Below are 115,343 nucleotides of genomic sequence, written 5' to 3'. Positions count from 1 at the left end.
GGCGCGGACATCATCGATACGGCAAAGCGCATCATCCAGAAGGACGGCGACAAATACCTCGCGCTCAGCGAGGAGGAGCGTCTCGAGATCTTCAAGGATCTCGCCTACAAGGAGAAGCTCGCGCTGCTCAAGGAGGATCTTGAGGCGTTCCACGTCACGTTCGACAACTGGTTCAGTGAGCGTACGCTCCATCCGGACGCCATCCGCGCGGCGGTCGAGAAGCTCAAGGCGAACGGCAACATCTACGAGAAGGATGGCGCGCTCTGGCTGAAGTCGACGGCGTACGGCGACGACAAGGACCGCGTCGTCATCCGCGACAACGGCGTGCCGACGTACCTCGCGGCGGACATCGCCTATCACGACAATAAGTACGCGCGCGGCTTCGAGCGCCTCATCAACATCTGGGGTGCCGACCATCACGGCTACGTCTGCCGCGTGAAGGCGGCGATGTCGGCGCTCGGCCACGATGCGGAAAGGCTCACGGTCCTGCTGCTGCAGATGGTCGCGCTCTACCGCGACGGCGAGCTCGTGAAGATGAGCAAGCGCACGGGACAGAGCGTCACACTCAACGAGCTCATGGAGGAGGTCGGCACCGACGCGGCGCGCTATTTCTTCCTCATGCGCTCGCTCGACAGCCAGCTCGATTTCGATCTCGACCTCGCGAAGAAAAAGTCGAACGACAATCCCGTCTACTATATCCAGTACGCGCACGCGCGCATCATGAGCATCTTCCGCCAGGCGGAGGAGGCGGGGCTCAAGCTTTCGGCAAAGCCTGTGCTCTCGCTGCTCACCGACGCGTCTGAGGTCGAGCTCATCAAAAAGATCGAGGAGTACCCCGAGGAGATCGACCGCGCGGCAAGCGACTACGCGCCGCAGCGCATCGCGCGCTACGCCTATGACATCGCGGCGCTCTTCCACAGCTTCTACAACAAGTGCCGCATCATGGGCACGGAGCCGCAGCTCGCTGAGGCGCGCCTCGCGCTCGTGACCGTCACAGCGCACGTCATCCGCCATTCGCTCGGCATCCTCGGCGTTTCCGCCCCGGAGCACATGTAAAGAGGAGGAGTTCATTCATGCCAGATACGCAGGATTTCACGAAAATGACAGAAGTAGACATCGCCTACTATATCCTTTCCCATGCCGGTCAGACGATGTACTATAAAGATCTCGTGCTCGATGTCATCGAGAAGAAGCACAAGCCGGTGCAGTCGCTCTCGGCCGCCATCTCCGAGGTCTATACGCTCATCAACATGGACAGCCGCTTCCACTACGAGGGCGAAGGCCAGTGGGGTCTCACGGAGTGGAACCCGCCGGAGACGAAGCGCCATACACGTTCCTCTTCGAGCACATCCTCCGGTTCCTCGCGCGCGGCGAACAAGGCGAGCCGCCGCAAGGAGAAACTCTTCGAGAGCATCCAGGAGTGAGGGCGAGGCGCTGCGTTTCCTGATTGACGGCGTTTTGAAAACGCGGTAAAATAGGCAGAGTTTTTTAGAATCTTAGGAAGCAGTCCCAGCAGTCATTTCATCGGCGGTTCTTTCAGAACAGGAGGCAGAACAATGGCAAAGTATATTTTCGTTACCGGCGGTGTTGTATCTTCCCTCGGCAAAGGCATTACGGCGGCTTCGCTCGGCCGTCTCCTGAAAAGCCGGGGCATCAAGGTGACCATTCAGAAATTCGATCCGTACATCAACATCGATCCGGGGACGATGAGCCCGTACCAGCACGGCGAGGTCTTCGTGACGGACGACGGCGCTGAGACGGATCTCGACCTTGGCCATTACGAGCGGTTCATCGATATCAACCTCTCCAAGAACTCCAACATCACGACGGGCAAGGTCTACTGGTCTGTGCTGACGAAGGAGCGCCGCGGCGAGTACCTCGGCTCGACGGTGCAGGTCATCCCGCACATCACGAACGAGATCAAGCAGCGCGTCTACGATGTCGCGAAGGCGGACGGTGCCGATGTCGTCATCACAGAGATCGGCGGCACGGTCGGCGACATCGAGAGCCAGCCGTTCCTCGAGGCCATCCGTCAGGTGAAGAAGGAAGTCGGCAAGAACGACACGCTCTACATCCATGTGACGCTGCTGCCGTACATCTCGGCGGCCGGCGAGCTCAAGACGAAGCCGACGCAGCACAGCGTCAAGGAACTGCGCGCCATCGGCATCCAGCCGGACATCCTCGTCTGCCGTACGGAGAAGACCATCTCCAAGGAGATGAAGGACAAGATCGCGATGTTCTGCGATGTGCAGCCGGAGGCCGTCATCGAGAACCGCACGGCCTCGACGATCTACGAAGTGCCGCTCATGATGCAGAAAGAGGGCCTCGACCGGATTGCGCTCGAGAAGCTCAACATGGACTACAGTCCCGCGGACATGAGCGAGTGGGAGAAGATGGTCTACAAGATCAATCACCCGCAGAAAAAGGTCAAGATCGCCGTCGTCGGCAAGTACGTCGAGCTCCCCGATGCCTACATCTCGGTCACGGAGGCGCTGCACCACGGCGGCATCGCGAACGACGCGCAGGTGAAGATCCACTGGGTCAACGCGGAGGAGATCGAGGACGAGGAGACGGATCTCGACGAGGTCTTCGTCGGCTGCAAGGGCGTGCTCGTGCCGGGCGGCTTCGGCGACCGCGGCATCGAGGGCAAGATCAAGGCCATCCAGTACGCGCGCGAGCACAAGCTCCCGTTCCTCGGCCTCTGCCTCGGCATGCAGTGCGCCGTCATCGAGTTCGCCCGCCACGTCTGCGGCATGACGGACGCGCACAGTTCGGAGTTCAATCCCGAGACGCAGCATCCTGTCATCGACCTCATGGCATCGCAGCAGGGCATCGAGGACAAGGGCGGCACGATGCGCCTCGGCTCCTATCCCTGCAAGCTCGTCAACGGCACGCACGCACAGGAGGCCTATGGCGCGAACCTCGTCCACGAGCGTCATCGCCATCGCTATGAGTTCAACAACGAATATCGCGAAGCGCTCGAGGCGAAGGGCCTCGTCATTGCCGGCACGCTGCCCGACGACAGTCTCGTCGAGATGGTGGAGGTCAAGGACCATCCCTGGTTCGTAGGTACGCAGGCGCATCCTGAGCTCAAGTCGCGCCCGAACCATCCGCACCCGCTTTTCCGCGAGTTCGTGCGGGCGGCGCTGAATGTGAAATAAGGCGAGCTGCCCAGAAAAGAAAAAAGAATACTTTCCGCTCTTTTTACCAAGATAAGGCAGGAATTTCGCTTTTCATGACGAAAGTATGCCATAAAAGGAAGCGCTGATGAAATGAGGTGCTCCGAATTTGCATAGGTGTGCTGAGGATTTGTCAATGACGAGAGGACAGTGCAGATGCGCGAAGACGGAGGGCCGAATGAATCAGTGATTTCTAAGGGAAGCGCTGGTACAGTCAGTGGTTTCTCAGGAATGACATCATGGTGAAAGGAGCGGATTTTTGTGCTGGTGGATACACTTTGCAGCGTGGCTTTTTATTGCCAGCGCTGCGGGCAGATCGAGATCACGGATGTGCCTGTGTTCACAGGGCATGGGCAGCAAGTGCTCAGATGCTCGCATTGCGGTGCGGAGAAGGCGAAACTCCGCTTCGAGCCGCACAGCGGCCTCGTCATCGAGACGGCCTGCAGTGTCTGCGGCTCGAAGAACCGTCTCGTCTATCCGCTCCGCCAGCTCAGGGGACTGCGCTTCGAGAAGGTCTACTGCGGGGCAGATCATTTCGAGCTGGGCTACATCGGGCGATGGCAGGACCTCGCGGAATTCCTCGATTTCAACGCGGCGGAATACGATGCGCTGCATCCGCAGGATGCCTACAATTTCATGGAAAGGCAGCAGATCCTGCTCGAGGCGTTCAACCGGCTGCACGATCTCGCGGCAGAGGGAGACTTGCTCTGCCCCTGCGGCGGTCATGAATTCACGGCGGATATTGCGGAGGACGCCATTCATCTCGAGTGCACGCGCTGTGGCAGCTACGCAGTGATCCCGGCGCGCACGCCGGAGGACCTGCGGCAGCTCCAGCCGGGCTGCGAGGTGACGTTCCTGCGTCCGGACCTCATACGCAACCGCTGAGAAACGATGGACTTGGCGGGCACACGCTTGCGTGCCCGCCGTCTTTTTGCGCCGGGCGCGCGAACCGGAGGGCTGCTGGTACGCGAGAGTGCAGCGCCGGAGATATCCGCGATTTTTGCCGGAAATGTATGTTTCCGGCCTATTGTCATGTGTTTAGGAGCTTGTTGATTTGATGGATACCTTATTCCGCGCGCTCGGGGAAGATGCCTCGGTGCGCAAGATACAGGAACTTTTCGCGGGGGAGGGCGGCACCTCTCTCGTCTACGGTCTCTCTGGCTCGCAGAAGCACGCGGTCTATGCCGCAGCATATGCCGCGGCACCGCGGCCGACGGTCATCATCGTGCACAGTCAGGAGAGTCTTGAGGACTGGCGCGAGGATCTCGCGGGGCTGCTGCCGCAGGTGACGGTGCTCGAGCTGCCGGAAGTCGATGCGGCCCGCGAGGAGTTCCGCGCCGCGGCGAGCGGGCGCGAGCGCTCGGCGCGCCGCATGGATGTGCTCGGCCGCCTCGTGCGCGGCGAACAGCTCATCGTGCTCGCGCTCGCGGGCGCCGCCGTCGCAAAGGGCATGTCGCGCAGCGACTTCTCCCGCCTTTCGCTGCGCCTGGGCACGGGGGAGACGTTCGGCCTCGCGCATCTCATCGAGCGGCTCGCCGGTCTCGGCTACGAGCGCGTCGATGAGGTCGAGGCCATGGGCCAGTTCAGCGCGCGCGGCGGCATCGTGGACGTATTCCCCGTGAACCGCACGACGCCGGTGCGCGTGGAGTTCTTCGACGAGGAGATCGACTCGCTGCGCGAGTATGACCTCGGGACGAAGCGCTCGGTGAAGAGCATCGGCGCGCTCTCCATCCTGCCGCTCGCGCAGGCGGAGGCGACGGGGAAGCCGGAGCCGTTCCTCTCGTATCTGAGCGCGGAGGGCACGGTCATCTTCGATGAGCCGACGCGCATCCGCGAGGCTATCCGCACGCTCGTCAAGGAAAATCCAGACGGCAAGGGACAGCTGTTCCGCTGGGAGGATCTGCTCGCGGCCGCCGAGGCGCATACGGTGGTGTTCTCCGCACTCATGCTGCAGCAGGTGCACGGCTGCACGCCTGACGTGACGATGAGCGTCACGGTCACGAACATGACGCCGTTCCAGCGGCAGATGGATCTGCTCGCGAGCGAGCTTTCGCGCTGGCTCGCCGCGGGAGAGCGCGTGCTCGCGCTCGTCAGCACGCGCGAGAAGGCAGACGGACTGCGCGAGATGCTCGCCAAGCGGCGCATCCCATCAGCGGTGATCGAGGCGGGGGCAGAGCTTGACAGCAGGCTCGTGAGCGTGCAGGTCGGCAGGCTGCTCGCAGGCTTCGAGTTCGCGCAGGATCATCTCGTCGTGCTCACGGAAAAGGATATCTTCGGCCGCGTGAAGCGCCGTCTCGCGGCCAAGGCGCCGGATGGGGAGAAGATCTCCCATTTCCGCGACATCAAGCCAGGCGACTACGTCGTGCATGTCAACCACGGCATCGGCAAGTACCTCGGCGTCGTGACGCTCGATGTGGGCGGCGTGCACCGCGACTATCTGCACATCAAGTACGGCGGCGAGGACAAGCTCTACGTGCCGACAGACCAGGTGCATCTCCTGCAGAAATACATCGGCGCGGAGGGCGAGGTGCCGCGCCTCTCGCGCATGGGGGGCACGGAGTGGGTCAAGGCCAAGGCGCGCGCGAAGAAGTCCGTCGAGGATATCGCGGAGAAGCTCATCGAGATTTACGCGAAGCGCAAGCAGGCGACGGGCTATGCCTTTTCACCGGACGACGCGAGCCAGCGCGAGTTCGAGGATGCGTTCCCCTATGAGGAGACGGCAGATCAGCTGCGCGCCATCCGCGAGATCAAGGCGGACATGGAGCAACCGAAGCCGATGGACCGGCTGCTCTGCGGCGACGTGGGCTTCGGCAAGACGGAAGTCGCGATCCGCGCTGCGTACAAGGCGGCGCTGGACGGCAAGCAGGTCGCGGTGCTCGTGCCGACGACGGTGCTCGCGCAGCAGCATTACCAGACGTTTTCGCAGCGTTTCCTGGGCTTCCTGCCGACGGTCGACGTCATCAGCCGCTTCCGCTCCGCGCGGGAGCAGAAAGAGACGCTTGCACGCGTGGCGAGCGGCGAGGTCGATATCCTCATCGGCACGCACGCGATCCTCAACCAGCGCAAGGTGCGTTTCAAGGATCTCGGCCTGCTCATCGTCGATGAGGAGCAGCGGTTCGGCGTGAAGCAGAAGGACAAGATCCGGAGTCTCGCGGCGGGCATCGACGTGCTCACGCTCTCGGCGACGCCGATCCCGCGCACGCTCCACATGTCGCTCGTCGGTGCGCGCGATATGAGCATCATCGAGACGCCGCCGGCGGAGCGCTTCCCCGTGCAGACGTATGTCGTCGAGGCGCGCGACGACGTGATGGCGGGCGCCATCAAGCGCGAGCTGCGGCGCGGCGGCCAGGTATTCTTCGTCTACAACCGCGTCATGAGCATCGACGCGATGCGCGCGCGGCTCGCGGAGCTCGTGCCGGAGGCGCGTATCCTCGTCGCGCACGGGCAGATGCCAGAGGAGATGCTCGAACGCGTGATGATGGATTTCTACGAGGGCAAGGGGGACATCCTGCTCGCGACGAGCATCGTCGAGAACGGACTCGATGTGGCGAACGCGAATACCATCATCGTCTACAACGCCGATCATTTCGGACTTTCGCAGCTCTACCAGATGCGCGGGCGCGTTGGGCGTTCGCCGCGCATGGCGTTCGCGTATTTCGTCTATCAGGCGGACAAGGTGCTCACGGAGACGGCGGAGAAACGCCTCGCAGCGATGAAGGAATTCGCCGAGCTCGGCGCTGGCTTCAAGATCGCGATGCGCGACCTCGAGATCCGCGGCGCCGGTAACCTGCTCGGCTCGCAGCAGCACGGCCATATCGCGAGCGTCGGCTTCGAGATGTACTGCAAGCTGCTCGAGGAGGCCATCGCCGCCCTGCAGCAGAAGAAGCCCGCGAAGGTGCGCCCGGAACCCGTCATCGAGATTCAGACGGAGGCCTATATCGACGGCGGCTATATCAGCGATGCGCAGCACAAGCTCGAGATCTACCAGCGCATCGCGGCCATTCGCAAGAACGAGGAGATTCCCGCGTTCATCGACGAGCTCATCGACAGGTTCGGCGAGCCGACGCCGGGCGTCATGAATCTCCTTGCGGTCACGCGTATTCGCAACTACGCGCGCGAACTCGGCATCGCGTCGATCTCGGAGAAGCCGGCGTTCGTCGAGCTGCGCCTCACGAAGGAGCCGACGCTTTCGATGGAGCGGCTCATGCAGCTCAAGGAACGGTTCGGCCCGAACCTGACCATCCTGCCGCAGCAGGGCATGCTGCGTCTGCGCCTGCTGCCGTCGTACAAGAAGGACATCACGAATTTCCTCACGCGCGTGCTCATGGCACTCGCGGGGGATATAGAGGCGCTCACGCGCCGCACGAAGAAAGGAGCCTGAGATGGGAGAGATCAAAGTCATCGGTCTGGGGCCGGGACGCGCGGGGCTCATCACGCGCGAGGCGTGGGAGCTCATGACGCACGCGGAGACGCTCGTGCTGCGCACGGCCATCCATCCGACGGTCGCGGCGCTGCGGGAGGCAGGGCTTTCCTTCACGACGTACGACGGCTTCTATGAGCAGGCGCCGGACTTCGAGGCGCTCTACCGCGCCATCGCGGCGGATCTCGTGCGGCGTGCGGCGGCAGGCGCGTCCATCGTCTACGCTGTACCCGGCAGTCCGCTCGTCGCGGAGCGCACGGTCGTACTGCTCCGCGAGCGCGCGGCGGCGCAGGGCGTGCCGCTCACCATCCTGCCGGGCATGAGCTTCGTCGAGGTGCTCTACACGCGCCTTGGCATCGATCCCGTGGCGGGGCTTGCCATCCTCGATGCCGAGGATGTCGCGCGCCTTGCGGTGCGGCCGTTCATGAGCCTCGTCATCACGCAGGTCTACGATGCCTTCACGGCGTCGGACTGCAAGCTGGCGCTCATGGAGCTCTACGGAGATGAGACCGAGGTGACGTTCATCCACAACCTCGCGCTGCCCGATGAGATCGTGCGCAAGATTCCGCTCTACGAACTCGACCGGCAGCCGGAGATCGACCACCTCACGACGATTTTTGTGCCGGCAGCGCTGGAGAAGCAGGAGGTTTCGTAGGAAATTCCGGCTTTTTTCGTGAAAAGCCTTGATTTTTCTAGGGTTTCTTGCTATATTTTTGTGAGTAGACAGAAGGAAGCGCTGACCGTATCAGTGCTCCCGCAAGCGGCGCAGGAGCGCTCGCAATCCGATACATACTAAGGAGGCTACGATTGTGAATAAAACTGAACTGGTAGCTAAGGTTGCTGAGAATGCAGGCCTGACGAAGAAAGACGCTGAGAAAGCTGTGACGGCATTCTTCTCTTCCATCGAGGAGGCTCTCGTCGCCGGCGAGAAGATCCAGCTCATCGGCTTCGGTACGTTCGAGGTCAAGGAGCGCGCTGCACGTACGGGCCGCAACCCGCAGACGGGCAAGGCCATCGAGATTCCGGCTTCTAAGAATCCGGTGTTCAAGGCTGGCAAGACGCTGAAGGATGCCGTGAACGCATAAGCTGCTGTACCGTTGGTACGCTATGGGTGCAGGGCAGGAGAGGTGTTCCTGATGATTTGTACGCTTCATCGCTAGGTGGACGTGCAAAGAGCAGGGACGCCTTTTTTCTTTGCAGAGATACAGGCTGTGAAGCCGCGCGGGGAGGCAGGCCCCGCGCAGCAGGAAGGGAGAAGACTTTGGAAGGACAGCAGGAAAGAAGGGCCGTACTCATCACTGGCGGCACATCTGGCATCGGACTCGCGGCGGCGCAGCGCTTCGCGGCGGCGGGGGATTGCGTGCTGATTGCGGGCAGGGACGCTGCGCGCGGCGAGGCGGCGCTGCGCACGCTGCCCGCAGAGGTGCGGCCGCGCGTGCGTTTCTGTGCGGCCGATGTCGCGCGCGTTGCCGATACGGAGCGGCTCGCCGCGGCGTGCGTCCGTGCATTCGGAGGGATCGATGTGCTCGTCAATTCCGCGGGCATCTACGTGGAGGGTGCCATCGACGAGATGACAGAGGAGATGTTTGACGAGGTGCTGGACGTCGACCTCAAGGGGACGTATTTCATGTGCCGCGCGGCCTTGCCTGCGCTGCGGCAGCACGCGGGGAGCGCCGCCATCGTCAATGTCGGTTCGGACGCGGGCGTGCACGGCAATTACTTCTGCACGGCGTACTGCGCGGCCAAGGGCGGCGTGTCGCTTCTCACGCGCGCGCTCGCGCTCGAGCTCGCGCACGAGGGCATCCGTGTCAACGCAATCGCGCCCGGAGACATCATGACGCCGCTCACAGAGCGGCAGCTTGCGGCGGCCGCGGACCGGGAGGCGGCGCTTCGTGAGATGCGCTCCGTCTATCCGCTCGGGCGCATCGGCACGGCGGAGGAGGCGGCGAGTGCCATCTGTTACCTCGCGTCGCCTGACGCGGCGTTCATCACGGGGACGATTCTTTCCATCGACGGGGGGCTGACCGCATGAAGCGCTATCTCATCATGACGGCGTCCATCGGCTCAGGGCATATCAAGGCGGCGGAGGCCATCGCGCGCGAGCTGCGCGCGGCCGACGCCGAGGCCATCATCGAGGTCGTTGACTTTATGTCGCGCGGCGTCTCGACGCTCCACTGGCTGCTCAAGAAAATCTACCTGCTCATGCTCGCCTTCGTGCCGGATCTCTATGACCGCTGTTACAAGTTCTCCGGCGGCGGTGCCATCGGCACGCTCACGCAGGATGCGTTCGCGCTCGTCATGTACCATCGCATGGCGCGCCTCATCGACGCGTTCTCACCCGATGTCGTCATCTGCACGCATCCTTTTCCGGAGGGGGCGTGCTCGCTCATCAAGCGGCTTTCGAGGCGTCGCTTCCGCCTCGTCGCGGTGCTCACGGACTATTCGCTACATCAGATCTGGATCTATCCGCGCGTGGATGATTACTTCGTTGCCATTCCCGCGATGCAGCAGGGGCTCATCGCGCGCGGTTTCCCAGCGGATGCCGTCCATGTGACGGGCATCCCCGTCGACCGCGCGCTCCTGCGCCTGCCGGAGAAGCGCAGAGCGCGCGAGCTGCTCGGCCTCGCGGCGGACGCGCCGACGGTGCTGCTCATGGGCGGCGGGCTCGGGCTCGGCGGCATCGAGGCAATGCTCGATGAGCTCGAGGGCATTGAGGGCAGGCTGACGCTTCTCGTCATCGCCGGCCGCAACGAGGATCTCGAGCTTGCCATCCGGGCGCGCGTCGCGACCTCGCGCCATGCGCTCTACGTCTGGGGCTTCACGCAGCGCGCGACACTCCTCATGCGCGCTGCGGACCTGCTCGTGACGAAGCCGGGCGCACTCACGGTGAGTGAGGCGTTCGCGCTCGGCCTGCCGACGGTGCTGCACGATCCGATTCCGGGACCTGAAGAGGAGAATGCCGTCTATGCGACGCAGCATGGCGCCTCTCTCTGGGTGCATCCCGGCGAATCCCTCGCGGAAGCGGTGCGCCGCCTGCTCGAGAATCCCGCGAAACAAGCGGCGCTTTCCCGTGGTGCCCGCTCTTGCGCGCGTCCCGATGCTGCGCGTGAGATTGTCCGCATGCTGACAGATTCTGAGGACGATAGTAATAAATTTTAACGTTTCCGTGGGAGGTTTTTTCCATTTTGTGTGGAATTTTTCTCATAAGGAGAAATGTTCGATTCTCTTGCGGGCCTGAGATGTGGCTGCAGGGAATCAGATGAATGATAAACGGGTGAGTGAGATGGCAGTACAGAAATTATCCGTTGTGTGGGAGAAAAGATATCTTTGTCCGCGGTGCCAGCAGAAGCTTCGCTATGTGCCGGGGGATGCGGTCGCCATCGTGGATGGGCGCGTCGATATGACGCGCACGCAGCCATATTACGTCTGCGATAAGTGCCATACGAGCTATCGCGAGCTCATGGGCTCTGGGTATTTCGAGGAGTACGAGGGCGTTGACGCGCGCCTGCCGTCAGCGGACGCGCCCGCCGGTGCGGGGCAAGCGGCGGCGCCTGAGCGGCGCCCGGCGAAGCCGAAGCATCCGCTGCGTTCGACGGGAGAGCTCGAGCCGGTCCAGCTGAAGCGCGAGGCGGATGGCCGCTGCGCCTGCCCGCGCTGCGGCGAGCGCATGGATTTCGTCGAGGGGCAGCCGGTGCGCATCGTCGATGGCAAGCCCGATATGGAGAACGTCATGGATCATTTTCGCTGTTCGTACTGCGGCTCGGTCTTCCGCCGCATCGCGACGACGGATTATTTCCAGTGGTCGGAGCGGTGAGACGGCGCGCAATCCGCTGCGCCGCGCTTTCGGCCGCCGGCGCGGAAAAAACTTGCAGAAATGCGGATTTCCTTGTATGATAGGAAATGTTACAGCAGGGTGGAGAAGAAGGGGTGTGCATGGAAGGCAGGAAGAGGAAACGGCGGTTTGATTTCTTTGTGCCGCTCATGGCCATCATCATCGGCTATTTCGCTTTCGTGCTCGTGAGTCAGCAGGTGCATCTTGGCCAGCTGGCTGAGAACCAGGCGGCTGCGGAGGCGCGCCTCTCGGCCGCCCAGGAGGAGAACGAGGCACTCAAGGAGGAGAAGGCCGCGCTCAGCGATCCCGCGTACATCGAGAAGATCGCGCGCGAGGAACTGGGCATGACGCGTCATGGTGAGCTCCCCTATACGACCGCCCGCAAGTAACCGACATATGTTGTTGAGCATAAGGAGGAAGATTGAATTTGGCCATTGAAGTAGGCAGCGTAGTGGAGGGCATCGTCACAGGCATCACGAATTTCGGTGCTTTTGTCGAGCTCCCCGAGAAGAAAGTCGGCCTGGTCCATATCTCTGAGGTGGCAGATGTTTACGTCAAGGATGTACATGATTTCCTTTCGGAGAACCAGAAGGTGAAGGTCAAGGTCCTGAGCATTGATGACAAGGGGAAGATTGGCCTTTCCATCAAGGCGCTGGAAGAGAAGAAAGAGGCTCACGATGGACAGGGGCGGCCGCATACGCATGCGCATGCACCGGGTTTTCATTCTTCCCCGCGCCCGTCCGGGCGGGGTCCGAGGGATTTCCGCCGCTCCGGCGGGCGTTTCGGCGGTTCGCCGCGCACGAATGCATCGTTTGAGGACAAGCTTTCGAAGTTCCTCAAGGACAGCGACGAACGCTTGACAGATCTGCGCCGCAAGACGGATTCCAAGCGCGGCGGCCGTGGGTCGAGAAGAGATTGATTGGTCAAAAGCCTGCCCCGATGGGAGGGGAAGGCTTTTCTTACTTCTGGGACCGCTGAGGAATCAGCGGTTCCGTCGGGGAGGGACGCTATGGCGCAGCTGACGCATCTCGCGCATCGTCTCTATGAGCATGTGCGGCGGGAGGGACTTCTGCCGCGCGGCGCGCATGTCGTCGTCGCGTGCTCGGGCGGGCCGGACTCCCTCGCCTTGCTCTCGCTCCTGCTCGAGCTGCGCCCGCTGCTCTCGCTCACGGTCACGGCGGCGCATTATGAGCACGGCATTCGCGGCGGGGCGTCGGCGGAGGACGCTGCGTTCGTGCGGCAGTTCTGCGCGGCGCGCGCGGTGCCCTGTATCGTTGAAAGCGGCGATGTACCGCAGGCGGCGGCGCGGGCGTCAGAGTCTCTTGAGACGGCGGCGCGCCGCCTGCGCTATGCGTTCCTCGAGCGCACGCGCGGGCGCGTGGATGCCTCGTTGATCGTGACGGCGCATCACGCGGACGATCAGGCGGAGACAGTACTGCTGCACCTCCTGCGCGGCGCGGGGTTGGACGGGCTCGCGGGGATTCCCGCGCGCGATGCGGCGCGCCATCTCGTGCGGCCCTTGCTCCCGTTTCCGAAGCAGGAGCTCGTGGACTATTGCCGCGCGCGCGGCCTCTCGCCGCGTCACGACGCGACGAATGACGTGCCGGACGCGCTCCGGAACCGCGTGCGGCTCTCGCTGCTGCCAGAGCTTGCGCGCGCGTACAATCCCGCCATCCGCCAGGGGCTCTGCCGTCTGGCCGCCATCGCGGCGGAGGAGCGTGAGGCCGCGGAGCATCTGGCGGCGCGGGAGGCGGCGCGCCTCATCGAGCAGCTGCCCGCGGGGCGCGCGCGCGGCGAGGATGCCGCTTCCTGGCGTCTGCCGGCGGCTCCCGCGCTCCGGGCAGAGGCGGCGCGCGCGCTGCCGCGCGCGCTTTGCCGCCGCGTGCTGCGCCGCTACCTCGCGCGCCTCGGCCACGCGCAGGACGTGAGCTTCGAGCGCACGGAGGCGCTCAGACGCCTGCTCGCCGGTACGTCGGGACAGCGCGTGGAGCTGCCGCGGCTCGTCATCGCATACGACAGCGGCTGGCTGCGGCCGGCCGTGAAGAAATACAATAAGGAAGAGGAAAGCAACCATGATGAAGGATGATATCGCAAAGGTATACTTTACGGAGGAAGAGCTGCAGGCAAAGGTCCGGGAGCTCGGCCGTCAGATCACAGAGGACTACAAGGACGCGAAGGAGGATATCTACTGCGTGGGTATTCTCAAGGGAGCGTCCGTTTTCTATACGGATCTCGTCCGTGCCATCGACCTGCCCGTGCGCTTTGATTTCATGATTGCCTCGAGCTACGGCAGCGGCACATCGACGACGGGCTCGGTCAAGATCCTCAAGGATCTCGACTATGACATCGAGGGCAAGCACCTCATCGTCATCGAGGATATCATCGACTCCGGCACGACGATGAGCTACCTGCTCAAGTATTTTGAGCACCGGAAGCCCGCGAGCGTCAAGCTCTGCGCGCTGCTCTCGAAGCCCTCGCGCCGCACGGCGGAGGTCGCAATCGATTACTGCGGCTTCGAGGTACCGGACGAGTTCCTCGTCGGCTACGGGCTCGACTATGCGGAGATCTATCGCAATCTGCCGTATATCGGCGTGCTGAAGCCGGAGGTCTATGCCTGAGGCGCCTGATTCCGAAAGGGGGAACGCGCAATGAATATGAATAAGTTCCTGAGGAATGTGGGGTTCTACCTGCTGCTCATCCTGGTCGTGATTTCCTGTATCGACTACTTCTCCATGCAGAAGACGACGCGCCAGGAGGTGGGCTATACCCAGTTCCTGCAGGAAGTGAACGCGGGCCATGTCGAGAAGGTCACCATCGTGCAGAACACGCTGCGCGTCACGGGGACGGACGGCAAGGAGTACACGACGGTGACGCCGGACGCGCCGAACAGCGATCCGGGGCTCTACGACAAGCTCGCGGCGAAGAATATCGACGTGGCGGCAGAGAACCCGCCGGAGCCGCCCTGGTGGTCGCAGATGTTCTCGTCCATCCTGCCCATCCTGCTGCTCTGCGGCGTCTGGTTCTACATGATGCAGCAGACGCAGGGCGGCGGCGGCCGCGTGATGAACTTCGGCAAGAGCCGCGCGCGCATGTCGGGCGGTGACAAGGTGAAGGTGAACTTCGGCGATGTCGCGGGCGCCGACGAGGCGAAGCAGGAACTCGAGGAGGTCGTCGAGTTCCTCAAGCATCCGAAGAAATACAACGACCTCGGCGCGCGCATCCCGAAGGGCGTCCTGCTCTTCGGCCCCCCGGGCACGGGCAAGACGCTGCTCGCGAAGGCCGTCGCGGGCGAGGCGGGCGTGCCGTTCTTCTCCATCTCCGGCTCGGACTTCGTCGAGATGTTCGTCGGCGTCGGCGCCTCGCGCGTGCGTGACCTCTTTGAGCAGGCGAAGAAGAACGCGCCCTGCATCGTCTTCATCGACGAGATCGACGCCGTCGGCCGCCAGCGCGGCGCTGGTCTCGGCGGCGGCCACGACGAGCGCGAGCAGACGCTCAACCAGCTGCTCGTCGAGATGGACGGCTTCGCGGCGAACGAGGGCATCATCATCATCGCGGCGACGAACCGCCCCGATATCCTCGACCCGGCGCTTCTGCGCCCCGGCCGCTTCGACCGACAGATCGTCGTCGACAAGCCGGACGTGCGCGGCCGCCTCGCGATCCTCAAGGTGCACGCGAAGGGCAAGCCCATCGCGCAGGACGCGGATCTCGACATCCTCGCGCGCCGCACGCCGGGCTTCACGGGCGCGGATCTCGCGAACCTCGTGAACGAGGCGGCGCTGCTCACCGCGCGCCGCAACAAGCATCAGATCGGCATGACGGAGCTCGAGGAGGCCATCGAGCGTGTCATGGCGGGTCCGGAGCGCAAGAGCCATATCATGAGCGATGAGGAGAGGCGTCTCACGGCCTACCACGAGGGCGGCCATACGCTCGTCGGCATGATGCTCGAGCACGCCGATCCCGTGCACAAGGTCACCATCATCCCGCGCGGGCGCGCGGGCGGCTACACGCTCATGCTGCCGAAGGAGGACAGGAACTACGCGACGCGCAGCGAACTCCTCGACCGGCTCAAGGTCGCGATGGGCGGCCGCGTCGCCGAGGAGGTCGTGCTCAAGGAGATCTCGACGGGTGCCTCGCAGGACATCAAGCAGGCTTCGCAGATCGTGCGCAGCATGGTCATGCAGTATGGCATGAGCGATGTGCTCGGCCCGGTCGCCTATGGCGAGGACGCGAACCACCAGGTATTCCTCGGCCGCGACCTCAACAACCAGCGCAACTACTCCGAGGAGGTCGCGAGCGAGATCGACAAGGAGGTCCGCCGCATCATGGAGGACGCCTACGAGGCGTGCCGCCAGATCATCACGGAGAACCGCGACAAGCTCGAGCTCATCGCAAACGCCTTGCTCGAGCGCGAGACGCTCACGGCGGCAGAGCTCGAAGAGCTCATGCGCACGGGAAAGCTCCCCGATCCGCCGCAGGACGACGACCATGATGATACGGGCAAGCCAGCCATGACGCCGCTCGCGCCAGCGGAGCCAGTCAGCGCCGCACAGGAGCCGGCTGCGGAGGAGGCGCCTGAGCGTGCGCCCGCGCCGGCCGGCGAGACGGAGCCGAAATTCAACGTCACGCATTACAGCAAGTAGCGTCATCCCATCCAAGGAAGTAAGAGCATGCCAGCCAGAGGGCGGGCATGCTTTTTTACTGTAAGGCCGTTCTTTGCAACGGGCCGTCCTTGCGCTATAATAAGGTGATGAAATGCGAGGGGGAATCTGTTTGCGGCAAGAAATCCTGCGCCTGCTGCGCAAGGCAGGCAATCACTATGTCTCCGGCGAGGAGATTGCAGAGACGCTCGGCGTCTCGCGCACGGCCATCTGGAAACACATCAAGGAGCTGCGTCGCGCTGGCTACGACATCGTGAGCCAGGCGCACAGCGGCTATCGTCTCGAGGGCGCGCCGGATCTGCTCACGCCGGCGGAGCTCGCGCCGCTGCTCAAGACGAAGATCATCGGTGCGAAGCTCCTCTACAAGGAGGAGACGCGCTCGACAAATGAGGATGCCAAGATTGCGGCGGCCGAGGGCGCGCCGGACGGCACGGTCACGCTCACGGAGTTCCAGGGGACGGGGCACGGCCGCCTCGCGCGCAGCTGGTTCTGCCCGAAGGGGAAGGGTATCCTCTTCTCCGTCCTGCTCCGCCCACAGAATATCCTGCCGCAGGACGCGCCGAAATACACGCTGCTCGCGGCCGTCGCCGTCGTGCGCGCCTGCCGCGCGCGCGGCCTCGATGTCGGCATCAAATGGCCGAACGACGTGCTCGCGGGCGGCAAGAAACTCGTCGGCATCCTCACGGAGATGAGCGCTGAGATGGAGCGCATCCACTACATCGTCATCGGCACAGGCATCAATGTCAACATCGAGGCGGCGGAGTTCGCGCCGGAGATCCGCGAGAAAGCGACCTCGCTCTCCCTGCTCGCGGGCCATCCGCTCGACCGTCGGCAGCTGCTCGCAGACATCCTGCAGGAGATGGAGACCCTCTCCCTGGATGTGCAGGCGCAGGGCTTCGCGCCCGTCCTCGACGAGTGGCGGCGCCTCTCCCTCACGCTCGGGCAGGAGGTGCGCGTGATCGGCGTCAATGAGACGTTCACGGGGCGTGCCGTCGACATCGACGCGGACGGCGCGCTGCTCGTCGATACGGAGACAGGCAGACGGCGCGTGCTCGCTGCCGATGTCTCCATCCGTCCGGCAGACGCGCGGCAGGGCCGCTGAAGGAGGAAACCACTTGTTACTAGTATTCGATATCGGCAACAGCAACATCGTGCTCGGCACCTATGAGGGCCGGAAACTGCTCAAGCATTGGCGCGTCTCGACGGACCGGCAGAAGACGGGCGACGAGTACGGCATGCTCATCAACAACCTGTTCTCCTACCAGGGCATCCACATGGAGGACATCGACGCCATCATCATCTCCTCCGTCGTGCCGCCGCTCGTCGTGCCGATGATTAAGATGTGCGAGCGCTATTTCCACATCAAGCCGCTCGTCGTCGGCCCCGGCATCCGCACGGGCATCCGCCTGCACTATGAGAACCCGCGCGCGATCGGCGCCGACCGCATCGTCAACGTCGTCGGCGCCTATGAAGCCTACGGCGGGCCGCTCATCGTCATCGACATCGGCACGGCGACGACGTTCGACGTCGTCGACACGAACGGCGATTTCCTCGGCGGCGTCATCGCGCCGGGCCTCGGCACCTCGTCGGACGCGCTCTTCGCGCGCGCCTCGCAGCTGCCGCGCATCGAGCTCGTGCCGACGAAGCAGATCATCTGCCGCAACACCATCCAGGGCATGCAGGCGGGCATCATCTTCGGCTACGTCGGCCAGATCGACGGCATCGTGCGCCGCATCAAGCAGGAGTACGGGCATCCCATGAAGGTCATCGCGACGGGCGGCTTCGCGCGCATGATCGCCAGGGAGTCCGTGACCATCGACAAGGTCGACCATTTCCTCACGCTCTCGGGCCTCCAGGTGCTCTATGAGCGCAACGAGGAAAAGCACCGCGAAAGGAACCCGCAGGCATGAGCGATGTATGGAGCATCCGCATCGGCGCGTTCCGCTTCGAGACGCCCGTCTTCCTCGCGCCGATGGCGGGCGTCACGGATACGGCCTACCGCATCATCGCGCACGAGATGGGCTGCCCGCTCTGCTACGCGGAGATGGTATCGAGCCAGGGCATCCATTTCAGGAATGAGCGCACGCTCTCGATGCTCGCCTCGGAGCCCGGCGAGCGGCCGCTCGCGATGCAGATCTTTGCGAATACGCCGGAGATGGCGGCCGAGGCGGCAAGCTACGTCGAGTCGCTCGGCACGGCCGACATCCTCGATTTCAACATGGGCTGCCCCGCGCCGAAGATCGTCAAGAACGGCGAGGGATCCGCGCTCATGCGCGAGCCGGAAAAGGCGGAGCGCATCCTCGCGGCCATCCGCCGCGCGGTGAAGATGCCCGTGACCGTCAAGATGCGCATGGGCTGGGACGAGGAGCACATAAACGTCGTCGAGCTCGCAAGGCGCGCCGAGGCCGCGGGCGTCGACGCCATCGCCGTGCACGGCCGCACGCGCGAGCAGTTCTACCGCGGCAAGGCGGACTGGGACATCATCCGCCGCGTCAAGGAGGCCGTGCGCGTGCCCGTCATCGCCAACGGCGATGTGCGCACCTATGACGACCTCGCGGCCATCCGCGCGGCGACGGGCTGCGACGCCGTCATGATCGGCCGCGCGGCGCAGGGGAATCCGTGGATTTTCCGCCAGCTCACGCACTACCTCAGGACGGGCGAGCGCCTGCCGGGGCCGACGCTTCACGAGCGCGCCGCGGTGCTGCTGCGGCATCTCGACCTCCTGCTGAAATACAAGGGGGACTATGTCGGCCCGCGCGAGATGCGCAAGCACGCGACCTGGTACACGCGCGGCATCGTCCACGGCGCCATCCTGCGCGACCGCTTCAACAAGGCGACGACGCGCGAGGACTTCGTAGACATCCTCAGAGAGTATTTTTAGGAAACACTGATTCCTTCGATGATATGTTCTTTATTGCTACTTGCCGTCAGATAGTGACGAACATATACCTTCCCCTCAGGGGAAGGGGGACCGCGTAGCGGTGGAAGAGGTGTTGCACGGCGTGAGAGCGTGTCGAAAAATCATTCGAGACAGAATGCCTCTTCTGCTGTCGCTATGCCCGGTATCCTGTGGAAACGCGCCACTCAGAGGAGTAGCGCATCTCATCTTTATCAATCAGTTATGACGCCTGAGCGGCTGCGCTCAGACTGGAAAGGAAGATTTTCATGGCAGAGGAAGAAAAGAAAACATCTGTATATCTGACCTACAGCGAGGAGGAGAAAAAGGAGCTCGAGGCACTCAATGCGGGCTACCGCGACTTCCTCAGCCGCTGCAAGACGGAGCGCGAGAGCGTCCAGGAGGCCGTGCACCAGGCGGAGGCCGCAGGCTACCGCGACCTCGCGGGGCTCATCGAGGGCGGCGAGCGCCTCCAGCCGGGCGACAAAGTCTATGCCGTCAACATGAAGAAGGCAATCGTCCTCTTCCAGATCGGCGAGGCGCCCCTTGCGGACGGCATGAACATCCTCGGCGCGCACATCGACACCTGCAGCCTCGACGTCAAGCAGAACCCGCTCTACGAGGACGGCGGGCTCGCCTACCTCGACACCCACTACTACGGCGGCATCAAGAAATACCAGTGGACGGCGCTGCCGCTCGCGCTGCACGGCGTCGTCGTGAAGAAGGACGGCACTGTCGTCGACATCTGCATCGGCGAGTCGGAGGACGATCCCGTGTTCTGCGTGACCGACCTGCTCATCCATCTCTCGCAGGAGCAGATGAAAAAGACGGGCGCCAAGGTCGTCGAGGGTGAGGACCTCGACATCCTCGTCGGCAACTACCCGCTGAAGAAAGAGGACAAGGAGAGCGTCAAGGCGGGCGTGCTCGCCCTCATCGAGCAGAAATACGGCTTTGCGGAGGAGGACTTCCAGTCCGCCGAGCTGCGCCTCGTGCCGGCGGGCAAGGCGCGCGAGCTCGGCTTCGACCGCAGCATGACGCTCGCCTACGGGCAGGACGACCGCGTCTGCGCCTACACCTCCCTGCGCGCGATGCTCGAGAACACGAGCAAGCGCCGCACCTCCTGCTGCCTGCTCGTCGACAAGGAGGAGATCGGCAGCGTCGGCGCGACGGGCATGCAGTCGCGCTTCTTCGAGAATACCGTCGCCGAGCTCATGCGCCTCGTAAGTGGTACGGAGAGCGACCTCGCCCTGCGCCGCTGCCTCGCGAACTGCAAGATGCTCTCCTCCGACGTCTCGAGCGCCTACGACGCGCTCTACGCGAGCGCCTATGACAAGAAGAACGTCGCCTATCTCGGTCGCGGCATGGTCTTCAACAAATTCACCGGCGCGCGCGGCAAGAGCGGCAGCAACGACGCGAATGCCGAATACCTCGGCGAGATCCGCCGCATCCTCGAGGCGAAGGGCGTCCGCTACCAGCTCGCCGAGCTCGGCAAAGTCGACCTCGGCGGCGGCGGCACGATCGCCTACATCATGAGTCTCTACGGCATGCAGGTCGTAGACTCCGGTGTCGGCGTCCTCTCCATGCACGCACCCTGGGAGGCGACGAGCAAGGTCGACGTCTACGAGACGAAAAAAGGCTACATGGCTTTCCTCGAGCTCGCGTGAGTGGAGGAAGTCCAGGGATTGCTGCGCCGAGCAATCTCGCTGCATGACAAACTGCCCCGGGCGGCGGGTCTTGTACCCGCTGCCCGGGGCAGCTTTTTGCGTTCCAAGGAGAAAATGTCTTGCGGCTTCCTAGATGCGGCTCTTGCCCACCGCGTCGAACGTTTCCTGGATGTCCTGCGCCGGCGGCTCGCCGAGGAGGCTGATGCCGTAGATGGCGAGGAGGGAAAGGAGGAAGCCCGGGACGATCTCGTAGAGGCCGAAGAGCGCGAACTGCTTCCAGACGAGCACCGTGACGCCGCCAACGATGATGCCCGCGATGACGCCGTTCCTCGTCGTGCGTTTCCAGAACAGGCTCATGAGGATCGCCGGGCCGAAGGCGGCGCCGAAGCCCGCCCACGCGTACGAGACCATATCGAGGATGAAGCTGTTCGGATTGAAGCCGAGGAAGATCGCGAGACTTGCGATGACGAGCACGCTCGCGCGCGAGATCCAGACGAGCTCCGCCTGCTCCGCGTCCCGATGGATGAGCGTGCGGTAGAAATCCTGCGCGAACGCCGACGCCGCGACGAGAAGCTGGCTCGACGCCGTACTCATGATGGCGGCGAGCACCGCCGAGAGGATGAGCCCCGCGGCGATCGGCGGGAACAGCTCATTCGTCATGACGAGGAACACCGTCTCCGACGCCGTGCCCGTGAGCGGCTCCGTGAGATAGACGCGGCCGACCATGCCCACGGCGACCGCGGCCGCGAGCGAGAGGACGACCCACGTCATCGCGATCTGCGTCGCCCGCCGGATCTCCCCTGACGTGCGGATCGCCATGAAGCGCACGAGGATATGCGGCTGGCCGAAATAGCCGATGCCCCAGGCGAGCAGCGAGATGAGCTCGATGGCGCCGAGCGTCGAGCCGTCCGGCTTCGTCAGCGGCTGCAGCATCGACGCCTGCACGCTGCCGATCTCCGCGAGCGTGCGCTCGAAACCGCCGCTTGCCATCGTGCCGCAGATGGGGACGACGAGGATCGCGAAGAACATCATGATGCCCTGGATGAAATCCGTGCGCGCGACCGCGAGGAACCCGCCGACGAGCGTATAGAAAATGACCGACCCCGCGCCGATGAAGATCGCGTACTCATACGGGATGCCGAACACCGTCTCGAACAGCCGCCCCGCCGAGACGAACCCCGACGCCGTATAGATCACGAAGAAAATCAGGATGAAAATCGCCGGCACGATGCGCAGCAGATTCGTCGTATCATGGTAGCGGTTCTGCAGGAACTCCGGCAGCGTCAGCGCGTTGTCCGCGAGCTCCGTATATTTCCTCAGGCGGGCGGCGACGAAATGCCAGTTCGCCCAAGTGCCGATGGCGATGCCGACGGCGATCCAGCCCGCGTTCAGCCCCGCGAGATACGCGAACCCCGGCACGCCCATGAGCATCCAGCCGCTCATATCCGACGCCTCCGCCGACAGCGACGTCACCCACGCGCCGAGCTTGCGGTTGCCGAGGAAATAATCGCTCATGTTGCGCGTGCGCCGATAGTAATAAACGCCAATCGCCATCATGATGCCGATGTAGAGCACGAACGTATTGATGATGGTAAGGTCATGTGTCAAGGAAACTCCCCCTCTATATGCGATTTCGCTATGGTTATAATGACTTCTCTATTATATAAGAAAGGAGCGCGGACGCGCAAGGGGGAAGGAGGCGCTTCCTTACCGCTCCACTCGATTCCTCAGCGGTTCCTGGGAAAAGCTCATCTGTGCTTCCTGATATAGGTTGAATAGCACCTAGGATTCATCTATAATAAATTTAACGAACGAACGTCCACTTTGTGGACATTGTGCGCCCGCCCTTACAGTAAATCCAGCCAATCGCGCTGCGCCTGCATTCCCAGCTGATCAAAGAAATCGGCGGCACAGATGGCATACGGGATGAAGGCCTGCTTGACTCTGCCTTGCATTCTCCATTTCAATCCCGCCATCATTGCGCTCGGCACCTCCCATCATGGAACCTGATTGTTTTCGGTCCCAGGAAAAGTGCGGAGATAGTTGCCAGCAGGCCGCAGGAATACGGACGTTTTTCATTTCGATTACCTAGAGGTTGGTATAGATTTATGGTATAATGAAAAGACAGTTCATACGGAAATGAGTGACGCCCCTATCGAAGCCGGCGGGCGGCACAAACAGGAGTGGCAGAAATCGCGGGCAAAAAGCCGCAGCAGACGCTCTACATCCAGGGGGCGACTACGGGATCTGCCGAGACGGCAATCCGGTTGCCGAACACAACGCTGGCCGCCTTGTTCCCCACGGAGGGGACGGTGTTCGAGCTCGACCCTCAGGAAGCGGACTATCCGACACAGTGGTCTTCAGATTATGCGGGTTGCACGAGTGAGGCTGCGCGCAGGGCGAAATGGCGCGATGAGTGCTGGCCGTATCCCAAAGCAGGCGCACATGCGGACGGCAGCTGCCTGCGCACAAGGAAACAAGCGGAGCGCTTCCTCGATGACATCGATCAGGCGATGAAATATCTTCTCGCTTCCAATACGACGCTGGGGGCGCAGGTCCAGCGCATGGAGATCATGGAGAAGAATATCGTCACCTCGCAGGGAAATACGCAGGCGAGCGAGTCCGTCATCCGTGATGCGGATATGGCAAAGGCCATGACGGACTACGTGAAGTCCAACGTCCTCTCACAGTCCGCAAGCGCGATGCTGGCGCAGGCGAATCAGCATGCGAGCCGCGTCATGAGCCTCCTGCAGTCATGACGATGCGAGGTGCATTTAAGGAACTGCTGATTAATTCAGCACTCCGTCTTCACGCGTCTGCACTGTCCTCTCGTCGTCGACAATCCTCAGCGTAGCTTCGGCTACGCCTGCGGTTTGTCTCCGAAGAGTACAGCGCACCCACGTAAATCCGGAGCACTTCATTTAATCAGCGCTTCCTTAAGTTTTTGTGGAAATCTACGATAATCTTGATGTAGATAGGAATATACGGCGCGGCTATGGCAGGCTGCGGTAAATAGATCGTGAGCTTCAGGGAGGAACCGACGATGGCAATGGTAGTCAAGAACAATCTTCAGGCGAAGAATACGCTGAACCAGCTGGAGAAAAATGAAAAGGCGAAAGGGAAGAACCTCAAGAGCCTTGCCTCTGGCATGAAAATCAACAGCGCCGGCGATGACGCATCCGGTCTCTCAATCTCGGAACGTATGGAGGTGCAGATTCGCGGCCTCGATCAGGATAACGACAACGCGCAGACGGGCGCGAACATGCTCAAGACGGCGGAGGGCGCGGTCTCCTCGACGGTGGATATCCTGCGCACGCTCAAGGAGAAGGCAATCAATGCCGCGAACGACACGAATACAGACGCCGATCGTGCGACAATCCAGAAGGAATTCGACCAGGCCATCGACCAGATCGACGAGAACGCGAATATGACGTACAACGGGCAGACGCTCGTGGACGGGTCGAAGGAGCATGCCGTGCCGCAGCCGGGGACGAGAACTTCTATGACGAATGAGAGCCTCTCGCCCACCACGAAATTTTCTACACGCCTGACGGAACTCAAAGATGGCGACGGCAACAGCTTGCAGATTGATTCGACGGATACGATTACGGTTTCCTATGTGATGAATGGCAAGACGTATACAGGGTCTGCAAAAGTGGGGACTAATATGCGTTTGAGTCAAATTTTTGCAAATACAACAGGTGGCTCTGATTTGACATTGCGTAGTCCTTTGGATGATACTGTCGGTGAGAATGAATTTGGTGAAACAGTAAAAAATCCGTCAGGGAAGGTCGCACTTACGGTCATGTCGCAGCATTACGGTGTCGAGGGGCAGATTTCCGGGCTTACCATCAGTTTCCAGGATAAATACGGCCACGCGAAGCGGCGCGCGAACGCGCTCTTCGATAACTTCTCGGAGACGGTGCGTGCAAAGGATCCATCAGACGACAATGCGCTCACGTTCCAGGTCGGTACGAAGGCAAATCAGTCCGTGAAGCTCGGCCTCTCCGATATGCGCGCGACGGCGCTCGGCCTGCGCTCCTCGGACGGCACGACAGTCTCTGTCTCCTCGCAGGCGGATGCGAATGCCGCCATCAACGTCATTGACACGGCGCTCAAGCGGGCACTCGACCAGCAGACCGATCTCGGCTCTGTGCAGAGCCGTCTCGGCTACACATCAGCGAACATCATCACGGCAAGCGAGAACACGCAGAGCGCGGAGTCGACTATCCGCGATGCCAACATGGCACAGGAGATGACGGCGTACACGAAAAACAACGTCCTCTCTCAGGCAGCGCAGTCGATGCTCGCGCAGGCCAACCAGAACAGTAGCTCTGTACTGAGCCTGCTGCAGTAAGACATCGGGCAGATACGGCACTCTGCCGCCCGACAGGGAAACCGGAGGCTGTCACCCCGCAGTGGGCGCAGCCTCTTCTTTTTGACAGGCGAGCTGTCGCGCGTCATGTGGCAGCGAGGAACAGGGATAGGCAATGGTAGTGGGAATGGAGTCAGGAACTATGAACCGATATCAGACGCAGGCACGGCTGGCCTGCCAGATCAGCATCGGCCTCATGGCGGGGGTGTTCAGCATCGTCCCGGTTGTGGAGGCATCTCCAGTGCAGGACGCGGCATCGGCCTATAACAAGGGCGGCGTGACAGTGGTGCCGGGCCCAGTGACGAAGGTCACGAGCACGACGCAGAACAACATCGTCGCCTGGAAGGATTTCTCCGTCGCGCAGGGGGAGACGGTTCAGTTTGATGGCGGCAGCAAGGGCAGCAAGGCGAATAACTACCTCAATGTCGTGACGGGGAACGCCACGTCAGAGATCGCTGGCAAGATCGAGGGCGGCAACGATGTCTATCTCGTGAATCCGCACGGCGTCATCTTCAGCAAGACGGCGCAGGTCGATGTGGGGAATCTCTATGTCTCGACGCAAGATTTCAAATCGGCCGTCGACGCCTATACTGGCGGTAAGGCGGGCGGCGCTGTGCTCCAGGCCGGCACCGCGCAGGCGGACATTGTGAACCTCGGCAGGATCGCGGCGGACAAGGTCGAGGCCGACGGCACGCATATCCGCTTCCTCAACTCGGCAGACGTGACGGCAACGTCAGGCGTTGTGCTCAACGCTGCCGGGGATGACGCCTATGTGCATGTGGGCAATGCAGGCGGCACAGACGCGGGCTATAAATCGACGAAGGGCAACGCCATCGACTACTATCAGCTGGTCAGCAATGCGACGGAGCTGCAGAATATCAAGAACGGCCTCGGGAAGAACTATATGCTTTCCAAGGATATTGACGCGAGCGGCATCGCGAATTTCACACCACTCGGAGATGAAACAACGCCGTTTTCCGGGAAATTTGACGGTATGTTTTATGAGGTGCAGAACCTCAATGTCAATACGAAAAACCAGTTCGCGGGACTTTTTGGTGTCGTTGACGGCGGCAATACGACAGCGCGCATTGACAATGTTGGTATCGTGGGCGCCAATGTCGTGACTTCGCATGGCGACGGTGAGGCAGGTGCCTTGGCAGGCAGTGCCAATCATGTGGTTGCGACGAATGTATACAGTGAGAAGGGACAGAATGGGGCAGTCTCTGCGGATCTTTATGCGGGAGGCCTTTTTGGTTGGTTTGGCGATGAAATAAATAATGTTTCTAATACTGCATTCTTGCGTAGCTCGTATAATACCACGGATGTGAAAAAGGCATCATATCTTGGTGGATTAGCTGGCATTGCAGGTTATGGAGCGTCTTTTATAGATGTTTATAATACATCTAATTCAGTACGTTATGGCATAGCGCAATTAGCGTCAAAACAAGGGCAACCTAATGCATCTGGTAGGCCTAAAGTAACTCGTGCTTATACAACGACCACGGATTTTACAGATGATGATTCTGTCGTCAAAGAGGGGATTAAAGCGCCGACGACGTCCCTTAAAACCTATACTGCCGCTGGCTGGACAGATGGTACGGACATCAGCAACGACGGCACGACAAATACGACCTGGCGCATCTACGAGGGGCAGGGCACGCCGCTGCTCACAGCCTTTCTGAAGGGCACGGTGACGGCGTCGTACCGCTATAACTATTTCACGAATCCCAAGGATCAGGCGGCGACGACGGATGGATTGACGCTCGCGGGCGTTACAGGCACGACGGATGGCAGCGACATCAACGCGACGTACAACGCGCAGTATTTCAAGATCGCCGACAGCACGGGGCAGAAAGCCGGCACGGTGTCTGACATCACGTTCAGCGGCGGCGTGAAAGCCGGTGACAACGATGTCGTCATCGACCGCCGGGTGTACGACAGCGGCATCCGCAATGTCTCGGATTCCCCGGGGGCTTTCCTTTCCTCGACGCAGCACGGCTACAACATCGTCGGCGGGAATCTCAACATCGCGCAGCGCGAGGTCAAGGTCCAAGGCGGCAAGTATCATATCACAAAAGAATATGACGGCACAGCGGACGCGACGAGTGCCCTGCTCGCTGCGATGAATGGCAGCAGTTCCGGCTATCAGGTCACGGGCTTGCTCGCCAATGACACCGTCGAGCTTACGGGCATCACGGCGACGTATCAGGGCAACGGTACGAAGGGACGGGCAGCGAAGGATGCTGACACGGGGAAGGGCGTCACGGTCAACGCGGGTACCGTAGCTCTCAAGGATACGACGGGGAACGGCTCGGACAAGAACTATCATCTCGATACATCTGGTCTCAACACGTTCACCGTCACGGGCGACATCACGCCGCGCACGCTCTATCTCACAGTCAACAAGTCAGGCTTTACCAAAGTGTATGATGGCACGACGGATGTCGTGACGAAGAATCCTGACGCCGCGGCGGATAAGAACCTCATCATCGATACGACGAAGGGGGCGGAGCACCAGCTCGTCACGGTGAATGGCGCCAAGGATGCCATCACCTATGATACGTCCCAGACGCGGGTCGCCTACGATACCAAGGACGCAGGCCAAAACAAGACGATCTCCTACGAGAACATCTCGCTCATGGGTGCGAATGCCGCGAACTACCGCCTCGTCGCGGAGAACGCGCAGAGTGCGTCCGGCTACGATGTGCTCTACGATCCATCCAGCTCCACGGCAGCGACGGGCAAGCTGACAACGACGGGCAGTATCAGCCAGCGCGTCATCGATCCGACGACGTTCTCGGTCAAGGATGCGAACGGCACGGTCTCGAGCAGCGGCACGAAAGTCTACGACGGCAAGACGGCGTTTGATTCGACGGGTTATACGCTCGTCGCGCCGCAGGCAGCTGCGACTGGCGACACGGGCATCGTCGCAGGGGAGGATATCACGTTCTCCATCGTGCCGGGCAAGGCGGACTTCGAGGATGTGAGCGGGAACAAGACCTCGCAGGTCGGGGACGCGACGCAGATCGGCTATGATATCCGGGCCGTCGCGGGGAACGGCAAGACGCTGCTCTCAAACTATGTCTGGGGCAAGGACGGCAAGACGCTGACGGCTGCGGATACCTATCAGGTCACGACGCCGGGCACGATCACGAAGCGCGCGCTCACGGTCCAGGTCACGCAGCCGGCGAGCGTGTCGCTCGACAAGGATTACGACGGGACGACGGCAATCGTCTCGTCGGCAAAGTACGATCCGAACGGCATCTATGGCAAGGCGGCAAGCACCTTTGGCGCGCAGGGCTATGTGAACTACGCGAATGGCTCGCCGACGCTCGTCACGGACGAGACGAACCAGAAGGCGCCGACGCTCAAGGTCACCGCGGCGTATGACAGCAAGGCCGTCAACCGCACGGCGGCGGGGCAGGCGGCACAGGCGCGAAACATCGACTATACGGTGGAGCTCAGTGGCGAGAATGCGGACAACTATACCATCAACGGACAGACATCTGGGGTGACGCTCCTCGGCGAGCAGACGGGCGCCAAGGGGGTCATCTATCCCAAGGATCTCACGTCGAGCTTCGCGCCTGTCACGAAGGAGTACGACGGCACGACGGACCTGCCCGCGGGTCAGGCGCTCGGCGGCAGCCTCGCGGGCGTCATCTCAGGCGACGATGCCCAGCTCGCCTCCGGCGCGCTGGTGAAGTTCCAGAGCAAGAATGTACTCGGTGACGGCACGACGTGGACGGACGCGAGCGGCAAGCAGTGGAAGAACTGGGTTAACTACGAGAACCTCTCCCTCACGGGGAAGGATGCGTTCAACTACGACCTCGCGTCGAGCGCGAAGGGCGGCGGCACGATCACGCCGCTCGCGCTGACGGCGGATGACCTCGACTATACGTTCGACAAGATCACGAAGGAGTACGACGGCACGACGGCGATCAGCGCGCAGAACGCCGCGCAGGAGGCCGCGCGCCATCTGCTCACAGTCACCGTCAAGGCAAATAAGTCGCAGGCGCAGGATGTCTTCAAGGGCGTCGGTGTCGACCATACGAAGAATGTCAGCGCGGACTATACAAGCGCGAACAGCCAGAACAGCGTCCCGCAGACGGTGAACTATACACTCACCATTCTGGACGATGGCTCGGGGAACTTCACCTTGCCGCAGAGCGGCCTCGTCGTGACTACAACGACGCAGGGCACCATCACGCCGCGCAAGGTCATAGCGGCGGTAGCCAATGCGAATCTCCAGAAGACATACGACGCGACGACCGCGGCAGGCGCGGGCGCCGGGACGCTTATTTCCTATACGCATTTTACCAAGGATGGCCAGCCAGGCCTCGTGGGGAGCGACGCGGACAAGTCGACGGGCGTCTATCAGGACAGGGACGCAGGCGTGAACAAGGACGTGCTCTATACACTCGGCATCCAGACGGCGGACTCGTCAAACTACGAGATCGTAGATACAAGCGGGCGTGCCATCCCGACACTCACGGGCAAGGGCACCATTGATCAGCGTCCGCTCACCGTTACGTTCGATCCGACAAGCAAGCCTTATGACGGCACGCCGGACGTGCCGCAGGACGCGACGCATATGAAGGCGCATCTCGATGACGGCAAGAACGGGCAGGTCATCGGTGCGGATGGAACAGTGCTCGATCTCACGAAGGTCAAGGGCGTGTACCGTGATGCGTCCGGGCGGCCGGTCTCTGATGTCGGGAAGGGACTCGCCGTGGCGTACAGCAATCTCGTGCAGGCACTCGGCACGCATGCGAAGAACTACATCATCAACGGCACGGTCGGCACGGACACGACGCCGGGCGCTGGTACGGCGACAGGGACGGGCGACATCACGAAGCTCGCGCTCACGAACAACAATTTCCATTTCAACTTCCAGAACATCACGAAGGAATACGATGGGTCTCAGGATGTCGCGTACACGGATCGTCAGGGGCAGAGGCATGCGGCGGCGTCGTTCATTGACGAGCACTATGTCGATCTCAATAACAACGGCACCTATGATGCAGGGGATGTGCTGCTCGGCGGCGCGAACCTCAGCGGTCTCAATATCAGCTCGGCGCAGTACGCGGACAAGGATGCGGGCCAGGGAAAAGCCGTGACCTATACGATTGCGCTCGGCAATCTCGGCAACTACGACCTCACGCAGCTCTCGGGCACGAAGTCGAAGAATGCGACGCTCTCCTACGCGAACGGCGTACTCACGGCACAGACGCAGGGCATCATCACGCCGCGCAAGGTCTATGCGTCGCTCGTACAGACACCGACTGCCGTCAGGAAGGTCTACGATGGCGGTACGGCCATCATGCAGGGCCAGCAGCCGCAGAACATCATGGGCGACGTGCAGCTCGACGGCCTGCTCACAAAGACGGCCCATGACGATGGCGTCTGTCTCGATACGACCGCCACGCAGGCGCAGTATGCGGACAAGGACGCGGGGACGAACAAGAATGTTCTCTATACGATTGCGCTCACGGGCGCGGGGGCGCAGACGAACTATCAGGTGGTCGACGCGCAGGGCAATGCGCTCACGAACCATCAGCTCGTGAGTCAGGGCACAGGCACCATCGACAAGGCGCCGCTCACCATCGGCTTCGACCCCGTGAAAAAGACGTACGATGCAAAAGCCGACGTCACGACGACGGGCAGCACGACAGGCGACATCACCACCATCACGCCGAAGCTCTCCGGCTTTGTCAACGGGGAAAATGCGTCCTTTGACAACAAAGCAACCGCGAAGATCCAAGGCTATTATACGGCGTGGGACGGCAAGACAGGCATGCTGAAGCCGGACGCGAATGTCAATCTTGACAGCAGCACGCGAACGGTCAAGGATAAGGCTGTCTATTATACCGGCATTGACAAGGCGTTCGCGGATCTCGCTTCGCGCAATGCGGTGCTCAAGAACTATGAAATCGCAGGTGCAGAGCAGGGCGCGCAGTTCCTCTCGGCGGGCATGAGCGGCGTCAAGGATACGGTCTATTTCGCCGAGGCGCTCCACAAGGGGCGAATCAAGCCGCTCGCGCTTGCACAGGGGCAGATCAAGGAAAATTGGACGCTGCCCATCACGAAGGAATACGATACGACGGACAAGGTGCTGGAGCCGGAGAAGCATTTCGCGCTCTATACAGATGTCACTGGTACGCAGATCCCTATCGGATATGATCTCGCGAGTGCTGTCTATGACAACCAGCGGGTCGACCAGACGAACGGGCAGCAGGTCGGCGTGACGTATACGATCAACGGCATCTCGCAGCAGTCGCTGGGGAATTTCATCATCGACGCAGCGACGCAGCTGGCGTATCAGAACAAGCAGTACAAGGCGACAGGCGAGATTACGCCGAAGAAGATTCGCGCGAAGCTCGACAATACAACGGGCATCCTCAAGACGTATGACGGCACGGCGGATGCGGATGTCAAGAACCTCGTGTTCTACGATGCGCAGGGGCAAAGACTCGCAGATGATGGCATCTATGCGCAGGATCGCCCGCAGGTTAATACGGCTGTCGTCGCCGCCTATGGCGACAAGACGGCGACCATCGACCCCAAAGCGGCAGCGACGGATAAGAAGACCGTCACGTATAAGCTGACTCTCTCTGATACGACGGGCAAGGGCAACTATGTGCTCGACGGAAAATTCGGCAGCCCGACGGCGGCAAGCGCGCAGCAGAATATCTATGAAGGCACCGGCGACATCGAGCGCCGCAAGGTCTTTGTCGACTTCGCGAAGGGGCAGCCGACGGGGATAGATAAGCCGTATGACGGGAGTGATACCGTCGATGTGTCCAAGATCGCGGGCTATCCGCATATTTTCGCGACGCTGCCGGAGGATGCGAAGGCGCAGACCGGTGTCGTCACGAAGGACGATGCAAAGGTCGATGACGCGAGCGTGCAGGCGGCGTATCGGAGCCGGCATGTCGCGCGCGATCCGTCGTCCGGCGCGCCGACGACGCAGGATGTCTATTTCTGGAACTTCCAGCTGAAAGGCAAGGACAAGGACAACTATATCGTAGTGGCGAATCCGCAGAGCCAATATGCGCGTGTCGTTACGAAACATGGTGCGGCGCAGCAGGCGCTCGCTGGCAGCGGCACAATCAGTCCTGCTCAGGTAGCCGTCTCGCTCAAGTACAAGATCGTGAAGAAGGAATACGACGGTACGACCGCTGTCGTGAATTACACGGACGCGGACGGCACAGCGTATAACTATCTCACGAAAAACCTGCAGTGGGCTCCCCTCGTCGGCCGCGGCGATACGCTCGTGACGAGGTGGGTGAAGGCCGCGTTTGCCTCGAAGAATGTCAAGGGCATCGACGGGCAGGGCACGAATCCCGTGACGTATGAGTTTACGTGGAGCAATGATAGCACGGATGGCAAGGGCTATCACGACTACGTCATTGCAGGGCAGGGCGCAGGAGCGACGGCCACACTCACGGCGACGGGCGTCATCACGCCGCGCGTGCTCACGGTCACAGCCAAGCCTGCGACCAAGGTTTATGATGCGACGCCGGATCTCGTGGGGCTGGACGCGGGCAAGTATCTCACCTTTGCCCGCAAAGACGGCAGCACGAATGTACTCGGTCAGGGCGATACCATCAATGATCTGCTCGCGCAGGCCGATGCGAAGTATCAGGAGACGACGCCCGGCAAGGGAGACGCCGCCGATGCGACGGCGGGCGTCTACGCAGACGGCACGAGCCTGTCGCTGCTCGACCACGATGTCGTCTATACGAACATCACGCTCGGCAACAGTAATTATGCGCTCGATTCGACCTTGCCACAGACGGTGACGGGCAAGGGCACCATCACGCGCGCGTCCATCAAGATGAAGGCAGCCCCTGTCTCCATCACGGAGGGCAGCACATTGCCTGCGTCGTACCGCGGTGCGGAGACGGGCTGGCAGGGCAAGGACGGCTGGCTCGGCACGGATGGTGCAAACGTCCGCTACGCACCGGAGGACGGGCAGACCAGCCGCACGGCGGGCAGCTATCCTATCTGGGCTTGGTACCGCACGGGACAGGACGCGCAGGGGAAGGATATCTTCACCAAGGTTGCGCAGCGTCCCTATGACAGGAACTATGTACTCGAGCAGGATCCGGCCAACGCAACAGCGCTTGCCATCACGGCACGCCATCATGGCGGCGGTGGCGGCGGTGGTTTTACCCCGCCTGTCGGCCCCGTGAAGCCGGTGGATCCTGGAAAACCAGTGGATCCCGTGACACCAGTGGATCCTGGAAAACCAGTGGATCCCGTGACACCAGTGGATCCCGTAACGCCGGTGGATCCAGGGAAGCCCGTAGATCCCGAAAAGCCGGTGCAACCTGTGACGCCGCCAGTGAATGTGCCGGCGGACATCGAGCAGGCGACGGCCGTGGCGAAGAAATTCACACCTGACCGCAGAGCTTACAACCACGCTTCGCATGATGAGATGAACAGCGTCGTACGGGAGCCGCAGGCAGGGCTTGCCTATGCGGATGGCGGCGTCAATGCTGGGCATGTTGTTACGTCGGCTGGCGGAGACGTCAGCCACAGCATGATGGATGTACAGGGGCAGGGTGAGGTCGTCAATCTCACGGGCGGCGATGCCGCTCAGGGAGCGATGCGCGATGTCACGCGCCATGGGAAATCCTTCACGCTCACGGGCAGCCTCGCGGCGTATGGTCTTTCGGAGGAGGCAGCGGCGCAACTCCAGGCTCAGGCGGGTACATCTGGGCCCGAGGAGACGGCGATTGCCGGTATCAAGGGAGGAAACGTCAATGCGGCAGAGGGCCAGCCGCAAGGGAATCTCCTGGGAACAAAGGGAGGCAATTCCTCCCGCGGAATATCTGGTAGCGAGCCTGTAGTGCAGCAGAGCGGTGGAAATTCCGCTGCTGACGCAAGCCCCGTGTCACCCGCTGCTGGCGCAACGCTTTTCCACGACGCGAGCGAGGGATATCCCGGCCATCTCGCGGCCACGGAGGACGCGCATCTCTTTGATGACGCCGTGCCGGCCGTGACGGCCGCGGGGGAGGCGCATGTTTCCCTTTTCGATGACAGCAGCGAGACTGCTGGGCGGGAGCATTCTTCGCATGACGCGTCAGGCGCGGCGGTGTCTCTGTTCGGCGATGAGCCGGCGGCACAGCCCGCGTCTGGAGCAGGTATCTCTGCCTCTGGAGCAGTCAAGGCGCAGACGTCTTCCGCTGATGAGGAGGACGAGAAGGAGAAAGAAGAGGCGGCGCACGCCGCTGCGCTCAAGGCGAAGGGTGCTGACATCGGCATCGAGTCGGAGGGTGCTGGCGTGAATCTCGCCGGCTGAATGCCCCGCTGACGGTCTGATCGGCGGCCTGGCTGATGGCGCTGGCGGCTCGGCTGTAGTGCGTCTTTGGCGCTGCCGTACGCTGGGCCGCATGTGCCTGCCGCCATGTGCGGGTGCTCCTTGCCTGGCGGGAGGGAAGCTGTGGATTGTTTGTACAGGGATGTTTTCATAGAGAGGATGTTGCGGTTTTGCGCGCAAAGATTATTTCCATTACCTGCCTGCTCGGCGCGGTGACGGCGACGGCGTTCGCTGCGCCGTCGCTCTCGCAGCCGGGACAGGATATCAAGGGGCAGCTGCCCAAGCCGCAGGCGCAGGTGGAGAAGGCGGCTGAGCCCGCGCCGCAGGCGTCTGAGGTGAAGTTCAAGCTCACGGACGTAGAGATCGACGCCCGTGAGCTCAAGGTCGACGCGGCCGCGCTCGAGGCGATCCTCGCGCCCTGCGTTGGCAGGGAGACGACGCTCACGGAGCTCAACACCGCCCTCGCGCAGGTGACGGCGTATTGCCGCAGACACGGCTATCCGGCGTCTGCCGCCTACCTGCCTGCGCAGGACAGCAAGGATGGCAAGATCACGGTCAAAGTCATCCCCGGCCGCTATGGGGAGATCAAGCTCGACAACCATAGCCGCCTCAAGGACAAGGTGGCGCTGCGGCTCTTGCATGGCCTGCAGCCGGGCAGCATCATCCGTTCGTCGAAACTCGAGACGGTGCTCTACTCCATCTCGGATGTCTCCGGCACGCGCGCCGTCGGCGTGCTCGCGCCGGGGAAGGCGTTCGGCACGAGCGATGTGACGGTGCGCATCGAGGACGGCAAACCGACGAATACCATGCTCTACGCAGAGAACTACGGCGCGAAATCCTCGGGCCGCTACCGTTACGGCCTGCAGCATACTGTCTACGATGTCAGCGGCAAGGGCGGGCGTCTCAGCCTCGGCACGCTGATTTCCAACAGCCACATGCATAACTATTACGCGAACTATGAGCTGCCCGTTGGCCGCGGCGGTTCGACGCTCGGCCTCGGCGTCAGCCAGATGGACTACAAGCTCGGCGGCGCGATGCGCGATTGGGGTGCGAACGGCAAGGCGGATACCGTGAGCCTGTTCGGCAGTTATCCGTTCTACCATCTGCACGACGGCGCGCTGAAGCTCACCTACGGCATCGATTATCGCCGCCTGAAAGATGATCTCGACAAGTTCCAGGGCGTCGCGGACAGCAAGAAGCACGCCGCGAGCGCCCATGTTGGCATCGAGGGCTCGGCGCAGATGCCGAAGACGGCGCTTTCCTATGATGCGACGCTCACGGCGGGTCATCTGACGCTCGACAGCGAGTTCTCGCGGCTCAAGGATGCGACGGCACGCACGGCAGGTACGTATACGAAGCTCTCCGTCGACGGCACGGCCGTGCGCAGTCTCGGCCACCGCACGGATGTGCTCTTCAAGGCGTCCGGGCAGCTGGCGAGCCGCAACCTCGATGGCTCGGAGCAGATGTACCTCGGCGGTGCCAACGCCGTGCGTGCTTATCCGCAGGGCGAGGGCTCGGGCGATGTCGGCCTGCTCGGCACGGCGGAGGTGCGCTATTATACCGATGTGCCGGGGCTCGTCCTGAGCACGTATCTCGATGCGGGCCACGTGCGCCTCTCCCATGATGGCACGGGCGGTAGCGAGACGCTCAAGGGCTGGGGCCTCGCCGCGAACTACACGCGCCCCGGCGATTGGTTCGCCCGCCTCGACTACGCGCGCCGCATCGGCGACTCGAAATACCTCAGCGAGGACGCCAAGAGCAAGGGCCGCGTCTGGTTCCTGCTCGGCAAGATCTGGTAAGGCGGACGCAGAGAATCCATACGATGCAGAAACTGTCGCAGCGTGCGGCAGTTTTTTCTTGTGCTTGGTGCGTTTCTTTTTGGAGCGTGCGGATTGGAACCAGACGAAGACGTAGGAGGCGCTCAAGATCTACATCGACCTCGACGAGGGCGGCGTGCGCGGCGCCATCGTGCGCATGATGGCGGGCGGCAGGGAAAAGATTGACACGACGCAGTTGACAATAACTGAAAGGTATGATATGATAACCTCGTTCGATGAACATGACAATCGCATATGAGGAATCAGGTGTCGCAAGACTTAATAGAAAAGCCGGTCAAAGGCCGGCGCGGTCCCGCCACTGTATCAGGGAGCGACGCTGCAGGAATGTCACTGAGGATGGAAAAGCATCCTACGGGAAGGCGCAGCGGAGCGGAGATCTGGAGCCAGGAGAACTGCCTGATTGACAATCACCGTTGAGGGGATGCCGATGCTGCGCGATATGTGCCGCTCGTATTTCCTTGGACCTGCGAGCGATGGGGATGGGGATTCCGCTGTGTTACAGACAGTCTGGCTCAGACCAGATGAGAGATAGAACTGGATGTATCATAAAGGAAGACGCCCATTCTCCGCTGCGGAGGGGGCGTCTTTTCGTCTATGCGGGGGGCTGTCGGATGCTTGCTGCGTGCAGCCGTCTGACAGCTGGCCACATATCCGGTGATGGAGCCTGACGAAAGGTTTTCCCGGCGGCTTCAGCTCCGCTGGGGAAAGTTTGCTCATATATTTCATTCAGTTCTATGTTGTGCATCCCGCAGGGATGATGTACCGACCTTCGGGCCGGTCTTTTTTTGTCTCGATGAAAGATAAAATAAAATAATTATTAATTACGAAATATTACTATTGACAAGCAAAGAGAAATGAAGTAAGATAAAGCCATCAAAAGAAAAGAAACAGCGGGCGGCAGGCAGCCGCCTTGGATACAGGGAACTGCGGTAACGCGGAAGCTCTGGGAAAGGGGTATGCATCATGTTTGAGAGTGCAAAGAATTGGATCCATATCGTCAATGCAGGTTGGAGCAGCTGGAAGGCTGTGGCAGCTGAACGTCTTGCGACGCCGGGCTTCACGGGCGAGGCGCCGTTTGCGACGGCGGCAGCGCTGCGCATCGCGACGCCGGGATTCACCGGCACAGTCGAGGGTGCTGAGGTACCGGAGCGCGTCTGGGTGTCGACGCCGGGTTTCACGGGCTACCTCTCGCAGGAGGAGGCAGAGCCCTGCGCAGCGGGCGCTCTCTGCGGTGCAGGTGCCTGAGAGGCTGCTTGCCATCAGGTGCTGTGTCTTGGAATAGAAAAACAGGCGGCTGCTGCCGGCGCTATTATGCGCTTGGCAGCAGCCGCCTTTGCGTGCAGGTCTGTGTTCTGTGGAGGCGAGGGAATGCAGCGACGTCCGGCTGTTCGCTGTCACGCCTTTGTTTTACCCTCGGCTGCCTGCAACGGTTTCGGCTTCCCTTTCCGCAGTGTGAGGCGGTCGAGGTGCGTGCCGCTGGTCGTCCAGGCTTCGAGCGTGAGCGTTCTTTCGTCGCAGCAGATGGTGACATAGCTCGTCTCGTGGTCGTCCGGCGCGGCGACGAGGTCGAAGGAATCCTTGGGGACGGTGTAGTATTCATTTCCCGCGCGCCCGCACATGATGTAGACGGGGCCGTCGGCGCTTCGCTGGAAGTTTTTGATGTGGCCGCGGTTGCGGTAGGCGTGCATGTGTCCTGTGAGCACGAGGTCGATGCCGAGCGTCTCGAAATCTTTCATGAACGTGCGGCCCGCTTCGCTGAAGCCGCCGGACGTGCCGTCAGGCTGCACTTCATCGTAGGCGAGGATATCCTTGTGCATGAGGACGATCTGCCAGGGCCGACGGCCCTGGCTTTTCTGTTTGGCCGCATCCGCGTAGAGGAAGGCGCGCTGGGCAGCGATGAGACCGGGGCGCAGGTGCTCGAGTTCGCCCCATTGCGTGTTGAGCACGAGGAAATGGACGGGGCCGCAGTCGTAGGCGTAGTAATAGCCCTGGAATTCCTGTCGGCCGTTCCCAGGCACGGGAAGGCGGGCGAGATAGCCCTCGGGGAGGGTGTTCTGCCAATTCTCGCCATAGCATTCGTGGTTGCCCATGACGGGGAGGAAAAGTGCATCGGCCGCGTACTTTGCCATGGCCTCGTACCAGCTCTGCCAGTGCCAGTCTGAGGCGCCGTTGTCGACGAGGTCGCCGATGACGGTGAAAGCGTCCGGCGTACCGAATTGGGCAAAAGCCGCGCGTATGGTATCGGCCCAGGCCTCGTAGGATGTGCCGCACTGCGAGTCCGTGAAGACGAGCATGCGCAGCGGCCCCTTGTGGGGGATTCCCGGTGCCTGGCTGCCCGTCGGCAGGCGCAGTGGCAGGGGCCCCGCAGCCGCGGCGCGGACGAGCGGCGCGGGAAGGAGTGCGCCGAGCCCTAGGCCGAGCAGGACGCGGAGGGAGAGACGGAGGAAATGGCGTCGGCTGTACATGTTCATAAAGCACCTCATGTTGCGCGCGACCCGGCCAGGAAAATATCATCGGGCACTTTCTTGACAGTCGGGTGCGGGATGCATTCGGCAGGATTTCGCGCGCAGTTTCTCGAAAGATAACAGGGAGAGAGGAACGCTGATGCCATAGAGAGCCGTAGAGATGAAGTGACAGCGGCACAGCGTTTCCAGAAGGAAAGGAGTGGACGATATGTCAATGCTAGGGGGATGTGTCTTTCCACATCCGCCGCTCATCATGCCGGAGGTTGGCCGTGGTGAGGAGCGGCGGATCCAGGCGACAGTCGATGCCTGCCGCGAGGCGGCGGCCTGGGTGGTGCGTCAGGCGCCGGATGTCGTCGTCGTGACGAGCCCGCACGCCACGCTTTATGCGGATTATTTCCATATCTCGCCCGGCGCGGCGGCGGCCGGTGATTTCGCCTCGTTCGGCGCGCCGGAGCTGTGCGTTCGCGCGCGCTATGATGAGGCGTTCGTGCGGGACCTTTCGCGCCGCGCGCAGGCGGCGGGGCTGCCGGCGGGGACGCTCGGGGAGCGGTCGCCGGTGCTCGATCATGGGACGATGATACCGCTGCGCTTCCTGCAGGAGGCAGGATACCGTGGCCCCATCGTGCGTATCGGCCTCTCGGGCCAACCGCTCCAGGCGCATTATGCGCTCGGCAGGCTCATCGCGCAGACGGCGGCGCTCCTCGGACGGCGGCTCGTCTTTGTCGCGAGCGGCGATCTCTCACATAAGCTCAAGGCATCGGGGCCGTATGGGTTCGCCGCAGCGGGGCCGGAGTTCGACGCACGCATGCAGGCGTGTTTCCGCGCAGGGGATTTTCCTGCGCTCCTCCTGACGCCGCCGGAGCTGGCGCAGGAGGCGGCGGAGTGCGGCCTGCGGTCGTTCGCCATCCTCGCGGGGGCGCTCGACCGGCAGGCGGTCAGGGCGCGGTTGCTCTCCTACGAGGGGCCGTTCGGCGTCGGCTACGGCGTCGCGGTCTTCGAGGCTGCGGGCCGGGATGAGCGGCGCGATTGCGGCGAGCAGGCAGCGGCGGCGGAGCGGGAGCGGCTGCGGGCGGTCCGGGCAGCGGAAGACGCGTATGTGCGGCTCGCGCGCTATGCGCTCGAGACGTTCGTACGCACGCAGGTGCGCGCCGCCGTACCACAGGAGGTGCCGGAAGCGCTGCGTGCCGCGCGCGCGGGCGCTTTTGTCTCGCTGAAGCGCGACGGAGAGCTGCGCGGCTGCATCGGCACGATCCTGCCGGCGCGCGCGAGCCTCGCGGAGGAAATCATCGGCAATGCCATCGCGGCTGGCACGGAGGATCCGCGTTTCCCAGCGGTGACGGAGGCGGAGCTGCCGTCTCTCGTCTACGATGTCGATGTGCTCACGCGGCCGGAGCCCATTGCCTCGGAGGACGCGCTCGATGTGAAACGCTACGGCGTCATCGTGGAGAGCGGCACGCGGCGCGGCCTGCTGCTGCCGGATCTCGCGGGTGTCTCGACGGTGGAGGAGCAGGTCACCATCGCGCGGCGCAAGGGGAACATCGCGCCGCACGAGCCGGTGCAACTCTACCGGTTCGAGGTCGTGCGCCATGTCTGAGCAGGGAGCGGTGGCCGTCTGTTCCATCTGCCCGCATCACTGCCGTCTGCGTGAGGGGGAGGTCGGCCGCTGCCGTGCGCGCGCCGCGGCGGGCGGTCATGTGCATGCAGTGAATTACGGGCGCGTGACGTCTCTCGCGCTCGATCCGATCGAGAAGAAGCCGCTCTATCATTTCCATCCGGGGAGTTGCATCCTCTCCGTGGGGAGTTATGGCTGCAATCTCGCCTGTCCTTTCTGTCAGAATCACGAGATTTCTCAGGCGGGGGCGCGAGAGACCAGCTCCGTCACGCTGCCGCCCGCGCGCCTGCTCGCGCTCGCGCAGGAGAGCCACGTGCGGGGGAGCATCGGCGTGGCGTTCACCTACAATGAGCCGCTCGTCGGTTATGAATATGTCCTCGACGCCGCGCGGCTGCTGCAAGCGGCGGGGCTTGCCGTCGTGCTCGTGACGAACGGGCAGATCGAGGTGGCGCCGCTTTTACGTCTGCTGCCGTTCGTCGATGCGATGAATATCGATCTCAAGGGGTTTACGCAGAGCTATTACGCCTGGCTCGGCGGCGACCTTGAGACGACGAAGCGTACCATCGCCTGCGCGGTGGCGGCGGGCGTCCATGTCGAGGTCACGACGCTCGTCGTGCCGGGGAAGAATGACGCAGCGGAGGAGATGGCGGCGGAGGCCGCGTTCCTCGCCGCGCTTTCCACAGATCTGCCGCTCCATCTCACGCGGTATTTCCCGCGCTATCGGCTCGGCCTGCCGCCGACCTCGCGTGCGACGCTCGAGCGCCTGCGCGAGGTGGCGCGACAGTCGCTGCGCTTCGTGCATCTCGGCAATGTGTGACGGCTCAGTGTTCCTGGCCGGGCACCTGCGCCTCCGCGCGTTTCGCCGCGCGCCGCTCATACCACCAGGCGCCGACGATGAGCAGGACTGCGAGTATGATGACGATGATGAGGCGCGTCGGATCCTCCTGGTGCATGATGGTGTCATGGCCGATGATGGCCTCGATGCCCGTTGAAGGGAATTTGCCGACGAAGGAGGAGATCACGTAGTCGCGCAGGCTCATTGCGGAGAGCGCGCCGAGCGCGTTCAGCAGCACGCTCGGGAAATACGGCACCATGCGCGCGATGAGCATGACGACGAAGCCGCGCTTGCCGCTGTATTTGTCGATGCTGGCGAGCGTCTTGTGCTTCGCGATGGTGCGCTCCGCCGCGTCGCGGAAGAAGAAGCGCAGCAGCAAAAAGCTCACGGTGACACCGACGGTCTCGGCGACGACGGAGAGGAAGATGCCCCAGAAAATGCCGAAGATCAGCGTGTTCGCCGTCGAGAAGATGATGGCGGGCGGGAAGCCGAGCGCGTTGACGAAGAGCGTGAGCAGGAAGCTGAAGAGCACGGCCCAGGAGCCGAACGACTTGATGTAGAGCGCCGTCTCCTGGATGTCGCCGCGCGCGAGGAGCCCCGCGAGATGAGGCAGGAACGCAGGATTCGCGAGATGGATGATGAGGAAGAGGGCGGCGATGGCGAGCGCCGCCGCCGCCTTGACCATCCCCATGGATTTTTTTTGCCGGAGGTGCAATGAACATCGATCCTTTCAAGGAAACGCTGATTAAATGAGGTGCCCTGAATTTGCGTAGATGCGCTGTATCTCTCTAGGAGACAAACCGGAGGCGTAGCAGAGCTACGCTGAGGATTTGTCGACGACGAGAGGACAGTGCAGATGCGCAAAGGCAGGGTGCCGAATTAATCAGTGTTTCCTCAAGTGTTTGTTCCATTATATCATTTTTGGCATGGAGAATACATGAATTGTGTGGTAAAATAAAATAGATATGTTGTCATCAAGATGGGAGTCGAGGGCGTGAGGAGATTTGCTATCCGGCGGCGCGGCCGCCAGCAGCGGGCAGTGCTCTCAGGCGCGCTCGCCGCGCTGCCCGCAGGGCTCATGGCGGCGCTTGCCGCGGAGCTCGCGGCGGAGGCGGGGGCGTATTTCCCCGCGGTCTATGCGCTCACGTTGGCGCTCTGCCTCGCGGGGACGGCGCTTCTGGCGCGCCGCGGCCTGCCGCTGGTGCTCGCGCCGGATCTCGGCACGGCCTGCTGGCTCATCTATCTCATCGTGATCTCACACGGGGTGACGCTGCCGCTGCTCTACGCGTGTCTCGCGGCGGCGGCGGCGCTCGTCTGGCTTCTCCTGCGGTGCGGGGCGGCGGGGCGCGCGCTCTCGGCATTCCCGCCGTGCCTGCGCGCGGCGCTGCCGCTCTCTCTCGGCCTCCTGCTCTTCCTCTGGGGCGCGGAGCAGGGACGGCTCCTGCTCGCCTCGCCGCTGCATCTCGTCATGCTCGGCGATTTCGCCGATCCGCTTGCGTATTTCACGCTGCTCGGATTGCTCGCGCTGCTCGGCCTGCGGGCGCTGCGGCTGCCGCCGCTCGCCGCGGTGCTCGGCGCGTTCCTCGTGACGGCGCTGCTTTCGCTTGCGGAGGGGTTCTGGATCGTGCCGCCCGCGCCGTTTTATCTGCCGGAGGGTCTCGATCGTGCGGCGGGGCTCTTCCTGCGCGCGGGAGAGGGAGAGGCGGCGCTTGCGGGCGCGGCCGCGGCGTTTCCCTGGCTCGTCGCCGTGCTTCTGCTCACGTCGTGGGGGACGATCGCGGCGCTCTTTCCGCGCCTTGGCAGAGGGGATGGCGCTGCCTCTGGCGGTGTGTCCGCAGCATCAGAGAAGGCAGGGCTGCGCGGCGTCCTTGCCGCCCTGGCGGCGGTGAATGTGCTCGCGGCGCTCGCAGGTGTCCTGCCGCTCATGGCATCGCGCCTGTCCGCGCTCGCAGGCAGGGAGGGGGCGCGCCGTCCGCGCGCGTTTGCCTGCGGTGCCTGCGCGATCTTCGCGCTGCTGCTCTTCGCCGCGCCGCTCGCGCGGGAGCTCGTCTCGTTCCCCGCGGCGCTGGCGCTGCTTGCGCTCGCGGCGGGTCTCTCACTGCTGCGGCGCTCGCGCCTGCCGCGTCTGCGCCTGGTAGAGGAGCGTGCGGCAGTGCTCTCACTCGTCCTCATCGTGCCGCTCACCTATGACATCGCGCTCGGCCTCTCGTTGTCGCTCATCGCGTATGTGCTGCTGCGCCAGCTGGCGCGCCGCCCTGTGCCGTTTGCCACGCGCGGGCTCGCCGCTCTTTTCGTGCTGCTCGCTGTTTTCGCCGCCTGGATTTTTTGAGGAATCACTGATTGTTTGGAATACGGATCAAAGGAGAGATTGCTTTATGAAGTTTCTTGCGTTGTCTTCTCGGACGTTCCTGCTGACTGCGCTCACGGGTGCATTTGTATTTTCGCTTCCCTCTGGAGGGATGGTGTCCGCATCGCATCGCTTGCAGACACCTGAGCCGCAGGTGGAAACGAAAGTGGAAATGCCGCGGGTGGAAGAGAAGCTGGAAATGCCGCGGGAGGGACGCGAAGTGCGCAGGCCTTCCGGCGTGCAGCGGGAAATCCGGCCGGCTTCTGAGGGATCGACGCGCGTCGTGCCGCGCTCCCTGCGCGAGCGTGTGCAGGAGATCCTCGCGCCTGCGCCGCAGCCGGATCCGCAGGCGTTGCCGCTGACGCCGTTCCCGGTGCCCAAGACGGTCTCCAATTATGACGACTCCATCATCGGCACGCCGCTCGCGAGTCAGGAACAGTGCGTGCGCTACCTGCTCCGCTACAATCCGACGCCGGATATCTCCGTGACACCGCAGCAGCTCGTTTCCTATTATTATCAGGAAGGGGAGCGCGAGGGCATCCGGCCTGACGTCGCGTTCGCGCAGGCGCTCAAGGAGACGGGGTTCTTCCGCTACGGCGGCACAGTGACGCCGGATCAGAACAACTACTGTGGGCTCGGCACGACGAGCACGACGGTGAAGGGCGCGTATTTCGCGAGCTCCGAGCTCGGCGTGCGCGCGCATATCCAGCACCTGCTCGCCTACGCCTCGACGCGCCAGCCGCTCGAGCCGGTCGTCGATCCGCGCTACGACCTCGTGCGCTCCGTCTACGGAGAGAGCACGCTCACGCGCTGGGAGGATCTCAACGGCCGCTGGGCCGTGCCGGGGACGACCTACGGGCAGAGCATCCTCTCGATGTTCCGCGCGATCCTGAATGAGTGATGTACGCTGCGCCTCCGGCGGGGGCGGCAGATGATGATAGAAGACAGTGACAGCGGAGCTGCCGGTGCATGCGGCGGTTCCGACTGACAAGAGATATGAAAGGGATGAAAGTCGAAAGATGATTACTACGAACAACCTGAGCCTCCAGTTCGGCAAGCGTGTGCTCTACAAGGATGTCAACCTCAAGTTCACGCCGGGCAACTGCTACGGCATCATCGGCGCGAACGGCGCCGGCAAGTCCACGTTCTTGCGCCTGCTCTCCGGCGAGCTCGAGCCGACGGGCGGCATGGTGGAGGTCACGCCGGGCGAGCGCCTCGCGGTTCTCAAGCAGGATCACTACGCGTTCGACCAGTATCAGGTGCTGCGCACGGTCATGATGGGCTATCCGCGCCTCGTCGAGGTCATGGATGAGAAGGACGCGCTCTACGCGAAGCCGGATTTCTCCGAGGAGGACGGCATGAAGGCCTCGGAGCTCGAGGCGGAGTTCGCGGAGATGAACGGCTGGGACGCGGAGTCTGACGCCGCGCGCCTCCTCAACGGCCTCGGCATCACGGAGGACAAGCACGAGCTCATGATGTCCGAGCTCACGGCCAAGGAAAAGGTGCGCGTGCTGCTCGCGCAGGCGCTCTTCGGCAACCCCGACATCCTGCTGCTCGACGAGCCGACGAACCATCTCGACGTGGCGTCCATCAACTGGCTCGAGGACTTCCTCGCGGACTTCCCGAACACGGTCATCGTCGTCTCGCATGACCGCCATTTCCTCAACCAAGTCTGCACCTACATCTGCGACGTAGACTATGGCGAGATCAAGCTCTACGCGGGCAACTATGATTTCTGGTATCAGTCGAGCCAGCTCGCGCTGCAGCTGCAGAAGGAGCAGAACAAGAAGGCCGAGGAGAAGATCAAGGAGCTGCAGACCTTCATCGCGCGCTTCGCCGCGAACGCCGCGAAGTCCAAGCAGGCGACGAGCCGCAAGAAGCTCCTCGAGAAGATCAAGGTCGAGGACATCAAGCCCTCCTCGCGCCGCTATCCCTACATCGCGTTCACGCCGGACCGCGAGGCGGGCGACCAGCTCCTGCAGGTGGAAGGCATCTCGAAGACCGTCGACGGCGAGCAGGTGCTGAAGAACGTGAGCTTCACCCTGAGGAAAGGCGACAAGGTCGCATTCGTCGGTCCGAACACGCTCGGCAAGACGATGCTCTTCAAGATCCTCATGGGCGAGGAGGAGCCGGACGAGGGTTCGTTCAAATGGGGCGTCACGACGACGCAGGCCTACCTGCCGTCTGATAACAGCAGCTATTTCGACGGCGTGGAGCTCAACCTCGTCGACTGGCTGCGCCAGTACTCGAAGGACCCGGACGAGACGTTCGTGCGCGGCTTCCTCGGGCGCATGCTCTTTTCCGGCGAGGAGAGCCAGAAGCAGGCGAACGTCCTATCAGGCGGCGAGCGCGTGCGCTGCATGCTCTCGCGCATGATGCTCTCAGGCGCGAACGTGCTGCTACTCGACGAGCCGACGAACCACCTCGACCTCGAGTCCATCACGGCGCTCAACAACGGGCTCATCGCGTTCAAGGGCACGGCGCTCTTCGCCTCGCATGACCATGAGTTCGTGCAGACTATCGCGAACCGCATCATCGACATCACGCCGGATGGCGTGGTCGACCGCGTGACGACGTACGATGATTTCCTCGCGAACGAGACCGTGCAGCAGCAGATCGCGGAGAAATACAAAAAAGCGTGAGGTGACGCGCGCAGACGGCCAGATAAAGGAATGGGATGCCGATGCTGGGAAAGATTTTCCCCGAACTGAATAAGGAGCGGAAGAAGGACATCGGCTCGGCCGTGCGCCTCAAGGAGATGGTCGCTGTCCTGCGCAAGTACGACGTCGTGCGCGGCATGACGCCGGAGAAGCTCCGCCACATTCTCGAGGACCTCGGGCCGACGTTCGTCAAGCTCGGACAGGTCATGAGCATGCGGCCGGACTTCCTGCCGCAGGAGTACTGCGACGAGCTCATGAAGCTGCAGAATGGCGCAAAGCCTCTGCCGTTTTCGACCATTCTCGAGGTCATCGAGCAGGAGTACAGCCGCCGCTGGAACAAGGTCTTTGCCTCCATTGACGAAGAAGTGCTCGGCTCAGCGTCTATCGCGCAGGTGCACCGCGCCGTGCTCACGACGGGGGAACGCGTCGTCGTGAAGGTGCAGCGGCCGGGCATCTACAAGATCATGGCGCGCGACATGGTGCTCCTGAGGCGCGCCGCGCGTCTCGTGCGCGTCGTGAGCCACTCGCAGGATGTCATCGACTTCGATATGGTGCTCGAGGAGATGTGGGGCATCGCCAAGCAGGAGATGGATTTCCTCATCGAGGCCGACCACATCGAGGAGTTCCGCCATCTGAACCAGGATGAGGCATTCGTGACCTGCCCCAATGTCTACCGCAATCTCACGACGCAGCACATCCTCGTCATGGAGTATGTCGATGGCGTGCGCATCGACGATTTCGATGGGCTGCGGGCGCGCGGCGTCGATATCACGCTGCTCGGGCGCAGGCTCGGCGAGAACTATGTCAAGCAGATCATCGAGGACGGCTATTTCCATGCCGATCCGCACCCCGGAAATATCTGGGTGCGCGGCGGCAGGATCGTCTGGCTCGACCTCGGCATGATGGGCCGTCTGAGCAACCGCGACCGCACGGCCATCCGCAAGGCGGTCATCGCGCTCGCGAACCACGATACCTTTGAGATGAAGACCGCGGTGCTCGCGCTCGGCGTGCCGCGCGGCCACATCAACCACACGGCGCTCTACCAGGACATCGACGCGCTCATGGCGCAGTACAGCACGCTCGATTTCCGCGACCTCAAGATGGGCGTGCTCACACGGCAGATCATGAACATCCTGCGCGTGCACCACATCGCCTGCCCGCAGGGGCTTTCGATGTTCGCGCGCGGCATCCTGACCATCGAGGGCGTCATGCGCCTCGTCTGCCCGAAGGTCAGCTTCGTCGAGATTTTCGCGAAGAGCCTGCAGCTCAATTTCAAGAAGAATTTCGATTGGCGCGACGAGCTTTCCAAGGCGAAGCGCGAGAGCTATCTGCTCATGCGCAAGTCGATGGCGCTGCCGGAGCAGATTTCAGATATCCTCAAGATGACGATGAGCGGTCAGACGAAGGTCAATCTCGATCTCACGGGATCGGAGGAGCCGCTGCGCCATGTCGACAAGATGGTCAACCGCGTCATCGTCGCCGTGCTCTGCGCAGCGCTGCTCCTGGGCTCAAGCACCATCTGCACGACGAATATGACGCCGAAGATCATGGAGATCCCGCTGCTCGGCTTCGTTGGCTATCTCATCGCCTTCGTGCTGAGCATCCGGCTCATCTGGGATATTCACAAAGGAAGATAGGAGAGATGCGACATGCGCGGAGTCCGCGGAGCCATCACGGTAGAGGAAGACAGGAAAGAAGCGATATGGAGCGCCGCTGCGACACTCGTCGAGACGATGCTCAGGGAGAACGGCATCGCGCCGGAGACCATCGGCGCCGCTATCTTCAGTGCGACGGAGGATCTCGTGAGCGCGTTCCCCTCCGCGGGCGTGCGCGCGCGTGTGGCCGGCTTTGACGCTGTGCCGCTTTTCGACGCGCGGCAGCTTGCGATCGAGGGGAGTCTCCCGCACTGCATCCGCGTGCTGCTGCTCGTCGATACGGAAAAAGGCCAGAAGGACATCCGCCACATCTACCTTGGCGGCGCCGCAAAGCTGCGGCCGGATCTCGCAGGCGCGTGAGCGCACGCTGCGGGCGCGTTGGGAACGCTGCCGGAAAGGGAGCTCCGGTGAAGCCCCGCTGCCTGAGATATGGCGAGGTTCAGCGCGTCTTGAATTTCCGCTATACTTTTTCACCCGGCTCATGTATGATAAGAAAGTAGAGTATTTCTGTATTCAGTAAGGGGCGATTTTCTTGAGTAACATTGATACGACCTGTGTGAACGCCATCCGCGTGCTCGCGGCGGATGCCATCCAGAAGGCCAACTCCGGTCATCCGGGACTGCCGCTCGGCAGTGCGCCGATGGCCTACGAGCTTTGGGCGAACCACATGAACCACAACCCGAAGGATCCGAAATGGGAGAACCGCGACCGGTTCATCCTGTCCGGCGGCCACGGCTCGACGCTCCTCTATTCGCTGCTCCATTTCTACGGCTACGGGCTCACGATGGAGGATATGAAGCAGTTCCGCCAGGACGGCTCGCTGACGCCGGGCCATCCTGAGTACGGCCACACGGTCGGCGTCGAGGCGACGACAGGGCCGCTGGGCGCCGGCATGGGCATGGCGGTCGGCATGGCGATGGCGGAGGCGCATCTCGCGGCTGTATTCAACAAGCCGGGCTATGAGATCGTCGACCACTACACGTTCGCGCTCGGCGGCGACGGCTGCATGATGGAGGGCATCTCCTCCGAGGCGTTCTCGCTCGCGGGCACACTCGGCCTCTCGAAGCTCATCATCCTCTACGACTCCAACAACATCTCCATCGAGGGCGATACGGACATCGCATTCCGCGAGGATGTGCAGGCGCGCATGCGTGCGTTCGGCTTCCAGACGATCACGGTCGAGGACGGCAACGACCTCGCAGCCATCGGCAAGGCCATCGAGGAGGCCAAGGCTGACAAGGAGCATCCGTCGTTCATCACGGTCAAGACACAGATCGGCTACGGCTGCCCCGCGAAGCAGGGCAAGGCCAGCGCGCACGGCGAACCGCTCGGCGAGGAGAACGTCAAGGCACTCAAAGAGAACCTCGGCTGGCCGGAGCCTGACACCTCGTTCCATATTCCGCAGGAGGTCTATGACCATTATGCGGAGCTTGCGAAAAAAGGCGCGACTGCAGAGACGGCATGGGAGAAACTCTTTGCGGATTACTGCGCGAAGTTCCCCGAGCAGAAGAAGCTCTGGGATGCGTTCCATGCGCCGGTGGATGCCGCAGCACTCGACCGGGACGAAAAGTTCTGGGCGAAGGCGGAGAAACCCATCGCGACGCGCGCGGCCTCTGGCAACGTGCTCCAGTACATCAAGGATCTCGTGCCGCAGCTCATCGGCGGCAGCGCAGATCTCGCGCCGTCGAACAAGACGGAGATGAAGGGCGAGGGCGACTTCAGCAAGGAGAACTACGCGGGCCGCAACCTCCATTTCGGCGTGCGAGAGCTCGCGATGGCGGCGATTGCGAACGGCATCGCGCTGCACGGCGGCCTGCGCCCCTACGTCGCGACGTTCTTCGTCTTCTCCGACTACATGAAGCCGATGGTCCGTCTCGCGGCGCTCATGAAGATCCCGACGACGTACGTGCTCACGCATGACAGCATCGGCGTAGGCGAGGATGGCCCGACGCACGAGCCGGTCGAGCAGCTCGCCATGTGGCGCGCACTGCCGAACGTCAACGTCTTCCGTCCGGCGGATGTCACGGAGACGGAGGCCGGCTGGTACCTCGCGCTCACGAGCAAGGAGACGCCGACGCTCCTCGTGCTCACGCGTCAGGGACTGCCGCAGCTCGCTGGTTCCTCGAAGGAGGCACTCAAGGGCGCGTACATCGTTTCCGAGGCGAAGGACAAGGACAATCTCGAAGGCATCCTCATCGCCACGGGCTCAGAGGTTGCGCTCGCCATCGAGGCTCAGGCGGAGCTTGCGGCGCAGGGCCGCTCCATCCGCGTTGTCTCGATGCCGTGCATGGATCTCTTCGCTAAGCAGAGCGATGCCTACAAAGAGAGCATCCTGCCGAGCGATGTCCGCGCGCGTGTAGCGGTCGAGGCGGCCATGCCGTTCGGCTGGGGCGACTACGTCGGTCTCGACGGTGCGACCGTCGCAATGCCGGGCTTCGGTGCTTCGGCGCCGGGCGGCGTGCTCTTCAAGAAATTCGGCTTCACGAAGGAGCACGTCGTCGAGACGATGCTCCGTGTGTTGGCAAAAGTGAAATAAAGTTAGATGGCATATCTTTCTCTCGCGGAGAAGGGGGCTGTCCTGCAAAACGGTCCGATGCAGAGGCATCGGGCCGTTTTGTCATACTGAGCAGAAGGATTGACGACAGTGCGATGATGTGGCAGGGAAAAAGATAGCGGAAAGAGAAGAGGGAATTTCGTAAAATATGTGCATGATCAAAGTCGAAATGTCTTTCCTGTATGGATAAAATACTTGATGTCAATGGAGAAATAGAAAAAGAAACGCTAGACAGCGTGTATTTAGAAAAACTTGATAAATTAAGTGTTGACATTGTTTTTTGCCGATGATAGTATGTAGAAGTGCCTGACAGGAGAGCACGACTTCAGGACGAGGGAGTGAAGGAAATGGCACTGGAGCATTTGAAGGATGCCGCGCGTGTCATCGGACTCAAGCAGGTCAGGAAGGCCGTGCAGGGCGGTAGAGCCGCTGCTGTATTCCTCGCGGACGATGCAGATGCGCGCATCACGGCGCCGCTTGCCGAGCTTTGCGAGGCGCAGGATGTCCCTGTGGAACGCGTCGCTTCCATGGCGGAACTCGGCAAAGCCTGCGGCATCGACGTGGGAGCTGCGGCGGTAGCGCTCACGCAGGAATCTCGTTAGAAACTTGCGGTATTGCCGTGAGTTTTCATAAATAATAAATTCTAAAATGAAGGAAGGAGGTGCATGTATGCCTACTATCAACCAGTTAGTCCGTAAAAGCAGAAAGAGCATGCAGGAGAAATCCACAGCACCAGCACTGAAAAATTGCCCGCAGAAGCGCGGCGTTTGCACGCGTGTCTACACGACGACGCCGAAGAAACCAAACTCTGCACTGCGTAAGGTCGCTCGTGTTCGTCTGACGAACAGCATCGAGGTGACTGCATACATTCCTGGCATTGGTCATAATCTCCAGGAGCATAGTGTTGTTCTGATCCGCGGCGGTCGTGTCAAGGACCTCCCGGGTGTCCGCTACCACATCATCCGTGGTTCGCTCGATACGGCAGGCGTTCAGGATCGCGGCCAGGCCCGCTCCAAGTACGGCGCCAAGAAAGCGAAAGCAAAGAAAAAATAACACCAGCTCGCGAGAGACTATGAGAAGGAGGTAAAACAATGCCAAGAAAAGGTTCCGTACCGAAGCGTGACGTACTGCCGGATCCGGTGTACCACAACAAGACGGTTACGAAATTCATCAACAAAGTGATGCTCTCCGGCAAGAAGAGCGTTGCCGAGCGCGTCGTCTACGATGCTTTCGAGACGATTCGCGCGAAGACGGGCAAGGATCCGCTCGAGGTTTTCGAGACGGCTCTGAAGAACGTCATGCCGGTTCTCGAGGTTCGCGCACGCCGCGTCGGCGGTGCAAACTACCAGGTGCCGGTCGAGGTTCGTCCGGACCGCCGCATGACGCTCGGCATCCGCTGGCTCGTCGGCTATGCGCGCCTGCGCGGCGAAAAGACCATGGAAGAGCGCCTCTCCGGCGAGCTCATGGACGCAGCCAATAACACGGGCGCAGCAATCAAGAAGAAGGAAGATACGCATAAGATGGCAGAGGCCAACAAGGCATTTGCACATTATCGCTGGTAATCTTTTCTACTATATAAGATAAGGAGCGATAGTAAAAGTGGCAAGAGAGTATTCCCTTGAGAAAACGCGTAATATCGGTATCATGGCTCACATCGATGCCGGTAAGACGACGACTACTGAGCGTATCCTCTTCTACACGGGTGTCAACCACAAGATTGGTGAGGTTCATGATGGTGCGGCTACGATGGACTGGATGGTCCAGGAGCAGGAGCGCGGCATCACGATCACGTCGGCTGCGACGACCTGCCATTGGAAGGACCATCGTATCAACATCATTGATACGCCGGGCCATGTGGACTTTACGGTAGAAGTTGAGCGCTCCCTGCGCGTCCTCGATGGCGCTGTGACAGTTCTGACTGCCCGCGGCGGTGTCGAGCCTCAGACGGAGACCGTATGGCGCCAGGCTGAGAAATACAACGTTCCGCGTATGGCGTATGTCAACAAGATGGACATCACCGGCGCAGATTTTTACAACGTCGTCAAGATGATGCATGAGCGCCTCCAGGCGAACGCGGTTCCCATCCAGTTGCCGATCGGCGCTGAGGATACGTTCAAGGGCATCATCGATCTCATCAAGATGGAAGCCATCGTCTATGAGGACGATCTCGGCAAGGTCGAGGATGAGGTCGCTATCCCTGACGACATGAAGGATCAGGCGGAGGAGTATCGCGAGAAGCTGCTCGAGGCCTGCTCCGAACAGGACGACGAGTTCATGGAGAAGTACCTCGGCGGCGAGGAGATCACCGAGGATGACATCAAAAAGGTCATCCGCAAGGCGACGGTCACCTGCCAGATGGTTCCCGTGACCTGCGGCACGTCCTACCGCAACAAGGGCGTGCAGCCCCTGCTCGACGCCATCGTCGACTTCATGCCGGCACCGACGGATATCCCGCCGATCGCTGGTGTCGATCCTGAGACGGGCGAGGAGGATCACCGTCCTTCGAGCGATGATGAGCCGTTCGCGGCACTCGCGTTCAAGATCATGACGGATCCGTTCGTCGGCAAGCTCGCGTTCTTCCGCGTCTACTCCGGTACGCTCGACGCTGGCTCCTACGTCTACAACTCGACGAAGGGCAAGAAAGAGCGCATCGGCCGTATCCTGCAGATGCACGCAAACCACCGCAAGGAAATCGAGAAGGTCTACAGCGGCGACATTGCCGCGGCTGTCGGCCTCAAGGATACGACGACAGGCGACACGCTCTGCGATGAAGAGCATCCGATCATCCTCGAGTCGATGGAGTTCCCGGATCCGGTTATCTCCGTCGCTGTCGAGCCGGCAACGAAGAACGACCAGCAGAAGATGGGCGTCGCGTTGCAGAAGCTCGCAGAAGAGGATCCGACGTTCCGCGTCCGCACGGACGAGGAGACGGGCCAGACGATCATCTCCGGCATGGGCGAGCTTCATCTGCAGATCATCGTCGACCGCATGCTGCGTGAGTTCCACGTAGACTGCAAGGTCGGTGAGCCGCAGGTCGCTTACCGCGAGACGATCCGCAAGACCGTCGAGGCGGAAGGCAAGTTCGTCCGCCAGTCCGGCGGTCACGGCCAGTACGGTCACTGCTGGCTCAAGCTCGAGCCGCAGGAGCCGGGCGAGGGCTTCGCTTTCGAGAACAAGGTCGTCGGCGGTGCCATTCCGAAAGAATTCATCAAGCCGGTCGAGGACGGTGTCCGTCAGGCCATGGAGTCCGGTGTTGTCGCTGGTTATCCGATGGTCGACATCAAGGCAACGGTCTTCGATGGTTCCTTCCACGAGGTCGACTCCTCGGAGGCAGCCTTCAAGGTGGCAGGTTCCATGGCATTCAAGAATGGTGCAGAAAAGGCAAATCCGGTTCTTCTCGAGCCGTATGTCAAAGTCGAAGTCACGGTTCCGGAGGAGTACATGGGCGACGTCATCGGCGACCTCAACTCCCGCCGCGGCCGCATCGAGGGCATGGAAGCACGCAATGGCGCTCAGGTCATCAACGGCTTTGTTCCGCTCTCCGAGATGTTCGGCTATTCGACGGATTTGCGTTCCAAGACTCAGGGCCGAGGGAACTACAGCATGGAAGTTGCATACTATGATGAAGTTCCTAAGAATATTGCCGATCAGATTGTTGCCAAGAACAAAGGCGAATAAGGGAGGAAAACACAACAATGGCTAAAGAAAAGTTTGAGAGAACCAAACCGCATGTCAACATCGGTACGATTGGTCACGTCGACCACGGCAAGACGACGCTGACGGCTGCGATCACGAAAGTTCTTTCCCAGACGGAAGGCTGCAAGGCTTCCTTCGAGGATTACGCTGATATCGATAAGGCTCCGGAGGAGCGCGAGCGCGGTATCACGATCAACACGGCTCACGTTGAGTACGAGACGAAGAAGCGTCACTATGCGCACGTCGACTGCCCGGGCCATGCTGACTATGTCAAGAACATGATCACCGGCGCTGCTCAGATGGATGGCGCGATCCTCGTCGTCTCCGCTGCAGATGGCCCGATGCCGCAGACGCGTGAGCACATCCTGCTCGCTCGCCAGGTCGGTGTGCCGGCAATCGTTGTCTTCCTCAACAAGGTCGACCAGGTCGACGATCCCGAGCTCCTCGAGCTCGTCGAGATGGAAGTCCGCGAGCTTCTCTCGAGCTATGACTTCCCGGGCGATGACATTCCGGTCGTCGCCGGCTCCGCTCTCAAAGCCCTCGAAGGCGATGCTGAGCAGCAGAAGAAGATCCTCGAGCTCATGGACGCTGTCGATGAGTACATCCCGACGCCGGAGCGCGACACGGACAAGCCGTTCCTCATGCCGGTCGAGGATGTCTTCACGATCACGGGCCGCGGCACGGTCGCAACGGGCCGTGTTGAGCGTGGTGAGCTGAAGCTCAACGACACGGTTGAAATCGTCGGCCTCCAGGATGAGCCGAAGCAGACGGTTGTCACGGGCATCGAGATGTTCCGCAAGATGCTCGACACGGCAGTCGCTGGCGATAACATCGGTGCGCTGCTCCGCGGTATCGACCGCAAGGAGATCGAGCGTGGCCAGGTTCTCGCAAAGCCGGGCACGATTCATCCGCACACGAAGTTCAAGGCTCAGGTCTACGTCCTCACGAAAGAAGAGGGTGGCCGTCATACGCCGTTCTTCTCCAACTATCGTCCGCAGTTCTACTTCCGCACGACGGACGTCACGGGCGTCATCAAACTGCCGGAGGGCACGGAGATGGTTATGCCTGGCGATAACGTCGAGATGGAAGTCGAGCTCATCACGCCAATCGCTATCGAGAAGGGCCTCCGCTTCGCTATCCGCGAGGGTGGCCACACGGTTGGCGCTGGTCGTGTCACGGAGATCGAAGGCTAATCCAATCTAAAAAGTATCCTTTAGGTAAGAGCGGCGCTCGCGTCGCTCTTATTTCAAGGGTATTTTTCAATAATACCCCCCATGCGATGACGTGGCAGATGGCTCGGCCTGACCGAGGGAACTGCTACGGAGAAATGTTTGGGCCAAGAGTCTGGACGATAAGGAGGAAAATGAATTGTCGAAGAATCAGAAAATCAGAATCCGTTTGAAGGCTTATGACCACAAAGCCCTCGACCAGAGTGCAGTGAAGATTGTTGACACTGCAAAGAAGACGGGTGCCATGGTATCCGGTCCGATTCCTCTCCCGACGGAAAAGAACATCTACACGATTCTGCGCTCCCCGCATGTCAACAAGGACAGCCGTGAGCAGTTCGAGATGCGCACGCACAAGCGCCTCATCGACATCCTGCAGCCGACGAACAAGACGGTGGATGCACTCATGCGCCTTGACCTGCCGGCAGGCGTGGACATCGAAATCAAACTCTGATCCGAGGAGGTGGAATGAATGTCAAAAGCTATTTTAGGTAGAAAACTTGGTATGACCCAGATCTTCACGGAGGAAGGCAAAGTCGTTCCCGTTACGGTCGTCGAGTCCGGCAACAACGTCGTGCTCCAGAACAAGACGGTGGAAAACGATGGCTACAACGCCGTCCAGCTTGGCTTCGGTGAAGTGAAGGAAAAGAATGTAAACAAGCCGCAGAAAGGTCATTTCGCGAAAGCGGGCGTCAGCCCTGTGAAATTCATCCGTGAAATGAGACTCGCGGATGCTTCGGAATACAAGGTCGGGGACAGCCTCGGCGTTGATATATTTGCTGCTGGAGAGCTCGTTGATGTTGTCGGTACTTCCAAGGGCAAAGGCTTTGCCGGCGGTATCAAGCGTCACAACTTCGCTCGCGGCCCCATGGGCCACGGCTCCAAATCCCATCGTGAGCCCGGTTCCACGGGTGCGATGATCTCCGGTCCTGGCGGACGCGTCCTCAAGGGCAAGAAACTGCCGGGCCGCATGGGTGGCGAGCGCGTTACGGTGCAGCGCCTCACGGTCGTCCGTGTCGATGCTGACCGCAACCTCATCCTCATCAAGGGTGCCATCCCGGGGCCGAAGAAGGGCTTCGTCGTGATCAAAGACACCGTAAAGCCTGGCAAGCAGGCGAAAAACTAATTTGGAAGGAGGATAACCAACATTATGGCTACAGTAGCAGTTTTTGACATCGCGAACAACAAGGTTGGCGATATTGAGTTGAATGAAAGCATCTTCGGCGTTGAGATGAACGCAGGTCTTCTCCACCAGGCCGTTTTGATGCAGCTCGCTGCCCAGCGTCTCGGCACGCATGCAACGAAGACGCGCGGTTTCGTCCGCGGCGGCGGCCGCAAGCCCTGGAAGCAGAAGGGCACGGGCCGCGCACGCAGCGGCTCGACGCGTTCCCCGCTGTGGGTCGGCGGCGGCACGGTCTTCGGACCGCATCCGCGCAAGTATGCGTTCAGCATGCCGCGCAAGCAGCGTCGCCTCGCCATCAAGTGCGCGCTCTCTGACAAGGTCAAGAGCGGCGACTTCATCGTCCTCGACAGCCTCGCATTCGACGCGCCGAAGACGAAGCAGGTCGTCAAGCTCCTCGGCGATTTCGGTATTGATGCAAAGGCTCTCTTCATCACGGCTGATGAGGCTGAGAACGTTGAGAAGTCCGCACGCAACATTCAGGGTGTGAAAGCCATCAACACGAATGGACTCAACGTGTTCGATATCCTCAATTCGGACAAGCTGTTCATTACGAAGGATGCCATCACCCGCATCGAGGAGGTATTCGCATAATGGAAGCACGTGATATCCTTATCCGTCCGCTCATCACGGAGCGCACGACGCAGCTCATGGCCGAAGGCAAATACGTCTTCGTTGTTGCGAAAGCAGCCAACAAGATCGAGATCGCCAAGGCGGTTGCGGAAGTCTTCAACGTGAAGGTGGACAAGGTCAATACGGTCAACGTACTTGGCAAAACGAAACGCATGGGCCGCACGTCCGGTAAGCGCCCTGACTATAAAAAGGCCATCGTGAAGCTCGCTGCTGGCGAAAGCATCGAGTTCTTCAAGGCTTAAAACAAGAAAAGGAGGTTAAACAAGTGGCAGTAAAGAGCTTCAAACCATATTCTGCAGGCCGTCGTTTCATGACGGTGGCATCGTTCGACGAGATCACCGCTGACAAGCCTGAAAAGTCCCTGACGGAGCGCCTGATGAAAAAGGGCGGCCGTAACCAGCAGGGCCGTCTGACCGTCCGCCACCAGGGCGGCGGTCACAAGCGCCTCTATCGCGTGATCGACTTCAAGCGCACGAAGGACGGCATCCCCGCCCGCGTCGCGACGATCGAGTACGATCCGAACCGCAGCGCGCGCATCGCGCTCCTCAACTATGTCGATGGCGAGAAACGCTATATCCTCGCGCCGAACGGCCTCAAGGTCGGCGACATGGTCGAGTCCGGCGAGCAGGCTGACATCAAGGTCGGCAACGCGCTCCCGCTCAAAGATATTCCCGTTGGTACGATGGTGCACAATGTCGAGCTCAAGATCGGCAAGGGTGCCCAGCTCGCACGCAGCGCAGGCGCTTCCGCACAGCTCATGGCTAAGGAAGGCAGCTACGCACTCCTCCGTCTCCCGTCCGGCGAGCTCCGCAAGGTGCATGTGAATTGCCGCGCAACGATCGGTGAGGTCGGCAACCTCGAGCATGAGAACATCACGCTCGGTAAGGCAGGCCGCAACCGCTGGCTCGGCGTCCGCCCGGAGAACCGCGGCGTCGCGATGAACCCGAACGACCATCCGCACGGCGGCGGCGAGGGCCGCTCCCCTGTCGGTCGCAAGCACCCTGTTACGAAGTGGGGCAAATGCGCTATGGGCGCCAAGACGCGCCGCAAGAAGGCATCCGACAAGCTCATCGTCAGAGGCCGTACGAAATAATGAGAGACAGCGGGCAGCCGCGTGAAGCTGCCTGACGGAAGGAGGATACATCTTGTCAAGATCGATTAAGAAGGGACCTTTCGTTGCAGAGAGCCTCATGAAGAAAATCACGGCACTCAACGAAGCTAACGATAAAAAAGTGGTGAAGACCTGGTCCAGAAGCTCCACGATTTTCCCGGACTTCGTCGGCCACACCATCGCCGTCCATGACGGCCGCAAGCATGTCCCCGTCTACATCACGGAAGACATGGTCGGCCACAAGCTCGGCGAGTTCGCACCGACGCGCACGTTCAAGGGGCACGGCGGCGAAGAGAGAAAGACCGCGCTCAAGTAATTTTGCGAAAGGAGAATCTTTGTGGAAACAAGAGCAGTTGCTAAATACATTCGCATCACTCCGCGCAAAGTTCGCATTGTCCTGGATCTCATCCGAGGCAAGAACGTGGCAGAGGCATTTGCGATTCTGAAGTTCACGCCGAAAGCCGGCGCGGACGTTGTAGAGAAAGTCCTGCGCTCCGCAGTCGCGAACGCAGAGAACAACTTTGACATGGACGCTGACAAGCTCTTCGTCAAGACGGCATACGCCGATCAGGGCCCGACGCTCAAGCGCATCCATCCGCGTTCCCGTGGACAGGCGTTCAAGATCCTGAAGCGCACGTCCCATGTCACCATCGTCGTAGACGAGAAGAACTGAGAAGGAGGGAAACGGTTTGGGTCAGAAAGTTAATCCGCATGGTATTCGCCTGGGCATCGTCAAGACCTGGGATGCCAAGTGGTATGCTGATAAAGATTTCGCAGAGAACCTGCATGAAGATATTAAGATCCGTGACTATCTGAAGCAGAGCCTTCAGGCAGCCGGCGTTTCGAGGATTGAGACGGAGCGCAGCAAGAACCGTCTCAAGATCACGATCCACACGGCAAAGCCGGGCATGGTCATCGGCCGCGGCGGCTCGGGCATCGAGCAGATCAAGGAAGGCCTCAAGGGCTACACGCAGAAGCGCGTCGACATCAACATCGCCGAGATCAAGCAGCCGGATATGGATGCCACGCTCGTCGCTGAGAACATCGCACAGCAGCTCGAGCGCCGCATCGCGTTCCGCCGCGCAATGAAGCAGGCCGTCGGCCGCACGATGCGCCTCGGTGCCAAGGGCATCAAGGTCGCGCTCGCAGGCCGTCTCGGCGGTGCCGAGATTGCTCGTAAGGAAGCCTATCGCGAGGGCAGCATCCCCCTGCACACGCTCCGCGCCGACATCGACTACGGCACGGCTGAGGCACATACGACGTATGGCCGCATCGGCGTGAAGGTCTGGATCTTCAAGGGCGAGGTTCTTCCGGAAAGAAAGCAGCGCAAGGCTGTAGCTGAAGGGAGCGAAGCTTAATGTTATTACCAAAGAGAGTCAAATACCGCAAGCAGTTCCGCGGCCGCATGAAGGGCAAGGCCCATCGCGGCAACACCGTAAGCCACGGCCAGTATGGTCTCGTCGCTCTTGAACCCGCATGGATCACGAACCGCCAGATCGAGGCAGCTCGTATCGCCATGACGCGTTACATCAAGCGCGGCGGCCAGGTCTGGATCAAGATCTTCCCGGACAAGCCGGTCACGGCGAAGCCGGCAGAGACGCGCATGGGTTCCGGTAAAGGTTCGCCTGAGTACTGGGTCTGCGTCGTCAAGCCGGGCCGCGTCCTCTTCGAGATGGACGGCGTTTCCAAGGAAATCGCACAGGAAGCTATGCGCCTCGCTGGCCACAAGCTCCCGATCAAGACGAAATTTGTCGAGAAAGAAAATCATGCAGAGGGCGGTGAAGTAAATGAAGGCTAAGGAAATTCGCGATCTGAGCGCTGAGGAGCTTAACCAGAAACTTGCTTCGCTCAAAGAAGAGCTTTTCGGCCTCCGCTTCCAGCTTGCTACGGGCCAGCTCGAGAACCCGATGCGTATCAAGGACGTCAAGAAGACGATTGCCCGCATCAAGACAATCCAGCGCGAGAACGAGATGAAGGCTTGATTCAGGCTACGATATGCAAAAGGAAGGAGGCTCTCGAATGAGCGAAAGAAACGTACGCAAGACAAAGGTTGGCAAGGTTGTCAGCGACAAGATGGACAAGACGGTGGTCGTGGCTGTCGAGGAACTCGAGCAGCACAAGCTCTACAAGAAGGCCATCAAGACCACGGTGAAGTTCAAGGCTCACGACGAGAACAACGAGGCGCATGAGGGCGACAAGGTCTCCATCATGGAGACGCGTCCGCTTTCCAAGGACAAGCGCTGGAGAGTTGTCGAAGTCATCGAGCGTGCAAAATAAACCCCAAAACTTGAAGAAGGAGGTCAAACAATGATCCAACAGCAAACTATCCTGCAGGTTGGTGACAACACCGGCGCGAAAGAAATCATGTGCGTCCGCGTGCTTGGCGGCTCCTACCGCAAGTATGCCAACATCGGTGATATCATCGTCGCTGCAGTCAAATCCGCAGCACCTGGCGGCACGGTGAAGAAGGGCGACGTCGTCAAGGCGGTCGTCGTCCGCAGCGTCAAGGGGCTGCGCCGCAGCGATGGCTCTTACATCCGCTTCGATGAGAACGCGGCTGTCCTCATCAAGGACGACAAGACGCCGAGAGGTACGCGTATTTTTGGCCCGGTGGCGAGAGAGCTCCGCGATAAGGACTTCATGAAGATCGTCTCCCTGGCTCCTGAAGTTCTTTGATTGTGAGGAGGTGCTATTTTGTCACTCGTTAAACTGAACGTGAAGAAGGGCGATACGGTCGTCGTATTGTCCGGCAAAGATAAAGGCAAGCAGGGCAAGGTCGTGACGGCCATGCCGAAGAAGGGCAAGGTCATCGTCGAGGGCGTCAACAAGGTCAAGCGCCACACGAAACCGAATGTCAAGGCACCGCAGGGCGGCATCCTCGTGAAGGAAGCTCCGCTCCACGCATGCAAGGTCATGCTCGTCTGCCCCGCCTGCAACAAGCCGACGCGCGTCGGTCATAAGGAAGTCAATGGCAAGAACGTCCGCGTCTGCAAGAAGTGCGGCGAAGTCATCGACGAGACGAAATAAGCGAGAAAGGAGGAGCATCAGTGGATAGATTACAGGAAAAATACCAGAAGGAAGTCGTGCCGGCGCTCAACGAAAAGTTCGGCTACAAGAACGTCATGCAGCTTCCGAAAATCGAGAAAGTCATCATCAACATGGGCGTTGGCGAGGCTGTCGGCAATCCGAAGGCCCTCGACGCAGCCGTGAGCGATCTCACAATCATCTCCGGCCAGAAGCCGCTTCTGACGCGTGCGAAGAAATCCCTCGCCGCCTGGAAGCTGCGTGAAGGCATGCCGATCGGCTGCAAGGTCACGCTCCGCGGTGTCCGCATGTACCAGTTCCTCGACAAGTTCATGAACGTCGCGCTCCCGCGCGTCCGTGACTTCCGCGGCGTCTCTGACAAGGCGTTCGACGGTCGCGGCAACTACGCTGTCGGCCTCAAGGAACAGCTCATCTTCCCGGAAATCGAGTACGATAAGATCGACAAGATCCGCGGCATGAACATTGTAATCGTAACGACGGCAAAGACGGATGAAGAAGCGAGAGAGCTCCTGAAACTCATGGGTATGCCGTTCAAAGCATAAGGAGGTAAGGAACTTTGGCTAAGAAGTCAATGGTTGAGAAGTGGAAGAAAGAACCGAAATTCTCCACGCGCGGTTATAACCGCTGCAAGATCTGCGGCCGTCCGCATGGCTACATGCGCAAGTTCGACATGTGCCGTATCTGCTTCCGCGAGCAGAGCTATGCAGGCGCAATCCCTGGCGTTACGAAGGCCAGCTGGTAATTTTCTCACTGATTGAAAGGAGGATATCGATTCATGGTAATGACTGATCCTATTGCAGATATGCTGACGCGTTTGCGCAATGCAAACTCCGTTTTCCACGACAAGGTGGAAATCCCCGCTTCCAAGATCAAGAACTCCATCGCGGATGTTCTGAAGGAAGAGGGCTTCATCAAAGACTACACGCTCACGGAGGACAGCAAGCAGGGTGTCCTGACGGTCTCCCTCAAGTATGGTCCGAACCGCGAGAAGGTCATCTCCGGCATCAAGCGCATCTCGAAACCCGGTCTGCGCCAGTATGCGAAGCATGACGAGCTCCCGCGCGTGCTCGGCGGCCTCGGCATCGCCATCATTTCCACGTCCAAGGGAATCATGAGCGACAAGCAGGCGCGCAAGGCAGGCCTCGGCGGCGAAGTCATCGCATACGTTTGGTAATCGGAACATAGTCAGGAGGTGTACTGATGTCAAGAATTGGTAATGCACCGATCGAAATCCCGGCTGGCGTAACGGTCACGCTCGGTGAGGAAAATCTGGTGACGGTCAAAGGCCCGAAAGGTGAACTTTCGCGCCACATCCATCCGGAAATGAAAGTAACCGTCGAAGGCAACATCGTCAAGGTGGAGCGTCCTTCCGACGATAAGACGCATCGCTCTCTGCACGGCCTCTCCCGCACGCTCATCCACAACATGGTGCTCGGCGTGACGGAGGGCTTCTCCAAGAGCCTCGAAATCAATGGTGTCGGCTACCGCGCGCAGAAGCAGGGCAAGAACCTCAACCTTTCCCTCGGCTTCTCCCATCCGGTCATCGTCGAGCCGCCGAAAGGCATCGAGTTCGACGTGCCGTCCGCAAATGCCATCACGGTCAAGGGCATCGACAAGGAAGTTGTCGGCCAGATCGCGGCTGAGATCCGCGGCTTCCGTGAGCCTGAGCCGTATAAGGGCAAGGGTATCAAGTACGCTGGCGAGCACATCCGCCGCAAGGAAGGCAAAGCCGGCGCTAAGGGCAAGAAATAATCACTGATCGAGGAAAGGAGTGACCATAGTGCTTCTGAAGGAAGATAAGAACAAGGCTCGTCAGAAACGTCATCTGAGAGTCCGCAACCATATCGCAGGTACGGCACAGCGCCCGCGCCTCAACGTCTATCGCAGCCTCGCGAACATCTACGCGCAGGTCATCGATGACGAGAAGGGCACGACGCTCGTCAGTGCCAGCTCCCAGGACAAGGGGTTTGAGAACTACGGCGGCAACATCGAGGCTGCCAAGGCTGTTGGTACCGAGATTGCGAAACGCGCAATCGAGAAGGGCATCACGGAGGTCGTCTTCGACCGCGGTGGTTATGTCTATCATGGCCGTGTCGCAGCGCTCGCAGAAGCAGCGCGCGAGGCTGGTCTCAAGTTCTGATACTTTTTGTCAAAGGAGGTAAATGAATGGCTAGAAACATGGACAACGAAACTCCAGAGTTCGAGGAGAAAGTTGTATACATCAATCGAGTTGCGAAAGTCGTCAAGGGCGGCCGCCGCTTCTCGTTCAGTGCTCTCGTTGTCGTCGGCAACAAGAAGGGCAAGGTCGGCGTCGGTCTCGGCAAGGCTGCCGAGGTCCCCGAGGCAATCCGCAAGGGCGTCGAGGACGCGAAGAAGCATCTCGTCGAGATCGCCCTCTTCGATGGCCGCACGATCCCGCATGAGATGATCGGCATCTTCGGTGCTGGCCGCGTCATGCTCAAGCCGGCTGCCAAAGGTACCGGCGTCATCGCCGGCGGCCCCGCTCGTGCTGTGCTCGAGCTCGCCGGCATCCGCGACATCCTCACGAAGTCCCTCGGTTCCGCGAACCCGAACAACATGGTCCGCGCGACGATGGAAGGCCTCAAGAGCCTCAAGAAGGCAGAGGACGTCGCAGCGCTCCGCGGCAAGACGGTCGCAGAGATCTTAGGTTGATTGGAGGCAGGAACATGGCAAAAGTAAAAGTCACTCTTACCAGAAGCCTGATCGGCCATCCGCAGACGCAGCGCAACACGGTGCGTTCGCTTGGCCTGAGAAAGATCAACTCTGTTGTCGAGCTTCCTGACAACCCCGCGATCCGCGGCCAGCTCCACAAAGTTGAACATCTCATCAAGGTTGAAGAAATCGCAGACTAAGCGGTAGGAGGTGCACGAGATGAAATTACACGAATTAGCTCCGGCTGAGGGCTCCCGCAAGACCCGCAACCGCGTCGGCCGTGGCCTCGGCTCCGGCAACGGCAAGACGGCTGGCCGCGGCATGAAGGGCCAGAACTCTCGCAGCGGCGGCGGCGTCCGCACGGGCTTCGAGGGCGGCCAGATGCCGATCTACCGCCGTCTCCCGAAGCGCGGCTTCAAGAACATCTGGGCAAAGACGTTCGCTGAGGTCAATGTTGAGACGCTCAACCGCTTCGAAGATGGCACGACGGTCGATCCCGTCGTCCTCGTTGAGAGCGGCATCCTGAAGAACGTTCAGGACGGCATCCGCATCCTCGGTAACGGTGAGCTCACGAAGAAGCTCACGGTTCGCGCCAACGGCTTCACGAAGGCTGCCGAGCAGAAAATCACGGCTGCAGGCGGTAAAGTCGAGGTGATCTGAGGTGTTTTCAGCCCTTGCGAACATCTTCAAGATTCCGGAGCTTCGGCAGAAGATCATCTTCACACTGGTGATGTTCGCCGTATTCCGGATGGGAACACACATCCCGGTCCCAGGCGTTGATCCGACAGCGCTCGAAGCGCTCTTCCAGAACGGCAACCTCTTCGGACTGCTCGATTTGTTCTCTGGTGGTGCATTCAGCAAGTTTTCCATCTTTGCCATGAGCATCACACCTTACATCAATGCGGCGATCATCATTCAGCTACTGAATGTCGTCATTCCGACGCTCGAGCAGTGGAGTAAGGAAGGCGAAGAAGGGCATAAGAAAACCACCCAGGTCACACGCTACCTCACGGTAGTCCTCGCCTTCTTCCAGGCCGTCGGCATGTCCATCGGCCTCAAGCAGGCAATCCTCAATCCCAATCCGGTGAACATCCTGATCATCGCGATCACGCTCACCGCGGGAACGATCTTCCTCATGTGGCTCGGCGAGCAGATTACGGCGCAGGGTGTGGGCAACGGTATCTCCCTCATCATTTTCGCCGGCATCGTCGCCGCGCTGCCGAAGAATATCGGTACGATCTACCACTATGTACAAGCCGGCACCATCAGCTACTTCTCGGTGTTCCTCTTCGGTATCATCGCGATCGCTATGGTCATGTTCGTGGTACATATCGAGACCGGCTTCCGTAGGATCCCGATTTCCTACGCCAAGCGAGTGGTCGGCCAGAGAGCCTTTGGCGGCCATTCGAGCCACATCCCGCTCAAGGTCAATCCGGCGGGTGTTATCCCAATCATCTTTGCGTCATCCGTGCTGATGTTTCCAGTAACCATTGCCCAGTTTATTGACGTTCCCTGGGTAAAGACCGTTGCCAGTTACCTGGAGTGGGGGAAGCCGTTGCAGACGACACTCTACGTCCTGCTCATCATCTTCTTCACCTACTTCTATACTGCGGTTACTGTAAAGATATCGGATATGGCAGAGAATCTGAAAAAATACGGTGGCTTCATCCCTGGCATCCGCCCGGGACAGCCGACGGCTGATTATTTAGATCATGTCATGACTCGTATCACGCTTGCCGGTTCCATCTTTCTGGCCTTCATCGCCGTCCTGCCGAACATGATTGCCGCGGCAACGCATATCCAAGGCGTCTACTTCGGCGGCACGGCCCTGCTCATCGTCGTCGGTGTCGCGCTGCAGACGATGAAGCAGATCGAGGCCATGGTGGTCATGCGTCACTACGAAGGGTTCATGAAATAAGGGAGGATATTTTCAATGCACATCTTATTGATGGGCCCTCCGGGCGCCGGCAAAGGCACCCAGGCGGCAGAACTTGTCAAGGCGTTCGCCATTCCCCATATCTCCACGGGCGACATGTTCCGTGCGGCGATCAAGGAAGGCACGGCCCTCGGCCGCGAGGCCAAGGGCTATATGGACCAGGGCAAGCTCGTACCGGACAGCGTGACCATCGGTATCGTGCGCGAGCGCCTCGCCAAGGACGACTGCAAGAAAGGCTTCATCCTTGACGGCTTCCCGCGGACGGTCGAGCAGGCAGACGCCCTCGACGGCATCCTCAAGGAGCTCGGGCTCAAGCTCACGCGCGTCCTCAACATCAACGTTCCCGCAGCCGACCTCATCGAGCGCGCAACGGGACGCCGCATCTGCAAGCAGTGCGGCGCCACCTATCACGTCAAGTTCAACCCTCCGAAAAAAGAGGGCATCTGCGACGCGTGCGGCGGTGAACTCTTCCAGCGTGCCGATGACACGGCGGAGACGATGAAGAACCGCCTCTCCGTCTATGAGGCTTCCACGAAGCCCCTCATCGACTACTACGAGAAAGCCGGCATCTATACGGAAGTTGATGGCAGGCAGGCAATCGACAAGGTCACAGCTGACCTCATCTCGACGCTCAAGGGCTGAGATCTCGGATGGAGAAACACCATCGGTCAGATAAAACGCCGCAGCTGCGGTTGGTAACAGGAGAGCTGCCGGTTAGCCGGCAGTTTTCCTTATGTGATGATTACAGTTGTTGGGCATGGCATGGAAATGCGACGCGCTCCCGAGTGACGTCGGCCCAACCGAATGTCAATAAATAAAAAAGGAGAGCAGCATGTCAAAACAAGATGTAATCGAAGTAGAAGGCAAAGTACTGGAAGCACTGCCGAACGCAATGTTCCAGGTCGAGCTTGAGAACGGCCACGTCGTGCTCGCACACGTCTCCGGCAAGATCCGCATGAACTTCATCCGCATCCTGCCGGGCGATAAGGTCACGATCGAGCTCACGCCGTACGACCTCACGCGCGGCCGCATCACGTATCGTTTCAAATAAGGCGGTATGTTGTCAAGGAACTGCTGATTCGCTCAGCAGTTTTTTGACTTTCATATAATTCTTTCATCGCGCATCGCGCTGTTTGAAATTTTTTGGGGAATTTTCCGTTTGCCCCTAGGCAAGCGCCGCGAAAAATGGTAGAATAGCAAAATGACAGCGAATGATAAGATGAAAGGGGGACACAACCAAGATGAAGGTAAAACCGTCTGTCAAACGGATCTGCGAGAAATGCAAGATCATCAAGCGCAAAGGTCGCGTCATGGTGATCTGCGAGAACCCGAAACACAAACAGAGACAAGGTTAATTAAAAAAGGAGGTGCTTGATTCATGGCACGTATTGCCGGTGTAGATTTACCCCGTGACAAGAGAATTGAAATTGCTTTGACGTATATCTTCGGTATCGGTCTGAAGACGTCCCAGAACCTGCTCGCGCAGACGGGCATCAACCCTGATACTCGCACGCGCGACCTCACGGAGGACGAAGTGGTGAAACTTCGTGATGCCATCGATAAGAACGTTGTCGTCGAAGGTGACCTTCGTCGCGCACGTCAGATGGACATTAAGCGACTCGTTGATATCGGCTGCTACCGTGGCCGCCGTCACCGTCTCGGCCTTCCAGTCCGTGGTCAGAACACGAAGAACAACGCCCGCACGCGCAAAGGCCCGAAAAAGGCTGTTGCTGGCAAGAAGAAGGACTAATGAAGGAGGGTTAACTGGTGGCAGTTAAGAAAGCAGTCCGCACGAAGAAAAAAGTTCGCAAGAATGTGGAATATGGCGTAGCGCATATCAGCTCTACGTTTAATAATACGATTGTGACGCTCACTGACAAGAGCGGCAACGCACTTTCCTGGGCAAGCGCTGGCGGCCTTGGCTTCCGCGGCTCGCGCAAGAGCACGCCGTTTGCTGCGCAGATGGCAGCGGAAACAGCTGCCAAGGCAGCGATGGAGCATGGCCTCAAGCAGGTCGAAGTCTACGTCAAGGGCCCTGGTGCCGGCCGTGAGGCAGCGATTCGTTCGCTCCAGGCAACGGGCCTCGAGGTCAACATGATCAAAGACGTGACGCCGATCCCGCATAACGGTTGCCGTCCGCCGAAGCGTAGAAGAGTCTAATAGGAGGTGCGAAGAATAATATGGCAATTGATAGAGTCCCAGCCCTGAAGAGATGCCGTGCCCTCGGCATCGAGCCGGCGGTCATCGGCCGCTCCAAGGAGTCCAAGCGTCAGCCGCGCCGCACGAACCGCAAGGTCTCCGAGTACGGCCTGCAGCTCAAAGAGAAGCAGAAGGCGAAATTCATCTACGGCGTGCTCGAGAAGCAGTTCCGTGGCTACTATGACAAGGCGAAGAAGATGCAGGGCGTCACGGGTGAGAACCTCCTCGGTCTCCTCGAGCGCCGTCTCGACAACGTCGTCTTCCGTCTCGGCCTCGCGAACACGCGCAAGCAGGCGCGCCAGATCGTCCGCCACGGCCACATCACGGTCAACGGCAAGCGCGTCGACATCCCGTCCGCGCTCGTTTCCGCAGGCGATGTCGTCGCCGTCGCTGAGAAGAGCCAGAGCAACGCGTTCTTCAAGGAGCTCAAGGAAACGAACAACTCGCTTTCCGCTCCGGCATGGCTGGACGCAGACCAGGACAAGCTCACTGGTACGGTAACGCGTTTCCCGAACCGTGATGAGATCGATGTTCCTGTCAACGAGCAGGCTATCGTCGAGTTGTACTCCAAATAATAATGGCATTTGTGCATAGGATTATTGAGGAGGTTCCTTCCAGATGATAGACATCGAAAAACCGAAAATCGAGATAGCGGAAATCAGCGATGACAACCGCTACGGCAAGTTCATCTGTGAGCCTTTGGAGCGTGGCTATGGCACGACCTTTGGCAACAGCCTCCGCCGTATGCTGCTTTCCTCGCTTGAAGGCGCCGCCGTCACCTCCATCCGCATCGACGGAGTGCTCCATGAGTTCTCCACGATCCCGGGCGTGCGCGACGACGTGACGAACATCGTGCTGAACCTCAAGCAGCTCTGCCTCAAGATGGAAGGCAACGAGCCGAAGGTCATCCGCATCGATGCCGAGGGAGAAAAGGAAGTCACGGCAGCAGACATCATCTGCGATGCTGATATCGAAGTCCTGAACCCGGATCTCCACATCGCAACGCTCAACGAAGACGGCAAGCTCAAGATCGAGATGACCGTCGAGCGCGGGCGCGGCTATGTGCCGGCGGACAAGAACAAGAAGCCGGATGACACCATCGGCGTCATCCCCATCGACTCCATCTTCTCCCCGGTTCAGCGCGTGAACTACACGGTACAGGACACGCGTGTCGGCAACGTCACGGACTATGACAAGCTCATCCTCGAAGTCTGGACCGATGGTTCCATGCGCCCCGAGGAAGCGGTCTCGAAAGCAGCAGGCATTCTTGTCATGCACCTGAAGCTGTTCCAGAACATGGACGGCATTCCGGAAGAGGAAGAAGTAGAAGAGACGACGTTCCCGGAGGAAGAAGAGGATACCTCCTCGAAGGTGCTCGATATGACCATCGAGGACCTCGACCTCTCCGTTCGTTCCTTCAACTGCCTCAAGCGTGCCAACATCAACACCGTCGCAGACCTCACGGCCAAGACGGAGGACGACATGATGAAGGTGCGCAACCTCGGACGCAAGTCCCTGGAAGAGGTAAAGAAAAAACTCGAAGACCTCGGTTTATCTCTGATGGAAAGCAACGAATAACAACGCGCAGACGTCCGCCTCGCGGACTTGTGCGGCTCCCTTGCCTGATACCTGGCGCGCGGCGCTCCGCCCCGCGTCTGGCATACAGGTGAGACGGATAAAAGCGGGAAGCGGCCCTCGCGGCCTGCCTCCCGGACAAATACTGCAAAGAGAGGGAAACTAATGAGCTACAGAAAACTTGGACGTAACTCCGGCGCCCGCAAAGCGCTTTTCAGCAGCATTCTCACTTCCTTCTTCAGATATGGACGCATCGAAACGACGGAAGCCAAAGCAAAAGAGCTCCGTAAATTCGCCGACAAGCTGATCACGCTCGCCAAGCGCGGCGACCTCAGCGCACGTCGTCAGGCGATTGCATCCCTTGCTGATGAAGATGTCGTAAGAAAGCTCTTCAGCGAAATCGCTGGCAAATACTCCGACCGTCAGGGTGGCTACACGCGCATCCTGAAGCTCGGCACGCGCCGCGGCGACGCAGCTCCGATGGTCATCATCGAGCTCGTGTAATCGTAAAAGAGACCGCCAACCCTGATCAAGGGGTTGGCGGTTTTTTTATGCCCACGGCGGCGTATGCTCGCACAGTTGCAGCACACATCTCAGGGATCAGTTGTCTGTCTTGTTATTCTTCGTGTTCTGGACATCCACTGCCTCCGCCCGCTGCGCGCTGATGTAGTTCGTGAGCGCCGCGTGGAGCTTGCTTTTGGCGGCGAAGCGGGAGCAGCCGTAGATCTGCATGATCTTGGTGATGTCGGCGGTATTCTCGACCTCCTTGAGCGCGATTTGGTTAATGCCCTGCGTGCCGGTCGTGCGGTAGACATCGAGCAGCTTCGCCTCGTCGATGCCGTATTTCGCGGCCTCCTCGTGGACGGCGTGGCTGATGGCGTGCTCGCGGTACTCGGTGATGTAGGTGCGGAACCGCTTGCCCGGCTCTGCGCAGAGAGTTCCCGACTGGATGTCGTCGAGGACTTGGCGCGCGTAGGGCTGGAGACGCGCTGGCAGGATGCCGAGATTCGCTTCGATGTCCTTCATGACGGCTGCCTTATTCGCTTCCTGATCACGCGCCTCGATGTCGCTGATGGTCAGGATCTTGAAGCGTGACTCCAGATAGTCGGAGTCGATCTGCTCGCCTAGGACAGAGGTCAGATTCGTCTCGAGCTGATAGCCTGCTCTTGGCGGCTGGGAGTGCGTGCCGGTGCTCGGTAACTCACGGAAGCGCTCGCGCAGGATGTGATACGTCATCTCGTCAAAGATGAGGCTGCCTGCGTACGCGCCGCTCCACTGGAAGCCCTGCAGGAAAGCAGCGCGCAGCGTCGAGCGCATCTTCGTGAAATCCTTGCGGAACTTCTGCTGCGTGGCGGGATCCTCTGGCAAGCGGCACAAATGCTCGATGCCGTCATGCTCGAACAAGGCCGCGATGTCTTTGTACAGCGCGTTGAGCAGATGGAGGTTGGCCATGAGCTCCTGCTCCATGACACCGGCCGTGTCGCCCTCGCAGTAGAGCTCTAGCGCGTCCTGGAGGTTGCGGCGCATCGTGTGCGTCTTGCGGTAGAACTTCACCATGCCCCAGGGCTTCTCGGCATTGTCATAGACGCGATTCGTGCGGGAAATCGCCTGGATCAGCGCGTCGGATTCCATGACCTTGTCCATGTAGAGGACATTGAGGTAGACCGAGTCGAAGCCCGTCAACAGCTGGTCGACGACGATGACGAGGTCGAGGCACTTGGCCGGGTCTCTGCCGATATGCTGGTAGGGCTTCTTGTGGGCGAGACGGGCCGTCAGGTCGCTCTTGAAGCGCTCATAATGCGGGTCCGTCTTGCGGTTGAACTGCGTCTGGAACTCCTCATTGTAGCGTCCGACGATCGCGATGAGCCATTCTTCTTTGTTGATGACGCCCTCGGTATTCTGGTCGATATTCGGGTCAAAGAGCGCCGTGACATGGAGGTCAGGAGCCATCTCCTGGAAGAGCTGCCAGTAAGCATAGGCCTCGGGAATGGAACTCGTCGCCAGCATCCCGTGGAAGCGCGTGCCGTGCTCCCCACCGAACGCCACCATCAGGCGGTTGTCGAGGATGTGCTGGACGACGGCGCGGCGGTGCGCGTCACTATCGTAGTCGGCCGAGCTGAAGAAGTCCTCGATGCCCTTCGTCTTGATGGTGCCGTCCAGCTCGCAGACGGTCGCCATCGGCGCCTTCGTCATATAGTACTGGTAGGCGGCGAACGACTTCGTCCCTGGCTTCAGCTCCGACTCGTCGTTGACTTTGGCTTCGCGCAGCGCGATGACGCGGCGCATGTCCTTTTCCGCGAATGTCGGATTGTACTCGGGCCAGAAGCCCAGGACATTGCCATCGCGGATGCCCGTCGCCAGCGAATAGACGGCGAGGCAGGGGCCGAAGATGGATTCCGTCGTCTCCTCGCTGCCCTTCATGTTCTTGGCGAGGATCGGCGTGCCGGTGAAACCGAAGAACAAGGCGTTGTAGAACGTATCCTTCACGCGCCGGTGCATCTTGCCGAATTGACTGCGGTGCGCCTCATCGACGATGAAACAGATGCGCCTGCCCGCGACCTCTGCGAGCGTCGCGGCGTCGATATGGCTGGCCTCTTCGTTGACGTTGGCGAGCTTCTGGATGGAGGTCATGATCATGGCATCGTCGGCCTTGCGGCTCTTGAGCTTGTTGAAGAGGTTGACGGAGGAAGTCGTGCTACAGACGCTCTCGCCGTCGCGCGCAAAGGAATTGTATTCGCGCGTCGACTGCTCATCGAGCGCGCGGCGGTCGACGACGAAGACGACCTTGTCGGCAAAGCCCATGTCGAGGATCAGCTGGCCTGCCTTGAACGAGGTCATCGTCTTGCCGCCGCCAGTCGTGCACCAGACGAAGCCGCCGCGCTGTTGATGCTCGCCCCAGCGCTGCTTCATGGCGCGGTTCACGATGGCATTGATGGCCGTGTACTGGTAGCTGCGGCAGACCTTGAGCACGTCGGCATTGCGGTCGGCGATGGTATAGTAGCCAATCAGCTTGTGGGCCTCGGGGACGGAAAGGATGTGCGACGGCCCCGTGATGAGCTCGCGCCAGTCGCGGATGATGTGGTTGTCGCGGTCACCCCAGTGAAAGAAGAACGCTGGATTGAAGCGGTCTGCCCCGCCGGGATTGGCGAAGTACAGCGCATCCTCGGGCGAGATGGCCCAGAAGACCTGCACAAGGCCCATAAAGCCCTTGAAGATGTTCTCCTTCGTGTACTTCTGGATCTGCGTCGCCGCCTCGAACACATCGACGCCCGACGCCTTGAGCTCGATCTGGATGACCGGGATACCGTCAATCAAAAGGGTGATGTCGCCGCGACGGTCGGGGTAGTTTGGATTCGTGCTGATGAACTGCGTCTGCTCGGCAATCTGATAGCGCGATGAGCCACCGGCAATCTCGCGCGCCCGGAAGAGATTGAGGTAGACCTCCTTGCCCGCATGAGCTGTATCCTGCGAGTCGCGGTCGCGTCGGACGGCCAGCCCGCGCTCTGCACTGTTGAGGAAGTGATTCGCCTTGACCGGCGTGTCGGCATACTGTCGCAGACTATCGAGTACGCGCTGCATCTCATCATCCGACAGCGGCACGCCGTGCAGCACCGCGCGGTTCCGCTCAAAGAGGATCTGCCGCCAGTTCGCGATCAAGTCCTCGATTGTGTAGTTTCGGAGCACCTGCTTCTCCCAGCCCGACTGCTGGAGCAAGGCAATGAAATCCGCCTCAAAATTCAGCTCTCCATGAGGGCCAGTGTAGGGTAAAGGCATGACGATGACCTTCTTTCTTGCGTGGGTTAGACAAATAGTTTGGATAGCATGGCTTGTTTGATTTGATGGAGTTTTGATAATTTGCGTTGTTGAAGGAGGATAAGGTAGTCAACCATCTCGAAATACTTTGAAATTACATCCTGTTCCTCTTTATCCTGAGGTAATGAAATGACAATATCTGCCATGACATTATTCATTAGTTTAGGATTTCCAACATAAGAAACATATTTCTTTGCAACTTGATTTAATGCCTCAGCAATCATCTTAGATGCGGTTATATTATCCGATAATAATACACCGCAAACATTGGTACAATAGAACTTTCCGCGTCTATATCTAACCGTTCCTGCGTTAGCTCCATCTGTTGTCCAGGTGATTGCATTTTCATATAGGTAATCTTTATAATATCCCATCAATCCGTTGTTAGCTGTTTGTGATGAGAATACGGGATATTTATTAATATCATCCTGTATGTCAATTGTATATTTAGTAGGAAGAACATAACCTCTGGTTATTTTAAACATTTCAGAAATCTTCCGATGTTCCCAATTACCATGAAATCCTTGAAAGCGTATTTCTGGGACGCGAGCGCCGTCTTTCGGGAACATTTTGGTGAGCATGGATTTTTTTAGGAGCTGGAGCTTGGTCAGCTTACGCTGATGAAGGGCGATAAGATTATCTAGTTCGGTAATACAAAAGCCAATTTGATGCTGTTCTTTCTTAGATTCTGGATAGTGAAACAACATTTTCTTAATGGAGGTTCCTGAGGTCAAAGCGCGTGTCGTCATAGAACTTTTCTTTGTCATCTCACTGCGAAACGACTTAGTAAAAAAGACGTATTTCTTGAATAAATCATCTAATGAGTCACTATCTTCAATACTTCGTCCTCTCAAGACAAAACCACTAAATACAGTATCCTTAGGTGTATCTAACATGACAGATGGATAGCCTATCTCTTCAATAGTTTCGGATGTCCTAGTGAAAAATATATCTCCCTTCTTCACTAAAAAATTATGAACTTCCTCAGGTGTAAGGCTTACTCTGCCATATAATTGGCTTGCAATAAGACCTCGATGATGGAATACATCTGTGAAATTAACAATAGGTACACCTGTACCAAAAAACTCCTTACCTTTATTCAAGCCGTTCTTAAAATCATAGAGATTTCCGACCTTACGCTGTTCCCAATCATCCGTAAAACCTTGAAAACGTATCGCCGGTACTTTCTTCTCTTTCATCTCAAAGTTCCTCCATCAGCATCTTCATGGCTTTGACGTCGGTGTCGGAACCGGTGAGTTCGCTCATCAGGGCTTTGAGCTTGGTGCTTTCTTCCTGCTCTTGCTTGTCGAGCTCGGAGAGCGGGTCGGCGTATTTCTGTTTGAGGTCTTTGAGTGCGCGAATGAAGTCCTCGATGACGCGCTGCATGACACTCTGGATGGCGTCGGTCACGGGGGTGACCCAGGTCTTTTCGAGCATGTCGTGGACTTCCTCGTCGGTGAGAGACTGCGCCTTGGCTTCGGTCTTTTTCTCGAGTGCGGCGTCGGCGGTCTTGGCTTTTTTCTTGTAGGCTTTCTCCGCGTCGATCTCGTGTAGCATCTGCCGGAGTGCGGCGAGGTCGTCGGCGGTGAGGTCGACCGGTGACTTGATCGCGGCCTTGAGCTTCTTGAGCTCGTACTTCGTGTCGTCGTCGTCCTTGACGATGGCTTCTTTTGCATCGTCCGAGAGATTCTCAAAGATGTCCTGAATGGTTGAGGCGGCATCGTCGGCCTTGCGCAGCAGCTCCTGGATCTTGGCGAGGTCTTCGGGGAAATAGGTCTTTTTGATGAGGCCCAAGGGGATGACTTTGCCGCGCATGCCGACCATGACTTCCTCAAAGCGCTTTGTTTTGGCGTTCTTCTTGAGAACGATGTCAGGCTCGATCTGACGGCAGATTTCCCGACCTTCGTCGTGGATGCGTATGAGGTCGGCCTCGATATCATCCCATTGGTCGGAGAACGCCTGATAGATGTCGTAGACGTCGACGAGGGCCGTCTGTCGGAAGGTCTGGAAGAGGGTGGCGGCGATCTTGTCATGCGTGCGCCCATCGGTCGGACTGTCGATGAGCGTGTGTATCAGGTAGGTGTGGAAGCCTTGACATTGCTTCTGGAAGTCCGACTGGAGGGAGACGACACCTTCGTCGGCGTGCACGACATCGGCGATATCTTTCGTGATAAAGCGGCTGTAGGAGCCGTCGGCGGCGAAGAGCTTGGAGCGGAGCTGCGGGAACTGCTGCCAGAAGTCGGCAAAGACGTCGAGCTCGTCCTTGGCAATATCGCCGGTCATCAGGGCGTAGAGGTCGTACGGCGCTTCTTCCTGTGTGGCGGAGATGTAGCGCGGGATGTTGAGGTTGTAGCCCTCGGCGACAATCTGCTCTTTCGAGACGAGACGCGCGAAGTGCGGTATGTCGCGCCGTGCGATGACGGCGTCGTAGATGCGCTGCACGTCCGACTCTTGCAGGACGTTCTGCGTCTTGTCTTTCTGGAAGGACTGGGAGGCGTCGATGAAGAGAATGTCGCTTGCGGCGCGGTTCTTCGAGAGAATCATGACGATGACGGGGATGCCGGTCGAGAAGAAGAGGTTCGACGGCAGGCCGATGATCGTCTCGATGTTGTTGTTCTCGATGAGGTTCTTGCGGATCTCTTCTTCGGCGCCGCCGCGGAAGAGGACGCCGTGTGGCAGGACGATGGCCATGATGCCGTCCGGCTTGATGTGGTAGAGGCAGTGGAGCAGGAAGGCGAGGTCGGCCTTGGTCGACGGGGCCAGGCCGTACTGGCGGAAACGCTCGTCGCTCGTGTGGAGCTCGGGATCCCAATGTGCGGAGTAGGGAGGATTGGCCGTCACGGCATCGACGGAGAGCGGGCCGCAAGCGTTTTCCGGATCGATCGGCCAGTCCTCGTCGAGCGTGTCGGCGTTGCGGAGGATGAGATTTTCGTAGGAGATGTTCTTCATGAATAGGTTCATCTTGGCGAGGTTGGACGTTTCGGTGATGAGTTCCTGACCGTAGTACTGTATATGGTCCTTGTCATGGTATTTGCCGATTTCCGTGCCGATGTTCAGCAGCAGGCCTGCCGTGCCGACGCAGGGGTCATAGACTTGAATATCTTCGCTTGGGCTGCGGTCTTTGAGGCGTTCGGCGATGATGCGCGCCATCAGGGAAGTCAATTCGTGCGGCGTGTAGAAAGCGCCGTCCTTCTTCGCCTCGGAGGAGAACTGCTGGATCAGATACTCGTAGATGTAGCCCATCACATCATAAGAGCTCGACTGGGCCGGTATCTGTGCGACGAGGTCGATGATGTCGCGGACGGCTTTGTCGCGGCTGCCGATGTTCTCGCCGAGCTTGGAGAGACCGGCGTCGAGCGCGTTGAAGACGCCGGAGTGGCGGTCGACGTCCTGATTGTAGACATAGAAGACGCGCGCACTCTTGTCCGAGAGGCTCTGATAGAAACGATCGATGGCCTCCGTGACCGTCTGCGCGCCGAGCTTCTGGCCAAGCGTCTGCCAGGACGAGAATAAGTCGTTATAGGCGATGAAATAGCCGATGCGATCGCGTAAATAGTTGATATCGTCTTCCGTAGTCACCTGTTTCAGATCGTCTATAGTTCCGCCGTCGTCTTTGATGAACTTGATTTCATTGTCGGAAAGGTATTTGTAGAACATGAAGCCGAGGATATAATCTTTATATTCCGATGCCTTGATGTTCTTGCGCAGTACATTCGCCGTTGCCCAGATCTTCGCCGCCAGTTCCTGTTTCGTCATGATGTGTCTCTCCATTTCACACGTGATTTCTTCGGGCTATTCTCATTATAGCTACGCTCAGAGGAATTGCCAATAGTGCCGGGGCGCGGGGCTTATAGTCAACCTTTTGCTGTGGTTGCCTTTACCTTTTGGCTGTCGTATAATATTTCCTGTATATCAATCAGCAAAGGAACGGTGGCTATGGCCTTTATCGAAATAGAACATCTCTCGCATGTGTATCATGCGGGAGAGGAGGGAGAGCGGCGGGCGCTGGATGATGTGTCGCTCTCGATCGGGCGCGGGGAGTTCGTCGCGGTGCTCGGCTCGAATGGGTCGGGGAAGTCGACGCTCGCGAAGCATCTCAACGCGCTGCTGTTGCCGACGGAGGGCGCGTGCCGCGTCGATGGCATCGATACGCGGGAGGAGGCGGAGGTCTGGCGCATCCGGCAGAAGGTCGGCATGGTGTTCCAGAATCCTGATAATCAGCTCATCGCGGCGGTCGTCGAGGATGATGTGGCGTTCGGCCCGGAGAATCTCGGCGTGCCGTCCGCTGAGATCCGCAGGCGTGTCGATGCGGCGCTCGCGGCTGTGAATATGACGCCGTTCCGTTCCTATGCGCCGCATCTGCTCTCGGGCGGTCAGAAGCAGCGCGTGGCGATCGCGGGGACGCTCGCGATGCAGACGGAGGCCATCGTGTTCGATGAGGCGACGGCGATGCTCGATCCTGAGGGGCGCGCGGAGATTCTCTCCATCGTGAAGCGCCTCCATGAGGAGCAGCAGATCACGGTCATCTACATCACGCATTTCATGGAGGAGGCTGCGGCGGCGGATCGCGTCGTCGTGCTCGACCAGGGGCATGTCGTCATGGACGCGCCGCCGCGCGCGGTGTTCTCGCACGCAGACGAGCTGCGCGCGCTCGGGCTCGAGGTGCCGCTCGCCGTGGAGCTGCGCGATCGGCTGCGCGCGGCGGGCATCGCGCTGCCCGCGGATCTCCTGACGGAGACGGAGCTCGTGGCGGCGCTCGGCCGCGCGGCGGAGAGTACCGTCGCCGCGGCAGGAGGAAATGCCGCGCAGGAGCGGCAGGCGGAGGCGTCTGGCCACGCGGTGGAGCGTGCGGCAGGAGTCCCCGCAGGACGCGGCGCTCGTCAGCAGGCGATGCCTGGCCGCGCGGCGGAGAAAGGGGGCGATGGGCTTGGCCATCGAGCTTGAGGATGTGAGCTTTACGTATCTCCCCGGTACGCCGTATGAGCGGCAGGCGCTCAAGGGCATCCACCTCACGATCGCGGAGGGCAGCATCACGGCGCTCGCGGGGCATACGGGCTCGGGGAAATCGACGCTGCTCCAGCACATCGGCGGTCTCATCCATCCGGACAGCGGGCGGGTGTGCATCGACGGCACGGATCTCGCCGCGCATACGAAGCAGGAGAAGCGGGCGGCGCTCGCAGCCCGGCGCAAGGTCGGGCTCGTCTTCCAGTACGCGGAGCATCAGCTCTTCGAGGAGAGCATCTATGAGGATATCGCCTTCGGGCCGCGCAGCTTCGGCCTCGCTGAGGCGGAGGTCGCGGCGCGCGTGCGGGAGGCGATGGCGCGCGTGCATCTCGATTTCGAGGCGTATCGCGATCGCTCGCCGTTCCAGCTCTCAGGCGGGCAGATGCGGCGCGTCGCGCTCGCGGGCGTGCTCGCACTCCATCCCGCGTATCTCGTCCTCGATGAGCCGACGGCGGGGCTCGATCCGCGCGGCAGACGCGAGCTGCTCGCGCTGATCCGGGAGCTCCACGCGGCGGAGGGGACGACGATCGTCTTTGTCTCGCATAATATGGAGGATGTCTTCGCGATTGCCGATGAGGTCGTCGTGCTGCGGCAGGGGGAGATTCTCCTGCAGGGCGCGCCGGCCGCGGTCTTTGCCGAGCGCGAGCGCATCGCGGAGGCCGGGCTGCGCCAGCCGGCGCTCATGCGGCTCATGACGGCGCTCCGGGCGGCGGGCGTGCCGCTTGGCGAGGCCGACGCGGCGCTGCGCACGCCCGCGGAGGCGGCGGCCGCCATCGCGCGGGCGCTCAGGGGGAAGGAGGGCGGACGCCATGCTCAGTAATATCACGATCGGGCAGTATTTCCCGGGAAATTCGCTGCTGCACCGGCTCGACCCGCGCACGAAGCTCGTCGTGCTCTTCGCGCTCATCGTCGCGCTGTTTCTCTTCGACCAGCCCGCGGACTATTTCGTGATGAGCCTTTTGACGCTCGGCTGCATGCTCCTTTCGCGTGTGCCGCTGCGGACGCTCGTCGGCTCGCTGAAACCGCTCTGGTGGATCCTGCTCTTCACGTTCGTCATCCATCTCTGCACGACGCCGGGCGAGGAGATCGCGCAGGTCTGGATGTTCTCTCTGACCTGGGAGGGACTCTCGCATGGATTTTTCATCTGCCTGCGTCTCGTGCTGCTCCTGCTGCTCTCATCGCTGCTGACGTTCACGACGAGCCCGCTGAAGCTCACGGACGCGCTCGAGGCGTTGCTCTCGCCGCTCAAACGCATCGGCGTGCCTGCGCATGAGCTCGCGATGATGATGACGATCGCGCTGCGCTTCGTGCCGACGCTCCTCGAGGAGACGGACAAGATCATGAAGGCGCAGCAGGCGCGCGGCGCGGATTTCACGACGGGCAGCATCGCGCGGCGGCTCAAGAGCGTCGTGCCTATCCTCGTGCCGCTCTTCATCTCGGCGTTCCGCCGCGCCGACGAGCTCGCGATGGCGATGGAGGCGCGCTGCTATCACGGCGGCGAGGGGCGCACGCAGATGAAGCAGCTGCGCTTCGTGCCGCTCGACTATGTGGCCTGGGCGGGGACGGCGCTGCTCTTCGCGCTGCTCGCCGCACTCTGGCTGCTCTGAGGGAGGCGGGCGATGAAACGCGAACATAAGGAAATGATGAAGGCGCGCGCGCGCAACATCGCGCTGCGCGTCGCCTATGACGGCACGGCCTACGCGGGGTTCCAGCGGCAGACGCCGCCTGTCATCGCCGTGCAGAATGTGCTCGAGGAGAAGCTCGCGCGCATCTTCGGCGACTCCATCGAGCTCGCGGCGTCCGGCCGCACGGACGCCGGCGTCCACGCCTACGGGCAGGTGGTCAATTTCTTCACGGACGGCACGATCCCCGTCTCGCGCATCGCGCGCGCGGCGAACAGCCTGCTGCCGCCTGACATCGTCGTCAAGGAGGCCTGGGAGGCGGACCGGACGTTCTCCGCGCGTCACAGCGCGCGTTCAAAGACGTATCTCTACCGCATCGCGCAGGGGGAGACGCCGGATCCCATGCTCGCGCGCTATGCCTGGTACATCCGCAGGCCGCTCGACTGCGCGGCCATGCGGGCGGCGCTCGCGCGCATCCTCGGCACGCATGACTTCTCCGCGTTCCGCGCGGCGGGCGGCGCGCCGATGAGCCCCGTGCGCACGATGTACGAGGCGACGCTCGAGGAGGAGCGCCCCGGGCTGCTCGCCTGCCGCATCCACGGCAGCGGGTTCCTCTACCACATGGTGCGCAACCTCATGGGCACCATCGCAAATGTCGGCCTCGGCGTGCTCCAGCCCGCGGACATCGACCGCATCCTCGCCTCGCGCGACCGCGCGCAGGCGAGCGCGACGGCGCCCGCGCACGGGCTCTATCTGCTGCACGTCGCGTACGGGGAGGAGGCGACGGCAGCCTCTTAAGGAACCACTGATTAATTCGGCACTCCGTCTTCACACGTCTGCACTGTCCTCCCGTCGTCGACAAATCCTCAGCACAAAACGCGATGGAGCGTTTTGCCGCTACGCCTGCGGTTTGTCTCCTAGGGAGATACAGTGCATCCGCGTAAATCCGGAGCACCTCATTTAATCAGCGGTTCCTCAAAAAATATTGAAAAAACTGTTGACAGATGAAAACAGAGGGGCTATAATATGTCTTGTCGTTAAGAGATACGGCATGACTCACTAGCTCAACTGGCAGAGCAACTGACTCTTAATCAGTAGGTTCACGGTTCGATTCCGTGGTGGGTCACCATTTGAACATGCAGCCCATGGGTGGGCTTTGATAGCACTCTATCGTTATCGATAGGGTGCTTTTCGTATCTTGCGGCCGCCTGGCTGCGCGCGTTGCCTGTCAGGGCGGCAGCGGGGGAGGCAAGTTTGCTTTTTCTGCGTGCCAGGCAGGATTTTGGCCGCGGATGTTTAATAGAATGAATAGATACTGCAGAGAGAAGAGGTGCGGGGATGAACGTGAGGGAGAGATCGGAGGCGCTCGAGTATGAGTTCCTTTCTGAATTTGCAGCGAAGAGCCGCGAGGCCCGCCGGAAGGAGCCGATGGAGGAGTGTCCGTTCCGCACGAAGTTCCAGCGCGACCGCGACCGCATCCTGCACTCGAAGTCGTTCCGCCGGCTCAAGCACAAGACGCAGGTCTACATCGTCGCGGGCGATCACTACCGCACGCGCATGACGCACAGCCTCGAGGTCTCGCAGATCTCGCGCACGATCGCGCGCGGGCTCCGGCTCAATGAGGATCTCGCGGAGGCCATCGCGCTCGGGCACGATGTGGGGCACACGCCGTTCGGCCACGCGGGCGAGGCGGCGATGGCGGAGCTCACGGGGCATTTCGCGCACAACGAGCAGAGCCTGCGCGTCGTCGAATTCCTCGAGAAGGGCGGTAAAGGGCTCAATCTCACGCGCGAAGTCAAGGACGGCATCGTGAACCATACGGGCAAGCACCTCCCCAAGACGCTCGAGGGGCGCATCGTGCGCACGGCGGACCGCATCGCCTATCTCGCGCATGACTACGACGACAGCCTGCGCGCGGGGCTGCTGAAACCCGGCGATCTGCCGCAGGTCGTCTACGAGCGCCTCGGCACGGATACCTCGCATATGATCACGAGCATGGTTGCCGATATGATTACGGCGTCCGCGGGGAAGGACGACATCCTGCAGGGGGCGGCCTGCAAGGAGGCCATGGATGTGTTCCGCTCGTTCATGTTCGAGCGTATCTATCGCTCGGATGTGCTCGCGCACGAACGGCGGCAGGCGACGTTCGTGCTGCGGGAGCTCTATGGCTACTTCCTCTCGCATTTCGATGCGCTGCCGCAGGAGTTCGCGGCGCGCGAGGCGTGCTGGGGACGTCAGCAGACGGTCACGGACTATGTGGCAGGGCTCACGGACAGCTACGCGGTGCAGCTCTTCAACGAGATTTTCATGCCGCCGGTCGGGCTCATGGTGCACTGAGCGCCGCAGAGAGATCGCGGGACGCGGTTGCGGACTGCGGCACTCCCTCCCGGAGGCAGCGCGGCGCTGCTTTTACAAGCGGTAGGAGACGCGCGGCGGCGTGGCTCTGCGGCATTCGCCGGCGGGCAGGAAAAATTTCATGGGAATCAAAGAATTATTTTTGTCAAGAGAAAAAGGAAATTTCCATTTTGTGGTGTGTAGGTATACAATAGATGTGACACCGAAGGCTATATACAAAAGCGATTAAATCCCCTAAGATGTAATTGGTCAAAAACACAAAAAGGAGATTTAATCGCATGTCCATTATAACACCAATCAAGCGTTATCTGCCACACGAACTTCACACCCGCATCCATGCTGTGAAACTTTATCGTTCGGAACATGACATCTCTTTCGTTTGCCGACGATACAAGGTTTCCAAATCTTCTCTCCTTCGCTGGAACAAGCGCTACGACGGTACGCCCGGTAGCCTTATGGATCATTCTCACCGCCCCCGTACGCCTCATCCCAATTCGCATACCCCGGAGGAAATCAAGTGGGTCAGAAATCTTGTCAGGCGTACGCCTGACATATCCTGTCCTGAACTCTGGTGGAAGCTGCACCGTAAAAAGGGCTACCACCGCCATCCCGGCTCCTTGCGCCGTCTCCTCATACGCCTTGGCTTGCGCCCCGGAAAAGCTGCCAGCACGAAGGAAAAGCATGTCCCTATGCCCTATGATACTCCCACCTCCCTGGGCGTCAAATGGCAGATGGATGTCAAATACGTCCCGGCTACCTGCTATGCCAGTCAGGACGGGCAGAAATTCTACCAATATACGATGATCGACGAGGCTGCGCGCAAGCGCTTCATCTACCCCTACATGGAGCAGAGCAGTGCCTCCACCTGCGATTTCATCAGAAGGGCCATCCTTTTCTTCAAGTACGTTCCTGCAATCATCCAGACCGACAATGGCTCGGAGTTCACTTACACAAGGAAGACGGACCGCATCCATCCCATGGACGCCCTCTGCCAGAAGATCTGCATTGAGCACAAGCTCATACGTCCAAGAACGCCTCGCCACAACGGAAAGGTGGAACGCAGCCACAGGAACGACCAGGAGCGCTTTTACAATCATCTGAGCTTCTACTCTTACAATGATCTTCTATATCAGATGTCCAACTACCTATATCGTTCCAACCGTATTCCCTCGCGTGTCCTCAGCTGGCTCACGCCTGAAGAGATGACGAAGAAGCTGATGCCTATAAGCTCTCCCAGAAAAGCTCCGAAGTTGCCGGAAAACATTATGGATTTCATCTATGGGGACGTTTCCGTATGATTTTTTCTGGTGTCACATCATTGACTTTCCTACAAAAAGGAAATTTCCATTTTGTGGTGAATATATATACCTTGACGGAGGGAAGACAATGCGCAGTGCAGAGATGGATGAGTTCGTGGAACGCGTCGAGCAGTCCTCTGATATTGTAGCCGTCGTCTCCCAGTATGTCGCGCTCAAGCGCAAGGGCGGCCGGTTCTGGGGCTGCTGTCCGTTTCATCAGGAACATACGCCGTCGTTCTCGGTCGTTCCCGATAAGGGATTTTTTTATTGCTTCGGCTGTCATGCAGGTGGCAATGTCTTCAAGTTCTTGTCGCTCATAGAGAATGTGAGCTATTTCGAGGCCATCAAGCTGCAGGCAGAGAAACTGGGGATACCGATTCCCGAGCGTCCGAAGTCTCCGCAGGAGCGAGAGCGCGAGCAGAAGCTCCAGGATCTCCTGAAGGTCAATGAGATGGCGCGGACGTTCTTCCACAACTGTCTCGTCATGACGCATTACGGCGAGGAGGGCAAGGCGTATTTCGCCGGGCGCGGCATCTCAGCGGAGACCATCGAGGAGTTCAGCCTCGGCTACGCGCCGGACGCGTGGGATAAGCTCACGAGCGCGTTCCTGAAGCGCGGCGTGCCGGAGGCGTATCTCGTCGAGTGCGGACTCGCGCAGCAGCGGCGCGAGGGCGGCGTCTACGACAGGTTCCGCCATCGCGTGATGATCCCCATCGCGGATGAGCGCGGGCGCATCGTCGGCTTCGGCGGGCGCGTGCTTGACGACAGCAAGCCGAAGTACCTCAATACGAAGGAGACGGTGCTCTTCAACAAGCGGCGTCTGCTCTTCGGACTGGACCGTTCTCATCGCGCCATCAGCCAGGAGGGGCGCGCCATCGTCGTCGAGGGGTACATGGACGCGATTTCCGTCTTTGATGCGGGCGTGAGGAATGTCGTCGCCTCGCTCGGAACTTCCTTCACGCAGGAACATTGCAAGAAGCTCCTGCGGTACGCGAAGGAGATCGATTTCTGCTACGACAGTGATGAGGCGGGGCAGAACGCAACGGTGCGCGCGCTCACGATCGCGCGCGATACGGGCGCCGTCGTGAAGGTCATCATCGTGCCGGACGGCAAGGATCCGGACGAGTATATCAGGAAGCACGGCGCGGCGGCGTTCCAGACGCTCATCGAGCACGCGCTGCCGCTCGTCGACTACCGCCTGCGCTACGTGCTCTCTCATGTGCGCTACGATACGCTAGAGGGCAAGATGCAGGCGCTCCGCGAGATGCTGCCCGTGCTCGTCGGCATCAAAAATGCCGCCGAGCGCAGCGAGCAGACGAAGCGGCTCGCGCGCGCCCTCCTGCTCGATGAGGGCGTCGTACGCGAGGAACTTGCAAAAGCGCAGCACGAGCCGCAGCGCTTCCTCGCGCAGCCGCCGGCCCGGGAAGAGGCCGCGGCGGCCGTGCGGCGCGCGCCGGCAAGGCGCGCGGACAGCGCGCTGCAGAAAGCCGGACGCATCGTGATGCGCGCGGTCTGGCAGGATGCCACGCTGCTCGCGCATGTCGAGGCGATGATACCGCTCGAAGCGGTGCCCGACGAGGTGCAGCGCAGCGTGTTCCTCTATCTGAGGGACTGCGCGGCGCGCGGCGAGCCCTGGGACGCCGTCCGCGCCGCCGCGGCGCTCGATGAGGCGGCCGCGGAGGAACTCTCCCGCGCCATCGTCGAGGGCGAGGACGCCGGAGTGGCGGCCGTCGCCTACGACGACTCGCTGCGCCTCCTGCGGCGCACCTACCTCACCGCCCGCTACGCGGCGCTCAGCCGCGAGGCGGAGGCGCTCAGCCGCGCGGGCGAGGCGGAGGCGGCCTTGGCGAAGCTCGCGGAGGCCAGAAAATTCAAAGAAGAAATGGATGATTGAAAGATTGATGTTCATAGACCTGTATGACATGGATGAGTATGAGAGGGGGCTGCTCCATGGCTGAGAAGAAAAAAGCGGCCAAGATGGAAAACCACAGTGCAGAGATTGTCACGCAACTGCTCAAGAAGGGCAAGAAGAACGGCGGCACGCTCACCTATGGCGATTTGATGGAAGCACTGCAGACGCAGGATCTCTCCCCAGATGAAATCGATGATATGTACGATGCCTTCAGCAAGAAGGGCATCGAGATCGTCGATGACAGCGGGCAGAATGACCCGGATGACGACTTGCCGGACAAGGATGACGAGGAAGTCGAGATTGACCTCTCCGTGCCGGAGGGCGTGAGCATCGATGATCCCGTGCGCATGTACCTCAAGGAGATCGGCCGCGTGCCCCTGCTGACGGCAGAGGAGGAGGTCGCGCTCGCCAAGCGCATGAATGACGGCGACGAGGAGGCCGCGAAGCGCCTCGCCGAGGCGAACCTCAGGCTCGTCGTCTCCATCGCGAAGCGCTACGTCGGCCGCGGCATGCTGTTCCTCGACCTCATCCAGGAGGGCAACCTCGGCCTCATCAAGGCCGTCGAGAAATTCGACTACACGAAGGGCTACAAGTTCAGTACCTACGCGACCTGGTGGATTCGCCAGGCCATCACGCGCGCCATCGCCGATCAGGCGCGCACCATCCGCATCCCCGTCCACATGGTCGAGACCATTAACAAGCTCATCCGCGTCTCACGCCAGCTTCTCCAACAGCTCGGCCGCGAGCCGCTGCCGGAGGAGATCGCGAAGGAGATGGACATAGGCGTCGACCGCGTGCGCGAGATCATGAAGATCGCGCAGGAACCGGTATCGCTCGAGACGCCGATCGGCGAGGAGGAGGACTCCCACCTTGGCGATTTCATCGAGGATCAGGACGCGCCTGCGCCGGCGGACGCCGCCTCGTTCATGCTACTCAAGGAGCAGCTCGAGGAGGTGCTCGATACGCTGACGCCGCGCGAGGAGAAAGTCCTGCGCCTGCGCTTCGGCCTCGACGACGGCCGCGCGCGTACGCTCGAGGAGGTCGGGCAGAATTTCGGCGTCACGCGCGAACGCATCCGCCAGATCGAGGCCAAGGCTCTCCGGAAGCTTCGTCACCCGAGCCGCAGCCGCAAGCTTAAGGATTTCCTGGATTGAGGCAACGGACGCCCGTGCATGGTGGTCAAAGTTACTTTCTCTTGAGGTTGGAAAGAAAATACTTGACAATCATGGAAAATCCTCCTATAATAACACATGTTGTTGATATTCCTCGATAGCTCAGCCGGTAGAGCACCTGACTGTTAATCAGGCTGTCACAGGTTCGAATCCTGTTCGGGGAGCCAGAAAGTATGGCTGCGCAGACAAGTTCTGCGCAGCCTTTTTGTATTGCATGCAGGGGCAAGGAAATTTTTCTGAAAAAGAAGGATATAGAAAAAAGAAAGAGAATTAAAACAAGGAGAAACATAAGGAAATAAGAATATCAGCCTGCAAAGGGGGACTCTTCATGATTGGAATCAAGAACGTCATTGCCATTGTCTGCGGCGGCGGCCCGGCGCCGGGCATCAACAGCGTTATTTCCGGCATCACGAATGAGGCGACGCGCCACGGCTGGGATGTGCTCGGCATCTACGACGGCTTCTCCCGCCTCGCGCGCGGCGAGAAGAACTACATTCGCCTCGAACCGAAGGATATCAGCCGCATTCATCTGACGGGCGGCTGCATCCTCAAGATGAGCCGCTTCAATCCGACGAAGAAGGAATCGGATCTGCGTACGGTGGTAGAGACGCTCACGGAACTCGGCGTCACGCATCTCGTGACCATCGGCGGCGACGATACGGCGTACAGCTCGGCAGCTGTCTCCGACTATGCGCGCAAGATGGGGCGCACGATCAATGTCGTGCATGTGCCGAAGACGATCGACAACGACCTGCCGCTGCCTGACGGCGTGCCGACGTTCGGTTTCGAGACGGCGCGCGCCTTCGGTACGGAGGAGGTCGAGAACCTCATGGAGGATGCGCGCACGACGAATAACCGCTGGTACTTCACCATCGCGATGGGACGCACGGCGGGTCATCTCGCGCTCGGCATGGGCAGGAGCGCCGGGGCGGCGCTCACGATCATCCCCGAGGAATTCCCGCAGGAGAAGATCCCGCTGCAGCAGGTCGTCGATGTCATCACCGGCTCCATTGTCAAGCGCTACCTCATGGGCAAGAACTACGGCGTGGCCGTCATCGCCGAGGGCATCATCGAGAAGATCGCGCCTGAGGACTTCAAGAAGCTCGGCACCGTCGTGACGGACGAGCATGGACACATCCGCTACAGTGAGCTCGACTTCGGCGAGATCCTCAAGCAGGCCGTCCTCGCGGAGACGAAGAAGCTCGGCATCAAGCTTTCCATCATCGATAAGGAGATCGGCTACGAGCTGCGCTGCACGGCGCCGATTGCCTACGATATCGACTACGCTCGCTCGCTCGGCTATTCCGCTGTGCAGTTCCTCATGGCGGGGGATTCCGGTGCGCTCATCACGATTCAGGACAACAAGGCCATCCCGATGCGCTTCGAGGACATCAAGGATCCCGCGACAGGCAAGACGAAGGTGCGCAAGGTCAACATCGAGTCGGTTCACTACAAGATTGCCCGTGGCCTCATGATGCGCCTTGAGGAAGGCGACCTCGACGATCCGGGGCTCGCAAATGCCTACCGCATGACGCAGGAGGAATTCCGCAATCGTTACGCTTATCTTTTCGAAAAACCGGAGACGATGACATCGGCATCGGAGGCCGAGAAGAAATAGGGGAGACGCCGCAAAGCGGCTGCAGGGGGCGCATGGCTCAAGAAAGAGCGGCGCCCTCCTTTTTTAATTGAAGAACGGTTGAAATCCCTTGAAGATGTTGAAAAAATCCCTTGACATCTATATCGCCCTGCACTATAATAATATCTTGTCAGCCGGGAGTTGATAAATGATGAACGGCAACATCGCGGGGTGGAGCAGTCGGTAGCTCGTCGGGCTCATAACCCGAAGGTCACAGGTTCAAGTCCTGTCCCCGCAACCAAGATATCTCACATATATTGTTTTATATATAAGGAAAGAAATTTCCCGTAACATCGCGGGGTGGAGCAGTCGGTAGCTCGTCGGGCTCATAACCCGAAGGTCACAGGTTCAAGTCCTGTCCCCGCAACCAAGCATGGAAGCGCTGATATAGCTCAGTCGGTAGAGCGTATCCTTGGTAAGGATAAGGTCACCAGTTCAATCCTGGTTATCAGCTCCAGATAGAGGCGGCATAGCTCAGTTGGCTAGAGCATGCGGTTCATACCCGCAGTGTCCGGAGTTCAAATCTCTGTGCCGCCACCAAGACGATGACAGACCCCTCTTTTCAGGGGTTTTATTTATGCCTGGATCACGCTGCACACAGGAGGGCTTCGACTTCTTTGCGTGCAGCGAAATTCAGGTTGACACGCACAGATAGGTGTGCTAAATTATATTAGTGACGTTTTCAATCAGGAGAGTCATAATCCGCGACGTAAGGGGTGGAAACAGGAATGCGCAACAATATCACGTTGGAGTGCACGGAGTGCCATAGCCGCAACTACCGCACCAACAAGAACAAGAAGAACAACCCGGACCGGCTTGAGATGAACAAGTACTGCAAGTTCTGCAAGAAGCACACGGTTCATAAGGAAACGAAGTAAGGGCTTCGTGGCAGCAGACAGGATGTGAAGAATTTGTCAGACGCTAAATCGTCTTCGTCGCAGGGGACGGGTCTCGTGGAATTTCTGCGGGAAGTCGTTGCCGAGATGAAAAAGGTATCGTGGTCGAGCAAGAAAGAGCTCGTCACTTATACGTGTGTCGTCGGCATCGCCGTGGCGATTGTCTGCGCGCTCATCTGGGTGTGCGATACGTTCTTCGCGAGATTGTTCCACATCATTCTGAGATAAGATGGCTGGGAGAAACCAAATGGAATCACAAAACGAGGCCGGAAAGGCGGAGAAGGAAGCCAAGCGTGCCTGGTACGTCATCCATACGTACTCAGGCTATGAGAACAAGGTCAAGACGGATCTTGAGAGCAAGGTGCATTCCGCCGGCATGGAAAACAAGATTTTCAATGTCGTCGTACCGACGGAGGATGTCGTCGAGGAGGCGAATGGACGCCGCAAGGTCGTCAAACGGAAGATTTTCCCCGGCTACGTGCTCGTTGATATGATTGTCAACCCGCGCAGCTGGTATGTCGTGCGCAATACGACAGGCGTGACGGGCTTCGTTGGTTCCGACAACAAAGAGCCGATACCTCTGACGGATGCGGAAGCACAGCGCATCCTGGGCTCCATGGGCGAGACAGAGAAGCGGCCGGTCCTCGATGTCGAGGTCGGTGATTCTGTCCGCATTACTTCCGGAAGCTTCGAAAACTTCACGGCGAGAGTCTCCACGATTGATATGGAGAAGGGGCGGCTTACCGTCCTTGCCGAGATGTTTGGCGGATCGGAGACTCCGGTGGAACTTGGCTTCGATGAAGTCGAGAAAATCTGACTTCCCTTTAAGGAGGTGGAAAACACATGGCAAAAAAGGTTTCTAAAATCGTAAAGCTGCAGGTCGTCGCCGGCAAGGCGAATCCGGCACCTCCAGTAGGTCCGGCACTCGGCCAGGCAGGCGTCAACATCATGGGCTTCTGCAAGGAGTTCAATGAGCGCACGAAAGCACAGGCAGGTCTCGTGATTCCGGTCGTGATTACGGTCTATGAAGATCGTTCCTTCACGTTCATCACGAAGACGCCGCCGGCGGCTGTTCTCCTGAAGAAGGCTGCCAAGATTGACAAGGCATCGGGTGAGCCGAATAAGACGAAAGTCGCGAAGCTCCCGCGCGCAGAAGCGCAGAAGATTGCTGAGCTCAAAATGAAAGACCTCAACGCTGCAGACATCGATGCTGCTACCCGCATGATCGAGGGTACGGCGCGCAGCATGGGCATCGAGATTGTCGACTGAGACATCTCACCCGTGGGAGGCATGTACCGTTATGACCACGAGAGGAGTATAGGAAATGGCAAAGGCTGGTAAGAAATACCAGGAAGCTTGCAAGCTCGTCGAGGCAGGCAAGCTCTACACGGCTGCAGAAGCCATGGACCTCGTCAAGAAGACGGCGACAGCGAAGTTCGATGAGAGCATCGAGCTCCATGTTCGTCTCGGCGTCGATCCGAAATATCCGGACCAGCAGGTTCGCGGTGCTATCGTTCTTCCGAACGGCACCGGCAAAACGAAGCGCGTCCTCGTCTTTGCAAAGGGCGAGAAGGTCAAGGAGGCGGAGGCTGCTGGCGCAGACTTCGTCGGTTCCGACGAAATCGTGCAGAAGATTCAGGGGGGCTGGCTCGACTTCGATGTCGCGGTCGCTACGCCTGACATGATGGGCACGGTTGGTCGTCTCGGTAAGATCCTTGGCCCGCGCGGCCTCATGCCGAACCCGAAGCTGGGTACGGTCACGATGGATCTTCAGAAGGCAATTTCTGAGGTAAAAGCAGGCAAGGTCGAATATCGCACCGATAAGGCAGGCAATGTGCATGTCGTCATCGGCAAGGCGTCGTTCGATGCTGAGAAGCTCCAGCAGAACTTCCAGGCCCTGATGGATACGCTGATTCGTGTCAAGCCGGCAGCAGCGAAAGGCCAGTACATCCGCTCCATCACTGTGAGCGCGACGATGGGCCCGGGCGTGCCTGTCCAGCTTGCCTGACAATCAGCAAGGCTCCGGCCTTGAGCGCTCCAGCAATGGCAGCGCTCCACAAATGAATATCTTGGCTGTAGACAGCAGGTTTGATTTCTCATCTAACGGGTAAAACCGCCTGCCGAGGCCGGAGCACATGAACTTGAATGTTATGAGCCTCCGGCGTGCAGCCGGGGGTTCTTTTGCTTCGCTTTACAAATGGGCGGCACAGGTCATCCGCTGGGGATGTCCGTGCGTGCTGCCTGCAAATTCAGAGAAACGCTGCTATGCTCAGCGTTTCCCTGATGGAATGGAGGTGTAAACATGGGTGTATCTGAAAAGAAACAGGCCATCGTAGCCGAGCTCAAGGAACAGCTTGCGTCTGCAAAGGGTGTTGTCCTCACGGGCTACAAGGGCCTTACGGTCGCACAGGACACGGAGCTCCGTCGCGAGCTGCGTGAGGCTGGCGTATCGTATCACGTCGTCAAGAACACGATGCTCCGTCTCGCTGCGAAAGAGGCTGGCGTCGAGGGTCTTGACGAGCATCTCGAGGGCACGACGGCCTTCGCTTTCTCGGCGGAGGATGCCGTTGCTCCGGCAAAGGTCATCTGCGGCTTCATCAAGAAGAACAAGCTCGAGGATACGGAGGTTCTGACGGTCAAGGCCGGCATGGTCGAGGGCAAGGTCATCGGTCTCGATGATATCAAGGCGCTCGCTTCCCTGCCGTCTCGCGAGGAACTCATCGCCAAGCTCCTTGGCAGCATGAATGCCCCGATCTCGAACACGGTCAACGTCCTGCAGGGCGTTATCCGCAATGCGGTCTATGTGCTTGACGCAGTCCGCGCGCAGAAGGAATCCGCATAAATCGATCAGCGAACCCTTCGTTTGCGGGACCTGTCCCGCAGCATGAATCTGAATAAAAACCAATTTAATGGAGGTATTTGAAATGACGAAAGAAGAAATCATGGAAGCCATTGAGAACATGACGGTTCTCGAACTTTCCGAGCTCGTGAAGGCTATGGAAGAGAAGTTCGGTGTCAGCGCTGCTGCTCCGGTCGCTGTTGCTGCTGCTGGCGGTGCTGCCGGCGGTGCTGCCGCTGAGGAGAAGACGGAGTTCAACGTCATGCTCACGGCTGTTGGCGACAAGAAGATCAACGTCATCAAGGCTGTCCGTGAGGCTACGGGCCTTGGCCTGAAGGAAGCAAAGGCTCTCGTTGACGGCGCTCCGGCTGCTGTCAAGGAGAACGCTCCGAAGGCAGAGGCTGAAGAGCTCAAGAAGAAGCTCGAAGAGGCTGGCGCTACGGTTGAGCTGAAGTAATTTCAGTTTTCGAGCACAGGGAACCGCTCCGTTGGGGGCGGTTCTTTTTTTCTAAATAGGTATTGACAAATAAAACTTCCCATGATACAGTAAGGAACTACAGGAAAAGAATAGGGCGAAGTGTGCACAAGTGGAAAGGAAGCAAGCAAGGGAGAGCAAGATACCTTGTTTTTTTATTGTTCTTTCATTCCGCCTGTCGTATTGTTGCCCAAATTTCACAAACTATGTATTACAGGCTAAGGGGTGAAGGATTTGTTATTTAATCCTGTGCCGGTGGGCAAAAGAACCAGGTATAGCTATGCGCGAATCAAAGAAGTCATGGAAATGCCGCATCTTCTCGACATCCAGCGGGAGTCCTACAAGTGGTTCCTCGATGAAGGACTGCAGGACATCTTCAATGATATTTCTCCGATCGAGGATTTCACGAAAAATCTTGAGCTCACGCTTGTGAGTTATTCGCTCGACAAGCCGAAGTATGAACTCGACGAGTGCAAGGAACGTGATGTGACTTGGGCTGCACCGATGCGTGTCAATGTCCGTCTCATCAATCGCGAGACAGGAGAGATCAAGGAACAGGAAGTCTTCATGGGCGACTTCCCGAAAATGACGGAAACGGGTACCTTCATCATCAATGGTGCCGAGCGTGTCATCGTCAGCCAGCTCGTGCGTTCGCCGGGTGCTTACTATGGTGAGACGATGGATACGACGGGCAAGAAACTCTATAACGCGACGGTGATTCCGAACCGCGGTGCCTGGATCGAGCTCGAGACGGACGCGAGTGACGTCGTCTGGGTGCGCATCGACCGTACGCGCAAGATGCCTGTGACGTTCCTCATCCGCGCCCTCGGCTACGGGAGCGACGAGCAGATCCTGCAGCTCTTCCACAACGATGAGCGCATCCGTGCGACGCTCGCGCATGACCCGGAGATTAATACGGCTGACGAGGCGCTCAAGGTCATCTATAACCGCCTGCGCCCCGGCGAGCCTGTGACGGTGGACAACGCGCGCGCACTGCTCGAAGGTCTCTTCTTCGATCCGAAGCGCTATGACCTCGCGACGGTCGGCCGCTACAAGCTCACGAAGAAGCTCGGCTGGCGCCGCCGCATCCTCGGCCGGGTGCTCGCGGATCCGCTCGTCGACAAGGAGACGGGCGAGATCGTTATTCCTGCGGATACGTATGTGACGGAGGACATGATCGATGCCATCGACGAGAAACAGGAGCACGCGATCTTTGGTGACGACAAGGAGCCCTGTGCCGTCTATCTGAAGCTCAAGGACGGCAGCCGCATGAAGATGCTCTGCTCGCCGACGCTCGAGTACCATTTCCGCACCATCACCAAGAGCGATATCATCGCTTCTATTAATTATCTGCTGAACCTCATGGACGGCGTGGGCACGACGGACGATATCGACCATCTCGGCAACCGTCGCGTGCGTGCTGTCGGCGAGCTCCTGCAGAACCAGTTCCGCATCGGCCTCTCGCGCATGGAGCGCGTCGTGCGCGAGCGCATGACGATCCAGGATGCAGATGTCATCACGCCGCAGGCGCTCATCAACATCCGTCCAGTCGTGGCCGCTGTGAAGGAGTTCTTCGGCTCCTCGCAGCTCTCGCAGTTCATGGATCAGCACAACCCGCTCTCTGAGCTCACGCATAAGCGCCGTCTCTCGGCGCTCGGCCCGGGCGGTCTCTCGCGTGAACGCGCTGGGTTCGAGGTACGCGATGTCCATAACTCCCACTACGGTCGCATGTGCCCGGTCGAGTCTCCGGAAGGTCCGAACATCGGTCTCATCGGCTCGCTCGCGACGTATGCACGCGTGAACCAGTTCGGTTTCATGGAGACGCCGTACCGTCGTGTCGATAGGGAAGCACACAAGGTTACGGATGAGGTGCGCTACCTCACGGCGGACGAAGAGGACGACCTCGTCATCGCTCAGGCCAACGAGCCACTCGATGAGAACGAGTGGTTCGTCAATGAGCGTGTCACAGCGCGCTTCCACGAGGAAACGGGCCTGCATAGCCGCGACAAGGTCGATTACATGGACGTGAGCCCGCGCCAGGTCTTTTCCATCGCGACGGCCATGATCCCCTTCCTCGAAAACGATGACGCGAACCGCGCGCTCATGGGTGCGAACATGCAGCGCCAGGCAGTGCCGCTCCTGCGGACGCAGGCGCCGCTCGTCGGCACGGGCATGGAGTATAAGGCCGCCTGTGACTCCGGCGTCATGCACCTTGCCCGTCATGCCGGTACAGTTGTGCGCGTTACTGGAGATACCATTGTTGTCCGTCCGGATAATGGTGGCAAAGATGACGTGTATAAGCTACAGAAGTTTATGCGCTCCAACCAGGGTACGTGCATCAACCAGGTGCCGATCGTCTACAAAGGCGATGTCGTCAAGGAAAATCAGCCGATCGCTGACGGCCCGGCAACGGATCACGGTGAGCTCGCGCTCGGCTATAACATCATCGTTGCCTATATGCCGTGGGAGGGTTACAACTACGAGGATGCCGTGCTGCTCTCGGAGAACCTCGTCAAGCGCGACCTCTATACCTCCATTCACATCGAGGAGTACGAGTGCGACGCGCGCGATACGAAGCTCGGTCCTGAGGAGATCACGCGCGACATCCCGAACGTTGCAGAGGATGCGCTCAAGGATCTCGACGAGGAGGGCATCATCTCCATCGGCGCCGATGTGCGCCCGGGCGATATCCTCGTCGGCAAGGTCACGCCGAAAGGCGAGACGGAGCTCACGGCTGAGGAGCGTCTGCTGCGCGCCATCTTCGGCGAGAAGGCGCGCGAGGTGCGCGACACCTCGCTGCGCGTGCCGCACGGCGAGCAGGGCAAGATCGTCGATGTGAAGATCTTCAGCCGCGACAACAACGATGAGCTGCCGCCGGGCGTCAACCGTCTTGTGCGCGTCTACATCGCGCAGAAGCGCAAGATCTCCGTCGGTGATAAGATGGCAGGCCGTCACGGTAACAAGGGTGTCGTCTCGCGCATCATGCGCCAGGAGGATATGCCGTTCCTGCCGGACGGCACGCCGGTCGATATCGTGCTGAACCCGCTCGGCGTCCCGAGCCGCATGAACATCGGTCAGATCCTCGAGGCGCATCTCGGCATGGCGGTCAAGGTCATCGGCCAGCAGATCAAGGACGGCGATCCGACCATCGAGGCACGCCTGCGTGCGGCCGGCTATGATTTCGACAAGCTCGGCATGCCGAAACCGGACGTCGCTGGCCTCCACATCGCGACGCCTGTCTTCGACGGCGCGAGCGACGCGGATGTGTTCGGCACGATCAAGGCGGCGGGCCTGCCTGCCGACGGCAAGACAATCCTCTACGACGGCCGCACGGGCGAGCCGTTCGAGAACCGCGTCACGGTCGGCTGCACTTACTTCCTCAAGCTGCATCACCTCGTAGCTGATAAGATCCACGCGCGTTCCACGGGCCCGTACTCCCTCGTCACGCAGCAGCCGCTGGGCGGCAAGGCCCAGTTCGGCGGCCAGCGCTTCGGCGAGATGGAGGTCTGGGCGCTCGAGGCCTACGGCGCTGCCTATACGCTGCAGGAAATGATGACGGTCAAGTCCGACGATGTCGTCGGCCGCGTGAAGGCGTATGAGGCCATCGTCAAGGGAGAGAACATCCCCGAGGCGGGCGTGCCGGAGTCGTTCAAGGTCCTCGTCAAGGAACTCCAGTCCATCGGTCTCGACATCAAGGTGCTCGACGGCGATGCGAAGGAAGTCTCCATCCAGGATGATGACGATGATGACGACATCAACGCACGTGCCAAGGACCTCGACCTCGACGTCACGGGCGTCGACCCGACGAAGGAAAGTCCGGCCCAGGCAGCGCCTGAGACGGCTGACGCCTTCGATGAGGGGGCGCAGACGGACGATGAGCACACGAACGCCGCAGATGACATCATCGCGGATATCGGCAATATGACGGTCAATGAAACGCCTGACAATGACGGTGAGGAATAAGAAGGGAGTGTCATCTCTTTGCTGGATGTAAATAAATTTGATTCGATGCGCATCGCTCTCGCTTCGCCGGAAAAGATTCGCGAGTGGTCCTACGGCGAGGTCAAGAAGCCGGAAACCATCAACTATCGCACGCTGAAGCCGGAACGCGACGGACTCTTCTGTGAGCGTATCTTCGGCCCGACGCGCGACTGGGAATGCCACTGCGGCAAGTACAAGCGCATCCGCTACAAGGGCATCATCTGCGACCGCTGCGGTGTCGAGGTCACGCGCGCCAAGGTGCGCCGCGAGCGCATGGGCCATATCGAGCTCGCTGCGCCGGTCTCGCATATCTGGTATTTCAAGGGCATCCCGAGCCGCATGGGCCTGATCCTCGACATCACGCCGCGGAATCTCGAACGAGTGCTCTATTTCGCGCAGTATATCGTGCTCGATCCGGGCGACAGCAACCTCATCAAGAAGCAGCTGCTCGACGAGGCCGCGTACCGCAAGGCGCGTGAAGAGTACGGCAGTACATTCAAGGTCGGCATGGGTGCCGAGGCCATCAAGGCCCTGCTGGAAGAGCTCGATCTCGACAAGCTCAGCGAGGAGCTCAGGAAGCAGGTGCGCGAGCTCTCCACGCAGAAGAAGATCCGCGCCATCCGCCGCCTTGAGGTCGTCGAGGCGTTCCGCAAGTCCGGCAACAAGCCGAGCTGGATGATCCTCGATGTCGTGCCGGTCATTCCGCCGGATCTGCGTCCGATGGTCCAGCTCGACGGCGGCCGCTTCGCGACGAGCGATCTCAACGATCTCTACCGCCGCGTCATCAACCGCAACAACCGTCTGAAGCGCCTCCTGGAGCTCGGCGCGCCGGACATCATCGTGCGCAACGAGAAGCGCATGCTGCAGGAAGCCGTCGATGCGCTCATCGACAACGGCCGCCGCGGCCGCCCTGTCACGGGCCCGGGCAACCGCCCGCTCAAGTCGCTCTCCGACATGCTCAAGGGCAAGCAGGGACGTTTCCGCCAGAACCTGCTCGGCAAGCGTGTCGACTATTCCGGACGTTCCGTTATCGTCGTCGGGCCGGAGCTCAAGCTCCATCAGTGCGGCCTGCCGAAGGAGATGGCGCTCGAGCTCTTCAAGCCGTTCGTCATGAAGAAGCTCGTGGCCTCCGGTTCCGCGCACAACATCAAGTCCGCGAAGCGCATGGTTGAGCGTGCGCGCCCCGAAGTCTGGGATGTGCTCGAGGACGTCATCAAGGAGCATCCGGTGCTCCTGAACCGCGCCCCAACGCTTCACCGCCTCGGTATCCAGGCGTTCGAGCCAGTGCTCACCGAGGGCCGCGCGCTCAAGCTTCATCCGCTCGCCTGCACGGCGTACAACGCCGACTTCGACGGCGACCAGATGGCCATCCATCTGCCGCTCTCGGCGGAGGCGCAGACGGAGGCGCGCATCCTCATGCTCGCCGCCAACCATATCCTCGCGCCGAAGGACGGCAAGCCCATCATCGTGCCGACGCAGGATATGGTGCTCGGCTCCTACTACCTGACGATCCTCAAGCCGGGCGCACTCGGCGAGGGCAAGGTCGTCACGGGCATCGCCGAGGCACTGCTCGCGTACCAGCAGCATGAGCTCGCCATCCAGGCGGAGATCCGCTGCCGCATGGTGACGCCGGACGGGGAGACGAACCTCGTCAAGACGAGCCTCGGACGCATGATCTTCAACGAGATCCTGCCGCCGGAGCTCCGTTACTTCCATCAGGATGAGGACGGCACCTGGGGCCTCGGCATCCTTATGAAGAAAAAGCAGCTCGGCGCGCTCGTCGCGAACTGCTACAATCATTTCGGCGCGACGAAGACCGCAGAGGTCATCGACGGCGTCAAGAACCTCGGCTATCACTATGCCTGCATCGCCGGCATGACGGTCGCCATCTCCGACGTCATCGTGCCGCCGAAGAAAAAGACCATCATCGCCGACGCGCAGAAGCAGGTCAACAAGGTCGAGCGCCAGTTCAGCCGCGGTCTCGTGACCGAGGAGGAGCGCTACAAGAAGGTCATCGGCCTCTGGGCGCAGGCGACCGACGATGTCGCGGATGCCATGATGGAGAACATGGACGCCTTCAACCCCATCTTCATGATGGCGGACTCCGGTGCCCGCGGTAACAAGCAGCAGATGCGCCAGCTCGCCGGTATGCGCGGCCTCATGGCCGATCCGTCCGGCAAGATCATCGACTTGCCAATCACGGCGAACTTCCGCGAGGGGCTTTCCGTTTCCGACTACTTCATTTCCTCGCACGGCGCCCGCAAGGGCCTCGCCGATACGGCGTTGCGCACCGCGGACTCCGGTTACCTCACGCGCCGTCTCGTCGACGTCGCGCAGGATGTCATCGTGCGCGAGGAGGACTGCGACGTCTCGGCGCTGAGCCTCGTGCTCTCGCGTGCAACGCTTGCGGAGAACACGATGGATGCGCTCGAAATCCTCAACGACACGCTGCTCGGCCGTCTCCTGGCCGCTGATGTGCTCGATCCTGAGACGAAAGAAGTGCTCTTCGAGAAGGATACGGTGCTCGGCGACGAGGAACTCATGACAATCGGCGAGCACGCCGTGCCGGAACTCATGGTGCGCGGTACGTCCGTACAGACGGCAGCTTCGGTATCCAGCGCGATGGTCTCCGAGGTCATCACGCTCGGTACGCCGGATGCAGCAGAACGCCAGAAGGCGCACGACACGCTGGTGCACGAGATGCTCGACAAGGAAGTCACGAAGGATGTCGCGGACAGCGAGGGCAATATCGTCCTCGCGGCGCACGACCATCTCACGGCGGAGAACATCGAAAAGGTGCTTGCCTCCGATGCCAAGGTCATCCATGTCCGCAACAACAACGTGCGCGGCATCGAGGTCGAAGCCATCAAGGAGGGCGACGGCATCATCGAGTCGCTCGAGGAGCGTATTGTCGGCCGCGTGCTCGCGGAGGACATCGTCGATCCGGCGACGGGAGAGAAGATTGCCTCCCTCAACGATACGGTCGATGAAGCGCTGGCGAAGAAAATCGCCGCTGTGCGCGAGAAGGTCTCCATCCGCAGCGTGCTCACGTGCAAATCCCAGTTCGGCGTCTGCATCAAGTGCTACGGCCGCGATCTCGCGAATCAGGCGGAAGTCGAGGTCGGTGAGGCCGTCGGCGTCATCGCCGCGCAATCCATCGGCGAGCCGGGCACCCAGCTCACGATGCGTACGTTCCATTCTGGCGGCGTCGCGGGCGACGATATCACGCAGGGCCTGCCGCGTGTCGAGGAGCTTTTCGAGGCACGCAAACCGAAGCATCATGCCATCATCGCCGAGATCGGCGGCACGGCAGAGGTCGAGGATACGGGCAAGGGCATGCGCAAGGTCACGATCCATCCCGCTGAGGGCGATGCGCGCGAGTACGCGATCCCCTTTGGCGCCCGCATGGCGGTCAAGGACGGCATGAAGCTCGCGCCGGGCGACAAGCTCACCGAGGGCTCCGTCAATCCGCATGACATCCTGCGCATCTGCGGCCTGCAGGCCACGCAGCGCTACCTCGTCTACGAGGTGCAGAAGGTCTACAAGTCTCAGGGCGTCGAGATCAACGACAAGCACATCGAAGTCATGGTGCGTCAGATGCTCCGCAAGGTCAAGATCGAGGAGTCCGGCAATACGGACTTCCTACCGGGCGAGTACATCGACATCAATCAGTTCGAGGCGGCCAACACGAAGGCCATCGAGGAGGGCGGCGAGCCGGCTGTGGCAAAACCGATCCTGCTCGGCATCACGAAGGCCTCCCTTGCGACGGATTCCTTCCTCTCCGCGGCCTCCTTCCAGGAGACGACGCGCGTGCTCACCGACGCCGCCATCAAGGGTAAAGTCGATCCGCTCGTCGGCCTCAAGGAGAACGTCATCATCGGCAAGCTCATCCCTGCCGGTACCGGCATGAGCCGTTATCGCAATCTCGAGGTTGTCGAGACGGACAAGAAGCCTGTGGATGAGGCGGAGGTTCCCTCTGAGGGGGATGCACCCGCGGAGGAGCAGGCGCCAGAGCCAGTGGCCTGACCTGCGCACGCAACGGCTCAGCGGCCATGCGTGCATCTCGGAGCGAGATGACTCGCTGATTGTCTTGTACTCCGGGGAGTGTGAAACGAATTTTCTTATCCTGTAACATAGTTTGAATTTTTATTTTGCGGGCGTGTCCCGCGTGTTGGACCTGGACAAGGCAAACGAATTGCCTTGTCTCAGGTCTATTTTTTTGTCCTGGTGCCGAGCAATCAATGCTTGACGCTTGCAAGGCTGGTGATATAATTTCCATATGGTTTTCAGAAAACGCAGGGATGGCGGAGAGGAATCTATCATCGCCTGACGTTTTGCCTGCTTCGCGCAACTATGAAAGGATCTGATGCGCTCTATGGAACTTTCCCTGTTACAGCTCGTCATCATTGCAGCGACGATCGCCGTCGTCCTCGGCTGCGGCATTTACGCGGCACGTTCCGTCCATTCGGCGGAGGGCTTCAGTCTCGGCGGACGCAGTGCCGGTGTGCCGCTCGTTGCCGGCAGCATCGCCGGCACGTGCGTCGGCGGCGGCGCGACGATCGGCACGGCGCAGCTCGCCTCGACCGTCGGGCTGTCCGCCTGGTGGTTCACGATCGGCGTCGGGCTCGCGCTCATCATCATGGGCATCTTTTACGCGCGCCCGCTGCGCCGCTCGTCGCTTGAGACGATCCCGCAGTATCTCGTGCAGAATTACGGCAGGGCAGGCGGCGTCTTCACGAGTGTCGTTTCCTCGCTCGGCATCCTTTTCAGCGCGGTCTCGAGCTGCCTGCCAGGCATCTATATCATCGCGGCCGTGCTCGCCATCCCGTTCTGGCCGGCCGCGGGCATCCTGCTCGCGCTTGTCGCCTGCTACGCATTCTTCGGCGGCATGAAGAGCGCGGGCGTCGGCGGCATCCTCAAGATGGTCGTCATCTGGGTGAGCATGCTGATTGCGGGCGGCGCAGCCGGCTATGCGGTGCTCTTCCAGCCGGAGATTCATGAGGCGCTGCCCGCCGACACCTGGTTCAACCTCTTCGCCGGCGGCATGCAGATGACGCTGGCAAACCTCGTCTCCGTCATCGTCGGCATGATCTGCACGCAGACATACGTCCAGGCCATCTTCTCCGCGACGACGCCGAAGACGGCGTCTGTCGGCGCGTTCGTCGCCGCGCTCATCTCGCTGCCCATCGGCCTGCCCTGCGCGATGATCGGCATGTACATGCATGCGGCGCATCCCGAGGTGCCGGCCATCCTCGCGCTGCCGACATTCCTGCTCTCCTATCAGCCTGTCGTGCTCGGCAGCATCGCGATGGGCGGCATCATGCTCTCGCTCATCGGCTCTACGGCGGGGCTTTCGCTCGGCATCGGCACGATGCTCTCGCGCGATATCTTCTGCAAGGTGCTGCATGTGACGAAGAGTGCGACGGAACTCTGGCTCACGCGCGGTCTCGTGCTCGCGACCATCGTCGTCGCAGCTGTCATCGCCGTGCTCAACGAGGGCTCGCAGGTGCTCTTCTGGTCGTACCTCTCGATGGCGCTGCGCGGCGGCGGCATCTTCCTGCCGCTCACGGTCGCGGTTTTCCTGCCGCGCGCCATCGAGCGCCACTGGGCCGTCGCGTCGATGGTCATCTCTACCTGCGCCGCGCTCGCAGCGAATTTCCTCGGCGTCAAGGTGAATCCGCTTTTCGTGGGCCTCGCCGTGAGCGTCGTGCTCATCGTGCCGGGCATCCTGCAGCAGCGGCGGCGCGTCGCTACCCTGTATGCGCGCATGAAGGAATGAGGGCAGCGCGATGCGGTGCCTGGAAGTCATGAGGATGGCACTCGATAGAACCGCTAATAGAACGACCCCCGTTGGATGGCTTTCCATCCAACGGGGGTCGTTGTCATTGACGATGAGCGGCGCACCTGGTGTCAGTCGTGGTACCAGTGACCGTTGCCAATCCGGATGCTGCCGATGATGGCACCCGTGTTACTCGTATGCGCCGCCTGCGCGGGAACGCGCGCCATGAGACGGTCAGGCGTGTCGGTGAGCCAGGCGGTGACGAGCACGGCGTCGCCCTTGATCTTCTTATAGTCTGTCCGCTTGATCTCCTCCTGATAGATGACGCTTGCGTGCGCCGCGATGGTGGAAGTGGTCAGCGCCTGTGTGAAGGCCATGCCGTCTGACCAGGTGTAGAGCGCCTGACCGTTCTTGTCGAGCAGGGCGAAGTCGTAGAGTTGACCGCAGCGGTGCTCGATGGTGTAGGGGGCGTCGCCGCTGTTCGTGACCTTGAGCTCGAGCAGCAGGCGGCCGCTCCTTTCCTTCACGGTGAGTTCCTCGATGAGAGAACCGCTCGCAAACGCGGCATAGCTCTCCGTGGAGACTCTTCCTGCCGCCTGTGAGGAGGAGCCCATTGGAAAGGCGATGCCGATGTTCGCGCCGAGATGCGCCTCAGCGGCGGGCAGCGGCAGGAGGGGGAGTGCAAGGCTGGAGAGGAGCAGGGCGGCGGCCAGGCGTTTCCTGCCGCGGGAATGCGGTGCGCTTGCCAGGCGGCGCTTCTCGTTTGCGGGCAGAGAAGGGCGAAGAACGCGTGCGATATGGAAAATCTTCATGGTTTTTTCGCTCCTTTCCGGAAGATAAGGGCCTCTTTCCCCCGCCGTCGGCATTGCAGATAGAGGAAGGCGGCAGCGGCGAGCGCGAAGCAGATGACGCTCGTCATCTGCGCGCTGTGCAGCAGGCCGAGCACTGGCGCTGTATAGTCGCCGCGGAAGAATTCGAGGAAGAACCGCGCCGCGCTGTAGAGCATGACGTAGAGCGCGAAGCACTGCCCGCGCGCGTGGCCCGTCGTGCGGTAGAGCAGGAGCAGCGCGAAGATGGCCGTATCGAGCTGTCCCTCCCAGATTTCCGCAGGCCAGAGCGGCTGGTCGCCGTATGTATGATAGGCGAGCGTCGTCGTCGGATAGAGGATGCCGAACGCGCTGCCCGTCGGCGCGCCGAATGCATCGCCATTGAGGAGGTTCGCACAGCGGCCGAGCGCCTGGCCGAGGATGATGGCCGGCGCGAGGACATCCATGAGATGCAGCGTGTCGAGCCCGTGGCGGCGGCAGTACCAGACGCCTGTGAGTACGCCGAGCAGGACGCCGCCCTGGATGGCCATGCCGCCCTGCCAGACATTCAGAAGTTCCGTGAGATGGTCGTGGTAATACGCCCAGTCGAAAAAGAAGACATCCCAGAGACGGGCGCCGACGAGTCCCGCGACGCCGCAGTAGATGCCGAGGTCTACGATGTACTTCTCATAGCCGCGGCCGTCGGCTTTCGCGAGGAAATAGCCGACGCCTGTCGCGAGGATGATGGAAAAGGAAAGCACGAGCCCGTAGGCGCGGATGGGGAAGTCCCCGAGGAAGAAGAGATACTGGTGCATAACAAACGACCTTTCTGGCAGAATTCCTTCTCATTATACATCAACTGGCGCTGTGGAACATAGTGTTTGCATGAAAACGGCAGACCGCCGGGATAGCACAGAAAAAGCGGCGACCTACCCCGGCCGCCGCTGTGCGCGATGGATCAATCTTCGATGGCTGTCTCGAGCGCGATGCGGATCATGTCGTTGAAACTCGTCTGACGCTCCTCCGCCGTGCAGCTTTCGCCCGTGAGCAGGTGGTCGCTGACCGTGAAGAGCGCGAGCGCCTGCACATGCGCCTCGGCCGCGAGCGTGTAGAGCGCCGCCGCCTCCATCTCGACGCCGAGGATGCCGTATTTCCTGAGCTTATCGTTGTCGATGTCCTCATCATAGAAGCGGTCGACGGAGATGATATTGCCGACCGTTGCCTTGAGCTGCAGGCGGCGCGTGTTGGCAACGGCTTTTTCCAGCAGCGTGAAATCCGCGATGGGGCAGAAGTTGATCGTGCCGCCGAAGATGTTGCGGACGAGGCTCGAGTCCGTGCTCGCGGCCTGCGCGATGAGTATATCGCGCAGCTTCACATCCGGATGCATGCCGCCGCAGGTGCCGACGCGGAAGAGCTTCTTGCAGCCATAGGTGTGGATGAGCTCATGCACGTAGATGGAGATGGACGGTATGCCCATGCCCGTTCCCTGGACCGAGACCGGCACACCCTTGTAAGTGCCGGTGTAGCCGAGGATATTGCGGACGTGCGTGTATTCTTTGGCGTCATCGAGGAAATGCTCCGCGATGAATTTCGCGCGCAGCGGATCGCCTGGGAGCAGGATGCGCTCGGCAATCTCGCCCTTTTCAGCGGCAATATGGGGAGTACTCATGGATCTAGCCTTCTTTCTGCAAAATGAGAAATATCATGATTTCATTATACAAGAAAAGAGGGGGCGTGAAAAGACATGTCGGAAAGCGGTGCATAACCTTGACGCACTACGACGAAAGTGCTAAAATAAATAACGTTAATATAAGTAGTCAAGACAATCGCGGCTGCCTTTATGGCAGATGAGGAAAGTCCGGGCTCCAGAGGGCAGCGTGCTGGATAACGTCCAGCGGGGGTGACCCCAGGGATAGCGCCACAGAGAACAAACCGCCGGGTGACCGGTAAGGCTGAAACGGTGCGGTAAGAGCGCACCAGCGGGCAGGTGACTGTCCGGCTTGGCAAGCCCCACGCGGAGCAAGACCTAATAGGGAAGGGTTGAGGCGGCCCGCCGACCTTCCGGGTTGCGTCGCTTGAGCCGTGAGGCAACTCACGTGCCTAGATAAATGATTGTCGCCGCGCAAGCGGAACAGAACTCGGCTTATTGGCTGCTTGTATTCACGTGTCAATCAGGCTGTCTCATGGCAGCCTTGCTTTATATCCAGTTATTATCTGAAAATTCACTGAAATCTGGAATGAATTCGAGAAAATAAACTGGAATACGACGACTTTTTGTCGTATTATATATATGGGCCGATACATGAAGCCGAATCCAGCCCAGGAGCGGGGGAACCAAAAGATTTTGGGGTGAACGTTTTCGCCGGGGAGCGATAGCTCAACGGCAAGAGCGCGGGTGGTCTTCTCTACCCGAACCCGGCAGCTAACCTCGTAGGCGAATAGAGAGAGGAGTGGCTTTTTGAGTAAAGCGCTGCGCATCTTTGCGCTCACCACGATCCTGCTGTGCTGGTCTGCCGTTCTCTGCGGGGCATCCGCCTTCCGCGTCGGTGACCAGGGCAGCGATGTAGCAGAGATCCAAGGGCAATTGGCCAGTCTCGGCTACGACGTCGCAGCAGATGGGGATTTCGGTCCCGCAACCGCTGAGGCAGTAAAAGCATTCCAGATTTCCCGCGGGCTCGATGCGGACGGCCTCGTTGGTCCGTCCACGTATTCGGCGCTGCTCGGGAAATCGATGCCGGAGGTCAGCCGCGGTTCGAGCGCTCTCGGGCGCCGCATCGTGGCGAGCTCGATGCAGTATCTCGGTGTGCCGTACGTCTTTGGCGGTACGACACCGAATGGCTTCGATTGCTCCGGCTATGTGCGGTATGTGTTCGCGAATGCGGGCATCTACCTGCCGCGCACGGCGGATGCCCAGTATGAGTGCGGCTATCCGGTCTCGACGGCTGAGCTGGTACCAGGCGACCTGGTATTCTTCTCGACCTACGAGGCAGGGGCATCTCATGTCGGCATCTATCTTGGGGATGGCAATTTCATCAATGCGTCCTCGAGCCGCGGCGTCTCGATTGCGTCCCTGTACAGCTCCTACTGGGGTTCCTGCTACATCGGCGCGCGTCGTGTCATGTAAACAAAATATCTTGATGTTCGGGAGGCGTACGCCTCCCCCTTTTTTACCCCATAATGAAAAAGCCCAAGAGTGCAGGACTCTTGGGCGAGGCAGCCGCCTCAGTTGGTGAAAAGCTGATCCCAGAAGGCGTAGGATACCATCAGGAAGATAAGCAGCAGGAGGAAGAGATCACCCATCGTGAGAGCCCCCTTTCCCTCGCAAACAGACACTTGCGGGTTAACGACGAGTTTTCTTCTATCATACTATGTAAATCCCCAAGAGCGCAAGCCGCAGGCGCAGCGCGATTGGTTGGATTTACTGCAAGGACGGGCGCACAATGTCCACAAAGTGGACGTTTGTGCGTTGAGTTTACTATGTAAATCCCCAAGAGCGCAAGCCGCAGGCGCAGCTGGCATTGATTTTTTAGATTTTAGGAAACGCGGGGAGGATTTCCCCTTGGTGATAGAGAATAAAGCAAAAGAAGAATCTAGGTCAGAAGTTTAGGAGTGATGGAAATGGTAAGAGCCAGTATCAAGAATATGATGTTCTATGGATTCCATGGCATCTATGAGTATGAGCGTGAACAGGGACAGAAATTCTACATCGATGTGGAAGTCGAGACGAAGGATGACAAGGTCGTCGAGACGGACAAGATCGAGGATGGCGTGGATATGGCGGCCATCTACGACGTCGTCAAGGATGTCACGGAAAACAAGCGGTTCACGATGCTTGCAGCACTCGGCGGCCACATCGGGGATCGCTTGCTCAAGAAATATCCGCACTTCGCCGCGGTCACGACGACCATCCGCAAGCCCAATGTGCCGATTTCAGGTTCTCTGGACTATGTGGAAGCTACGGTGACACGCCGGGCAGAATGACGCAAGGGGCTGACGCATTGAGGCGCAGCCCCGTTTTTTCTGCTGTATAGGAGCAATGGGGGTCTGGAGCAATGGGGATCTTGCTGCGCTCCGCTGTTGCAGTGTTTTCCCGCATGGCTTATGGCGGACGGCGCGCGGTGTTTTTGCACTGATTTTGCAAAATGTCGAGAAAAGGTGTTGCAGAATGTGGCGCTTTTTTGTATAGTAGTTGAAGCTATTATATACAAATAGACGTATGCCTTGGACAGAGGAGCGGCGCTTGTCATTTCCGTCTGCCGGATGTGCCCCCTCCGTTTTGTGACGATGGAGAGAACGCTATGAAGGACCGAGATATTTTCGCACTTGCTGCGCTGCAGTGCGTGCGCGGCCTGAATGCCGCGGTGCTCCTGCCGCTCCTGCGCACGCTTGGAGGCGCGCGGCGCGTCTGGGAGGCGTCGGCGGCGGAGCTTGCGGCAGCCGGCATGGAGCGGCGCACACTCGCGGCGCTCGGCCGCTACCGCGCGAAACACGCGGCGGAGCCGGAACGCATCGAGGCGCTTTGCGAGGGGCAGTCCGTCTCGCTCGTTGCGTTCGGCGAGGCAGGGTACCCAGAATCGCTCGCCGCAATCTATCAGCCGCCGCTCGTGCTCTATGTACGCGGCAGTCTGCCGTCTGATGCGGAATGTCTCGGCATCGTCGGGGCACGCCGGTTCAGCCGCTATGGCGAGGGCATCGCGGAGAAGCTCGGCGAGGAGCTTGCGGCGAGTGGCTTCTGCGTCGTGAGCGGCGCGGCGCGCGGTATCGACAGCGCCGCGCACCGCGGCGCGCTCCGGACGGGGTGCACGGTGGCCGTGCTCGGCTGCGGCGTCGATATCGCCTATCCGGCGGAGAACCGCCGCCTGCTCGCGGATATCGTCGCCTCAGGCGGCGCCATCCTCTCAGAGTATGCGCCTGGCACGCCGCCGCTGCCCGCGTTCTTCCCCGCGCGCAACCGCATCATCAGCGGCCTTTCGAAGGGCGTCATCGTCGTGGAGGCGGCGGAACGCAGCGGCTCGCTCATCACGGCGCAGCTCGCGCTCGACGAGGGCCGCGATGTCTTCGCGGTGCCGGGCAGCATCTATTCGCCGACGAGCCAGGGGTGCCATCGGCTCATCCAACAGGGCGCGAAGCTTGTGACCTCCGTGCGGGATGTGCTCGAGGAGTACGGGCGCGAGCCGATGCCGCGCGCGCCGCGAAAACGGAAGGACGCGGATCTCAGCGGGGAAGAGCGCGCCCTCTACCAGGTGCTCTCCTACGAGCACCCGCTTTCCATTGATGAAATCATCGCCAGCCTCAAGGATGGGGATCCCGCGCGGCTCTCCTTCCTGTTGCTCGGTCTGGAGCTCAAGGGCCTGGTGATTGAAAACGAATCGCACGGCTATCTGCGTGCGGAGAGGGAGTGACACTTTGGCAGCCAAAGCAGCAAAGAAGACAGCAGGCGCGGCAGCGTCTGCAAAGGGAAAGAAAGCAAAGGCGAAGCGCAGAACCGCGCCGAAGAAGACACTCGTTGTCGTCGAGTCGCCCGCGAAGGCGAAGACCATCGAGAAGTATCTCGGCAGGAAATACATAGTGCGCGCCTCGATGGGGCACCTGCGGGATTTGCCGAAAAGCCAGTTCGGCATCGATGTCGAGCATGATTTCGCGCCGAAATACATCAACATCCGCGGCAAAGGAGACCTCATCAAGGCGCTCAAGAAGGACGCGAAGAACGCGGACAAGGTCTATCTCGCAAGCGATCCCGATCGTGAGGGAGAGGCGATCGCCTGGCATCTTGCGCATATCCTGGATATCGATCCCGCCTCGGACTGCCGCATCGTGTTCAACGAGATCACAAAGCCGGCCATCCAGGAGGCGGTCAAGGAGCCGCGCCCCATCAATATGGACCGCGTCGATGCACAGCAGGCGCGGCGCATGCTCGACCGCATCGTCGGCTACAAGCTCAGCCCGCTGCTCTGGAGAAAGATCAGGAAGGGGCTCTCGGCGGGACGCGTGCAGTCCGTCACGGTGAAACTCATCTGCGACAGGGAAAAGGAAATCCAGGCGTTCCAGTCGGAGGAATACTGGACGGTCGGCTGCAAGCTGCGCCGGCAGAAATCCGCGCTCTTCGAGGCGGAGCTCGCGCTCGTGGATGGAAAGAAGCTCGCCGTCCATGAGGAGGGCGGCAAGAATTTCGTCCTGCATGACGAGCAGGCGGCGAAGGCGCTTACTGAGGACCTCGGCACGCAGCCCTTCTCCGTGGCCGCGGTGAAGAAAAGCCAGCGCAAGCGGCGCCCGGCCGCGCCCTTTACGACGAGCTCGCTGCAGCAGGACGCTGCGCGCAAGCTCGGCTTCACCTCGCGCAAGACGATGATGCTCGCGCAGCAGCTCTACGAGGGCATCGAGCTCGGCAAGCGCGGCCCGACGGGCCTCATCACCTACATGCGCACCGACTCGACGCGCATCTCCGAGCTCGCGCAGGCAGAGGCGAAGGCCTACCTGGAGGAGGCGCTCGGCGCGGACTACGTGCCGGCAAAGCCGAACGTCTACGCGAGCGGCAAGAAGGCGCAGGACGCGCATGAGGCCATCCGTCCGACTTCCATCCACAACACGCCGGACGAGCTCGAGAGCTTCCTCTCTAAGGATCAGTGGAAGCTCTACACGCTCATCTGGCAGCGCTTCGCCGCGAGTCAGATGACGCCCGCTGTCTACGATACGATGAGCGTCACCATCGCGGCGGGCGAGCGCTACCAACTCAAGTCTTCCGGCTCGCGGCTTGTCTTCGCGGGCTTCACGGCCGTTTATGCGGGCGCGGACACGACGAAAAAGGAAAAGGATGTCGTGCTGCCGGAGCTCGCGGCGGGCGATGCGCTCGACCTCGGCAGGCTTCTGCCACAGCAGCATTTCACCGAGCCGCCGCCGCGCTATAACGACGCCTCGCTCGTCAAGACGCTTGAGGAGAAGGAGATCGGCCGGCCGAGTACCTACGCGCCGATCATTGAGACAATCCAGGCGCGTGGCTATGTGCAGCGCGTCGACAAGCATTTCCAGCCGACGGAGCTCGGCTTCCTCGTGCTCGACATGCTCGAGGAATATTTCAAGGATATCGTCGATGTGAAGTTCACCGCGAACCTCGAGAACGAACTCGACGAGATCGCCGAGGGAAAATGCGAGAAGAACGCACTTCTCAGCGAGTTCTACACGCCGTTCGAGCAGACGCTCGAGAAAGCGGACGAGGCCATCGGCCACGTCGAGCTACCCGTCGAGGTCTCTGATGTGCGCTGCGAGAAATGCGGCCGCCTCATGGTCGTCAAGCAGGGGCGGTTCGGCAAGTTCCTCGCCTGCCCCGGCTTCCCTGAGTGTCGCAATACGAAGCCGCTGCTCGTCGATACGGGGGTCAAGTGCCCGAAGTGCGGCGGCAGCATCGTTGAGCGCAAGACGCGGCGCGGACGGAAATTCTACGGCTGCAAGAACTATCCAGAGTGCGACTACACGACCTGGGACACGCCGCTCAAGGATACCTGTCCCGTCTGCGGTTCCTTCCTGCTCAAGCACCAGTACAAGAACGGCCGCGCGCTCATCTACTGCAGCAATGACGACTGCAAGTCGCGCGTCGGCAGCCCCATCAATGAGGAACTCGAGAAGATGCGGGCGCGCCTCGCGGCCAAGCGCGCGAAGGATGAGGAGAAAGCGGCGGCCAAAGCCGCGGCTGAGAAAACGGAAAAGAAAGAGAAGAAGTCATGAAACACATCTCGATCATCGGTGCGGGGCTCGCTGGCTCAGAGGCAGCGTGGCAGGCTGCGCAGCGCGGCGCGGAGGTCACGCTCTATGAGATGCGCCCGGAGAAGCAGACGCCCGCGCACAAGACGGGCGGCTTCGCCGAGCTTGTCTGCAGCAACTCCCTGCGCGGCGCGGGACTGGAGAACGCCGTCGGCGTGCTCAAGGAGGAGATGCGCCGTCTCGGCTCTCTCATCATGGCGGCAGCGGACGCCACGCGCGTGCCTGCGGGCGGCGCGCTCGCCGTGGATCGTCACGGCTTCAGCGACTACATCACGCAAAGGATCGAAGCGCATCCACAGATCCATGTCGTGCGCACGGAGGTACAGAAAGTCCCGCTCTCTGAGGACATGGTGACCATCGTCGCGAGCGGCCCGCTCACGGAGGGAGCGCTCGCAGACGACATCGCGCGGCGCACGGGCGGCGACTCCCTCTATTTCTACGATGCCGCCGCGCCCATCGTGAGCCTCGAGTCCGTCGACATGACGAAGGCCTACCGCGCCTCCCGCTACGGGAAGGGCGAGGCAGCCTATATCAACTGCCCGATGACGGAGGCGGAGTACCGCGCGTTTTACGAGGCGCTCGTGACGGCGGAAAAGGCGCCGACGCACGGCTTTGAGAAGGAGAAATTCTTCGAGGGCTGCATGCCCGTCGAGGTCATGGCGGCCCGTGGGGAGGACACGCTGCTCTACGGGCCGCTCAAGCCCGTGGGGCTCGAGCATCCCGTGACAGGCGTGCGGCCGTTCGCCGTCGTGCAGCTGCGCCAGGACAACGCGGAGGGGACGCTCTACAATATCGTCGGTTTCCAGACACACCTCAAGTGGCCGGAGCAGCGCCGCGTTTTCGGCATGATCCCGGGACTCGAGCACGCAGAGTTCCTGCGCTACGGCGTCATGCACAGGAACACGTTTCTCAACGCACCGCGCCACCTGCTGCCGACGTATCAGCTGCGCGGCGAGGAACGTCTCCTCTTCGCGGGGCAGATGACGGGCGTCGAGGGCTACGTTGAGTCAGCCTCCTCGGGGCTCGTCGCCGGCATCAATGCCGCGCGGCTCGCGCGCGGCGAAGCGCCGCTCGTCTTTCCGGAGACGACGTGTCACGGCGCGCTCGCGCACTACATCACGACGGGCGAGGCGGATCATTTCCAGCCGATGAACGTGAACTTCGGCCTGCTGCCGCCGCTTCCCCAGCGCATCCGGAAAAAGAGAGAAAAAAAGCAGCGCCTCGCGGAGCGGGCGCTCGCTGACATAGAGACATTTCGTGCAGAATTAAAGGAGTAACAGCATCATGGACACGCAATTTCACGCGACGACCATCGTCGCCGTGCGCAAGAATGGCAAGACGGCCATCGCCGGCGACGGGCAGGTCACGTTCGGCGAGCATACGATTATGAAGGCGAACGCGCGCAAGGTGCGCACGCTCTATCACGACAAGATCCTCGCGGGGTTCGCTGGCTCCGTGGCGGATGCCTTCACGCTCTTCGAGAAATTCGAGGGCAAGCTCGAGGCGTATAATGGCAACCTGCAGCGCGCCGCTGTCGAGCTCGCGAAGGAGTGGCGCACGGACCGCGTGCTCCGGAAGCTCGAGGCGCTGCTGCTCGTCGCGGACAAGCAGCAGCTGCTCATGCTCTCAGGCAACGGCGAGGTCATCGAGCCGGACGGCGACGTCGCCGCTATCGGCAGCGGCGGCTTCTACGCGCTTGCCGCCGCGCGCGCGATGGTCGCGCACACCGACATGGAGGCGAAGGATATCGCGCACGAGGCGCTCTCCATTGCCGCCGACATCTGCGTCTATACGAATCATAACATCAAGGTGGAGGAACTGAGCTAATGGAACAAATCGGCATGAACGAGCAGACGCCGCGCCAGATCGTGGAGGAGCTCGACAAATACATCATCGGACAGGATGAGGCGAAGCGCTCGGTCGCCATCGCCCTGCGCAACCGTTGGCGCAGCCGTCAGCTCACGGGCCCCATGCAGGATGAGGTCATCCCGAAAAACATCCTCATGATTGGCTCGACCGGCGTCGGCAAGACCGAGATTGCCCGTCGTCTCGCGAAGCTCGTCAAGGCACCGTTCATCAAGGTCGAGGCGACGAAGTTCACGGAGGTCGGCTACGTCGGCCGCGACGTTGAGTCCATCGTGCGGGACCTCGTTGAAACCGCCGTCCGCATGGTGCGTCAGGAGCGTATGGAGTCCGTACAGGAAAAGGCGAAGGAACTCGCCGAGGAGCGCATCCTCGATGTTTTCGTACCGCAGCCGAAGAAGTCCCAGAACCCGCTCGGCCGCCTCTTCGGCAACGCCGAGGACGACGGCGAGGAAAAGCAGGAGGACAAGCCCAAATACCAGGCAGGCCGCGAATGGGTGCGCAAGCGCCTCAAGAACGGCGAGCTCGAAAAGGAGCTCATCGAGATCGACGTCGAGGAGGCGAGCCGCCCGATGGTCGGCATGTTCGCGGGGTCGAGTCTCGAGGGCATGGGCGACAACCTGCAGGACATGCTCGGCAACTTCATGCCGAAGAGCCATAGGAAGCGCAAGGTCAGCGTCGAGCAGGCGCGCAAGATCTTCACACAGGAGGAGGCCGGCAAGCTCATCGACATGGACGAGGTTGCGGAGACGGCCGTGAAGGTCGCGGAGCGCAGCGGCATCGTCTTCCTCGATGAGATTGACAAGGTCGCCGTGCACGGCAATTCCTCCGGTGCGGATGTCTCCCGCGAGGGCGTGCAGCGCGACATCCTGCCCATCGTCGAGGGCTCGCAGGTCTCGACGAAATACGGCCCGGTGAAGACCGACCACGTGCTCTTCATCGCGGCGGGCGCGTTCCACATGGCGAAGCCCTCTGATCTCATCCCCGAGCTCCAGGGGCGTTTCCCTATCCGCGTCGAACTCAAGAGCCTGCGCAAGGAGGACTTCGAGCGCATCCTCGCCGAGCCGCAGAACGCGCTCATCAAGCAGTATGAGGCGCTGCTCGCGACGGAGGGCGTCGCGCTCGAGTTCCGTCCCGACGCCATCAGTCGCATCGCGCAGCTCGCCTGCGACGTGAACGAGCAATCCGAGGACATCGGCGCGCGCCGCCTCCATACGCTGCTCGAGAAGCTGCTCGAGGACGTCTCGTTCGACGCGCCGGAGCTCACGGAGAAGCATGTCGTCATCGACGAGGCCTACGTCGACGCGAAGCTTCACGACATCGTCAAGAACAGAGATCTTTCGCAGTTCATTCTCTGACAGAACCCGCATACGATTGCGCCAGCAGGGCGTCGGCCATGAGCCGGCGTCCTGCTGGCATTTTCGTGCGGCGCGCCATATGGAAATCATGAAATTTATAAATTGTAACAAAATCTAGGAATTTTTGGAAAAGTGTGTTAGAATACAGACAAAAGATATTTTTTTAGGCGGCGTCCACACAGCGCTGCCAGATGGGGAGAGGGAATCCTTATGGCTACATTATTGGAAAAGACGAGGAAGATCAACCGCCTGCTGCAGCGCTCGGTGAGTGTGGAGTACGACGGCATTGCGCGCGTACTCAGCAATGTGCTCGACGCCAACGTCTACATCACGGACACGACAGGGAAGATCTATGGCTATGCGTTCATCGATGATTTCGAGTGCGATCTCATGGTGGATAAGGTCATCAATCAGGGGGAGTTCCCGCGCAAGTATGTGAACTGGCTCAAGCGCATCGACGAGACGACACCGAACCTGCACTCCAAGACGGGCATGTGTGCCTATGATGAGAACAGGGAATGCATGTTCAACGGCAAGAACACGACCATCGTGCCGATTTACAGCAACGGCGAGCGCAAGGGAACGCTGATTGTCGCCAAGTACAACGAGGAGTTCGACGACGATGACCTCGTCCTCGTCGAGTATGGCGCGACCGTCGTCGGCATGGAGATCCTGCGCGACGAGAACCTCAAGATCCAGGCCATCGAGCGCAAGAAGACGGCCGTCCAGATCGCCATCAATACGCTTTCCTATTCGGAGCAAGTAGCGGCGAAGGGCATCCTCAAGAAGCTCGAGGAGAATGACAAGGACGGCAAGCTGGAAGGCAACCTCATCGCCTCGACGGTCGCGAAGGAGATGCAGATCACGCGTTCTGTCATCGTCAATGCTCTGAGGAAATTCGAGTCGGCCGGTGTCATCGAGTCGAAATCCCTCGGCATGAAGGGCACCTATATCAAGGTAAAGAACGAATATCTCATCGACGAGGTCAAGAAGATTGATGCGAAGCCGCTGCCGCGGGATGAGAAAAAGCTGCATCGCGGCCGCTTCTGAACGTATCATCTGCCATTGTGGGGCTGTCTCACGAAAGCATTTTCGTGCGGATAGCCCCGTTTTCTTTGACCTCAATCACGGTCATCTGACACTGGCGATAATCATGGCATAAAAAACAGTACAAGAAACAGGCGGTCACC

The 115,343-nt window shown here is 60.3% G+C and carries 102 protein-coding genes, 6 tRNA genes, 1 other RNA gene, 2 pseudogenes, 2 riboswitches and 1 other annotated feature (1 of these 114 running past the window's edge); of the genes and pseudogenes, 101 read left to right on the top strand and 10 right to left on the bottom strand.

Translation table 11 applies throughout. The features are described 5' to 3' along the window. The 19 genes from argS to F599_RS0102135 all read left to right on the top strand — a co-directional run. Nucleotides 1–1,056: the 3' portion of an arginine--tRNA ligase gene (gene argS / locus F599_RS0102225; protein ID WP_019541900.1), read on the top strand. Its footprint begins 600 nt before the window's first position; the window shows 1,056 of its 1,656 coding nt (coding positions 601–1,656); its start codon lies off the left edge, out of view; the stop codon is at nt 1,054–1,056. 17 nt (nt 1,057–1,073) lie between these two features. Then, a complete protein-coding gene (rpoE, locus tag F599_RS0102220) occupies nt 1,074–1,424 on the top strand; it encodes a DNA-directed RNA polymerase subunit delta (RefSeq protein ID WP_019541899.1) in 351 nt (116 codons plus the stop codon). 132 nt (nt 1,425–1,556) lie between these two features. Then, nucleotides 1,557–3,161 (top strand): CTP synthase, encoded by a 1,605-nt coding sequence (locus F599_RS0102215; protein WP_019541898.1) that lies wholly within the window; start codon nt 1,557–1,559, stop codon nt 3,159–3,161. Between the two features lie 279 nt (nt 3,162–3,440). Beyond that, nucleotides 3,441–4,064 carry a hypothetical protein gene (locus tag F599_RS0102210; protein ID WP_019541897.1) on the top strand — a complete coding sequence of 208 codons (624 nt, stop codon included), beginning with the start codon at nt 3,441–3,443 and terminating at the stop codon, nt 4,062–4,064. 172 nt (nt 4,065–4,236) lie between these two features. Further along, on the top strand, nt 4,237–7,560 hold the full coding sequence (gene mfd / locus F599_RS0102205; protein ID WP_019541896.1) for a transcription-repair coupling factor: 3,324 nt from the start codon (nt 4,237–4,239) through the stop codon (nt 7,558–7,560). Nucleotide 7,561: 1 nt separating this feature from the next. Beyond that, nucleotides 7,562–8,254, top strand: coding sequence for an SAM-dependent methyltransferase (locus F599_RS0102200; protein ID WP_019541895.1), 693 nt, complete (start codon nt 7,562–7,564; stop codon nt 8,252–8,254). A 154-nt stretch (nt 8,255–8,408) separates the two neighbouring features. Then, nucleotides 8,409–8,684, top strand: a complete 276-nt coding sequence (locus F599_RS0102195; RefSeq protein WP_019541894.1) for an HU family DNA-binding protein — start codon at nt 8,409–8,411, stop codon at nt 8,682–8,684. A 176-nt stretch (nt 8,685–8,860) separates the two neighbouring features. Continuing rightward, complete coding sequence (locus F599_RS0102190; RefSeq protein WP_019541893.1) at nt 8,861–9,631, top strand: SDR family NAD(P)-dependent oxidoreductase; 771 nt, start codon at nt 8,861–8,863, stop codon at nt 9,629–9,631. Next, complete coding sequence (locus tag F599_RS0102185; RefSeq protein ID WP_019541892.1) at nt 9,628–10,758, top strand: MGDG synthase family glycosyltransferase; 1,131 nt, start codon at nt 9,628–9,630, stop codon at nt 10,756–10,758. Before F599_RS0102190 ends, F599_RS0102185 begins: the two co-directional genes overlap by 4 nt. A 100-nt stretch (nt 10,759–10,858) precedes the next feature. Next, nucleotides 10,859–11,413 carry a hypothetical protein gene (locus F599_RS0102180; RefSeq protein WP_244869320.1) on the top strand — a complete coding sequence of 185 codons (555 nt, stop codon included), beginning with the start codon at nt 10,859–10,861 and terminating at the stop codon, nt 11,411–11,413. Between the two features lie 119 nt (nt 11,414–11,532). Then, the gene (ftsL, locus tag F599_RS0102175) at nt 11,533–11,820 is read left to right on the top strand and encodes a cell division protein FtsL (RefSeq protein ID WP_019541890.1); all 288 of its coding nucleotides are present in this window, start codon (nt 11,533–11,535) and stop codon (nt 11,818–11,820) included. A gap of 38 nt (nt 11,821–11,858) precedes the next feature. Further along, nucleotides 11,859–12,350, top strand: coding sequence for a S1 domain-containing RNA-binding protein (locus F599_RS0102170; protein WP_019541889.1), 492 nt, complete (start codon nt 11,859–11,861; stop codon nt 12,348–12,350). Nucleotides 12,351–12,440: 90 nt separating this feature from the next. Next, the gene (tilS, locus tag F599_RS13405; RefSeq protein ID WP_019541888.1) at nt 12,441–13,517 is read left to right on the top strand and encodes a tRNA lysidine(34) synthetase TilS; all 1,077 of its coding nucleotides are present in this window, start codon (nt 12,441–12,443) and stop codon (nt 13,515–13,517) included. Continuing rightward, nucleotides 13,504–14,049, top strand: coding sequence for a hypoxanthine phosphoribosyltransferase (hpt, locus tag F599_RS0102160; RefSeq protein WP_019541887.1), 546 nt, complete (start codon nt 13,504–13,506; stop codon nt 14,047–14,049). The genes tilS and hpt overlap by 14 nt, the downstream gene beginning before the upstream one ends. 36 nt (nt 14,050–14,085) lie before the next feature. Beyond that, nucleotides 14,086–16,071, top strand: coding sequence for an ATP-dependent zinc metalloprotease FtsH (gene ftsH / locus F599_RS0102155; RefSeq protein WP_026327749.1), 1,986 nt, complete (start codon nt 14,086–14,088; stop codon nt 16,069–16,071). Nucleotides 16,072–16,201: 130 nt separating this feature from the next. Continuing rightward, complete coding sequence (locus F599_RS0102150; RefSeq protein WP_019541885.1) at nt 16,202–17,191, top strand: biotin--[acetyl-CoA-carboxylase] ligase; 990 nt, start codon at nt 16,202–16,204, stop codon at nt 17,189–17,191. A gap of 13 nt (nt 17,192–17,204) precedes the next feature. Then, a complete protein-coding gene (locus tag F599_RS0102145) occupies nt 17,205–17,999 on the top strand; it encodes a type III pantothenate kinase (protein ID WP_019541884.1) in 795 nt (264 codons plus the stop codon). After that, nucleotides 17,996–18,970 (top strand): tRNA dihydrouridine synthase DusB, encoded by a 975-nt coding sequence (gene dusB / locus F599_RS0102140; RefSeq protein ID WP_019541883.1) that lies wholly within the window; start codon nt 17,996–17,998, stop codon nt 18,968–18,970. The genes F599_RS0102145 and dusB overlap by 4 nt, the downstream gene beginning before the upstream one ends. A 284-nt stretch (nt 18,971–19,254) precedes the next feature. Further along, on the top strand, nt 19,255–20,649 hold the full coding sequence (locus F599_RS0102135; protein WP_019541882.1) for an aminopeptidase: 1,395 nt from the start codon (nt 19,255–19,257) through the stop codon (nt 20,647–20,649). A 129-nt stretch (nt 20,650–20,778) separates the two neighbouring features. Here the strand turns inward: F599_RS0102135 and putP are convergent, their stop codons facing one another. Further along, entirely contained in the window at nt 20,779–22,257 is a 1,479-nt protein-coding gene (gene putP, locus F599_RS0102130; RefSeq protein WP_019541881.1) for a sodium/proline symporter PutP, read from the bottom strand. Nucleotides 22,258–22,496: 239 nt separating this feature from the next. Then, complete coding sequence (locus F599_RS16150) at nt 22,497–22,628, bottom strand: hypothetical protein (RefSeq protein ID WP_019541880.1); 132 nt, start codon at nt 22,626–22,628, stop codon at nt 22,497–22,499. A 204-nt stretch (nt 22,629–22,832) separates the two neighbouring features. Between F599_RS16150 and F599_RS15965 the strand changes: the two genes are divergently transcribed. From F599_RS15965 to F599_RS0102095, 5 genes are all read left to right on the top strand, one after another. Further along, nucleotides 22,833–23,408, top strand: a complete 576-nt coding sequence (locus tag F599_RS15965; RefSeq protein WP_019541879.1) for a flagellin — start codon at nt 22,833–22,835, stop codon at nt 23,406–23,408. A gap of 284 nt (nt 23,409–23,692) precedes the next feature. Continuing rightward, nucleotides 23,693–25,006 carry a flagellin N-terminal helical domain-containing protein gene (locus tag F599_RS0102110; protein WP_019541878.1) on the top strand — a complete coding sequence of 438 codons (1,314 nt, stop codon included), beginning with the start codon at nt 23,693–23,695 and terminating at the stop codon, nt 25,004–25,006. A 160-nt stretch (nt 25,007–25,166) separates the two neighbouring features. Further along, nucleotides 25,167–34,331, top strand: a complete 9,165-nt coding sequence (locus tag F599_RS0102105) for a beta strand repeat-containing protein (protein ID WP_019541877.1) — start codon at nt 25,167–25,169, stop codon at nt 34,329–34,331. Nucleotides 34,332–34,519: 188 nt separating this feature from the next. Further along, nucleotides 34,520–36,148, top strand: a complete 1,629-nt coding sequence (locus F599_RS0102100) for a ShlB/FhaC/HecB family hemolysin secretion/activation protein (protein WP_019541876.1) — start codon at nt 34,520–34,522, stop codon at nt 36,146–36,148. Between the two features lie 266 nt (nt 36,149–36,414). Beyond that, nucleotides 36,415–36,601: riboswitch (cobalamin riboswitch) on the top strand. Between the two features lie 549 nt (nt 36,602–37,150). Next, a complete protein-coding gene (locus F599_RS0102095) occupies nt 37,151–37,432 on the top strand; it encodes a hypothetical protein (RefSeq protein WP_019541875.1) in 282 nt (93 codons plus the stop codon). A 149-nt stretch (nt 37,433–37,581) separates the two neighbouring features. Here the strand turns inward: F599_RS0102095 and F599_RS13400 are convergent, their stop codons facing one another. Further along, a complete protein-coding gene (locus F599_RS13400; protein ID WP_019541874.1) occupies nt 37,582–38,658 on the bottom strand; it encodes a metallophosphoesterase in 1,077 nt (358 codons plus the stop codon). A gap of 202 nt (nt 38,659–38,860) precedes the next feature. On the opposite strand from F599_RS13400, the gene amrA reads away from it, so the two are divergent. Both amrA and amrS read left to right on the top strand, forming a co-directional pair. After that, a complete protein-coding gene (amrA, locus tag F599_RS0102085) occupies nt 38,861–40,246 on the top strand; it encodes an AmmeMemoRadiSam system protein A (RefSeq protein WP_020700452.1) in 1,386 nt (461 codons plus the stop codon). After that, nucleotides 40,239–41,081, top strand: a complete 843-nt coding sequence (amrS, locus tag F599_RS0102080) for an AmmeMemoRadiSam system radical SAM enzyme (protein ID WP_019541872.1) — start codon at nt 40,239–40,241, stop codon at nt 41,079–41,081. The genes amrA and amrS overlap by 8 nt, the downstream gene beginning before the upstream one ends. Nucleotides 41,082–41,085: 4 nt before the next feature. Here amrS and F599_RS13395 read toward each other — a convergent pair whose 3' ends face one another. After that, nucleotides 41,086–41,784, bottom strand: a complete 699-nt coding sequence (locus tag F599_RS13395) for a TVP38/TMEM64 family protein (protein ID WP_019541871.1) — start codon at nt 41,782–41,784, stop codon at nt 41,086–41,088. 309 nt (nt 41,785–42,093) lie between these two features. Here F599_RS13395 and F599_RS13390 point away from each other — a divergent pair, with 309 nt between their 5' ends. The 41 genes from F599_RS13390 (at nt 42,094) to rplQ (ending at nt 70,093) form a co-directional block, all read left to right on the top strand. Continuing rightward, the gene (locus F599_RS13390) at nt 42,094–43,428 is read left to right on the top strand and encodes a hypothetical protein (RefSeq protein ID WP_019541870.1); all 1,335 of its coding nucleotides are present in this window, start codon (nt 42,094–42,096) and stop codon (nt 43,426–43,428) included. A 190-nt stretch (nt 43,429–43,618) separates the two neighbouring features. After that, nucleotides 43,619–44,347: a glucosaminidase domain-containing protein gene (locus F599_RS15040; protein ID WP_020700449.1), complete on the top strand. Its 729-nt coding sequence runs from the start codon at nt 43,619–43,621 to the stop codon at nt 44,345–44,347. Between the two features lie 118 nt (nt 44,348–44,465). After that, nucleotides 44,466–46,088 carry an ABC-F family ATP-binding cassette domain-containing protein gene (locus F599_RS0102060; protein ID WP_019541868.1) on the top strand — a complete coding sequence of 541 codons (1,623 nt, stop codon included), beginning with the start codon at nt 44,466–44,468 and terminating at the stop codon, nt 46,086–46,088. A gap of 41 nt (nt 46,089–46,129) precedes the next feature. After that, nucleotides 46,130–47,743 (top strand): ABC1 kinase family protein, encoded by a 1,614-nt coding sequence (locus F599_RS0102055; RefSeq protein WP_019541867.1) that lies wholly within the window; start codon nt 46,130–46,132, stop codon nt 47,741–47,743. Between the two features lie 12 nt (nt 47,744–47,755). Then, nucleotides 47,756–48,121 (top strand): chorismate mutase, encoded by a 366-nt coding sequence (gene aroH, locus F599_RS0102050; RefSeq protein ID WP_019541866.1) that lies wholly within the window; start codon nt 47,756–47,758, stop codon nt 48,119–48,121. A 172-nt stretch (nt 48,122–48,293) separates the two neighbouring features. Next, on the top strand, nt 48,294–50,297 hold the full coding sequence (tkt, locus tag F599_RS0102045; RefSeq protein WP_019541865.1) for a transketolase: 2,004 nt from the start codon (nt 48,294–48,296) through the stop codon (nt 50,295–50,297). A 365-nt stretch (nt 50,298–50,662) separates the two neighbouring features. After that, nucleotides 50,663–50,917 (top strand): L7Ae/L30e/S12e/Gadd45 family ribosomal protein, encoded by a 255-nt coding sequence (locus F599_RS0102040; RefSeq protein ID WP_019541864.1) that lies wholly within the window; start codon nt 50,663–50,665, stop codon nt 50,915–50,917. 67 nt (nt 50,918–50,984) lie between these two features. Beyond that, nucleotides 50,985–51,368, top strand: a complete 384-nt coding sequence (gene rpsL / locus F599_RS0102035) for a 30S ribosomal protein S12 (protein WP_019541863.1) — start codon at nt 50,985–50,987, stop codon at nt 51,366–51,368. 38 nt (nt 51,369–51,406) lie between these two features. After that, on the top strand, nt 51,407–51,877 hold the full coding sequence (gene rpsG / locus F599_RS0102030; RefSeq protein WP_019541862.1) for a 30S ribosomal protein S7: 471 nt from the start codon (nt 51,407–51,409) through the stop codon (nt 51,875–51,877). A 37-nt stretch (nt 51,878–51,914) separates the two neighbouring features. Beyond that, entirely contained in the window at nt 51,915–53,993 is a 2,079-nt protein-coding gene (fusA, locus tag F599_RS0102025; RefSeq protein WP_020700448.1) for an elongation factor G, read from the top strand. A gap of 17 nt (nt 53,994–54,010) precedes the next feature. Continuing rightward, on the top strand, nt 54,011–55,204 hold the full coding sequence (tuf, locus tag F599_RS0102020) for an elongation factor Tu (RefSeq protein ID WP_019541860.1): 1,194 nt from the start codon (nt 54,011–54,013) through the stop codon (nt 55,202–55,204). A gap of 175 nt (nt 55,205–55,379) precedes the next feature. After that, a complete protein-coding gene (rpsJ, locus tag F599_RS0102015; RefSeq protein WP_014423834.1) occupies nt 55,380–55,691 on the top strand; it encodes a 30S ribosomal protein S10 in 312 nt (103 codons plus the stop codon). Nucleotides 55,692–55,709: 18 nt separating this feature from the next. Further along, nucleotides 55,710–56,363: a 50S ribosomal protein L3 gene (gene rplC, locus F599_RS0102010; protein WP_019541859.1), complete on the top strand. Its 654-nt coding sequence runs from the start codon at nt 55,710–55,712 to the stop codon at nt 56,361–56,363. 24 nt (nt 56,364–56,387) lie between these two features. Next, complete coding sequence (rplD, locus tag F599_RS0102005) at nt 56,388–57,011, top strand: 50S ribosomal protein L4 (protein ID WP_019541858.1); 624 nt, start codon at nt 56,388–56,390, stop codon at nt 57,009–57,011. After that, nucleotides 57,011–57,292 carry a 50S ribosomal protein L23 gene (rplW, locus tag F599_RS0102000; protein WP_019541857.1) on the top strand — a complete coding sequence of 94 codons (282 nt, stop codon included), beginning with the start codon at nt 57,011–57,013 and terminating at the stop codon, nt 57,290–57,292. Before rplD ends, rplW begins: the two co-directional genes overlap by 1 nt. 23 nt (nt 57,293–57,315) lie before the next feature. After that, a complete protein-coding gene (gene rplB / locus F599_RS0101995) occupies nt 57,316–58,143 on the top strand; it encodes a 50S ribosomal protein L2 (RefSeq protein WP_019541856.1) in 828 nt (275 codons plus the stop codon). Between the two features lie 52 nt (nt 58,144–58,195). Continuing rightward, nucleotides 58,196–58,477, top strand: a complete 282-nt coding sequence (gene rpsS, locus F599_RS0101990; protein WP_019541855.1) for a 30S ribosomal protein S19 — start codon at nt 58,196–58,198, stop codon at nt 58,475–58,477. A gap of 21 nt (nt 58,478–58,498) precedes the next feature. Then, a complete protein-coding gene (rplV, locus tag F599_RS0101985; RefSeq protein WP_019541854.1) occupies nt 58,499–58,834 on the top strand; it encodes a 50S ribosomal protein L22 in 336 nt (111 codons plus the stop codon). Between the two features lie 16 nt (nt 58,835–58,850). Next, on the top strand, nt 58,851–59,519 hold the full coding sequence (gene rpsC / locus F599_RS0101980; protein ID WP_019541853.1) for a 30S ribosomal protein S3: 669 nt from the start codon (nt 58,851–58,853) through the stop codon (nt 59,517–59,519). Further along, complete coding sequence (gene rplP, locus F599_RS0101975) at nt 59,519–59,959, top strand: 50S ribosomal protein L16 (RefSeq protein ID WP_019541852.1); 441 nt, start codon at nt 59,519–59,521, stop codon at nt 59,957–59,959. Before rpsC ends, rplP begins: the two co-directional genes overlap by 1 nt. Next, entirely contained in the window at nt 59,949–60,143 is a 195-nt protein-coding gene (gene rpmC, locus F599_RS0101970) for a 50S ribosomal protein L29 (protein ID WP_019541851.1), read from the top strand. Before rplP ends, rpmC begins: the two co-directional genes overlap by 11 nt. Nucleotides 60,144–60,180: 37 nt before the next feature. Then, a complete protein-coding gene (gene rpsQ / locus F599_RS0101965; RefSeq protein WP_019541850.1) occupies nt 60,181–60,438 on the top strand; it encodes a 30S ribosomal protein S17 in 258 nt (85 codons plus the stop codon). A 30-nt stretch (nt 60,439–60,468) separates the two neighbouring features. Further along, on the top strand, nt 60,469–60,837 hold the full coding sequence (gene rplN / locus F599_RS0101960) for a 50S ribosomal protein L14 (RefSeq protein ID WP_019541849.1): 369 nt from the start codon (nt 60,469–60,471) through the stop codon (nt 60,835–60,837). 18 nt (nt 60,838–60,855) lie between these two features. Then, entirely contained in the window at nt 60,856–61,188 is a 333-nt protein-coding gene (gene rplX, locus F599_RS0101955; RefSeq protein ID WP_019541848.1) for a 50S ribosomal protein L24, read from the top strand. A gap of 20 nt (nt 61,189–61,208) precedes the next feature. Next, entirely contained in the window at nt 61,209–61,748 is a 540-nt protein-coding gene (rplE, locus tag F599_RS0101950; RefSeq protein ID WP_019541847.1) for a 50S ribosomal protein L5, read from the top strand. Between the two features lie 14 nt (nt 61,749–61,762). Then, entirely contained in the window at nt 61,763–61,948 is a 186-nt protein-coding gene (locus F599_RS0101945) for a type Z 30S ribosomal protein S14 (RefSeq protein WP_026327747.1), read from the top strand. Between the two features lie 33 nt (nt 61,949–61,981). Continuing rightward, the gene (gene rpsH, locus F599_RS0101940) at nt 61,982–62,380 is read left to right on the top strand and encodes a 30S ribosomal protein S8 (protein ID WP_019541845.1); all 399 of its coding nucleotides are present in this window, start codon (nt 61,982–61,984) and stop codon (nt 62,378–62,380) included. A gap of 26 nt (nt 62,381–62,406) precedes the next feature. After that, a complete protein-coding gene (rplF, locus tag F599_RS0101935; RefSeq protein ID WP_019541844.1) occupies nt 62,407–62,958 on the top strand; it encodes a 50S ribosomal protein L6 in 552 nt (183 codons plus the stop codon). A 28-nt stretch (nt 62,959–62,986) separates the two neighbouring features. Then, complete coding sequence (gene rplR, locus F599_RS0101930; RefSeq protein ID WP_019541843.1) at nt 62,987–63,346, top strand: 50S ribosomal protein L18; 360 nt, start codon at nt 62,987–62,989, stop codon at nt 63,344–63,346. 26 nt (nt 63,347–63,372) lie between these two features. After that, nucleotides 63,373–63,879: a 30S ribosomal protein S5 gene (rpsE, locus tag F599_RS0101925; protein WP_019541842.1), complete on the top strand. Its 507-nt coding sequence runs from the start codon at nt 63,373–63,375 to the stop codon at nt 63,877–63,879. 14 nt (nt 63,880–63,893) lie between these two features. Further along, entirely contained in the window at nt 63,894–64,079 is a 186-nt protein-coding gene (gene rpmD / locus F599_RS0101920) for a 50S ribosomal protein L30 (protein WP_019541841.1), read from the top strand. 19 nt (nt 64,080–64,098) lie between these two features. Then, nucleotides 64,099–64,539, top strand: coding sequence for a 50S ribosomal protein L15 (gene rplO, locus F599_RS0101915; RefSeq protein ID WP_019541840.1), 441 nt, complete (start codon nt 64,099–64,101; stop codon nt 64,537–64,539). 1 nt (nt 64,540) lies between these two features. Beyond that, entirely contained in the window at nt 64,541–65,797 is a 1,257-nt protein-coding gene (secY, locus tag F599_RS0101910; RefSeq protein WP_019541839.1) for a preprotein translocase subunit SecY, read from the top strand. 15 nt (nt 65,798–65,812) lie between these two features. Next, nucleotides 65,813–66,457 carry an adenylate kinase gene (locus F599_RS0101905; RefSeq protein WP_026327746.1) on the top strand — a complete coding sequence of 215 codons (645 nt, stop codon included), beginning with the start codon at nt 65,813–65,815 and terminating at the stop codon, nt 66,455–66,457. Between the two features lie 190 nt (nt 66,458–66,647). Then, entirely contained in the window at nt 66,648–66,866 is a 219-nt protein-coding gene (gene infA / locus F599_RS0101900) for a translation initiation factor IF-1 (protein WP_009645081.1), read from the top strand. Nucleotides 66,867–67,056: 190 nt separating this feature from the next. Then, nucleotides 67,057–67,170, top strand: a complete 114-nt coding sequence (gene rpmJ, locus F599_RS0101895; protein WP_005842139.1) for a 50S ribosomal protein L36 — start codon at nt 67,057–67,059, stop codon at nt 67,168–67,170. Between the two features lie 23 nt (nt 67,171–67,193). Further along, nucleotides 67,194–67,565 (top strand): 30S ribosomal protein S13, encoded by a 372-nt coding sequence (gene rpsM / locus F599_RS0101890; RefSeq protein WP_019541836.1) that lies wholly within the window; start codon nt 67,194–67,196, stop codon nt 67,563–67,565. A 17-nt stretch (nt 67,566–67,582) separates the two neighbouring features. Then, nucleotides 67,583–67,975 (top strand): 30S ribosomal protein S11, encoded by a 393-nt coding sequence (rpsK, locus tag F599_RS0101885; protein WP_014423859.1) that lies wholly within the window; start codon nt 67,583–67,585, stop codon nt 67,973–67,975. 20 nt (nt 67,976–67,995) lie between these two features. Further along, nucleotides 67,996–68,589, top strand: a complete 594-nt coding sequence (gene rpsD / locus F599_RS0101880) for a 30S ribosomal protein S4 (protein ID WP_019541835.1) — start codon at nt 67,996–67,998, stop codon at nt 68,587–68,589. A 43-nt stretch (nt 68,590–68,632) separates the two neighbouring features. Next, nucleotides 68,633–69,592: a DNA-directed RNA polymerase subunit alpha gene (locus F599_RS0101875; protein WP_019541834.1), complete on the top strand. Its 960-nt coding sequence runs from the start codon at nt 68,633–68,635 to the stop codon at nt 69,590–69,592. A gap of 162 nt (nt 69,593–69,754) precedes the next feature. Further along, complete coding sequence (rplQ, locus tag F599_RS0101870) at nt 69,755–70,093, top strand: 50S ribosomal protein L17 (RefSeq protein WP_019541833.1); 339 nt, start codon at nt 69,755–69,757, stop codon at nt 70,091–70,093. A gap of 96 nt (nt 70,094–70,189) precedes the next feature. Here the strand turns inward: rplQ and F599_RS0101865 are convergent, their stop codons facing one another. Genes F599_RS0101865 through F599_RS0101855 form a run of 3 tightly spaced genes read right to left on the bottom strand, consistent with a single transcriptional unit; the run spans nt 70,190 to nt 77,158 of the window. Beyond that, nucleotides 70,190–73,363 carry a type I restriction endonuclease subunit R, EcoR124 family gene (locus tag F599_RS0101865; RefSeq protein WP_019541832.1) on the bottom strand — a complete coding sequence of 1,058 codons (3,174 nt, stop codon included), beginning with the start codon at nt 73,361–73,363 and terminating at the stop codon, nt 70,190–70,192. A 26-nt stretch (nt 73,364–73,389) separates the two neighbouring features. Next, the gene (locus F599_RS0101860; RefSeq protein WP_019541831.1) at nt 73,390–74,601 is read right to left on the bottom strand and encodes a restriction endonuclease subunit S; all 1,212 of its coding nucleotides are present in this window, start codon (nt 74,599–74,601) and stop codon (nt 73,390–73,392) included. A gap of 1 nt (nt 74,602) precedes the next feature. Beyond that, nucleotides 74,603–77,158 carry a type I restriction-modification system subunit M gene (locus F599_RS0101855; protein ID WP_026327744.1) on the bottom strand — a complete coding sequence of 852 codons (2,556 nt, stop codon included), beginning with the start codon at nt 77,156–77,158 and terminating at the stop codon, nt 74,603–74,605. A gap of 180 nt (nt 77,159–77,338) precedes the next feature. Here F599_RS0101855 and F599_RS0101850 point away from each other — a divergent pair. From F599_RS0101850 to F599_RS0101725, 25 genes and pseudogenes are all read left to right on the top strand, one after another. After that, a pseudogene (locus F599_RS0101850) lies at nt 77,339–78,166 on the top strand (energy-coupling factor transporter ATPase); the annotation flags it as partial. Between the two features lie 163 nt (nt 78,167–78,329). Then, entirely contained in the window at nt 78,330–79,226 is an 897-nt protein-coding gene (locus F599_RS0101845) for an energy-coupling factor transporter ATPase (protein WP_019541828.1), read from the top strand. After that, nucleotides 79,216–80,013, top strand: a complete 798-nt coding sequence (locus tag F599_RS0101840; RefSeq protein WP_019541827.1) for an energy-coupling factor transporter transmembrane component T family protein — start codon at nt 79,216–79,218, stop codon at nt 80,011–80,013. The genes F599_RS0101845 and F599_RS0101840 overlap by 11 nt, the downstream gene beginning before the upstream one ends. Nucleotides 80,014–80,025: 12 nt before the next feature. Next, nucleotides 80,026–80,826 carry a tRNA pseudouridine(38-40) synthase TruA gene (truA, locus tag F599_RS0101835; protein ID WP_019541826.1) on the top strand — a complete coding sequence of 267 codons (801 nt, stop codon included), beginning with the start codon at nt 80,026–80,028 and terminating at the stop codon, nt 80,824–80,826. A gap of 255 nt (nt 80,827–81,081) precedes the next feature. Next, nucleotides 81,082–81,157, top strand: a tRNA-Lys gene (locus F599_RS0101830). 209 nt (nt 81,158–81,366) lie between these two features. After that, nucleotides 81,367–82,365: a deoxyguanosinetriphosphate triphosphohydrolase gene (locus F599_RS0101825; RefSeq protein WP_019541825.1), complete on the top strand. Its 999-nt coding sequence runs from the start codon at nt 81,367–81,369 to the stop codon at nt 82,363–82,365. Between the two features lie 296 nt (nt 82,366–82,661). Next, a pseudogene (locus F599_RS15320) lies at nt 82,662–83,615 on the top strand (DDE-type integrase/transposase/recombinase); the annotation flags it as partial. 154 nt (nt 83,616–83,769) lie between these two features. Next, nucleotides 83,770–85,575 carry a DNA primase gene (gene dnaG / locus F599_RS0101810; RefSeq protein WP_019541822.1) on the top strand — a complete coding sequence of 602 codons (1,806 nt, stop codon included), beginning with the start codon at nt 83,770–83,772 and terminating at the stop codon, nt 85,573–85,575. 56 nt (nt 85,576–85,631) lie between these two features. After that, the gene (rpoD, locus tag F599_RS0101805) at nt 85,632–86,747 is read left to right on the top strand and encodes an RNA polymerase sigma factor RpoD (protein WP_019541821.1); all 1,116 of its coding nucleotides are present in this window, start codon (nt 85,632–85,634) and stop codon (nt 86,745–86,747) included. Nucleotides 86,748–86,856: 109 nt separating this feature from the next. After that, a tRNA-Asn gene (locus tag F599_RS0101800) sits at nt 86,857–86,932 on the top strand. Nucleotides 86,933–87,093: 161 nt separating this feature from the next. Then, nucleotides 87,094–88,383 carry a diphosphate--fructose-6-phosphate 1-phosphotransferase gene (gene pfp, locus F599_RS0101795; RefSeq protein ID WP_019541820.1) on the top strand — a complete coding sequence of 430 codons (1,290 nt, stop codon included), beginning with the start codon at nt 87,094–87,096 and terminating at the stop codon, nt 88,381–88,383. A gap of 183 nt (nt 88,384–88,566) precedes the next feature. After that, nucleotides 88,567–88,642: transfer RNA gene (locus F599_RS0101790), tRNA-Met, on the top strand. A 53-nt stretch (nt 88,643–88,695) separates the two neighbouring features. After that, nucleotides 88,696–88,771, top strand: a tRNA-Met gene (locus F599_RS0101785). A gap of 11 nt (nt 88,772–88,782) precedes the next feature. Further along, nucleotides 88,783–88,858 (top strand) — tRNA-Thr (locus tag F599_RS0101780). Between the two features lie 6 nt (nt 88,859–88,864). Beyond that, a tRNA-Met gene (locus tag F599_RS0101775) sits at nt 88,865–88,941 on the top strand. Between the two features lie 188 nt (nt 88,942–89,129). Then, nucleotides 89,130–89,279, top strand: coding sequence for a 50S ribosomal protein L33 (gene rpmG / locus F599_RS0101770; RefSeq protein ID WP_019541819.1), 150 nt, complete (start codon nt 89,130–89,132; stop codon nt 89,277–89,279). Nucleotides 89,280–89,303: 24 nt separating this feature from the next. Further along, on the top strand, nt 89,304–89,525 hold the full coding sequence (secE, locus tag F599_RS15025) for a preprotein translocase subunit SecE (protein ID WP_020700445.1): 222 nt from the start codon (nt 89,304–89,306) through the stop codon (nt 89,523–89,525). 19 nt (nt 89,526–89,544) lie between these two features. Next, nucleotides 89,545–90,114 carry a transcription termination/antitermination protein NusG gene (gene nusG / locus F599_RS0101760; RefSeq protein WP_019541817.1) on the top strand — a complete coding sequence of 190 codons (570 nt, stop codon included), beginning with the start codon at nt 89,545–89,547 and terminating at the stop codon, nt 90,112–90,114. 26 nt (nt 90,115–90,140) lie between these two features. Continuing rightward, nucleotides 90,141–90,566 carry a 50S ribosomal protein L11 gene (gene rplK / locus F599_RS0101755; RefSeq protein WP_019541816.1) on the top strand — a complete coding sequence of 142 codons (426 nt, stop codon included), beginning with the start codon at nt 90,141–90,143 and terminating at the stop codon, nt 90,564–90,566. 55 nt (nt 90,567–90,621) lie between these two features. Further along, nucleotides 90,622–91,305, top strand: coding sequence for a 50S ribosomal protein L1 (gene rplA, locus F599_RS0101750; RefSeq protein ID WP_019541815.1), 684 nt, complete (start codon nt 90,622–90,624; stop codon nt 91,303–91,305). 47 nt (nt 91,306–91,352) lie between these two features. Beyond that, nucleotides 91,353–91,490 (top strand) — a sequence feature (ribosomal protein L10 leader region). Between the two features lie 109 nt (nt 91,491–91,599). After that, the gene (gene rplJ, locus F599_RS0101745; protein ID WP_019541814.1) at nt 91,600–92,139 is read left to right on the top strand and encodes a 50S ribosomal protein L10; all 540 of its coding nucleotides are present in this window, start codon (nt 91,600–91,602) and stop codon (nt 92,137–92,139) included. A gap of 82 nt (nt 92,140–92,221) precedes the next feature. After that, nucleotides 92,222–92,593, top strand: coding sequence for a 50S ribosomal protein L7/L12 (gene rplL / locus F599_RS0101740; RefSeq protein ID WP_019541813.1), 372 nt, complete (start codon nt 92,222–92,224; stop codon nt 92,591–92,593). Between the two features lie 324 nt (nt 92,594–92,917). Beyond that, nucleotides 92,918–96,574 carry a DNA-directed RNA polymerase subunit beta gene (gene rpoB, locus F599_RS0101735; protein WP_019541812.1) on the top strand — a complete coding sequence of 1,219 codons (3,657 nt, stop codon included), beginning with the start codon at nt 92,918–92,920 and terminating at the stop codon, nt 96,572–96,574. 45 nt (nt 96,575–96,619) lie between these two features. After that, nucleotides 96,620–100,618, top strand: a complete 3,999-nt coding sequence (gene rpoC / locus F599_RS0101730) for a DNA-directed RNA polymerase subunit beta' (protein WP_205514956.1) — start codon at nt 96,620–96,622, stop codon at nt 100,616–100,618. Nucleotides 100,619–100,967: 349 nt separating this feature from the next. Continuing rightward, nucleotides 100,968–102,371 carry a sodium:solute symporter family protein gene (locus tag F599_RS0101725; protein WP_020700444.1) on the top strand — a complete coding sequence of 468 codons (1,404 nt, stop codon included), beginning with the start codon at nt 100,968–100,970 and terminating at the stop codon, nt 102,369–102,371. 131 nt (nt 102,372–102,502) lie between these two features. Here the strand turns inward: F599_RS0101725 and F599_RS0101720 are convergent, their stop codons facing one another. The 3 genes from F599_RS0101720 to deoD all read right to left on the bottom strand — a co-directional run bounded on the left by F599_RS0101720 (nt 102,503) and on the right by deoD (nt 104,846). Continuing rightward, entirely contained in the window at nt 102,503–103,183 is a 681-nt protein-coding gene (locus F599_RS0101720; RefSeq protein ID WP_019541809.1) for a BsuPI-related putative proteinase inhibitor, read from the bottom strand. Then, nucleotides 103,180–103,992, bottom strand: a complete 813-nt coding sequence (gene lgt / locus F599_RS0101715; protein WP_019541808.1) for a prolipoprotein diacylglyceryl transferase — start codon at nt 103,990–103,992, stop codon at nt 103,180–103,182. Before lgt ends, F599_RS0101720 begins: the two co-directional genes overlap by 4 nt. 143 nt (nt 103,993–104,135) lie before the next feature. Beyond that, the gene (deoD, locus tag F599_RS0101710) at nt 104,136–104,846 is read right to left on the bottom strand and encodes a purine-nucleoside phosphorylase (RefSeq protein WP_019541807.1); all 711 of its coding nucleotides are present in this window, start codon (nt 104,844–104,846) and stop codon (nt 104,136–104,138) included. A 141-nt stretch (nt 104,847–104,987) separates the two neighbouring features. Here deoD and rnpB point away from each other — a divergent pair. The 9 genes from rnpB (at nt 104,988) to codY (ending at nt 115,203) form a co-directional block, all read left to right on the top strand. After that, nucleotides 104,988–105,338: RNase P RNA component class A (gene rnpB / locus F599_RS14685), an RNA gene on the top strand. Nucleotides 105,339–105,473: 135 nt separating this feature from the next. Beyond that, nucleotides 105,474–105,630: riboswitch (cyclic di-AMP (ydaO/yuaA leader) on the top strand. Nucleotides 105,631–105,635: 5 nt separating this feature from the next. Next, nucleotides 105,636–106,301 (top strand): C40 family peptidase, encoded by a 666-nt coding sequence (locus F599_RS0101705; protein WP_019541806.1) that lies wholly within the window; start codon nt 105,636–105,638, stop codon nt 106,299–106,301. A 494-nt stretch (nt 106,302–106,795) separates the two neighbouring features. Next, nucleotides 106,796–107,158 (top strand): dihydroneopterin aldolase, encoded by a 363-nt coding sequence (gene folB, locus F599_RS0101695; RefSeq protein ID WP_019541804.1) that lies wholly within the window; start codon nt 106,796–106,798, stop codon nt 107,156–107,158. A 317-nt stretch (nt 107,159–107,475) separates the two neighbouring features. After that, nucleotides 107,476–108,579, top strand: a complete 1,104-nt coding sequence (gene dprA, locus F599_RS0101690) for a DNA-processing protein DprA (protein WP_019541803.1) — start codon at nt 107,476–107,478, stop codon at nt 108,577–108,579. Between the two features lie 4 nt (nt 108,580–108,583). After that, nucleotides 108,584–110,896, top strand: a complete 2,313-nt coding sequence (gene topA / locus F599_RS0101685) for a type I DNA topoisomerase (RefSeq protein ID WP_019541802.1) — start codon at nt 108,584–108,586, stop codon at nt 110,894–110,896. Beyond that, nucleotides 110,893–112,209 carry a methylenetetrahydrofolate--tRNA-(uracil(54)-C(5))-methyltransferase (FADH(2)-oxidizing) TrmFO gene (gene trmFO, locus F599_RS0101680; RefSeq protein ID WP_019541801.1) on the top strand — a complete coding sequence of 439 codons (1,317 nt, stop codon included), beginning with the start codon at nt 110,893–110,895 and terminating at the stop codon, nt 112,207–112,209. The genes topA and trmFO overlap by 4 nt, the downstream gene beginning before the upstream one ends. 7 nt (nt 112,210–112,216) lie before the next feature. Further along, nucleotides 112,217–112,759, top strand: a complete 543-nt coding sequence (hslV, locus tag F599_RS0101675) for an ATP-dependent protease subunit HslV (RefSeq protein ID WP_019541800.1) — start codon at nt 112,217–112,219, stop codon at nt 112,757–112,759. Beyond that, on the top strand, nt 112,759–114,153 hold the full coding sequence (gene hslU, locus F599_RS0101670; protein WP_019541799.1) for an ATP-dependent protease ATPase subunit HslU: 1,395 nt from the start codon (nt 112,759–112,761) through the stop codon (nt 114,151–114,153). Before hslV ends, hslU begins: the two co-directional genes overlap by 1 nt. Nucleotides 114,154–114,363: 210 nt before the next feature. Further along, nucleotides 114,364–115,203, top strand: coding sequence for a GTP-sensing pleiotropic transcriptional regulator CodY (gene codY, locus F599_RS13375; RefSeq protein ID WP_033368955.1), 840 nt, complete (start codon nt 114,364–114,366; stop codon nt 115,201–115,203). Nucleotides 115,204–115,343: the final 140 nt, after the last annotated feature.

The sequence above is a fragment of the Selenomonas bovis DSM 23594 genome (assembly GCF_000381005.1).
Lineage (GTDB): Bacteria > Bacillota > Negativicutes > Selenomonadales > Selenomonadaceae > Selenomonas_C > Selenomonas_C bovis.
Note: the sequence above shows the minus strand (reverse complement) of the source record. Positions and strands in the feature narration are given on the sequence as shown.

Coding starts and splice junctions, on each gene's coding strand:
- rplL (WP_019541813.1), top strand. CDS start 92,222: ATGACGAAAGAAGAAATCATGGAAGCCATTGAGAACATGACGGTTCTC.
- rplJ (WP_019541814.1), top strand. CDS start 91,600: ATGGGTGTATCTGAAAAGAAACAGGCCATCGTAGCCGAGCTCAAGGAA.
- rpoE (WP_019541899.1), top strand. CDS start 1,074: ATGCCAGATACGCAGGATTTCACGAAAATGACAGAAGTAGACATCGCC.
- rpsQ (WP_019541850.1), top strand. CDS start 60,181: ATGAGCGAAAGAAACGTACGCAAGACAAAGGTTGGCAAGGTTGTCAGC.
- dusB (WP_019541883.1), top strand. CDS start 17,996: ATGAGCGATGTATGGAGCATCCGCATCGGCGCGTTCCGCTTCGAGACG.
- F599_RS0102040 (WP_019541864.1), top strand. CDS start 50,663: ATGGCACTGGAGCATTTGAAGGATGCCGCGCGTGTCATCGGACTCAAG.
- tilS (WP_019541888.1), top strand. CDS start 12,441: ATGGCGCAGCTGACGCATCTCGCGCATCGTCTCTATGAGCATGTGCGG.
- rplQ (WP_019541833.1), top strand. CDS start 69,755: ATGAGCTACAGAAAACTTGGACGTAACTCCGGCGCCCGCAAAGCGCTT.
- rpoB (WP_019541812.1), top strand. CDS start 92,918: ATGCCGCATCTTCTCGACATCCAGCGGGAGTCCTACAAGTGGTTCCTC.
- F599_RS0101865 (WP_019541832.1), bottom strand. CDS start 73,363: ATGCCTTTACCCTACACTGGCCCTCATGGAGAGCTGAATTTTGAGGCG.
- trmFO (WP_019541801.1), top strand. CDS start 110,893: ATGAAACACATCTCGATCATCGGTGCGGGGCTCGCTGGCTCAGAGGCA.
- infA (WP_009645081.1), top strand. CDS start 66,648: ATGTCAAAACAAGATGTAATCGAAGTAGAAGGCAAAGTACTGGAAGCA.
- F599_RS13395 (WP_019541871.1), bottom strand. CDS start 41,784: ATGGTCAAGGCGGCGGCGGCGCTCGCCATCGCCGCCCTCTTCCTCATC.
- deoD (WP_019541807.1), bottom strand. CDS start 104,846: ATGAGTACTCCCCATATTGCCGCTGAAAAGGGCGAGATTGCCGAGCGC.
- pfp (WP_019541820.1), top strand. CDS start 87,094: ATGATTGGAATCAAGAACGTCATTGCCATTGTCTGCGGCGGCGGCCCG.
- F599_RS0101905 (WP_026327746.1), top strand. CDS start 65,813: ATGCACATCTTATTGATGGGCCCTCCGGGCGCCGGCAAAGGCACCCAG.
- hslV (WP_019541800.1), top strand. CDS start 112,217: ATGGACACGCAATTTCACGCGACGACCATCGTCGCCGTGCGCAAGAAT.
- F599_RS0102105 (WP_019541877.1), top strand. CDS start 25,167: ATGAACCGATATCAGACGCAGGCACGGCTGGCCTGCCAGATCAGCATC.
- rplD (WP_019541858.1), top strand. CDS start 56,388: ATGGCTACAGTAGCAGTTTTTGACATCGCGAACAACAAGGTTGGCGAT.
- rpsG (WP_019541862.1), top strand. CDS start 51,407: ATGCCAAGAAAAGGTTCCGTACCGAAGCGTGACGTACTGCCGGATCCG.
- F599_RS0101840 (WP_019541827.1), top strand. CDS start 79,216: ATGCTCAGTAATATCACGATCGGGCAGTATTTCCCGGGAAATTCGCTG.
- codY (WP_033368955.1), top strand. CDS start 114,364: ATGGCTACATTATTGGAAAAGACGAGGAAGATCAACCGCCTGCTGCAG.
- hslU (WP_019541799.1), top strand. CDS start 112,759: ATGGAACAAATCGGCATGAACGAGCAGACGCCGCGCCAGATCGTGGAG.
- rpoC (WP_205514956.1), top strand. CDS start 96,620: ATGCGCATCGCTCTCGCTTCGCCGGAAAAGATTCGCGAGTGGTCCTAC.
- rplC (WP_019541859.1), top strand. CDS start 55,710: ATGTCAAAAGCTATTTTAGGTAGAAAACTTGGTATGACCCAGATCTTC.
- F599_RS0102060 (WP_019541868.1), top strand. CDS start 44,466: ATGATTACTACGAACAACCTGAGCCTCCAGTTCGGCAAGCGTGTGCTC.
- F599_RS0102135 (WP_019541882.1), top strand. CDS start 19,255: ATGGCAGAGGAAGAAAAGAAAACATCTGTATATCTGACCTACAGCGAG.
- rplW (WP_019541857.1), top strand. CDS start 57,011: ATGGAAGCACGTGATATCCTTATCCGTCCGCTCATCACGGAGCGCACG.
- lgt (WP_019541808.1), bottom strand. CDS start 103,992: ATGCACCAGTATCTCTTCTTCCTCGGGGACTTCCCCATCCGCGCCTAC.
- tuf (WP_019541860.1), top strand. CDS start 54,011: ATGGCTAAAGAAAAGTTTGAGAGAACCAAACCGCATGTCAACATCGGT.
- rplK (WP_019541816.1), top strand. CDS start 90,141: ATGGCAAAAAAGGTTTCTAAAATCGTAAAGCTGCAGGTCGTCGCCGGC.
- rplF (WP_019541844.1), top strand. CDS start 62,407: ATGTCAAGAATTGGTAATGCACCGATCGAAATCCCGGCTGGCGTAACG.
- F599_RS0102055 (WP_019541867.1), top strand. CDS start 46,130: ATGCTGGGAAAGATTTTCCCCGAACTGAATAAGGAGCGGAAGAAGGAC.
- dnaG (WP_019541822.1), top strand. CDS start 83,770: ATGCGCAGTGCAGAGATGGATGAGTTCGTGGAACGCGTCGAGCAGTCC.
- rpoD (WP_019541821.1), top strand. CDS start 85,632: ATGGCTGAGAAGAAAAAAGCGGCCAAGATGGAAAACCACAGTGCAGAG.
- ftsH (WP_026327749.1), top strand. CDS start 14,086: ATGAATAAGTTCCTGAGGAATGTGGGGTTCTACCTGCTGCTCATCCTG.
- rpsD (WP_019541835.1), top strand. CDS start 67,996: ATGGCAATTGATAGAGTCCCAGCCCTGAAGAGATGCCGTGCCCTCGGC.
- F599_RS0101860 (WP_019541831.1), bottom strand. CDS start 74,601: ATGAAAGAGAAGAAAGTACCGGCGATACGTTTTCAAGGTTTTACGGAT.
- rpsL (WP_019541863.1), top strand. CDS start 50,985: ATGCCTACTATCAACCAGTTAGTCCGTAAAAGCAGAAAGAGCATGCAG.
- mfd (WP_019541896.1), top strand. CDS start 4,237: ATGGATACCTTATTCCGCGCGCTCGGGGAAGATGCCTCGGTGCGCAAG.
- F599_RS16150 (WP_019541880.1), bottom strand. CDS start 22,628: ATGATGGCGGGATTGAAATGGAGAATGCAAGGCAGAGTCAAGCAGGCC.
- aroH (WP_019541866.1), top strand. CDS start 47,756: ATGCGCGGAGTCCGCGGAGCCATCACGGTAGAGGAAGACAGGAAAGAA.
- rpsM (WP_019541836.1), top strand. CDS start 67,194: ATGGCACGTATTGCCGGTGTAGATTTACCCCGTGACAAGAGAATTGAA.
- F599_RS0102180 (WP_244869320.1), top strand. CDS start 10,859: ATGAATGATAAACGGGTGAGTGAGATGGCAGTACAGAAATTATCCGTT.
- F599_RS0102215 (WP_019541898.1), top strand. CDS start 1,557: ATGGCAAAGTATATTTTCGTTACCGGCGGTGTTGTATCTTCCCTCGGC.
- hpt (WP_019541887.1), top strand. CDS start 13,504: ATGATGAAGGATGATATCGCAAAGGTATACTTTACGGAGGAAGAGCTG.
- rplN (WP_019541849.1), top strand. CDS start 60,469: ATGATCCAACAGCAAACTATCCTGCAGGTTGGTGACAACACCGGCGCG.
- rpmC (WP_019541851.1), top strand. CDS start 59,949: ATGAAGGCTAAGGAAATTCGCGATCTGAGCGCTGAGGAGCTTAACCAG.
- amrA (WP_020700452.1), top strand. CDS start 38,861: ATGTCAATGCTAGGGGGATGTGTCTTTCCACATCCGCCGCTCATCATG.
- F599_RS0102110 (WP_019541878.1), top strand. CDS start 23,693: ATGGCAATGGTAGTCAAGAACAATCTTCAGGCGAAGAATACGCTGAAC.
- F599_RS0101855 (WP_026327744.1), bottom strand. CDS start 77,158: ATGACGAAACAGGAACTGGCGGCGAAGATCTGGGCAACGGCGAATGTA.
- rpsE (WP_019541842.1), top strand. CDS start 63,373: ATGGCTAGAAACATGGACAACGAAACTCCAGAGTTCGAGGAGAAAGTT.
- F599_RS0101720 (WP_019541809.1), bottom strand. CDS start 103,183: ATGAAGATTTTCCATATCGCACGCGTTCTTCGCCCTTCTCTGCCCGCA.
- F599_RS0102095 (WP_019541875.1), top strand. CDS start 37,151: ATGTTTGAGAGTGCAAAGAATTGGATCCATATCGTCAATGCAGGTTGG.
- F599_RS0101725 (WP_020700444.1), top strand. CDS start 100,968: ATGGAACTTTCCCTGTTACAGCTCGTCATCATTGCAGCGACGATCGCC.
- folB (WP_019541804.1), top strand. CDS start 106,796: ATGGTAAGAGCCAGTATCAAGAATATGATGTTCTATGGATTCCATGGC.
- rplA (WP_019541815.1), top strand. CDS start 90,622: ATGGCAAAGGCTGGTAAGAAATACCAGGAAGCTTGCAAGCTCGTCGAG.
- rplP (WP_019541852.1), top strand. CDS start 59,519: ATGTTATTACCAAAGAGAGTCAAATACCGCAAGCAGTTCCGCGGCCGC.
- rpmG (WP_019541819.1), top strand. CDS start 89,130: ATGCGCAACAATATCACGTTGGAGTGCACGGAGTGCCATAGCCGCAAC.
- F599_RS0101825 (WP_019541825.1), top strand. CDS start 81,367: ATGAACGTGAGGGAGAGATCGGAGGCGCTCGAGTATGAGTTCCTTTCT.
- rpsH (WP_019541845.1), top strand. CDS start 61,982: ATGGTAATGACTGATCCTATTGCAGATATGCTGACGCGTTTGCGCAAT.
- nusG (WP_019541817.1), top strand. CDS start 89,545: ATGGAATCACAAAACGAGGCCGGAAAGGCGGAGAAGGAAGCCAAGCGT.
- F599_RS0102185 (WP_019541892.1), top strand. CDS start 9,628: ATGAAGCGCTATCTCATCATGACGGCGTCCATCGGCTCAGGGCATATC.
- F599_RS13400 (WP_019541874.1), bottom strand. CDS start 38,658: ATGAACATGTACAGCCGACGCCATTTCCTCCGTCTCTCCCTCCGCGTC.
- dprA (WP_019541803.1), top strand. CDS start 107,476: ATGAAGGACCGAGATATTTTCGCACTTGCTGCGCTGCAGTGCGTGCGC.
- amrS (WP_019541872.1), top strand. CDS start 40,239: ATGTCTGAGCAGGGAGCGGTGGCCGTCTGTTCCATCTGCCCGCATCAC.
- truA (WP_019541826.1), top strand. CDS start 80,026: ATGAAACGCGAACATAAGGAAATGATGAAGGCGCGCGCGCGCAACATC.
- rpmJ (WP_005842139.1), top strand. CDS start 67,057: ATGAAGGTAAAACCGTCTGTCAAACGGATCTGCGAGAAATGCAAGATC.
- F599_RS0101875 (WP_019541834.1), top strand. CDS start 68,633: ATGATAGACATCGAAAAACCGAAAATCGAGATAGCGGAAATCAGCGAT.
- ftsL (WP_019541890.1), top strand. CDS start 11,533: ATGGAAGGCAGGAAGAGGAAACGGCGGTTTGATTTCTTTGTGCCGCTC.
- rpmD (WP_019541841.1), top strand. CDS start 63,894: ATGGCAAAAGTAAAAGTCACTCTTACCAGAAGCCTGATCGGCCATCCG.
- F599_RS0102200 (WP_019541895.1), top strand. CDS start 7,562: ATGGGAGAGATCAAAGTCATCGGTCTGGGGCCGGGACGCGCGGGGCTC.
- F599_RS15040 (WP_020700449.1), top strand. CDS start 43,619: ATGCCGCGGGTGGAAGAGAAGCTGGAAATGCCGCGGGAGGGACGCGAA.
- rplO (WP_019541840.1), top strand. CDS start 64,099: ATGAAATTACACGAATTAGCTCCGGCTGAGGGCTCCCGCAAGACCCGC.